Here is a 114998-nt window from a genome sequence, read left to right on the forward strand (position 1 = left end):
CAGCGTGCGTGTTGTTTGTACGTTGCTCGTCGCTCTCGCCGGATCGTATAGGATCGACCTCAGTACCGGCTCGTCCGGCAGCTATGCACAGCGAACACTTACCAACGGCCCGTCAATTTTGAACTACAATCTTTACACCGATGTGGCATACGGTCAGATCGTGGGAAACGGCTCCGGCGGATCCTCAAGCATAACCAGTAATTTCCTGGCATTGCTCTTCCTCGATCAGAGCACGACCATCTATGGGCGTATCCCCGGCAGCCAGAATGTGTCCGCTGGCAGCTATAGTGACACGATCACTGTCACTGTCACCTACTAGACCGTCCCGCAAAGAACAGCAGAAGGATTTCGAGAGCACCATTGAAAATGCCACCGCATGACTGTGTCTTGCCTCCGTCCAACTGCTTAAGAGAAAACCACCAAGATACTGATATCACTCCCTTTCATGGTTTCGAGACGGACTCTAAGAGCGCTCACACGGCTAATCGTTAATCTAATCATAAGATACAGTCGCTAAATCACCCGATCGGTCAGCCTTGTATTGGATGAGTAGTGAAAAGCGCAGACAAAATTAGCGGAGGCGTTTCGACTGCTAACGAGGTTGTCTTACAGGCGTCCACAATCATTCTGTCGATCATCATTTTGCTCGCGCTTACAATCACCGGTTACGTCTATGGCACCAATCCATTTACAAAATTGATATTCTGGGCGGAAACCACCGCATTTACAATTTTGATTTTTGCGATCGTGCGCGGGCTTCGTATCACGCTTCGCGAAATGCACTCTCGGAACCGAATGGCGGCAGGTGCAGTTGAGGCGCGACGGCATGTCGAGCAACTCTTTCACATGAGTGACATGCTGCAGAGTGCGCTTGGTTACCCCGACGCAAATGCAGTGCTGCGTGCGACCGCCAACGAACTCATGGCGGGATTTGGCGGCGCACTTTACATTTTTAACAACTCGGGCGACCGACTCGACTTATCGACCACATGGGACTGGCCTGATGAAACCCGGCCATCTGCTACCATTACTCCTACACAATGCTGGGCCCTTAAACGCGGCAAATCACACCTGAACGAGGGGGAGCCGGGTGCACTGTGCTGTGAACATCACACTACCGGATTCATGGTACTGGAAATCCCAATGATGGCACGGGGCGAAGTTTACGGGCTGCTTAGCATACAGGCACAGGGACTGAACGCCCGCGACCAACTGTCTACCGTTGCGCCCATCGCAAACGCTATCGCGGAGGGCATGTCGCTTGCCCTCTCAAATATCGCGCTTCGCGAAAAACTGCGCACGCAGGCGCTGCGTGACCCTCTCACCGGGCTCTACAACCGTCGCTACATGGAAGACGTTTTGGAGCGCTACGCAAATCTCGCGGAACGAAATGGAAGTCCGCTCTCAGTCATCATGATCGATCTTGACCATTTCAAACGATTAAATGACGAACATGGGCACGCCCTCGGAGATGCCGTCCTTCGCGAAGTGGGCGGGACGCTAATGGGTGCCATCCGTCCCAGCGATGTGGCCTGTCGATATGGTGGCGAAGAGCTTATGGTCTTGTTGCCAGATTGCTCGCTAGCCGGTGCGCAGGCCAAGGCAGAAATAATGCGGGCCAGAATCGAAGGGCTGTCAGAAAATCACGGCTTTTCGATCACAGCTTCTTTTGGCGTCGCGACCACGCCCGAAAGCACCGATAGATGTTCTGATCTCCTTACGAACGCAGATGCAGCATTGTACCAAGCCAAGCAGGCTGGCCGAAATCGCGTATTCGTCGCACCACGCCGCACCAACACAAAGGTTCACCTTGTCGCGACGACAGAATAGCTGGTTGCCATTTGCTCTTCGAATCTGAACGTCAATAGCATGATCTTTTTTAAGCAGATCTAAGGATGACAGCTTGAATTGACGGGCGGATTAACAGACTGGCCCGTGCTGAAAGGACCGGTGGAACCAAGGTGAGAGACGAACAATGTCTGTGCAAACAGTCAATATCGCACCGCCCCTTTCACCACTCGCAAAGGCACGACCATTCGGCGAACGGCTCTCGTCCAGCAGTCTCTTCGGCGTACTGGACGACTATCCGCTTTTCCACGAGGTCGCTCCCGACCTGGGCTACCGCGCAGCGGCAACCTGAGCCGGTGTTCGGTATCGGTCGAACCACGCGATTATAGCGGAGGCCTTGGCCGCCGATTGAGAGGGCCGCGCCGCCAGACCGCCATGGCTTGCGCCCGGCACCATCACCAGCGCAGTTGGCACCCCACGGATCTGAAGCGCGGCGTAATATTGCTCTGCCTCACTTACTGGCGTTCGATAATCGTCGCTGCCGACAATCACGAGGGTCGGCGTCTTAACGTTGCCGACAAGACTGAGCGGCGAACGCTTCCAATAGCTCATCGGATCTTCCCAGGGCAGCTTGGCGAACCAGTAGCGCGACGTGAACAGCGTGTTGTCCATCGTCAGCGCTTCGCTGATCCAGTTGATGACGGGCTTTTGCGTCGCGGCGGCCTTGAACCGGTTGGTCTTGCCAACAATCCAGGCGGTTAGCACGCCGCCGCCCGAGCCCCCGGTGACGAAGAGGTTGTTGGAATCCGCAGTCCCGTCTGCGATCGCGGCATCGACCGCAGCGAGGAGGTCGTCGTAATCGGCAGAAGGATAATTCTTGTCGATGAGATTGGCGAACTCGGCCCCATATGAGGTGGAGCCGCGCGGGTTAGTCCACAACACCGCATAGCCGGCGGCGGCGTAGAGCTGCATATCGGTAGCAAAGCTGGGGCCGTAGGCGCTGTTGGGGCCACCGTGAATCTCCAGAATCAGCGGGACGCGCTGGCCGGGCGTGCGGCCAGGCGGAGTGGCGAGCCACGCGTCGATCGACCGGCCATCGGCGGCGGTGACGGCGATCTTGCGGACGGGAGCTATCGCCTTGGACCCGGTCAGCACGGCATTGAGCATCGTTAGCCGACGCCGCTTACCACTCGCCATCACCCACACGTCGGCGGGGGTGCCGGCGTCGCCGCCAGTATAGGCCAGGGTGCCATTCCGCGCGACGGAGAACTCGCCGCCGGTATAGGGACGATCGAGGCCGCCGCCTTGCACATTATCGACGAGCGGCGTCAGCCGACCGTCGAGTCCAACTCGCGCGATCCGGCGCTGGCCGTGGTCGTCGAAGCTGGCATAAAGGCTGCGCCCATCCGCAGACCATTGCACATCCTCAATCGCGCGGTCGAGCGACGCGGTAAGCGAGCGCGGAGCCCCGGCGTCGCGATCGCCGATGTAAAGCTGCGTGTTTTCGTAGCTGCGGCGCTTATCGTCAAAACCAAGCCAAGCGATCCGACTGCCATCGGGCGAGACGCGCGGCTGCGCGTCCGGACCGTCGCGTGCTGTCAGCGTCCGCATCGTTCCCGTCATCACATCAACCGCGATGACGTCGGAGTTCATCACCTGCCGGTCAGCTTCAGGCCCGCGAATTGCCGAGAAGACGATGGCGCGGCCGTCGGGCGTCCACGACAGCGGCCCGCCGTCGTCGAACCGACCGAAGGTGATCTGCCGTGCCGTGCCACCGTCCGCCGCGACGACGAAGAGATGGTCGTAACCTGGCTTGACGTAGCCGGGGCCGTCGTTGCGGTAGTTGACCCGGTCGATGACGGTCAGGGGTTCGGCCCATTTAGCGCCTTCCGGCTTGGGCGGTGCGGTACCGATCTTGGTGGCTTCGCCCGGCACCGTTGCGACATAGGCAAGACGTGTGCCGTCCGGTGACCAGGCCAGAGCCTGCGGATCGCCGGGAAAGCTCGTCACGCGCGCGCTCGCGCCGGTGGCGATCCAGCGGACGAACAACTGCGTACCCTCGCCATCCCCCGCAGCGTAGGCGATCCGTGTCCCATCGGGCGACCATCGCGGGTTCGATCCTTGCGGCGAGAACGGAGACTGGCGGCCGCTGGCGACGTCGATAAGCCATACGGATGATTGCATTCGGTCGGCCATCACGTCGCCGGTCCGGCGCACATAGACGATCGTGCGGCCATCAGGGCTGATCTGCGGGTCGGCGGCAATCGACAGGCCGAACAGGTCCGCACCGACGAAGCTGCGCGTGGGGCCGTCCGCGACCGGTGCCGTCGGCTGGCGCTCTGGAGCTACGGACGGCGTTGCGGCGAGGATCAGAAGGGTGATAGGCAGATGCAAACGGATGGCTCCTTCGACGGGAAATGCCGATCATGCTCAACGCCGTCGATCATGCAAGCCTCATCAACCAGGGGAGCGATGCAGGGGTTGCATAATATAATATTAGCTCATGATTTCCAAAAGCGGCGTTTCATAAAGACTGTCACAAGTCCCACCAGCACAAGCCCCAATAATCCAATAATCCAAGGCACCAGTTTCAGGAGCAACGGTTTACCACCCCCTGCGCGAAGCGTGGCGACCTGAGCGGCATCGACCTGGACGGCAGAATTACCGAACTGGGTCAAAACCCGATTGGCCACCGCCGCTACTTGCGCATCGTTCATGTCGTTGGCGAAGGCGGGCATAAAGGCGTGGCCATCGCTGCCTCGCCGATCGACACCCGTCAGGACGGTCATGACAAGGTTATTGGGATTGTTCGATCCGGTTGCGCTGCTGCCAACCAGCGGCGGGTAAAAGCCATCTTTCGAACCGTTCCCGTTGAGGCCGTGGCACGATGCACAAGCACCGGCGTAAAGACGAGCACCATCGATGGTGGCGCTCCCCGCGACCGCGTTCTGATCGCGAGTGTCGCTATTTTCATAGGCGGTTAGCGAAACGGGCCGAACCTGCGTGAAACCGAACGCTGCTCTGGTATCCGCCGAATCGCGCACGGGGGCAACCGTCCGCATATAAGCCACCATCGCCGACAAATCGGGATCGGACAGCGAGCGCAGGGAGTGTTCCACCGCCTCGCCCATTCCACCAGCGGCAACGCCCTTGCCTGCAACATGGCCATTGCGGAAATAGGCAACGAGTTGCTGGTCGCTCCAGCCTCCGATGCCGCTGACCGGATCGGAGGTGATATTGGGCGCGCGCCAACCACCGACATCCCCACCTGTAAACGCTTGCGAGTTTTTCTCCGCCATCAATATGTTACGCGGCGTGTGGCACGACCCGCAATGCGCCAGCGTTTCCACCAGGTACTGACCGCGCTGCGCCGCAGGACTTAGCGCCGGCGTCGGCCTGAATGGTTTGTCCGAACGGAACATCCAGTTCCACGGAATCATCATGGCTCGAATGTTGAACGGAAAAGGCAAATCTGTGGTCGGCGCTATGGTATCGACCGGCTTCACGCCGTTGGTGAAGAATGCATATAGCGCCCGCATATCGTCTTCGCTGATGCCCTGGTAATTGGTGTACGGCATCGCTGGATAGAGCCGAGCCCCGTCGGGGCGGACGCCCCTGCGCATCGAGCGATCGAAATCCTCGAAACTCCATCCGCCAATCCCGGCCTTGTGCGAGGGGGTAATGTTCGGTGCAACAATGTCACCGAGCGGCGAAGCAATAACATAGCCACCAGCATAAGCGGGGCCGCCGGACTGCTTGGTGCGATGGCAGGCGGCGCAGTCACCAGCGGTTGCTATATAGGCACCCCGTTCGATAAGCGCGGCATCAGGAGCCTGGGCCTGTGCGAGATACGGAGCGAGCAGCGCCACCGTCAATGTGGTGAAAAGCGTGGTAACTCGGGACATCGCCTCAAATCTCCCGAACGATAGTGTCGGCCATGCGAATAGCGAGCGCCACACCGGTCAGGGTCGGATTGATAACCCCCGAAGCCGGAATAACGCCGGTCGTTGCAAGGAAGAGATTGGCGTGGTCGTGCGTTCGGCAATCGCCATCGACAACCGAATCCCTGGCGTCGGCACCCATAATGACCGTGCCCATAATGTGATCGCGGTTCTGCCAGCCGCTGTTATCTTCGATCACCGTGCCGCCCATCGCTTTCACGAAGCGGCCATAATCGGCCATCGCGTGCGGACGCGCCGCCTTCACATAATCGTCGACTTCATAATTGACGGTCAGCGTCGGAATGCCGAGCGCATCCTTGCGCGATGCATGCGGTTGCACCCGATTGGTGGCATGGGGCAGCATCTCGAACACCGTCGATATATCCACCCAGCGCGAAGCCTCATCGCGGATGCGGGCGTCTAGTTCGGGGCCGAGAACACCTTGTTTGAGCAGGCGTTTCGTCACCGCGCGATTGGGTACGTTGTTGGACATCGCATGCTTAACCGCGGCGAAGTCGCGACGGTGAGCGCCATCGCGCAAATTGAAGATACCGCCCTGCTGCACTGCCCCGCGCCCCGGCCACACCGGTTCGTCGGCGAGGAATTGCAGGCCCATGCCGCTATGATCCATCAAATTGCGGCCGACCTGATCGGATGAATTCGCAACATCGGAAATCAGCAGCAACTTTGGCGTTTCAAGGCCATGCGCAGCAACGATGAAATAGCGCGCAGTCAGCCGCACGTCGCCACCTTTGGACGTCTTGTAATGAACGGCAACGATCTTGCCGCCCTCACCTTTTTCCAACTTGTATGCGGTGGCATCAGTGCGCAATTCGGCACCGGCCCGCTCGGCATGATCGACGTGGAACGATCCCGAATACATCGCGCCGATCGGACATACCGGCATACAATTGTTGTTGCCCGCACAGGCAGGACGCCCGTCATAGGGCTTCGTTACGCGCGCGTTCGGCTCGTGAATGAAATTATAGCCTTCGGGCGCGAGCCGCGCCTCGACCCGCTGGAACAGATAGGTCTTGGCTTCGGGCGGAAGCGGGTAGGGCTTGGAGCGCGGGGGAAAAGCACCGCCACCCTGACCGCTCTGGTCCTGCACATCCGAACCGACGACACCGAGCGCTTCCTCCGCGCGCTGATAATAGGGTTCGAGGGCATCATAGCCGATCGGCCAGTCCCGCCCGACGCCATAGGTCGTCTTGAGCAGCATATCGCTCGGAATATAACGCCATGCAGCCGCCGCCCAATGCCAGGTCGTGCCACCGACGAGCTTCAGCATACCAGGGCGGAAATCGAACGGTCCGGTATTCTCGAGATAATCGGCATCGTAAGTCGTGGGTGCCCAGGGCAAATCTGGATAGGGCTGATTATAATCGTCGGGTTTCGACGAATTGCGGTGGTTCTCGACAATTTTCCAGCGCGGAATGCGAATACCCGCTTCGAGGATGATCACCGATTTCCCGGCTTTGGCCAGTTCATAAGCTGCGTTGGCGCCCAATGCGCCGGAACCGACGACCACGACGTCGACATCATAGATTTCGGCCATTATGCTATGCTCTTCTTAGAATTTGGGGCGGAAGTCGTCGGCCAATCGCGAACTCCGGCTGTGCCGGCCGGCGTCGGCGTTCCCGCTGGCGAGTCGATCCAGTAATTCGTACCGCGACGAGCGTAGGACGGGATCACCGTCGCATCGATCGTAGGGCGATACATCAGCGCCCCCGCATAGGTGACAAAGCCGGTGGTATCCTTGGCCTGAACGGGGTTCGCGATGCCGGTTCCGCCGAGATACCAAGTCGTAGTGATGGTCCGCGCAGTCGCGATCAGCGCGTCATTCTTGGCGAGAGGTGACGCAAGGAAGGCAGCCATGTCGCGAAGCCCAGCACCGTGGATGGCATCGCTCAGCGCCGCGGTCGCTCGCGCAAAACCGGTATCCAGCGCAACAAGCTGACTCCATGCGCGACCGAGCGCCGCTGTGTCATCGATCGCCGAACCCGTGACAAAACGGCTCATGTCCACGAAAGCCGCAGGTGGAGTGACTGCCGCCGGTGGCCCAGCCAATGCTTTGCCAAGACCAAACCCGCCTGCGGCTGCCACACCCGCCGTAGCGATACCAAGCATCAGTTCGCGGCGGCGTATCGCGATTGCCGATCCGGTCGCCGATCCAGGTTCGTCCGGGATAAAAGGAGTCATGGCTAAAGTCCTTTGAGAGCGATCAGAATTTTATCGACCCGTCCATTCCGAGAACAACGACATCGGTCGCATGGGCATAGCCGCCCGGATCGATGATATATTGAATGTTAGGTTTCAACACGAGCCAGTCGGTCAGGTGAACGCCGTAGTTGATTTCCGCCGCATATTCCGCATTCGGGCGTTCGGCGCCGGGTACGATGTCACGGGTAGAGCGAGCGTTAACGTTGGTGCGCGCAATCGCAATGCCCATGTCATCTTGAGGTCGCGATTTAAACAGGCCGGTGTAGAACACGCCACCGGCAATCTGATTATCGGTCACTTGAGTGGCGCGGTCGGTCTGGGTGACATTCAGGAAAGCTGTCATTCCCTGTTTCGTCTTCGGCCCGGTTGGACCGTCCTCCGTCGTTCCCGTCAATTGCTGCTGAAACTGAATATAAGCACCGTAGCGACCATTCTTTTGCAACGGCGCAAGCCCAGTGACGGCGGGAGGCTGATAGTTGATGTCGTAGTAAAGATCGTCGGCGTTCGCGCTATTGTACCAGCCGCCGAACTTATACGAACCGGGCAACCGGCTCGTACCGAAGCGTGGCGTGTAACCGACTTCGACCGGCACCATCACACCGGTCGCACCGTGGAAATAGCCGATCGTGAATTCGTGATCGAGGTTGCGCGGGTTGATTTCGTAAGCGCCGATCATTGCGTAGAAACGATCGTTCTTTACCCGCAACCTGGCACCCCAATTGCTAATAGGCCAGTTATACCAATAATCCCCGCGAGGTTGCCCACAGGCGCGCCGCAAAAGCTAAGGTTCTGGAAAGAGCAGGAAAACGCCGCGAAATCCTCACCCTGCGTCAGACGACCGAGCTTGATGTCGGCATGGCCGCCAGCGAACGATTGCATATACCAGAATTGCGTCAGTCGGACGACGTTACCGCGACCAAAGTTCTCTTGCACTTGCTGCAACGTACCCAGCCCCGCCGCCGAACCAAGATCCTGACCGTGGCGATAGGTGATCGTCACCTGCATCGTGCCACCGGGCAGTCCCATAAGACGGTCGGTGTCAATCGTCGTGCCGACGACCAATTGTCCACTTGCGGCGGCGTCCTTGCGGTCACCGCCCGACACGTTCGTTGCGGCCTCCAGACCATAGGAACCAGTCACGTCGATGCCGTCGTCGCGAAGGTCGGTTCGCAAGCCGCCCCACTCGCCGGTCAAGGTACTCGGAACTTTCACCCCGGGGTTTTGCGTGTCGCCAACCTGGGGGGCCGATTCCACTTCGGTCTGCTGTGGAGCACTGTCCTGCGCTGCGGCGGACAAAGGCAGGAGTGCAAGTACGGACACAGACGCAGCTAAATGGGAAACCCGCATGATATCATGCTTCCTTGGTTTTCGCGGCAAAAAGACCAAATGCGACGATGATCACGTAACAGATGATGGGGATGATCATGGCGGTGGCGACCGTGGACGCGTCCGCCAGTCCACCGGTCAGGAGCGGAACGATCGCTCCTCCGACGATCGCCATACAAAGCAGGCCCGACCCCTCCGGCGTCTTCTTGCCCAGACCCTGAAGCGTCAGCGAGAAGATGGTCGGAAACATGATCGAATTGAACAGACCGACCGCGATCATCGACCAGCCGGCGATGCCGCCATGCGTGCCGATCGACACCAGCACCAGTGCGGCGGCTACGGTAGCGAAGGTCGCCAGAAGCTTGCCGGGACTGATCCGTGCGAGCAACCATGCACCGATGAATCGGCCGACCATTGCACCGCCCCAATAGAATGAGAGATGCTTGCCCGCTGATTGTGCATTGAGCGCAAGCGTCGTCGGCTGTTCCAGATAGCTGACCAGCAACGAGCCGATCGAAACTTCGGCGCCGACATAGGCGAACAGCGCGACCACCCCGAACAGGATACGAGGACGGCCGAGCAGACGAATGCTATCCATGAAGCCGACCTCATCCGGCGTTTCGGTTGGAAGTGACCGACGAAGGCTCCAGAAGATCGCGGCCACAATTGCGAGGACCACGGCTATCCCCAGATAGATATGGGCAACGACCGCACCCTCTGCGCTTCGGAAAGCGGGAAGTGCGGCGGGGGCAATCGTCGCGGGATCGGTTGCAGCAACCGACCCGAGGATCAGCATCGACCCGATATACGGAAAGATCGTCGTGCCAAGGGAATTGAAAGCCTGTGCGAACGTCAGGCGACTACTCGCGCCAGCTGGATCGCCAAGACTGGCGATCAGCGGGTTGGCCGCGACCTGCAGAATCGTGATCCCGCCTGCCAGAATGAAAAGCGCTATCAGAAAGCCGCCATAAACACCTGCCGAAGCCGCTGGCCAAAACAGCAACGCGCCGATCACCATGATGACGAGGCCCAACACCAGGCCGCGAACATAACCGATCCGCGCGATCACCGTACCCGCAGGAATGGACACGATCGCATAGGCCATGAAGAACGCGAACTGCGTCAGCATCACCTCGGCATAGCTCAGTGAGAACAACCCCTTCAACTTAGGGATCAGCACGTCGTTTAGGCTTGTTGCGCCGCCCCAAACGAAGAACAGTCCTATCACCAGCCAGACGAGCGAGCGCGCTACGGTGGGGGGTGCCGAGGTCGGAGGTGTGGAGGATCGCCCCATTTGGTTGCCCATTTGGTCAGGGTTCATACTCGTTTCTCCGATGAAAGCATGTAGCGTCCGTGGTGACCTGCCTGCGTCTGTTTTGTCATTGCCACCCACCTCCCGCGCCTTGAAGACATCCACTTGTCGAAAGACCAACAGCGAATTCGATACTGCAAGATTTGCCTGCGCGGTCGTCAGCGCCGCCTGGGCCGTAAGGAACGAAATAAAGTCCGTGCGTCCAGTCACCCTGCCTGATTTACAACTGTGGTTGCACTCCTAACGCCCGCGACAGCGATTGGTTGCGGTCCCCCTACAGCCATAGGCCGACAACCCTGTTTCAGTCGGGCACAACGCCTCCCGCCTCATGCAGCAGCAGCGTTTCAACATCGTCGATCCGCGAAGCCGGCAATTCCCGATGGCCCCAACGCGCGTAGAGCGTCGGGAGCACGAACAGGGTGAGCAGCGTTGCGGAGATGAGACCTCCGATAACGACGGTTGCGAGCGGCTTTTGAACCTCCGCCCCCGCCCCGGTCGCAAACGCCATCGGCACGAAGCCGAGCGAGGCAACCAGCGCGGTCATGGCGACGGGCCGTAATCGCGCCATCGCCCCTTCGGCACTGGCAGTTGCCCGATCCATGCCGCCACGCATCAGCTCCTGGATCGACGTCACCATCACCAGGCCATTGAGGACCGCAATCCCCGACAGCGCGATGAAACCGACTGCTGCCGATATTGAGAACGGCATCCCTCTCAGCACGAGCGCCAGCACGCCGCCCACAAGCGCAAGTGGCACGCCCGTGAACACGATGGCCGCGTCGCGCACGCTTCCCAATGCGCCATAAAGCAGCAGTATGATCAGCACGAAACACGCAGGGACGACGAGTGCTAGCCGACTGCGGGCGGCCGCCAGATTCTCGAACTGCCCGCCCCATTGCAAATAGGTACCGGCCGGAAGCTGGACCTTTGCGTCGATCGCTGCCTGTGCGTCACCGACGACACTGGCAATGTCGCGCCCACGGACATTGGCCTGCACCACAACCCGACGCTTGCCATTTTCGCGGCTGACCTGGTTCGGCCCATCGACAATCTCCAGCAATGCAACCGATTCCAGCGGCACGAATGCTCCCGACGGTGTAGCCACCGGCACCTGTCGCAGCGCGTCGATGTCGGTACGCAGACGATCATCGAGCCGGATTACGACATTGAAACGCTTGTCGCCTTCGAAAATTACCCCTGCTTCGCGCCCCCTATCGCAGCCGAAATCACGTCCTGCACATCTTGAGCGGTAAGGCCCAGGCGCGCCATCGCATCTCGCTTCATCCGGATATCAAGCATCGGCAGCCCGGTGGTTTGCTCGATCTTCACGTCAGTCGCCCCATCGACCCGGCGCAGAACGGTGGCGATACGGGCAGCGGTTGCATCCATCGATGCAAAGTCATCGCCGAACACCTTGATCGCGATGTCGCTGCGGACGCCCGCGATCAGTTCGTTGAACCGCATCTGGATCGGCTGGGTAAAGTCAAAGCTGGTGCCCGGCAATTGAGAGAGGCGCTGGTCCAGACGCGCGACCAGATCTTCCTTTGGCAAACGCGGGTTCAGCCACTCGACACGGGGCTTCAACATCACAAAGGTATCGGTGGCGTTGGTTGGCATCGGATCGGTGCCGAGGTCTGCTGTGCCAGTGCGCGAGAACACGGTCTTCACCTCCGGCTCACGCGACAAGAGCTTTTCAAATGGAAATTGCATCGCCTGACTCTGATCGACGGACGTACCGGGAATGCGCCGCGTTTCGACCAGTATGTCACCCTCGTCGAGCTGCGGCAGGAACTCCTGCCCAAGCGTGAGGAACAGTCCCGCTGTCGCCACCAGCATCGCCAGCGCGATGCCAATGGTTGCTTTGGGCCGCTGCATCGCCCGTGTAAGACCGAGCCGATACCGTGCCCTGGCAATGGCGACGACACGGCTCTCTTTCTCCCCGATTTTTTTACTGAGCAGGCACCCGATGGCGGCAGGCACGAAAGTCAGCGAGAGAATGAAGGCAAACGCGAGTGCGATGATGACGGTCAGCGCCATCGGTTCGAACATCTTGCCTTCGGTGCCGGTGAAGGTCAGCAACGGCGCATAGACAAGGATGATAATCGCCTGACCATAGACCGATGGACGGATCATCTCCCGGGCCGACGCCGCGACAATCGACAGGCGCTCATCCAACAACAATAGCCGCCCCTTGTGATGCTGGCGTTCGGCAAGACGCCGCAGCGCATTCTCGACAATGATGACCGCGCCATCGACGATCAAACCGAAATCCAGCGCGCCCAGACTCATCAGATTGGCTGAAACCCCAGCCTTCAGCATCCCCATGCTGGTCAGCAACATTGTTATCGGGATTACCAACGCCGCGATCAACGCAGCGCGGAAATTACCCAGCAATAGAAATAGAACGACGATGACGAGCAACGCACCTTCGGCAAGGTTCTTGGCGACCGTCTGAATCGTCGAATTGACGAGCTTGGTGCGGTCGAGGATCGGCGTCGCAATGATATCGACGGGCAAAGACTTGTTGAGCGTCACCAATCGTTGCGCCACGCCCGATGCAACCGTGCGGCTGTTCTCGCCGATCCGCATGATCGCTGTGCCGATAACAACCTCTCGACCACGTTCTGATGCCGATCCCATTCGGAACGCCTGTCCCGTTCCGACCGTTGCAACTTGTGAAAGGGTGATCGGCACGCCCTCGCGCGTAGCAACGACCATGCTCGCAAGTTCGCTGGCGTTGCGAACGCGCGCGTCGGAACGCACGGCAAGCGCCTCGCCGTTGCGGCTGATGACACCGGCTCCGATACTGACATTGTTGCGTTCGATTGCGCTGGCGAGATCGTTCAATGACAGATTAAGCGCCGCAAGCCGCTGCGGATCAGGTGTCACCAGATATTGTTTCACATAGCCGCCAAGGGAATCGACCGCGGCCAGACCGGGTGCCGAACGCAATTGCGGCCCCACGATCCAGTCCTGTACCGTGCGCAGATAGGTGGCCATCGCGATCTCGGTGGTCAGCCGGTCACCTTCGGGCGTAATATAGCTGCCATCGCGCTGGACGCCGGGCTCCCCATCCTTGTGCCGGACCTGATCGAGTTCGCGCATCTCGATCGTCCACTGGAAAATATCGCCAAGGCCAGTCGCGATCGGTCCCATCTGCGGTTTAACCGAAGGGGGAAGTGCACTTTCGGCGCCGCGCATCCGCTCGGCAACCTGCGCCCTGGCAAAGTAGATGTCGGTTTTGTCAGTGAAAACGGCAGTGACCTGCGCGAAGCCATTACGGCTCAGCGACCAAGTGCGTTCCAGACCGGGAATGCCCGCAAGGGCAGTTTCAATCGGCCATGTCACCTGCTTTTCGGCCTCCAATGGCGATAGCGCCGGTGCCGTAATGTTGATCTGAACCTGATTGTTGGTGATGTCGGGCACCGCGTCGATCGGCAGGCGATAAAGCGCCGCACCGCCGATGATCGTGGCAATGATGGTGAGCAGCAGGACGAACCAGCGCCGCTCGACCGAAAAGGTGATGATCCGACCGATCATGGTCATTCCTCCTCGCCCTCGCTCTTGCCGAGTTCGGCCTTGAGCGTGAAACTATTGGTGGCAGCGACCTGCTCGCGGCCGATCAGCCCGGACACGATGATCACCCGATCCCCGCTGGGTGCCCCGACCTTCACCGGCACCGCCTTGAAGCCAGTCGGCGTGCGGACGAACACGACCGTTTTGCCCCCAAGCGACTGAACAGCGATCTGAGGTATGGCAATCTCCGGGCTTCCGCTCTTTCCGGGAAGCTCGATCGCGGCGTTGATGCTTTCGCCGACGCGCCATTGACCGCCTCGATTGTCCATTGTCGCGATGACGGGCACGAGTTTCGTCTGGGCGTCGAGTACGGGCGAAACGAACGTCACCCGCGCGGTTCCCTGTCGGCCCGGCGTGGTCACCGATACCGGAGCACCCGGCCGCACCAGCCCCGCATCGACAGGAGAGAGCGAGATGGAAAGCGATACGGTCGACAGGTTGGCGACCCGGTATAATTCCGCGTCCGCAACCACGGTCTGACCGAGCATCGCGGACCGGGCAATGATCTGACCACCGATCGGCGAAGACAGGGCAAGGCGATTGAGTGCTCCGCCGCCGCCGCCAGCCGCTGAAAGTTGCTGTTGTGCCTGTCGCAACGCAATATTGGCTTCAGCCGCAGCCGTCTGCGCGGCGATCAAATCCTGCTCTGGCGAAACCCGCTCGGCGAACAATCGCTGTTCGCGACGGAGTTGGCTTTGCGCCAGCGACGCTCTGGCCTGCGATGCTTCGACCTGTCCTTTAAGCTGGGCCGCCTCGCGACTCTCGATAATGGCAAGCGTATCACCCCGCCTGACCGTTTCACCCAGATTGCGGGTGAGCGTCACGATACGGCCACCGATCGCGGCGGACACGATCTGGATGCCTTGCGGATCGCCTGCGATCGTGGCTGGCAATTCGATCGCTCCGGCCCCGCCTCCGACGGTTGGGCGTACCAGCAGGATGCCGGCTGCCTCGATCTGCTGGGGTGTTAATGTGACCACCCGATCGGATGCTGGTTCCGTCGACGCTGCGGCGGAGGCTTCGTTACCGGTGGTGGGTGCGCCCCCGCACGCCGCGAGTGTTGTGGCGAATGCGAGGGGCAGTATCGCCCTGAATGTCTGCAAGGTCATGGGATCAATCTCTCGTCAAATCAGGGGCAGCCGTCGTCAAACGGTCCCGCCGCGCCTGTGCGTCGTGATATGCGGCAAGTGCGTCGATTGCCGCCGCCCGGATCTCGGAAAGCGTGCGTTCTGCATCGAGCAGGTCGAGCTGGCCGAACTTACCCTCGCGATAGCCAATCCGCGCGATGCGTGCCGCTTCCTGCGCTGCGACGAGTGCCGGGCCGCTGGCAGTCAGGGCCGTCATGGCAGCGTTCGCGACTTCCGCTTCCGAGGCCGCGATTGCCTGAGCGGTCTCAATCGCAATCACGCGGCTCATCGCGTCGCTCTGGTCACGCTCCGCTCGCGCCTGCGCAATGGCGGCGCTGCCATTGTTGAATATTGGAAACGGGATCGACACACCGAATACAGCCGCTGTGTCATTTGTGGCAGCAAGCCGACGCGCCCCGGCGCTCAGCCTGATGTCGGGTATCCGCTGCGAACGGGCAAGCCCGACCTGAGCATCAGCCGTGGCGACATCCGCCCGTGCTGCCGTCATGGTCAGAGTGCTACCTGGATCGATTAACTGCGTCGGTCCATATCCAGAAACCCGGTCGAACCATGCAAGGTCGAGTTTTCCGGTGATCGGCTGTCCGATGCGTCGTGCAAGGTTGCCGCGTGCAACCTCCTGTGTTCGGGTCGCCCGCTCCACCGCAGCCTCAGCGTTGATCCGCACCACCTCGGCTCGCTGCTCCTCCATAGGGGAAGCCCGCCCGGCTTTCACACGGACCCGTGCGGCCCTGAGCGCTCCGGTAGCGATGCCGGACTGTTCTCCGGCGGTCGTAAGCCGTCGCTCCGCCGCGATCGCCTCGATATAGGACTGTGTGACGGCAAGCCTGACATCGGCCCTCGCCACCGCCGCCGCGATCACCGCGCGCTGACCGCGCGCACCGGCAACAGCGATACGGGCGGAACGCTTGCCGCCCAATTCTACCGGCAGTTCCAGCCCGACCGTTGTCTCGGCGCTTCTGAGGCCGCGATACTGGCCGCTGCCCGTGACGTTCTCAGTCTGGGTGACTATCGAAGGGTTGGGACGCAGACCGGCGATTGTCCGTGCCGCGTCGGTCGAACGAATACCTGCCGATGCGACCTGTATCGACGGAGACGTTGCCCCCGCAAGATCGAGAGCCTTATCTAGCGTTAAGGATGGACCGGTGTGCGCCGGATCGGTCGATTGGGCCTGCGCGATCGACGCGCAGCCAGACACGGCCAACAAGGCCGCAAAAAAACGATGCATGAATTAAGACTCCTGACGAACCAAGGCAGATGTCGGACGCGCAAAAGCGCCCGATCCGGCGAAGGTTCAGGTCCGGGGTGGTCTCAGTGCAGGGTCGGCACCACTCGTGGCCAAAGCGAGCGCGTTGGTCGGACGGCCCCGTAGGCCGACACCCTCCTGCTGGGTCGGGTCGGTCTTCGCTGCCGCCGTCGCAACATGATGTCCGTGGCAGCCGCCATGATGATGCGGGTAGCCATTGTCGCTATCGGCAGGAACCTGATCGCCATTAGTGTGACCGGTCTCGGCAGAAGTTCCGGCGTCGATGCAGGTGATTGGCTCCATAGTATGCGCAACCGAACCCATTCCCAGAGACAGGAATATGGTCAGGCAGGCAAAGAAGGCGATCAAACGGTGCATCGAGCGTTCCTGTAGCAATTATAAGCTTGCCGGAGCCAGTAAATGTTGCTGTCGATCATCAACCGCTCGGACGCGCCTGCTTCGCGCAGCACGATGCGAGCGCCTGACACTCTTCAGAACCATGTCCGCACGCCGATAACAAAGCTCGTCGCTCTGACATCCTCCCCGTCGGCACGCGCATAGTGCGCCGTTTGCCCAATCTTCCGATCGTAGGAAACACCGATATACGGCGCGAACTCACGTCGAACCTCATAGCGTAAGCGCAAACCCAATTCGGCATTCGAGATGCCCGCACCGATCCGGTTTTCCGGCACGTCCTGCGCCGAAAGATTCAATTCGATGCGGGGCTGAAGGATCAGGCGCTGAGTGATGCGCTGATCGTAATAGCCCTCGATCCGACCCAGCACGTCCCCTTTATTCGACAGGAACAACGCGGCCTCCATATCGAACCAATAGGGCGAAACCCCTTCGATACCGATCGTCGCATAGGCGCGCGAGGGATTGGGCGTGAAATCATAGCGAACGCCTCCCTGAAGATTCCAATAGGGGTCCAGCGCCCGGCTATAGAGAACCTGTACCTCCGCACTTTCAATACCTTCGCGATTGACCCCCTCACCCTCGGTCTTGATCACCAGCCGATCGAGATCCTTGCCAAACCACGCCTCGCCGTCCCACCGATAACCGTCCCGCCCGTTACGGATCTGATATTCGGCGAGGTTGAAGACGATCATCGAGGACGTGCTGCCGCCATGCTCCTTCTGCAACATGGATCTCGAATCGACCATCGCCCCGTCCGGATAAATCCGATCGGCATAGTGATCGGTGGGGGGTGCCGGTGCCGGAGCATTGCCCGGTTCAAGACTGGTGCCCCCGGCCCCATGCGCTGCCATTGGTTTGTCCATCGCCATCCCGTGCATCGACGACATGTCGTGCTGCATCGGTTGCTCGGTTTCGGCTGCGGGCATGTCCATCCCCGGCATGTTCGACATGTCATGCCCAGCATGTTCGTCGGATTTGGCAGGTTCCTTGCTGGCGTCCGTTCCCGACATGTCCATATCGGGCATATTGTGCATGGACTGTGCGTTTACCGGCTCAGCGAGAGCGAACGGCACCACGCTCATCAGGAGAAAGAATGGCTTCACGCCGCTTCTCCCCGAGGCCGGACAGAGACGACACGCATCATGCCTGCATGCATGTGATAAAGCATATGACAGTGGAAGGCCCAATCGCCGACCGCATCGGCGGTAACGTCGAAGCTGACTTTCCCGCCCGGGGCGACATTGACCGTGTGTTTGCGCGGTGAATATTCACCGTGCCCCGTGACCAGTTCGAAAAAATGCCCGTGAAGATGGATCGGATGCGACATCATCGTTTCGTTGATGAGAGTCACGCGGACACGTTCATTTTCCACAAAAGGAATAGGCTCACGCTTATCGCTCAGCTTCACGCCGTCGAAAGACCACATATAGCGTTCCATATTGCCGGTCAGATGAATTTCCATCGCACGGTCAGGCGCTCTCAAATCGGGATTGCGCTCCACGGCCATGAGGTCGCGATAAACGAGAACGCGGTGTCCGACATCGTCGAGGCCCTGTCCCGGCTCACCCGTGCGATCCATAGGCATCGGAGAAATTGTCTGAACGCCCGGCCCCATTTTTACCTGCGGGGCCTTGCTGGCATCGCGCATGTTCATGGTGCCCATTGCCATTCCACCTGCGGCAGCACCCGACATATCATGCCCCATCGCTGCATGATCCATACCCGGCATGACACCGTGCATATCGCCCATGCCCATGTCTTTCATGGTAGCGATCGGACGCTTTCGAAGTGCAGGCACCTCGGCCACCATGCCTTCGCGCGGTGCCAGAGTGGCTCGCGCCATGCCTGACCGATCCACCGATTCACCGACCAGTGTATAGGCCCGATCATCAGTCGGTGTGACGATGACATCATAGGTTTCGGCAACCGCGATCTGGAATTCATCGACCTCGACGGGCCTTACGTTCAGACCATCGGCCTGAACCACCGTGAGCTTCAAACCCGGAATTCTGACGTTGAATGTCGTCATCGCCGAAGCATTTACGACGCGCAGGCGAACTCGCTCGCCGGGACGGAAAAGCGCCGTCCAATTGTCCCGTGGACCATGTCCATTCACCAGATAAGTGTAGGTCGATCCGGTAACGTCGGAGACATCCGTGGGGTCCATTCGCATGTTACCCCATTCGAGACGATCCTTCAGAGGTTGATCCTGCTTTCCCAGCAAACCAGCGAGGGTCTGGCGCTGATAATTGAAATAGCCTCCGCCCACCTGCTTCAGCTTTCGGAAAATGGCGTGCGGATGCATCGAACTGTGGTCGGACAGTACGATGACATGTTCACGATCCGACTGGATCGGATCATCGCCCGCCGGATCGATGACGATCGGCCCGTAAAGGCCCATCTGTTCCTGCAACCCCGAATGGCTGTGATACCAATATGTACCCGCCTGAACGATTGGAAATTCATAAACGAACGTCGATTTGGGTTTGATGCCCGGAAAGCTGACGCCGGGCACACCGTCAAACTGAAACGGCACCAACAGCCCGTGCCAGTGGATCGAACTGTCCTCCTCCAGATCATTGATTACGGACAGACGCGCGGTCTGTCCCTGACGCAGCCGGATCAAAGGACCGGGCACCGTACCGTTGATGCCGATGGCATGACTTTGACGGCCATCGACCATCATCATCTGATGCGCGATTTTAAGAGAGATATCATTGCCCGAAACGGTCGGGAGCGGCTTTGCAATACCCGCAGAAACCGACTGTGCCCATGCTGGCATCCAGGCCGACAATGTCAGCCCGCCTCCAGTCAGTGCAGCACCGCGGATAAGGTCGCGGCGGTTCATTGCCGGGTTCATTGTGTATCCTCATTCATGGTTTGGCGCTCTTTGTCTGGAAAGACGGAGAAGCGCGACATCTTCCCAGCTTTACGCATGAGCCGCGCGCATCCCTCATTTTTCGATCAGGATTTCGGTAAGCCGCGCCCGCGCCCTGTATAATCGCGTTTCCACCGCCTTGCCGCTGATCGAAAGAGCGGTAGCAGCTTCCGCCTGGCTGAGCCCCTCAACAGTGCGGAGCAACAGAACCTCTTGCAACGATGCCGGCAATGCGCCGATCGCAACAGTCAGTCTCTCAAGCTCTATTTTCGCGGCCGCGCTGGCATGTGCCGAAGGGCCGTCGTCAGCCACTTTTTCAACTTCGGCGGCCGGAGCGCCAAATGAGAAAAATCGTCGCACCCTCTGTCGCCGCCGCCAGTCCCGGCATTTGTTGATCGCGATACGCGAAAGCCATGCACGCATAGGCCGGTCGCCATCATATTTCCTCAAATGGCTAAAGGCCGACACGAAACAATCCTGAGTGAGATCGAGCGCCTCTTCGGCATTGCCGACAAGACCGCGCACCAGCCGATAAATCGGGTTCTGGTGGCGGCGCATGATTTCACCAAACGCCGCTTGCCGACCGCTGAGCGTCAGCGCCGCTAGTTCACCGTCCGAACACGCCGGTAAATCCAGACTCACCGCACATCGTCGGTAAGCGCATGAACAACCGCCCGGTCGAATTTCTGTGCCTGATCCGCGCGCAATATCTGCCGAATGGCAAAGATATGACCAAGTGTCTCCTTCTGGAGTTCGCCCATAGCACGGTGCGATTGATCGACGGCGGCGATCACGCGCGGCCCATTCCCATGCTCTGCCTCTATAGCATCGGCAAGACGTGCATTATCGGCTCGCAACTCCAGTTCCAGCGCACGACGCTGCACCGCAAACCGCTGCTCGAACACGTTAATCTGTGCCTTTTGTCGATCATCAAGGTCGAGCTTGCCATGCAACACCTCATGCAGTGCAACACTGGCTGCCACCGGCTGCGGAAAGAACTGACGGCACAAAAACACGCCCGCCACGGCCGCAAAAAAGGCCACAAGCGCGAACCGGACGAACATACGCGGTTTCATCGCAGGCCTGCGAGGAGCGTCGAAGGTGCAAGCGGATTGGACGGCCCGAAGGGAGCCAGCGTTATCGACGCCTCAGCCGGTGGGGTAAATCCGTTACTGGCAAAGCCCAGGAGCACGGCTCCAAAGGCCGCGACCACACCGAACCTGAGTTGGACGGCAGTCGAAACGTAAGGACGCGCCGCTATGCGGCTGAACACCGCCTCTTCAATGTCTGCAACGCCCGGATGGATCGGTTCGGTGCGTAAGCGGCTCAACAGGTTATCTAAGTCTGTATTCATCTCGACTTCCCAATCCTCACTCCGACCGGACGTTCGGCATGTTCCCTATAGCTCATCTTCCACCCGGCCCTCCCCAGCAAAAGCTTGTGAACGACCGGAGACTTCACATCCGTATATTGATTATACGCGCGCGACGTCGCCACCCCTCGTCATCAACGATCGCGAGGCAGATTATAGCTCTTGACCCTAACATGATGTCAGACATTAGATGAGGTGCGTCGATAAGGAAAACAGCTATGACGGATTCGAAAACGACGTCGCATTCAGGCGCGCACAGTGGGGGCGCTGGCAACCATGACGGTCCAACCGACATCAAGTCGGCCAAAGATCCCGTCTGCGGAATGACGGTCGATCCGGCCACAACGGCCCATCACGCCCACCATGCAAAAGACGATTATCATTTTTGCAGCGCTGGCTGCCGTTCGAAGTTCATGGCCGATCCTGAACATTATCTTTCGGGCCGGGCCAACGCGCCCATCGTCGCAGCTCCGGGCACGATCTGGACTTGTCCAATGCACCCGGAAATTCGCGTGTCGGAACCAGTGCCCTGCCCGATTTGCGGTATGGGGCTCGAACCAGAAATGGTGACGGCCGACGCCGGACCCAGCCCGGAACTCGTCGATATGACGCGACGCTTCTGGATCGCCCTTGTGCTGACAATCCCCGTATTCCTGCTGGAAATGGGCGGACATCTGTTTCCGGCGCTGCGCCATCAGATTCCCGACCGTATATCGGGCTGGGTTCAATTCGCACTGGCGACCCCCGTCGTCCTCTGGGCAGGCTGGCCGTTTTTCGAACGCGGCTGGGCGTCGCTTCGAACGCGTAACCTCAACATGTTCACGCTGATCGCGATGGGGACAGGCGTTGCCTGGACCTATAGCGTCGTCGCCACCCTCGCTCCCGGCATATTTCCGGCGGCGTTTCGTATGATGGACGGCACCGTCGCCATCTATTTCGAAGCCGCCGCAGTCATCACTGTCCTTGTCCTGTTGGGTCAGGTTCTCGAATTACGCGCTCGTGAACGCACCTCGGGCGCGATCAAGGCGCTCCTCAATCTCGCGCCCAAAACCGCCCGTCGGATCATGGCGGATGGCAGCGACGAAGAAGTCGAAATCGACCTGATCGTCGTCGGCGACAAGCTGCGCGTCCGCCCCGGAGAGAAAGTGCCTGTTGATGCGGTCGTCGAGGATGGCCAGTCCTCGCTCGACGAATCGATGGTCACAGGCGAATCCATGCCCGTGACGAAAACGATCGGCGCGCCTGTTGTGGCTGGGACGATAAACCAGACCGGATCGCTCATCGTACGGGCAGATAAGGTTGGTCGCGACACGATGCTGGCCCGCATCGTCCAGATGGTGGCCGATGCTCAGCGTTCGCGCGCACCGATCCAGCGCATGGCCGACAAGGTTGCGGGCTGGTTCGTCCCGACGGTCCTTACGATTGCCCTGCTCTCCTTCGCGATATGGGCGATATGGGGTCCAGAGCCACGACTGGCGCACGGACTCGTTGCCGCCGTTGCGGTGCTGATAATTGCCTGCCCCTGTGCGCTCGGCCTGGCGACGCCAATGTCAATCATGGTCGGTATCGGTCGAGGCGCGGGCCTTGGCGTCCTGATCAAAAATGCCGAGGCGCTGGAGCGAATGGAAAAGGTGGACACGATCGTCCTCGACAAGACCGGCACGCTGACCGAAGGACGACCTTCCGTAACCGCCATCGTCGCAATGAACGGCTTTTCAGAGGACGACATTCTTCGCCTCGCCGCTGGCGTCGAACGGGCGTCCGAACATCCCCTGGCGCTCGCGATCGTCACCGCGGCGATGGATCGAAAGCTCGACGTTCCGGACGTTTCCGACTTCGACGCGCCAACAGGTAAAGGCGCGGTCGGCACCGTGGACGGCAAGCGCATCTTTCTGGGCGGAGCCGCTTATCTCAAGGAAAACGGCATCGACGTATCATCAGCGGCTCAAAAGGCGGACGATCTGCGCGCAGACGGCGCCACCGCCATTTTCGCCGCCATCGACGGTCGTGTCGCCGGCATTCTCGCCATCGCCGATCCGATAAAGGCGACGACTGCCGGAGCGCTGGCGGCTTTGGAAAAGGAGGGCATCAGGGTCGTTATGCTGACCGGCGACAACCGCACGACCGCCAACGCCGTAGCCCGTAAACTCGGCATCGATACGGTCGAAGCCGAAGTCCTGCCCGATCAAAAGGCTGCTGTCGTCCTGCGCCTGCAAAGTGAAGGGCGTGTCCTCGCCATGGCGGGCGATGGCGTGAACGACGCGCCCGCTCTGGCAGCAGCGGATGTCGGCATTGCCATGGGTTCGGGCACCGACGTTGCCATTGAAAGCGCTGGCATCACGCTGCTCAAAGGCGACCTTAACGGCATAGTGCGGGCGCGACGACTGAGCGAAGCGACGATGGCCAACATCCGTCAAAACCTGTTCTTCGCCTTCATCTACAATGCCGCCGGTGTCCCCATCGCCGCCGGGCTGCTCTACCCGGTGTTCGGCATTCTTTTGTCACCTGTCATCGCCGCCGCCGCGATGGCCCTCTCCTCCGTCAGCGTCGTCACCAACGCGCTGCGTCTCAACCGGGTGACGCTGTGAATATCGGAGGTGCATCGACTGCGAGCGGGGTCTCGCAACGGATGATCCGCCATTATGAACAGATCGGCCTAATTCCGTCGCCACCGCGCCGCGACAGTGGGTATCGCGACTATTCCGAAGCTGACATACACAGGCTAAGGTTCATCGCGAATGCCCGGGATTTGGGATTTCCAATCGAGGAAATTCACAGGCTGCTCGATCTATGGTCCAATCACGACCGTGCCAGTGCAGAGGTAAAAGCACTGGCGGAATCGCGCGCGGCGGACCTTGGTCGAAAGGCGGATGCGCTTAATGCCATGCGCGAGGCATTGCTGGATTTGGCAAAAGGCTGTCACGGCAACGAACGGCCCGAATGTCCGATACTCTCACGTCTGGCTTCCTGAGCCTGTCGCTAGTTTTCGCCATAAAGGTCGCGCTGCGATCGATCGATTTCATCGGCATAGCGTTTGCGGACATATTTCTCGGTCAGCATACCCAAGATGCGACCTTCTGCATCGACAACGGCAAGATCATCCGCGCCGCTCTCGTCAAAGCGCTCCATAATCGTCCCGATCGTAAAATCGGGCGGCAACGTGACGCCATTCAGGATTGAAAGGTCGGCGATCGGCCGCTCGCCATCCCCGGCGTCGGCGAACACGGTGGCGGTCGAGACCAGACCGGCATAATGGCCCGCTGCGTCCTGAAGCAAAACGCGGCTTGTAGATCCCAGCGGAAACTGCTGCCTGAAAATAGTCTTGGACAGTGTGGGCAATGCCGTGGCGGGTGCCGCGCGCATCATCTTGCGGGCCGTCAGCGCCCGCATCCAGCCAATATCGCGCGCGCTCCGCACCACCTCGCCCCGCAGATGCAGGCGCCAGGTCGAAAACGAATAGCCGAACTTTTCGCGGACCAGTGCGCTGGAACACAGGCTGGCAGTAAGCACGACCGCCGTGATCGCAAAATCATGGGTCGCCTCCAGAACGAGAAAGGACATGGTCATCGGGCCACCAACGACCGCAACGGCCAGTGCCGCCATTCCGACAAGCGCAGCATCCATCAGCGATAATGGAACGACGCCCGGAATGAGCATCCACAAGCCCGCAAGGATCTTGCCGAGCAACGCCCCCAGAAAGAGCGACGCAAAGAACAGCCCTCCACGGAAACCAAAGCCGAGCGACACAACCGAAGCGAGACATTTAAGTGCAAATACGAGCGTCAATGCGCTCAGCGCCAGTTCGCCCCCGATCGTGAGGTGTAGCGCGCCATGTCCAGCCGACAGTGCCTGTGGTGAGCCCAGCGCGATCGGGATAAGGATCAGGCCACCGGCAACGGGCCTTGCCCATTCGGGCAGCACCGTGCGGCGAACGGCCGCTTCCGCAAACGACACCAAACGCATCAGCGCTATCCCTGCGAACCCTGCGATCAACCCCAGCCCGGCATAGAGCAGATAGTCAACGGTTGCGATGTTCTGGCTGCTGGTTGCAGCAATCAAATAGGGCGTCGCACCCAGTGATCGCGCTGTGACAACCGCTGCCAGAGTGGCAGCCACAACGGGAGCAATACTGGCGGGCGTATAGGCACCGATGACAATTTCAAAGGCATAGAATGCGCCTGTCAGGGGTGCGCCAAATGCAGCGCCAATCGCGGCACCTGATCCCGCTCCAACCAGCACGCGAAGATCGTTACGGCGCAAGTTGAGCCATTGGCCGACGATCGAGGCAACCCCGCCCCCATTTGTGCATAGGCCGCCTCAAGCCCGACCGACGCACCGCAACCGTTGGAAACAAGAGTCTGACCAGACACAAGCAGCGTGTCGCGAAACGGAATACGTCCACCATGAAGCGCATTGGCCTCCACCACGTCGATCGCAGTCCGCTTATGGTTTCGAACCAGGAGCACGATCGCGCCAAGCACAACCCCTCCCAATGGCAATGAAAGCAGCCGGATCGGAGAGATTGAAGCAAGACCGCTGAGCCGGTCGTCAAGGTGAAGGTCATAAAGCGTGGATTGAAGAAAATGCGCCGTAGCACCGAGCACAGCGGCCAGAAGCCCGGCGGCGATCCCAACCCCGACCGCAAGCAGAATGAAGCTGGCTTCGCTGGCCCGGAACAAGCGCCGCGCGGCGGACACAATCCCGCGAGGCCGCAAAAACCGCTCATTCATAGGAGGGATCGCTGGGCGCCTTCCCGTTCAGCACACAGCAAATGGCGATGACCATGGGAAGGGTTTCCATTTGAGGGCGAGTCTGGAAAATGCGAATGAGCAATTCCTCCCTCAAATAAGAACGCCCCCGCGCGACTTGTATCAGCGTCCAGCCAGTTTCAACAATGCCTGTGCCCGGGAAAGATAAGGCCGGTCGAGCATACCCCCCTTATATCCGATCGCGCCGACGCCGGGGTTGGCCGCGAAAATGTCCACGATCTCCTGCGCCGTCATCACCTCCTCATCGCTCGGCGTGAAGGCGGCGTTGATGACATCGACCTGCGCCGGGTGAATGGCGAGCATTCCACGATAACCCTCTCGACGCACTTGCTCGGCGCGTTTGCGAAGCGTCTCCAGATCGCGGAAATCGCTTTGGATTGTGTCGATCGCAGCGACCCCGGCAGCCGCCGCACCGATAAGGCAAAAACTGCGCGCCATCTGGAATGTGAATCCATAATCGCCATCAGCGCCCTTATTATCGCTCGCGCCCAGAGCAACGGCGAGGTCTTCGGCTCCCCATGTCATCGCAACCAGACGCGGCGCGCCAGCGTAATCGCCGGTCGTGAACATGGCTTCGGCGGTTTCGGTGACCAGCGCGATGACTTTGATCAACCCCGGCTCGATGTCGGCCGCAACTTCCAGAATGCTCAGATAATTATTCAGCAGTTCCACATCGGCCCGGCCACGCGCCTTGGGCAACATGATTCCGCCCGGACGACTGCCGACCACAGCGACCAGATCCGCAAGCGCAAACGGACCATCGAGCGGATTGATACGCACCCAAAACCGCGAATGATCGTCAGTTCGCGACTTGAGAAAGTCGGCGACCATTCCCCGTGCCTTGGGCTTTTCGCTTTCGGTTACAGCATCTTCAAGATCGAAAATCGCAACGTCCGTTGCGCTGTCGCTCGCCTTTTCCATCTTTCGTACGCTGTCACCGGGGGCGAACAGCCATGATCGGGCGTTAAAAATTTCTGTCGAGATGGTCATCGGTTTCCCTGGCGTTACACGGTTTTCACAGTGTCGCGAGAAACGTGGCTCGGCAAGGCTTCGGTAATCAGACGCAGCGCCGGCTGGCACAAACTATTGCGTCAGCCGCCCGTCGAGCAACTTGATGATGGCGGAAAAATCCTTCGACCCCGAACCCAGCCCAACGAATGCCTGATAAAGCGCCGCAGCATTCGACCCCATCGGCACCGACGCATTGACACCCTGAGCAGCTTCGACCGCCAGCTTCAGATCCTTCAACATCAACGCAGCCTGAAATCCACCCTCGAAATCACGGTTTGCGGGCGATGCCGGAACCGGACCGGGCACAGGGCAATAACTTGTCATCGACCAGCTTTGCCCCGACGCCTTTGAGCTGATGTCGTAAAATGTCTGGAGGTCGAGCCCCAGCTTTTCGGCCAGCGCAAATGCCTCACATGTCGCGATCATTGTCGCGCCCAACAGCATATTATTGCAGATCTTTGCGGCCTGTCCCGCGCCGGCTGCGCCTGCATGAATGATCGTTTTGCCCATCGCCGCCAGTATCGGCTCTGCGCGCGCAAACCCATCCGCCGGTCCGCCGACCATGAATGTCAAAGTCCCGCCATTGGCAGCAGCAATGCCGCCTGACACCGGCGCATCGACCGCGACTAGCCCTGCACCAACGGCAAGTTCTGCGACCGCACGGGCACTTGCCACGTCAATAGTCGAACAATCGATTAACAGCGTGCCGGGCTTGGCGTTCGCCACCAGTGCCTCGGCATAAACCTGTCGCACATGCTTGCCAGCCGGGAGCATCGTTACAACGATATTGGCACTCGCCGCCTCGACAGCATTGTTTACGGCAACGCAACCAGCGGCAACCGCAGCGTCCAGCGCGGTTTTAGAAAGATCGAACGCGTGGACCGAATATCCTGCTTTCACCAGGTTGGCGGCCATGCCGCCGCCCATGTTACCCAGCCCGATAAAGCCGATGGTGGTATTGGTCATAACGGCGTCCACTCCTGATTGGCGGGCAACGGCGCAAAGATCGCGTCGAGCAATTCGGGTGTCACGCCCTCGGGCGTCGACGGGTTCCAGACCGGGGCATTGTCCTTGTCAACGATCACCGCACGGACCCCCTCCACGAAATCAGGAAGCAGGATAACGCGGCTCGCGATCCGGTATTCCATCCGCATATCATCGGCAAAATCCGTCAATTTTGCCCCCGCCGCCAACTGACGCAACGCCACCTTGCAAGTCTGGGGCGATTTCGTGCGGAGTGTTGCGAGTTCCTTCATCGCCCATTCGGAACCATCGTCATTAAGTGCCGCGAGGATATCCTCGTACACATCCGAAGCGAACAGCCGGTCGATCATGGCGATGCTATGAACCACCCGAGCGTCTGGTGGCGTGATCGAAAGGCTTGTCAGTATCGCATCGATTTCACCGGGATCGGCAGCGATCCGCGACTTGGCCTCGTCCAGAGCGGCAGCGGGAAGATAATGGGTCGCCAATCCGAGAGCGAAGCATTCGGCCCCGTCGAGACGTGCGCCGGTCAGCGCAAGATAGACCCCAATACGCCCCTGAAGCCGCGATAAATACCAGCCACCTCCAACGTCGGGGAACAGGCCGATGCCGGTTTCGGGCATGGCAAAACGCGTGTTCTCCGTCGCGATCCGATATTTTGCTGGCTGGCTGATACCGACGCCGCCGCCCATCGTGACGCCGTCCATGAAAGCAACCACCGGTTTCGGATAAGTGAAAAGCTGATAGTTAAGCCGATATTCGGTATGAAAAAACCGCAGCGAATCCGCACCGCCGCGCGTCGCACCGTCAGCCAGAAAACGAATATCGCCGCCCGCGCAAAAGCCCCGACCCTCGGCATGGTCGATAATCACGGCCTTGACGCTATCGTCACTCTGCCATTTCGTCAGTGCAGCGCTCATCGCCTCACACATCGGCAACGTCAGCGCGTGGAGGGCTTTCGGGCGGTTCAGGCGAATGCGCCCGGCGTTGTCCTCGATAACAGCCAAGACTTCGTCGGCCCCCTGCATGATCGCCGGCTTGTTCATTGTATCGCTCATCACTGTATCGCTCATGTTCGTGTCAGTTCACGGCCAACGATCATCCGCATGACCTGATTTGTGCCCTCAAGGATCGAATGCACGCGCAGATCGCGCCAGAACCGTTCGATGGGGTAATCCTGCAAATAGCCATAGCCGCCAAACAGTTGCAGCGCATCGTTGGCAATCTTCGACCCGGTGTCGGTCGCAAGCCGCTTTGCCATCGCCGCGAATTTGGTTTTGTCGGGCGCGTTCGCCGTGACCTTGGCAGCCGCGATATACAACAGCGCGCGGGCGGCCTGTAGATCGGTTTCCATATCGGCCAGCATGAACTGGGTATTCTGGAAATCAGCGATACTCTTGCCGAACTGCTTGCGGTCTTTGGTATAGGCAATCGCTTCGTCCAGACAGCGTTGTGCGCCACCAAGCGAGCAGGCACCGATGTTCAACCGGCCGCCATCAAGGCCCATCATCGCGATGCGGAACCCCTCACCCTCGCCACCGATCAAATTTTCGGCCGGCACGCGCACGCCGTCGAAATTGACTTGTGCCGTGGGCTGCGAATGCCAGCCCAGCTTGCGCTCGTTCGCGCCGAACGAGACGCCGGGCATATCCTTTTCGATGACGAGGCACGAGATGCCCTTTGCCCCGTCCTCGCCCGTGCGGACCATCGTCACGTAAATCTCGTTCGCGCCGCCGCCCGAAATAAACGCTTTCGACCCGGTGACGACATAATGGTCACCGTCGCGAACTGCCTTGGTTTTCAGCGCCGCTGCGTCAGAACCCGATGATGGCTCGGTCAGGCAATAGGATGCGATCTTTTCCATCGTGACGAGGTCGGGAAGGTATTTCGCCTTGACCGCCGCCGACCCGAAACGATCGATCATCCATGCCGCCATATTGTGGATCGAAATGAACGCGCTGGTGGAGGGACAGCCATAAGCCATCGCCTCCATAATGAGTGCGCTGTCCAAACGGCCCAGCCCGATACCGCCCGACTCTTCGCTGACATAAATCGACGCAAAGCCCAGTTCCGCTGCCGACTTGATCGTATCGCGCGGAAAGATGTGCTTCTCGTCCCATTCCGCAGCGTGGGGCGTGATCGCGTCGGCGGTAAACTTGCGCGCCATGTCCTGGATCGCAAGCTGGTCCTCGGTAAGCTCGAACTGGCCCGTCATTAATTTACCCCATCGTCGGTATGACGAACGCGTTGGCCCCATCGCCCACGCCGCCGTCGGGCCAGCGCTGTGTAATGGTCTTGACCTTGGTCCAGAACTTCACGCCTTCCATGCCGTGCTGGTTGGTATCGCCGAACGCGCTGCGCTTCCAGCCACCGAACGTGTGATAAGCGACCGGCACCGGGATCGGCACGTTGATGCCGACCATGCCGACATTCACGCGCGCCGCGAATTCGCGGGCAGCGTGGCCGTTGCGGGTAAAGATCGCGACGCCGTTGCCGTACTGATGCTGACTGGGCAGCGCGAGGGCTTCTTCGAAATTGGCAGCACGGACGATCTGGAGGACGGGTCCGAAGATTTCCTCCTTATAACTTTCCATGCTGGTGGTGACATGATCGAACAGGCTTGGTCCGATGAAAAACCCCTGCTCATGCCCCTGCAGTTTGAAGCCCCGGCCATCAACGACCAGTTCCGCGCCCTCGTCGACGCCCTTCTGAATCCAACCCTCGACACGCGCCTTATGCGCGGCATTAACGACCGGCCCATAATGCGCATCGGTATCGGTCGATACGCCGACCCGGAGCGCTGCGATGGCAGGCAACAGCTTTTCGCGCAGGGCGATCGCCGTTTTCTCACCGACAGGCACAACCACCGGCAACGCCATGCAGCGTTCGCCAGCCGATCCGAATGCAGCCCCTGACAGGTCGTTGACCACCTGATCCAGATCGGCGTCGGGCATGACGATGCCATGGTTCTTGGCACCCCCCATTGCCTGCACGCGCTTGCCCGCAGCAACGCCGCGTTTGTAAACGTAATGCGCGATGTCCGACGACCCGACAAAGCTAACCGCTGCGATTTCGGGATGATCGAGAATGGCGTCGACCATTTCCTTGTCACCGTGCACGACCTGACAAATCCCGGCGGGCAAGCCAGCTTCTATGAACAGCTCGGCAAAGCGCACGGGAATCGAGGGGTCGCGCTCGCTGGGCTTGATAATGAAGGCGTTACCCGTCGCGATTGCGACGCCCGACATCCATAACGGGATCATGCCGGGGAAGTTGAACGGCGTGATGCCCGCACCGATGCCAAGCGGCTGGCGCATCGAATAAACGTCGATGCCGGGGCCAGCTCCTTGCGTATATTCGCCCTTCAGGATGTGCGGGATGCCGCAGCAGAATTCGATCACCTCCAGCCCGCGCTGAATATCGCCCTTTGAATCGGCAATGACCTTGCCGTGTTCGGACGACAACAGGTGGGCGAGTTCTTCCATATTGGCTTCGACCAGCCGCTTGAATTCGAACATCACGCGCGCACGGCGTTGCGGGTTGGTCGCTGCCCAGCCGGGCTGCGCCTTCAATGCAGCGGCGACGGCCAGGTCCAGCACAGCGGCATCGCCAAGCGCAACGCGTGCCTGCACTGCGCCTGAGTTCGGATCGAAGATGTCACCGAAACGTGATGCGGCAACGCCTGAGCCGCCTTCGATGAAATGGTTAACCGCACGCATGATCCGTCTCCAGCTATTTTCCCGACAATTGCGAGCGAACGGCGGCAAGCGCAAGCGACGGCGATGCAGTCATGGTTTGCATTTCTGCAGGACGGTTTGCAGCAGCGCCGAAATCCTCGCCCGGCCCTCTGGCGTCAGCAATATATCCTGCCTGACCTCGATCTCCAGATACGGCAGCTCAGCGGGATAGGCGTGGCGCGGAACGGTGTAGTCGATGCCGTCCATCGCATAGGGCTCATTATCGCCGACCGGTTGAGTCGTCATCCGCCCTAATTCCGCTAACACGCTCATGGCAAAGCCGGTGTTACCCAGGTGATGGAGTATCCCGATCTTCCAAGGCCGCACGACGCCATTCATTTCCGGCGTAAAGCTATGGATTGCAACGATAGTCTTTTCGCCAAGCGCAGATGCGATCGCGGAATGATAAGGCTCGTGGATCGACTCGACCCGCGCCGCCCGGTCCTCCGCCGACAAATCCTGATTACCCGGAATTATGGTGCCATCGCTGACCGGCGCCATCGCATCGGGAGCCGACGGGTCGCGGTTACAATCAATGACAAGGCGCGAATATGTCTGGCGGATCAGCGTCGCGTCGAGCGCCTTACTGAGCATCACCGAAAGTTCGGCTGCACCCAAATCCCATGCAATATGACGACCAAGCTCTTCAGGCCCAAGCCCCAGCGATCCAAGCCGCCTCGGGATCAACTTACCGGCATGATCGCAAACAATCAGGAACGATGAAGCGCCTGCGGGGTTAATTATCTGAAATGGCGGCGGATCGTCCACCCCAAGTAAAGGTGACGGTCGCAATTCGCCGCTCCCGATATGTGGGTTATTCGATGCCATTCCTGAACCTCTCTCACGTCACGACCTATTCCTACCGACAACCCGTGGCCTTTGGCGAGCACCGGATTATGGTGCGTCCACGGGAAAGTTACGACCAGCATTTGATTGACGCGATGCTGAAAATCGACCCGGAGCCAAGCGAATTACGCTGGTTTCAGGATGTTTTCGGCAATTCCGTAGCGATTGCCACCTTCGACAAGCGCAGCAAACAACTGATCTTCGACAGCCAGTTGCGGCTCGACCATCGCCCAGCCAATATCCAGCATTACGATATCGAGGATTATGCGCGGTTTTACCCGTTCACTTATTCTTCGGAAGATATGCCCGACCTGCTCCGGTCGATAGAACGCCAGCATCTCGACCCACAGCGCCTGATCGATAGCTGGGCGCGCAAGTTCGTGAGCAATATCGGCAAGACCGACACGCTGACGATGCTGACCGATATCACAGCGGCAATCCGGCGCGAATTTACCTATGTCCCCCGTCCCGAAAAGGGGACACAAACTCCCATCGAAACACTGAACCGGCGTCAGGGTACATGCCGCGATTATGCGATGTTCATGATCGAGGCGGTAAGGGCGCTGGGTTTCGCGGCCCGCTTCGTATCCGGTTATGTGTACAGCCCGTCATCACGCGAATTGCGGACCGGCGGCGGCAATACTCACGCATGGGTCCGCGTGTATTTGCCGGGTTCGGGCTGGGTGGAATTCGATCCGACCAACGGCCTCGTCGGAAATCGCGGCCTGATCCGCGTCGCCATCGCACGTGATATTTATCAGGCCGTTCCGATTTCGGGAACATGGGCCGGTTTCCCCGGCAGCTTCCTCGACATGACTGTCCAAGTCGACATCTCCGTCGACGACCATGTTTCCGGCACCCAACGCTTACCCGCCCCTCTTCCCGGGGACCTGATCGAACCTGAAATCAAAAGGGCCGACCTATGTTAATCCGCGCCGGCTATGAAATCCGTTTCGAAACAGCCATGCCCACCCCGATGATGGCGATGCTGAGCGTCCATCCATCCCGGTCCAGGGATCTTGCGACCCCGCACCGCATTTTCGCATCGCCCGATGTGCCGATGTACGATTATCTCGACGCCTTCGGAAATGTCTGCACGCGCGTTACCGTGCCCGACGGGGCCTGACGCTCTGTTGCGATTTCACGATCGAGGACGATGGCCGCCCGGACCCGCAGACTCCCGATGCACATCAACACTCGATCGAAGATTTGCCCAACGACATATTGATGTTCCTGTTGGGCAGCCGTTATTGCGAAACCGACCGGTTATCGAACACGGCATGGTCGCTGTTCGGCCATATCGAGCCTGGCTGGGCACGGGTGCAGGCAATCGTCGAGTTTACTCACAACCATATCGAGTTCGGTTACCATCACGCCCGCTCGACAAAAACGGCGTGGGATGCGCATCAGGAACGGCAGGGCGTGTGTCGCGACTTTGCCCATCTGGCGATTACCCTCTGCCGCTGCATGAATATTCCTGCGCGCTATTGCACCGGATATCTTGGCGATATCGGTATTGCTCCCGTGGACTCACCGATGGATTTCTCGGCATGGTTCGACGTGTATCTGGGGGGCGAGTGGCATATCTTCGACGCACGGCACAACACGCCACGCATCGGACGGATTTTGATGGCACGCGGGCGCGATGCGACCGATACCGCGTTAACGACGGCATTCGGCCCCGCGCAGTTGGTACAGTTCGACGTGCATACCGATGAAGATCGGGGGACCGCAAAAATTCTCCAGATCAATGAAAGCAAATGCAATGGCTAAGACTGGTTCGGTTACGAAATCCGCGATGCGCGATCCCTTGCTCGATGCGAGCATTCTGCCTTTTGGCGCTCCGCAGTTCGACCAGATTAGCGCCGGGCAATTTGTCCCCGCGTTCGAAACTGCCATCGCCGAAGCCGCGATAGAGATTGCAGCGATCACCGATAATCCCGAGCCAGCGACTTTTGCCAATACGATCGAAGCATTGGAACGCAGCGGCGAGCGGCTTTCCCGCGTGCGCCGCATTTTTTACACTCTGTCATCGGCACAGTCCGATACTGCCATGCGGACCGCGGAACCCCCGATATCCGCAATGCTGACCCGGCACGGCACGGCGATTTCACACAACGCCGCTTTGTTCGCCAGGGTTAAGGCGGTGTGGCAGACACGCGAAACGACCGGGCTGGACGAAGCACAGCGGCGTCTGGTCGAGGACAGTTACCGTGGATACCTCAACGGCGGTGCTGCGCTGAACAGGACGGACAAGCACCGCTTTGCCGCGATCGACCAACGACTTTCGGCGCTATCCACGGCGTTCGGCCAAAATGTTCTGGCCGAAGCTGCCGCGTGGGAAATGATATTGGCAGAAGGCGATCTGGACGGACTGCCCGACGGAATGCGTGCATCGGCAAGGGCGCGTGCAGAGGCAAAGGGGTATGCGCAGGGCTATGTATTCACGCTCGACCGTGGCGACATGGAGGGGTTGCTGGCGTTCTCGACCCGACGCGATTTGCGCGAACGGATGTGGCGGGCGTTTACCGCGCGCTGCGATGGCGGCGCCCATGATAACCGCGCGATTATCGATGAAACGCTTGCCCTTCGGAAAGAGCGGGCGGCATTGCTTGGCTATGCCACTTATGCGGACTACGCCCTGTCCAACAGCATGGCGAAAACCCCCCAGGCCGCCGAGGCGCTCTTGATGCGCGTTTGGGAGCCTGCGGTGCGCGAGGCAGCGAGTGAGCGCGCAGCGTTGCAGGCATCCGCCAATGCCGATGGCGCAACCTTTGCTGTCGAAGGCTGGGACTGGCGATTTTATGCCGAACGGATCAGGCGCGACCGCTTTGCGCTGGATGGTGCAGAGGTGAAAAAGCATCTGCTCCTCGATCCGGTCATCGATGCCGCATTCTCGTGCGCCGAACAACTATACGGGCTGAGTTTTCGGCGGCGCCCCGAACTGCCGGGCTGGCATCCCGATGTGAAAGCATGGGGGTGTTCGAAAAAGGGGGCGAGATCGGCTTGCTCTACACCGACTATTTCGCGCGTCCCGAAAAGCACGGCGGCGCGTGGATGGGGAGCCTTCGCGTACAGGAGAAACTGGACGGGCCGGTATTGCCGATTGCCTATCTGGTCGCCAATTTCGCCATCCCGCCAGAAGGGGCGGACACCGGTCTTTCAATCGACGAGGCGCGAACGCTGTTCCACGAATTCGGTCACGCACTTCACGCATTGCTGTCGAATGTGAAATATCAAAGCCAGTCGGGAACGGCGGTCGCACGGGATTTCGTCGAGCTGCCATCGAAGTTCATGGAACACTGGATCGTCGCGCCCGAGACTTTGCGTGAAATGGTGCTGCCTCCCGGCCTGATCGCCGCAATCGGTCATGCCGATGACTTCGGTCAGGGATTCGCGACGGTGGAACTGGTGTCCTCGGCTCTCATTGATCTGGCGCTACACCGGTCAGGGGATATCGCCCCGCATTCCGCCGCAATCGAAGCGGCTACGCTGGAGCGAATAAAGATGCCGGGCACCATCGCGCCGCGTCAGGGGGTGACGCATTTCACTCATGTTTTCGACGGTGGCTATGCCAGTGCCTACTACAGCTATCTTTGGTCCGAGGTGCTGGACGCAGACGCTTTTTCTGCTTTCACCGAAGCGGGTAATATATTCGACCCCGCCCTCTCCGCCCGCTTTCGATGGGAGGTTCTTGCACCGGGGAACACGCGCGACCCAATGGCGTCTTTTGTGGCGTTTCGGGGTCGGGAGCCTGATGAAACGGCCTTGCTGAAGGAACGACGGCTAATTTGATCGCGCGTATGATCACGGGCGTCAGTTCACGCGAACGATGCCATGTTCGATTAAACTGCGCGCGCAGTCCACAAGAGTCTCCTCGACCGGGCGCGGCACCCAGCCCAGCACGTCGCGCGCGTGGCTCGCATCCATATTCCGCGTCTTGCCAAGTTCGCCTGTCACCTGAGCGACTGTCGGGCTGAACAGCGCCGCAAATCGGATCAGGAAATCGGGAATTTTGCGAGTGGCAATCTTGCGCCCCTGCGGCCCAAGGCGCTCTTTCAGGATATGCGCGATTTCGACGATTTTCAGGAATGGTCCCGATGCAATCAGCCGCTCGCCCGCCATATTGTCGGCCAGCAGCGCCCGAACATGGATGTCGGCGACATCGCGAACATCGACAACGCCAAAGCCGAAATCGGGAGCGCCGCCCAGCGAACCGGACAGGATTTTCTCAATCAGCATGACCGATGTGGAATAATCCGCACTCATGACGGGGCCGCAGACCATCACCGGGTTGACCGTGCAAAACTCCATCTTCGTACCGTCGTAGCCCCTGCCCTCTGCCTTGATCCAGTCGCGCGCAGCGCGTTCGGCGATGGTTTTAGACTGGGTATAGGCTGGCGTGCCGGGATAGTCGGGGTTGGTCCAGTCAGCTTCGGTGTAGATTTCGCGGTCTGGGACATGACCATAGGCAATCGCAGCGGACGAAGATGTCATGACAAAGCGCCGAACACCGGCATCATGTGCAAAGCGCAGCGCGCGTAAAACGCCGTCGCGTGCCGGTCGGATCAAATCCTGCGGATCACGCACACCGCCGCCGGGAAATGGCGACGCAATATGGGCGACATGGGTACAGCCAGCGACCGCCTCTGCCCAACCCGCGTCGTTTTCCAGATCCGCCTCATGAAAACTGAGGCGAGTATTATCGACACTCAACAAACCGCGCAGCTCGGCTTCTCTGGTCATGGATCGGACGGTGGTGCGCACCGTCCAGCCTTCTGCGATCAACTGGCGGATCGTGTAGCCAGCAATATAACCGCTGCCACCCGTGACGAGAACAGTGCCTGACATCAGCGGGTTCCTATTTAAAGAGCACCAGTTCCTCGGCCATGCTCGGGTGCAGCGCGACAGTGTCGTCGAATTGGGCTTTGGTCAAACCCGCTTTGACAGCAACCGCTGCCGCCTGAAGGATTTCGGCTGAATCCGGCCCGATCATGTGCAAACCGACCACAACATCGTTCGATGCATCGACCACCATCTTGTAAAGCGCACGCTCGTTGCGCCCGGCAAGGACGTTTTTCATCGGGCGGAAATCCGATGTGAACGTCTTTACCGTGCCAAGCTTGTTGCGGGCCTGCGCCTCGGTCATGCCAACAGCGGCAATCGGGGGATGGCTGAACACCGCACTCGGCACGTTGGCGTAATCGACGCGGGTCGGTTTGTTGCCAAAGACGGTATCGGCAAACGCCTGCCCCTCGCGGATGGCGATCGGGGTCAGTTGGATACGATCGGTGACATCGCCAACAGCGTAGATGCTATCGACGCTGGTCTTGTTATCGTCATCGACCTTGATCGCACCCCGTTCGTTCAGGACGACACCCGCCACATCGACGCCAAGGCCACCTACGTTGGGCGCGCGACCGGTTGCGAACAGGATCTGATCGGCATTGATCGGTTCACATCCACCCATATGGACATCAAAGCTGCCGTCGTCCCGCTTCTCAATCTTCTCGAACGGTGCGTTGAAGCGGAATTCGATGCCCTTGATCATCGAAATCTGGAGCAAGCGGTCGCGGATCTGCGTATCATAACCACGCAGGATCGTGTCCCCGCGATTGACGATCGTAACTTTCGAGCCGAACGCGTTGAAAATGCCCGCGAATTCGTTGGCGATATACCCGCCGCCCGCAATGACGATACGCTTTGGCAGGGTTTCCAGATGGAACACTTCGTTCGAAGTAATCCCATGCTCGGCCCCCGGAAATTCAGGGCGCACAGGCCAGCCGCCGGTCGCGATCAGGATTTTGCCGGCCGTAATCTCACGCCCACCGGCCAGCTTCACACTGTTCGGGCCGGTCAGGACGGCGCGTTCCTTGAACACCTCGACCTTATGGCTCGCCAGCGTTTCACCGTAGATGCCCTCCAGCCGCGTCACCTCGTCCAGCACGTTATCGCGCAGCGTGGGCCAGTTGAAATCGCACTTCGGAACTTCCCATCCGAAACGCCGCGCATCGGCCAGATCTTCGGCAAAGTGCGAACCATAGACGAGCAGCTTTTTTGGAACGCAGCCACGAATGACGCAGGTTCCGCCGACCCGATGTTCTTCCGCCACAGCCACTCGTGCACCGTGTGCCGCCGCAACGCGTGAAGCCCGGACGCCGCCCGAACCGGCGCCAATAACAAACAGGTCGTAATCGTAAGCCATGAAATCTCCGGGAGAGTGGTAAATCGCTGGTAGCGAATAGGTTAAAGCCCGGCTTTTTCCATCAGCGCGCGGGTCGAAACATCGAAGCCGGCCCGCACGGCAGGATCATCGCTACCCTTCGCCATTTCCTTGCCAAGCTCGACACCGAACTGGTCGAACGGATTGATGCCGAGCAGCACCGCATTCACGAACACGCGATGTTCGTAAAACGCGATCAACGCGCCAAGGCTGCGCGGCTCCAACGCGTTGAGCAGGATCATGGTCGATGGCCGATCCCCCGGATAATTCCGCGTCAGATCGTCATTGGCCCGCCCCGCCATCAGCGCGGCACCCTGTGCAAACGCATTGACCAGCAATTGCCTGTGATGTTCGGGGTCGAGTACGTCGCCGGGTTCGATGCTGGCAATGAATTCCACGGGAACGAGGTGCGTGCCCTGATGCAATAGCTGAAAAACCGCGTGCTGGGCATCGGTGCCGACCCCGCCCCAGGTAATCGCCGCGCTTGGCCGACCGAGTGGTTTCCCATCCGACGTCACCGATTTGCCGTTCGATTCCATTTCGAGCTGCTGAAGATACGACGGCAACAGCCGCAGACGGACATCATAGGCAAAGATCGCGCGCGTTTCCACGTGCCGGACCTGTGTATAGTAAAGATCGACAAACGCACCGATTGCGGGCGCATTTTCGGCGAGCGGTGCAGATCGGAAATGCCGGTCCATCGCCGCTGCCCCTTCGAGCAACTCCTCGAAAGCCTGCCAGCCAAGCGCCAGCGCGAACGGAAACCCGATCGACGACCATAATGAATAACGGCCGCCGACGGATTCGCTGAACGGCAATACGCGGGTTTCATCGACGCCCCATTCGACTGCCTTGTCGGGTTCGGCAGTCAGCGCGATAACCCGGCTCATCGGATCGACAACGCCATGCTCCTCCATCCACTGAAGCACGCTGCTTGCGTTCAACAGGGTTTCGGTGGTTGTGAATGTCTTGGACGCGACCGCAAGGATCGTCGCTGCCGGATCGAAACGCGCAAACACGCTCTCCAGCGCAACGCCATCAACGTTAGAGACGATGGCGACCTCGTAAGTGGTTTTATCACGACCAAGCGCATCGAATATCAGGTCCGGACCAAGCGCCGATCCGCCGATACCGACGTGCAGGATATGGCGAACGGGGCCAAGCGCCTCTGCCTCGATGGCGTCGATCAGGGCGCGCATCCGCCCGTGGAACATCTTTGCCTCGGCAACGGCTTCGGCCTGCCCTTCCCCGCGCTGGGCCGTATGACCTGCTGGCCGCCCTTCGCTTGGATTGACGATCTCACCCGCAAACAAGGCGTGGCGCTTGCCCTTCAGGTCGGATTGCTCGGCCAGCGCGATGAACGCGGCGATGGCCGATGCCGACAAATGCGTTTTCGAAAAATCGAACCGGATGTCCGACTGTTCGATGACCATCTTCTCCAGCCTGTCGGGCTCGGCGGCGAACAGGTCTTTCAGTGGCGTGGGGGGCAGCGCCTCAATTGCCGACCAATCACCCAACGTCCGTACTCCGGGCATGTTTTGCAATCAGGGTGGTCAATACCGCCACGCGATCACGTTCGACATCCAGATCAGCCGATGGATGATGCTCAATCTTGTCCAGCAGGATCTTCAGTTCTTTCAGCCACTGGTCGTAAAGAGAATCGGTCATCGTCACCTCCATGCTTAGCCCCCTGACGATATAGGAAGCCGGGGTGCGGGGCCACAATGGGGTGTCGCCGATACTTCGGCGAATTGGCCCATAACTGGCGATAAACAGCACCCGGCTTGACGCAATAGAGTGAGCGCCGCAATGCGCGAGGATGTCCGAAACCGACCAAGCTCCGATCAAGGCTCCGGCCAAGCCAAAATCCGAAACGCGCGACTTTGCCGAGTTCCTCGTGAAACTCGCAATTTTCGTGTTCATTCTGCGCAGTTTCATCTTCGCACCATTCAGTATCCCCAGCGAATCGATGCTGCCGCGACTGTTCGTCGGCGATTATCTGATCGTGACCAAATGGAACTACGGTTATTCAAAACACTCGCTGCCGTGGTCGTTGCCACTGATCCCCGGGCGCATCTTTGCAAAACTGCCCGCGCGCGGCGACGTTATCGTGTTCAAATCGCCGCCCACCAATGATACCGATTTGATAAAGCGCGTGATCGGACTGCCGGGCGACTTCATCCAGATGCGCGACGGACAATTGTTCATCAATGGCGCTGGCGTTCCAAAGGTTCGCATTGCCGATTTCGTCCAGACGGTCAGCCCAAATACCCACTGCCTGATCCCCGCCGCTGCGGAACGCGGTTCGGACGGAACGCAGCGGTGTCGCTATATGCAATTCCGTGAAACGCTGCCGGGTTCGGACGATGCTCCGGGCAAAAGCTATAACGTGCTCGATTTCGGACCGACGCCACAGGACAACACGCAGGTCTATACCGTGCCAGAGGGCCATCTTTTCATGATGGGTGACGACCGCGACGACAGCGGCGACAGCCGGTTGGAAGCAGGCGGTTTCGGTTTCGTGCCGATCGAGAATATCGTCGGAAAGGCGCAGTTCAGCGTTTTCTCGACCGATGGATCGGCCAACTGGATATTGCCGTGGACATGGGTTTCGGCGGCACGCTGGAACCGGATCGGGGAAGGTTTCTGACCGCCCTATCCGATTGGCTGACGGTTTCGCTGGGCATCGCGCCCCGCGACATCGGGCTTTATGAACGCGCACTCAGCCACGGCAGCGCAGGCAGCGACAGTTATCAACGGCTTGAATTTCTGGGCGACCGCGTGCTGGGGCTCGCGGTCTCGCGCTGGCTGTATGCGACCTATCCGGCCGAACCCGAGGGCCAGTTGTCACGGCGGTTCAATTCGCTTGTGACAGGCGTGGTCTGCGCCGATGTCGCACGCGGGATCGGTGTCGCCCCTTATCTGAAACTCGGCAAACAGGCCCGCGACGACGGTGCATTCGACAGCGACAATATCCTTGGCGACGTGACCGAGGCTTTGATCGGTGCGCTATATCTCGATCACGGCTTCGATGCCGCCGATGCTTTTGTCCGAATGCACTGGCGCGATCTGGTCGAGGGTCATGCCGATGCGCCACGCCATCCGAAATCGGCGCTTCAGGAATGGGCTGCCGCCAACAACCGCCGCGCGCCGGTTTATGCAATCGTGGACCGCAGCGGCCCGCATCACGCCCCTCGCTTTACCGTCTCGGTGAATCTGGGGCCTGCGGGTGAGGCGAGCGCGACCGGGAGTTCGAAACAGGAAGCCGAAACTGCGGCGGCGGTTGCTATGCTGGAGAAGTTGAAGGGGTGAAGGTTTTTAAGGGAGATGGGCAGCCCTTCTCCCTCCCGCCAGGCCCGATGACCTTCTGGACCTATATACTCCATTGCAACGGCGGTCGGCTGTAAGTTGGTCACACCGACAACCTCGATGTCAGACTGGCCCAGCACGAAAACGGCCTGATCCCCGGTTTCACCTCCGCATATCTCCCGGTCAAACTGATCTGGTCCGAAGCCTCCGAAACCCGCGATGCCGCGAAAGAATTCGAATTTCGGCTAAAAGGTTGGAGCCGCGCCAAGAAAATCGCTCTGGTTCGGGGTGACTGGACAGAGGTTTCGCGACTTGCGGAAAATCGGGTAAAGAAAGAAGGCAGGCCTGCTTCCTCCCTCAAACCTGCCTTTCTGCTTCCGTCAAACCTGTCCTTCTTCTCCCCTCAATCAACGAGAAACTAACTTGCCAGACCAAACACCCACCCAGCATTGCGGCATGGTTGCCATCGTCGGCGCACCGAACGCGGGCAAATCCACGCTGGTCAATGCGCTGGTCGGGCAAAAGGTCGCCATCGTCAGTCCAAAGGCACAGACGACGCGGACCAAGCTGATGGGTGTCGCTCTGGAGGGGGACACGCAGATCATCCTCGTCGACACGCCCGGCATATTCGAAGGCAAGCGCCGCTTCGACCGTGCGATGGTGCAGGCCGCATGGGGTGGCGCTGCGGACGCCGATCTCATCGCGCTTGTTATCGATGCAAAGGGTGGCCTTGGCCTGAAGGTCGAAACAATTTTAAGCGGGCTGGAAAGCCGACCCGAACCCAAGCTGCTTGTACTGAACAAGGTCGATGTCGCGGATAAAGCCAAGCTTTTGAAACATGCGCAGACGCTGAACGAACGGATTCACTTCACCGAAACGCTGATGATAAGCGCTTCGACCGGTGACGGCGTCGCCGATATGAAGGCCCGGCTGGCCGCGGCTATGCCCGAGGGACCGTGGCACTTCCCCGCCGATCAGGTCAGCGATGCGACCGACCGCACGATGGCAGCCGAAGTCACGCGCGAACAAATTTTCAATCAGCTTTATCAGGAACTGCCGCAGGCATGTGCGGTCGATACCGAGAAATATACCGAACGGCAGGATGGCTCGCTGGAAATCCACCAGCAGATACTGGTCGCCCGTGACAGTCAGCGCGCAATCGTGTTGGGCAAGGGCGGTGCACGGTTAAAGGAAATCGGCAGCAAGGCCCGCGCCGAATTGAGCGCGATGCTTGGCGTGAAGGTTCATCTGTACCTGCACGTCAAGGTCGCGCCCAACTGGGACGAAGATCGGATGCTCTACCGCGACATGGGTCTCGACTGGGTCGATTAGTCGTGGCAGGTGCAATCAAATCCTGGGCGGGTTAGCGGCAAACGCGGATGTTGCGGTGATGACGCCATTCGTTCCAGCACCGACGGCCGTGGTTACGCCAGCGACGATCGTCACGATGGTTCCGGTACCGCCGGTCGTTGCCATAACGTTTGTTGGAATGGTTGTTCCATTTTCCGCCGCGATCATGGCCGCGATTGTAACCGCTATCCCGACCGTTATCCTGTACGCCTTGCGCGGATGCCGGTACGCTCGACGCGATGCCACCAAGTGCGAGCGCAATGCCCGCTGCGAGTGCGAGTATCTTCATAATATCTCTCCTGGTCTTGTCCGACCTGATATCGGCCTACAAATATTAACAGTTGCGTAACGACCGACCTGCGCGCTCGGGTCCGGCCAAATCGTCAGGCCGCGATTAAAACCCGCCAGGGCGCAGCCCCGACAGCGCCCGTGGACCGTTGCAAGATCGACATATGTTCGACAAGCTGAAGACTAGCGGAGGTGCCAATGTCGCAGGGACAAATGTCACAAGGAAAAATACGTGTCGGGATTGGCGGCTGGACGTTCGAACCGTGGCGCGGCGTGTTTTTCCCCAAGGGTCTGCCGCACGCTCGCGAGCTGGAATATGCCGCCGCGCACCTGACCTCGATAGAGATTAACGGCACTTATTACGGGTCGCAAAAGCCGGCGACATTCGCGAAATGGGCAAAGGCGGCGCCCGACGGTTTCGTGTTCAGCGTGAAGGCATCGCGCTTCACCACCAACCGCAAGATACTGGCCGATGGCGCCGAATCCATTGATCGGTTTCTGTCTCAGGGGATCGTCGAGCTGGGTGAAAAGCTCGGGCCTATCCTGTGGCAATTCACTGCGAATAAACACTTCGACGCCGGGGATTTCGCAGGATTTCTCGCGCTGCTGCCTGAAAAAAAGGACGGCATTGCCCTCCGCCACGCGCTGGAGGTTCGGCACGAAAGCTTCATCGACCCGGCCTTTTATGCCCTGGCAAAGAAAGCCAATGCTGCGATCGTCTTTGCCGACAGCGACGAGTTTCCAAAGATCGAGGAAAACACGAGCGACTTCACCTACGCCCGGCTACAGCGCTCGGAAGACAACATTCCGACCGGATATAGCGCAAATGCACTGGATAACTGGGCGGAAACAGCCCGAAACTGGGCAAAACACGGCCGCGATGTGTATGTTTATATGATTTCGGGAGCAAAAGTCCGTAATCCCGCAGGGGCAATGGCGCTAATTGCCAAGCTGGACTAGCCGCTTTACCGACACCACTCGATTGCTCTGCGAGAAGAAAATCATGGCCGTGCCATTCACCCAAAATATACCCCAATGACCCACGTCGGCATCTTCGGCAGCGCCGGCCGCATGGGGCAAGCGATCGTCATCGCCATCGAAAGCGCGGGAGCGACCCATTCCGGCGGCATCGATATCGGCGAAGACGAAACCGCGCTGGCACAGGCAAGCGACGTGATTGTCGATTTCTCATCCCCCTCCGCATTACTCGCGCACCTCGCCGCGGCTCGAACCGCAAAAACCCCCATACTGATCGGCACCACCGGCCTGGACGATTCGCATCAGGCCATGATTGACGATGCCGCTCACGATATTGCGATCATCCAGGCCGCAAACACTTCACTTGGCGTCAACCTGCTCACCGCTCTGATCGAGCAGGCAACGGCGCGGCTCGGGGCCGATTGGGATATCGAGGTGCTGGAAATGCATCACCGCCACAAAGTAGACGCCCCATCGGGCACCGCGCTACTATTGGGTGCCGCCGCCGCCAAGGGCCGCGGCAAGAGTCTGCCTGAACTCAGCCGTTTCGACCATGACGGGCGACGTGACGAGGGCAGCATCGGCTTTGCTTCCCTGCGTGGCGGATCGGTCGCCGGCGATCACATGGTTATATTGGCAACCGAGGGCGAACGCATCGAACTGGGCCACCGCGCCGAGGATCGCGGCATATTTGCACGCGGCGCTGTAAAGGCCGCACTCTGGCTCGCCGACAAGGGACCGGGTCGGTACACGATGGCCGATGTGCTGGGCCTGTGAAAGTACCGCAACTGTGAAAAAGGCCGATATTTTCGAGTTTTATCGGCGGTTGGCCGAACTAAACCCATCACCCGAAACCGAGCTTGAATCAGTCAATATCTACACGTTGTTGGTAGCCGTCGTGCTGTCGGCACAATCGACCGACGCTGGGGTTAACAAGGCAACACGCGCGCTGTTCGCCACCGTCCGCGATCCGCAGGCGATGGTCGAACTGGGCGAAGCAGGCCTGAAGTCTCACATCAAGACGATCGGCCTGTTCAATACCAAGGCCAGGAACGTTATCGCCCTGTCGCACCTCTTGATCGACAAATTCGGGGGCGAGGTTCCAACCGATCGCGATGCGCTGGAAACTTTGCCAGGAGTGGGGCGCAAAACCGCAAACGTCGTGCTGAACGTCGCGCTCGGCGCAGAAACATTTCCCGTCGACACCCATGTGTTTCGTGTCGCCAACCGCACCGGCCTTGCGAAGGGCAAGACGGTAATGGCGGTTGAAACGATCCTAGAACGCCAGACTCCACAGCCCTTTCGCACCCACGCGCACCACTGGCTGATCCTGCATGGACGTTATACCTGTAAAGCGCGGACGCCCGAATGCTGGCGTTGTCCCGTTATCGATCTTTGTGCGTTCAGGCCTAAGTCATTGCCACCTGCTAAGATACCTGCATCGATCCGCTAAGGAGAGCAAAAATGCGTAACATCCTGATAGCATCTGCATTGATCGCTTTGACCGCGACCAGCAGCATCGCCGCCCCCCGCGGCACCATTCCTGCCGCCACGCCGACCGGCGACCCGGTCAATTGCGTATCCATTTCGCGTATTCGTGAAACGCATGTCCACGGTGACAGCACCATCGATTTCATTATGAACGGCGGCAAGGTTTACCGTAATACCCTGCCCAATTCATGCCCCAGCCTCGGCTTCGAAGAAAGGTTCCTGTACAAGACATCGACCAGTGAATTGTGCTCGGTCGATATCATCACAGTCCTGCAGTCCCCCGGTGTGAGCCGCGGCGCAAGTTGCGGCCTTGGGCAATTCCAGCCGGTGGCTCTTGTAAAAACTTCCAAATGATAGGGCTGGCGAAATCACAATACGCTTGCTAAGCGCGACAGCAACGCACCCGTAGCTCAGCTGGATAGAGTACTGCCCTCCGAAGGCAGGGGTCACAGGTTCGAATCCTGTCGGGTGCACCATTTCCGTCTCAGTATTATCAATGACTTGCTGTGAAGTGCTCGAACGCACTCTCAAGTAGTTTGCGGGTTTTTGGACAATTTTGGGATTGCACTGGGATTGCAGATGTACGGTCGTGTATTTGCCCACCTGCTTCCAAAAAGCTTCAATGCCCCGGACGAAGTCCTTGAGATAAGCCGGTCTAAGGTGATTGTAGCGGTCACCGGTGCCGTCGTCGGTGGCATGGCCAGCGGCCGTGTCGATTTGCGCCTTCGGTACCCCGCGTGAGGCCAAAAACGTATGAATCGAATGGCGCAGCGTGTTGGGCGAGCCCACAGCTTTCATCAAAGGTCGTGGTTTTGTTTCTCCAATGTGTTTTCGCGGCGGCAGCCAGACGGGATTGCCTTCGGCATCCTCGACATGTTCGCTTAATCCAAATTGCGGATAAAGGTTTCCAGCTTCGACCAGGCAGGCCTTGAAGGAATTACCGAGGTCGGCCGTCGGCCGTTCGAAAAAATCTGGGCCGCCGGCATCGCGCGTGGCCTGCGTCGTCGGTGCGCGATAGCGGATCACCTTGCCCTCGAGCCCTTCAAGCCAAGGTTTCAGTGTCGGGGCAATGGGCACGACCGAACGCTTCTTGCGCGTCTGCTGACGCCCTGGAGCGTTGAAGTAGATCAAACCGTCCTTGATCTGCTTGTCGGCATCGAGCTCTATGATTGCCTGCGAGCGACCGTTGGTCGATAGGAAAATCATCATGTAAAGCAGGACATGGGCGCGCAACGGGGAAGCGGCGGCTGCATCAAGGATAGCAGCGATCTCTTGCGGCGACCATTCGAGCTCACGGCGTTTGCCCTTGCCTTTGACGTCGAGAATTTTTGGTGCAGCGGACAAATGGCCCTCGGTCACCGCCCAGTTGATAGGACTGCGCAGCGCCTTGATGTCACGACTGATCGTCGGTGCCGAAACGCCGTCGTTTTCACGAAATCGGATAAACTCTCGCACGAAGGCAGGTTTCACGCTGGAAACGACGTACGGCTCAGGCATCCGACCTTCGGTCCGCAAATACTTATAATAACGTTCCCATACCATCACTGACTGGGCGTAACGATCGGGTGCCTCAAGCGTAACCACGTGTTCCGAAAGCCAACGGGCGGTAATCGCGTCAACCAGTACTTCCTGCGGCGCCGGTGCAATATCGGGTGCTGCGGATGGAGCCAGAAAGTTCGTCGCTAGGGCAGCTTGAGCTTCTTCTGGAGGATCATTTTGTGAGCCACCGCCGATGCCGAGACTCTTGCGACGGACGATACGCCCGTCGAGCCAGCAGATGGTCCAGTCGTCTCGTTCTTTTCGATACCAGAGCCAGCGATCGCCGAGTTGCGTACGTGTTTCGTTTCCTGCCGTTCCCGATGGACTTCTTCTCTTGGCCACGACGCCTGAAACTCCTTTGCTTTCAAGTCATTCAGTAATGTGTAGATCGGCGATGCCAGAATCGCATGAATGTGCGGCAGGTCAAGATGTAGTCGCTCGCCATAGCGTGCTGCCCGATCAATGCGGCGGACGACCTCAGCGAAAACCATTTGATCATCGTGATTACGGCTGGATTTTGGCATAACGCGACTCTTACCCTGCCGAGGCTTTGTTCTTCTGCGTGCGGGCCGCGTGAAAACCGCGGTCGCTGTCCAGAAAACTACTGAGCATCGCGGGAACAAGCTGCTCCACTGTTGCTGGCTCGGAATAGGCTTCAGCATAGACAGCGGCATAAGCGGTCAGAGCCTCGTGAAGGTCGGGCAGCACATGCACCGTAAGCTTGACCGGGGTCCGGTCAGGCAATCGCGCAAGTTTTAAGGTTGGCATCATTTTCTCCTATTCGTGCCAGGGTGCGAGAATGAGGTCGCGGTGGACGACGAGCCGCACCGGCGCACCGGGACGGATCGTGATCGACGGCTGAATCTGAAGGTTCTTCGAGGTCAGCTGGTCGCCGGCGCGCGAAACGTTTTGCTGCGTGGATTCACGAATTGCCTGAACGAGGTCACTCTCCCCTGTGAAGGTCAGGCTCGAGCCGACGCCAAGCACGGTCGAAAGCACGACACCTTTCAGCAACTGCCAGGTGTGGAAATCGACCTTATCGGCGAGCCCGGCATAACCCGACGGATCGGTCGCAGGCACATTGTCGATCGTCATCGAGCGTCCGTCCGGCAGGATGATCCGCTGCCAGACGACAAGTGCACGTTTCTGCCCGAAAGCCACGACACTGTCGTAGCTGCCGATCAGTCGCGCGCCTTGCGGGATGAGCAATATCTGCCCGGTTGCGCTGTCAAATACGCGCTCGGTCACCTGCGCCGTGACGAGCCCGGGCAAATCGGAGCGCAACCCCGTAATCAGACTCGCGGAAATGACACTGCCTGCCGACAGGGTATAGGGTGACACCGCTGCCGTCAGCGCATGCGGATTGGTGTCCCCGCCTTTGTCGATCGACCCGACAAAATCACTTTTGCGCTGCTGGGCATTGGGATCGCGATCAGCATCGACAGCAAGCTTTGCTGGAGCGTTTGCGGACGCGGAGGTGTCACCCGTTATGGCGGTCGCCTGCTGCTCGGGCATCGCGTTGCCCGATTTCGCCATCAGTCCTGACTCGCGCGCGGCCTTCAGTTCGGCCACTTGGCGCTGGCGTTCGGCGGCGGCTGCCTGCTCGGCCTCTTGCGCGGCCCCTGTCCCCTGCCCGCCTTCGGTCGCCATCGACGCTCGCGATTCCAGAAACGGCTTGCCGAGATCGCCGGGCAGCGGGGCCCCGAGCTTCGGGGCATCGTCATAGCTGGTCGGCAGCCCGCTGAGCGCCTCGCTCGAGGGCTTGCCGGGCTCACTGCGCTCATCGTTCTGGCTGACCATGCGGAAGGCGGTCGGTCGCAGTGCCACCCAGGCGGTGGCGACGACGCTGATCGAGGCGAGCGCCGCCAGCCCGACCACAGCGCCGCGCTTGAAGCGGATGGCGCGTGTCGGGCGCGCCCGCAAAACGAGGGTTTCGGGATCGACCTTGGGGGCCGGTTTCGGTTCGTCGGGTGCCATCCCCGTCTCGTCCGCATCGGTCATGACGCCCTCCGCTGACGCCTGGCACCCACGCGGTCGATCCGGACGACGTCCTGATGTCTGGTACCAAGGCGCAGTTCGGCGGCATCGAACAGACGGTCGACGACATAGTAGCGCCCGCGCAGCCGATAATTGACGAGCTGCGCCTCGCCCTTGCGTGCCACCAGAAACAGCGGTGGCGCTTCTCCGACCGCAAGGCTTGCCGGAAATTCGATGAAGGTCTGTCGTCCGTCATCGAATGCGCGCAACGGTCGCCAGGCGGGCTTGTCGCCCGAGATCGCATAATCGAAGCGCAGCCGGTCGACATCGAGACCGATTGCGACGGGTGCTCCACCAACGGCGTCCTCGGCACTCCGCTTCAGAGCGATCAGCGCGTCCTGTGAATAGGACCATGACAATCCCGCCATCGCGGCCCCGCCGGTGCTCGTCAAAGCCAGATGGTAGCTTCGCCGGTCAGTGGTGATGACCAGGTTGGTGGCAAGCCCGGCAGCAAATGGTTTGACCAGAACATGCGTGCGCTTGTCGGCGCCGGTGCCGCTCGTCGTATCGCCAATCACCCAGCGGACGGTATCGCCACTGGCCACCGCGACGAGCGCTTCGCCGGCTTGCAACGCGATATCGGTGATCCGCTCTGGAGCCGTATAGACCTGGAACAACAGTCCTTCGCCGTAGGGGTAGACTTGCACAGCATTGATGAAGCCCTGTCGCCCCGGCTCGAGAGTCGCTGCCCGATTGGCTGCCGCCAATGTGCCCAATGCCCTCGATGCTGTTCGTCGTCGGTGGGTGGCGCGGCGCGAAACAGTCGGCACTGGCTGCGACGCGGCCACCTGGGGCATCACGGCGGATACCATAGCCGCTGGCGTCCCGAGCCGTGTCGGCACCGGCGGTGCCGCAGCAGCGCTCAGCATCATCGCGAGTGTCGATAGCGCGGGAAGTGCAAATACAGGGTTCATGGCTGGGTCTCCGGGTCTGGAATGGTGGCAGGTTGCGCGGCGAGATTGGGATCGAGCGGCGATCCAAGTGGCATTGTCGCGGTCGCCGCTGGGACAGCTCTGGGTGCGGGCGGCTGCGCCGGTGTCGGCGGTTCGAGTTCGCGGCTCCAGTCGATCGCATCGACAAAGACACCGAGTGGATTTTTCCGCAGGGCATCGGCCGATCTGGGCATCCGCGTGACGACACTCAGGATGCCGGTCCAGTGCGAGACGCCGGTCTGGTTGCCGCGATCGTATGCGGTCTCGGTCCATTTGATCTGGAACGCGCTGTCCGAGGCTCGGACGACGCTGGTGACCTGGACCGAGACGGTGCGCTCGCCGATGCTGGCAAATGGATTGGCGCTGCGCGCGTAATCGTCAAGAAACTGGCTGCCGCGCCGCGTGACGAAGTCATAGGCCGACAGCCAATCACGGCGCATCAGCACCGGGTCGAGCGACACCGAGCGGACGTTCTCGACGAACTTTGCCAGATGCCAGGCGATCTGCGGGTCGGTAGCTTTGTAGCCAGCTTCGGCTTCGGTAATCGCTTTTGCTTCGCCGAGCCGGTCGACTTCGACGACATAGGGCACGACATGGCTTTGCAGCGATTGCCAGACGAGAGCGCCGGAGATGACGGTAGACAGTCCCAGGGTGCCGAATGCCATCAGCCGCCAGTTGCGCGCCTGAACGCGCGCCGAGCCGATACGCTCGTCCCGCAATTGTCCGGCACGCTGGTACGGCGTTTCGGGTTCGGGGGTTCGTCCATAGCGCTGGACGCTGCGTTTGAAGATCGAGGATGTCATGAGGGTCAGTCGTCCTTTTCGCTGATGTCGGGAGTGGCGGAAGCGCCGCCGCGATCGCCTTCACGGATTGCGTGGGCGGCAACCTGCGCGTGATGGCGATTGTTCTGCTGTCGGCGGAGAGCGCTCGCCCAAGTCGGAGTGCCATCGGCTGCCGCCTCGGACGCCGCGCCCGGCGTTGATTTCGTGCCGTTGAGGGCGGTCCAGGCGGCATCACGACCGGTTTGTGCCGCTTCGGACAGGCCGAGCGCGCTCGACGCTTTCTGGCGCAGCGCACCCCCGGCAGCCTGCGCGACGCCACCGAGGCCGGCAGCGACGCTCGACGATCCGGCTGCAGACTGGCCGAGCTGATATGATGCCGACGCTGCCGAGCCCATCGTCGTACCGGCGCGGATGGCACCGAGCGTCGCACCGCCGACGGCGCGGGTCGCGCCGATCGCAGCACCGCCGCCAAGCGCCGTCATGCCGATCGCGCCGACGGTTGTGCCGAGGGCTGCTCCAGCGCCGAGCTGCGGCGCACCGGCGACAAGTCCCGAGGCGATGCCGGGCCCGAAGATGCCGAGGCCGAACAATGTCAGCGAAGCGAGCACGAGGCTCAGCGCCTGGCCGATGTCGGGCTCCTGCCCCTGCAGCGCCGTCGTAAATTCGGTGAAGAAGTTCGAGCCGATGCCGACGATGACGGCCAGCACCATGACCTTAATGCCCGACGAGACGATATGCCCAAGCACACGTTCGGCGAGAAAGCTCGTCCGGTTCCAGAGCGCGAAGGGCACGAGCACGAACCCTGCAAGCGCCGTCAGCTTGAACTCGAGGATCGTCACGAACATCTGCACGGCGAGAATGAAGAAGGCGAGGATCACGAGCACCCATGCGAAAAGCAGCACGATGATCGTCAGGAAATTGTCGAAGAAGCTGGTGAAGCCCATCAGCTTGCCGACCTGATCGAGCAGCGGCCAGGCGGCGGCAAAACCCGTGCCCGCGAGCTTTCCGGGTTTGAGCAAATCCTCGGCTGACAGCGTGCCGCCACCTGCGGTGAGCCCCGCGGCGGCAAACGAGCGAAAGATGATGTCGGCGAGCGTCGAAAAGCGATTGAGGATGAAGGCAAACGCGCCGACGTAGAGGATCTTCTTGAGGAAGCGGCCAATGACATCCTGTTCGCCGCCCAGCGCCCAGAACAGCCCGGCCAGCGTGATGTCGATGCCGATCAGCGTCGTCGTGAGGAAGCCGACATCGCCACCGAGCAGCCCGAATCCGCTGTCGATGTAGCGGATGAAGGCCTGCATGAAGCGGTCGATGACGTTGAGGTCGTTCATGACAAATCTGCTTTCCGATTCAAAAAATTGCCGCGGGGCTCGAGTCCGGGGAGCAAACCGAACCCCGCAGCGGCGCTGCGCGGAAGGCGGCCCATCGCGTCGCCTGTCCGGCTCAAACCTATTAAGGGGTGTAGGCCGAGCCGGATCCGAGGAACTTTGTGGTTGCTGCGCGCGCGTCGGTCTCGCCCTGGACGCGGCGTGCCTGTTCGATCGCTTCGGCACGATATTGCGCCGCCATCAGATTCTGGATCTGGAACTGCTGCTTGGCGGTGAGCGCGAGCAACTGGTTGGTCGCCTGCTGTGCCTGGAGAGCGCCTTCGGCGTTCTGGCTTTTATCGGCGAGCGCAGACAGCGTCGGGATATCGGCCTGCACATTGCCGACAACCTGCGACTGGACGGCCATCGACTGGCGGAACGCTGCCATCGCGGTGTCCATGCGTGCGCGTGAGGCAATCACCTGCTGGTTGCCGCTCAGCGCCTGGTTGAAGATCTGCGGGAAAAGCCGTTGGAACTGGGCGTTGGTTCCGCTGATCTGGAAGTTAATGCCCTGCGCCTGCCCCATCAGCCGGTCGATCTGCTGCAACTGGGCCTGCAATTGCTGGAGCTGGGGAAAATCGATCCGGCTCAGGTTCTTCGCCATGTTGGTCAGCATCGTCGCCTGGTTCTGCAGCGAGCGAATCTGGTTGTTGATCTGCTGGAGCGCGCGCGCGGCCGTCAGGATGTTCTGTGCGTAGTTACGCGGGTCGAAAACGGTGAGCTGCGCCTGTGCCGGTTTCGAGGTCAGCTGAAAAGTGACGCACCCAACGACAGCAATGCCGAGCGCCGTTGCGGTCAGATATTGGCTCAGCGGCGATCGGGCGGAACGGGTTTTGGCGGTCATGATAGATACTCCTTCACGGGGGTTGAGGGTTCGGGACTGGAAAAGTCGGCCAGCAGCGCAGCGGCCCAGTCGAGCCCGGCATCGCGCAGGAAGTGCGCGGCGAAATCGCTGGTGCCGTGCTCGGCGAGGAGGGCATCGATACGGGTCTGTGCGGCAGGATCGGACGCGCCACAAAGCGCCAGCGCGATGGGGCCGAGCCCCAGCTCGAACAGGCGATTGCCGCGCGCCGACTGCAGGTAGTAATGGCGCTTTGGCGTGGCACGCGCGACGAGTTCGATCTGTCGGTCGTTGAGGCCGAAGCGCTCATAGGCGGCGCGCGACTGCGGTTCGATCGCGCGGTCATTGGGCAGCAGGATTCGCTGCGGGCAGCTTTCGATGATCGCCGGCGCAATGCTGCTCTCGGCAATGTCGGCCAGACTTTGCGTGGCAAACAACACCGCGACGTTCTTCTTGCGCAGCGTCTTCAGCCATTCGCGGATACGCGCGGCAAAGAGTGGATGGTCGAGGAAGATCCAGGCTTCGTCGAGGACCAGCAAGGTCGGCCGTCCATCGAAGCGCTCCTCGAGGCGATGGAAAAGATAGGTCAGCACCGGTGCGACGACGCCGCTCTGCCCCATCAGCGCCTCGGTCTCGAAACACTGGACGTCGGCGAGCGCCAGGTTTTGTTCGGCGGCATCGAGCAGGCGGCCATAAGGCCCCTCAAGCGTGTAGGCGGTGAGCGCGGTGCGGAGCGCATTCGACTGCAGAAGCAGGGCGAGCCCGGTGAGCGTGCGTTCTTCAGGCGGCGCTGACGCCAGACTGCCGAGCGCCGACCAGACCGCTTCCTTGATTTCCGGAGTGACCTGGACCTTCTCATGGGCAAGCAGCGCGGCGATCCATTCGGAAGCCCAGCCGCGTTCGGCCATGTCGTCGACCTGGCGCAACGGCTGAAAGGCAAGACCCTCGCCGCTATCGCTGCCGAGACCCAGCGCATGGTGTGCGCCGCCGATGGCGAGCACCGCGGCCCGCGCGGAAAATCCCTTGTCGAAAATATAGACCTGACTGTTTTGATAACGCCGGAACTGCAGGGCGATCAGCGCGAGCAACACCGATTTACCGGCACCCGTCGGTCCGACGACGAGCATGTGCCCGACATCGCCGACATGCGTCGAGAGGCGGAACGGCGTCGAGCCCGCCGTCTGTGCGGTCAGCAGCGGTGGCCCGGCAAGCTGCCGGTTCTCGGTCGGCCCCGCCCACACCGACGACAGCGGCATCAGGTGGGCGAGGTTAAGCGTATGGACCAGCGGTTGGCGAACATTGGCATACACCTGTCCCGGCAAGGATGACAGCCACGCCTCGACCGCGTTGATGCCCTCACGCTTGACGGTGAAGCCGAGCCCATTGACGATCCGCTCGACCGCGCGGACCTTGTCCTCGGCACGGGTTCGGTCGGTATCGGCGACCGTGATCGTCGTGGTGAGATAGCCGAACGAGACATGATCGCCGCCAAGCGCCTGCAGCGCCAGATCGGCATCGATCACCTTGTTGTCGGCATCGCTGTCGAGCAGCTGGCTTGGCTGGTTGTACATCACCTCGCGCAGCAGGGCGGTGATCGACTTGCGCTTGTTGAACCATTGCCGCCGCAACCTGGTCAGCACCTTGGTCGCATCGGTCTTGTCGAGCGCGATGAAGCGCGTGACCCAGCGATAGCCGAAGTCGGCGGCGTTGAGCGCGTCGAGGATGCCCGGGCGGCTGAGACTGGGGAAGCCGAGGATGGTCAGCGTGCGGAGATGAAGATCGCCGAGCTTGGGCTCGAGACCGCCGGTAAGCGGCGTATCGGCGAGCAGACCGTCGAGGTACATCGGCGTTGCCGGTACAGCGACCCCGTGCCGCCGGTTCGAAACCGTGCCGTGCAGATAGGTCAGCGTCTCGGCGTCATCTAGGGCACGAACCTCGGGCATGAAGCCACCGAACAGGTCGAGCACGCGGTTGGTCTCGGCGACAAAGCCGGAAAGCACTTCACGCCAGTCGCGGCCGGGCGTCTCCATGCCGTCGTCGGGTCGCTCGACCAGCGAGCGGCCGGCACTGTCGCTGCTGTCGGGGGACGGCAGCCAGGTCAGCGTCAGATGGAAACGGCTTTCGAAGTGCGCGCCTGCCGCTTCAAACCCGGCGCGACGTTCCTCGTCGACCAGCCACGACGCCGCTTCGGGAAACGGGCTTGTCGGATAACCCAGCGCTTCACGGCGTTCGGCTTCGAAGAATAGCGCCCAGCCCCTACCGAAACGGCGCAGGACATTGTTGGCGCGCGCGCACGCCGAGATCAGTTCGGCCTCGGTCGCGCTCTCGAGATCGGGCCCCCGAAACCGAAGCGTGCGCTGGAAACTGCCGTCCTTGTTGAGCACGACGCCGGGGGCAACCAGCGCTGCCCATGGCAGATGATCGGCGATTTGCTCGGCACGCGATCGGTATTCAGCCAGATTCAGCATGACCAATGGCCTTTCTGACGCAGGTGGCGCAGCAGGACGGGGGCAAAATCGGGATCGCGGCGTGCGGCAAAAACCGCGATGCTGTGCCCTACGGCCCAGAACACCAACCCGATCAGCCATTGCTGGAGACCGAGACCGATCGCGGAAGCGACGGTCCCGTTGACGATGGCGAGCCCGCGCGGTGCACCGCCGAGCAGGATCGGGGATCCAAGACTGCCGTGGATCGGTGCCTCGAACCCTTCGATGTGCTGTCCGGTCGAGGAATAGGCCGCGCTCATGCGATCAGTGCTCCACCACCGAAGCTGAAAAACGAGAGAAAGAACGATGACGCGGCAAAGGCGATCGACAGGCCGAAAACGATCTGAATGAGCTTGCGGAAACCCCCCGCCGTCTCACCGAACGCCAGTGTGAGGCCGGTCGTGATGATGATCATCACCGCGACGATCTTGGCCACAGGACCCTGGACTGAATCGAGCACCTGCTGAAGTGGCTGCTCCCACGGCATGCCGGTGCCGGCGGCAAGCGCACGCGACGGCAGGCTGGCGAGCAAGCCAAACGCCAGAGCATAGCGGATCATTGGTTTTGATTTCAGAGCGGTAAACAGGTGCATGGGTCGTCTCCTTGGTTGAAGAGGGTCGGGTCGGTGGGAAGGTCGATGACGGCGTAATTGCCGTCAGGATCGAGCCCGAGAACGCGGGCGATGCTGTCGATCCGGCGGGCGGTGCCACGTCCGGAAATGAACACGATCATGTCGATCGCCTCGGCAATCAGGCGGCGCGGCACGGTGACGACCGCCTCCTGGACGAGTTGCTCGATCCGGTAGAGTGCGGAGGCCGCACTGTTCGCGTGGACGGTCGCGATGCCGCCGGGGTGACCGGTATTCCAGGCCTTCAACATATCGAGCGCTTCTCCACCGCGCACCTCGCCGACGATGATCCGGTCGGGCCGTAATCTGAGCGTCGAGCGGACGAGATCGGCCATCGTCACCGCCCCTGCCCGCGTCCGCAGCGCCACCGTATCGCGGGCGGGCGATTGCAGCTCGCGGGTGTCCTCGATGAGGATCACACGCTCGTCGAGATTGGCCATCTCGGCGAGCAATGCATTGGCAAGCGTGGTCTTGCCCGAGCTCGTCCCGCCTGCGACCAGGATATTGCGCCGGTCGACGACGGCGAGCGACAGACGCCTCGCGATGTCGGCCGCCATGATGCCGTCGCTGACATAATCGTCGAGTGTGTAGATCCGTGTCGCCGGTTTGCGGATCGAAAAGCAGGGCGCGAGCGAGACCGGGGGCAGCAGGCCTTCGAAGCGTTCACCCGCCCCTCGCCATGCGGTGGCAGCTCTGCCGAGACGATCGGCGACCCGGCATGCGCTTCGGTCCGCGCGTGCGCGGCAACGAGACGAATGATGCGTTCGACCTGCGCGGGATCATAGCGCACGCCGGTATCGGTCCGGCCCTCGCCGAGCCGGTCGAGCCGCAGTGCCCCGTCGGGATTGACCATCACCTCGACAACGAGAGGATCGGCGAGCGCGGACGCGATCGTCGGGCCCATCGCGGTCCGAAGCATCGCGCGGCGACGGCCATTCGAGACCGAGTCCTGGACCATGTCGCTCATGACCCGATCTCGGTGTCGGCGGCCCCAAGCGTGCGCTTGCCGCTCGCTAGTTGCTCGCCGACGATCCTGATATATTCGGCAAAGCGCGCACGGCCGGCAGCGCGGGCGATGTGATCGGCCTGCGGCAGCTGCGCGTTGACCGAGAGATAATATTGGACAAACAGCGCAAGGCTTTCGAGGACGATGTTCACATCGCGGGAGATGCGTTGCTGATCGCGCGACATCCGGTCGAGCCGCACTTTCAGCAGATCGTCGATCTTCTTGCTGCCCTGCCGTTCCAGCCAGTCGGCGACCGCAGCATTGACAAGATGGCTCTTGTTGCCGCCGGGGCCTGCAGCCAGCGCCTCGAGCGCATCGTTGAGCTTGCGGTCCAGATAGAGGTTCTGGCGGACCTTGGTGATGCCCCTCATAGTCCGAGCCCCGGAGAGTCGATGGCAAAGACACGAACCGCTGGCGCTGGCCCGCGTGCACGGTCCATAACGGCCTTGGTGGAGACACTGTCGGCGTCGTCCTCGATCTCGAGTTCGAGCTGCGTCGCGGGTTCGACCGGTTTCCTAGGGGCCTCAGCGGCAAGGCCGGGATGACGTTCCTGCTGCAGTCCACCGTCTTCGGGTCTGACGGCATCTTCGGCGCGGACGAGCCGGGTGTCGGTCGAGCGGACAAACTTGCCCCAGTCGTTGCTCCGAGCCCTGGGCCGGTCGGCATAAACACCGTCTGACAGGATGGGTGCGGCGTGGACGCGTTGCTGGAAATTGCTGTCCTCGAAATAGCGCAGTTTGGACGCCCGGATCGGCGCGAGGCCCGAGATCAGGACAAGCTCATCGGTTGGCGGCAATTGCATGACTTCGCCGGGCGTCAGCAGCGCGCGTGCGGTTTCCTGGCGGCTGACCATGACATGCGACAGCCAGGGTGCGAGCCGGTGTCCGGCATAGTTACGCATCGCGCGCTGTTCGGTCGCCGTGCCCAATGCATCCGATATGCGCTTTGCGGTGCGTTCGTCGTTGGTGGCAAAGGCGACACGAACATGGCAATTGTCGAGGATCGAATTATGCTCGCCATACGCCTTTTCGATCTGGTTGAGACTTTGGGCGATCAGGAAGGCGCGGATGCCATAGCCTGCCATGAAGGCGAGACTGGTCTCGAAGAAATCGAGGCGGCCGAGTGCCGGGAACTCGTCGAGCATCATCAGCAGCTCGTGTTTGCGGTTATGCGTGCCAAACGCATCGAGATGCTCGGTCAGGCGACGACCGATCTGGTTGAGCACAAGGCGGACCAGCGGCTTGGTCCGGCTAATGTCGGACGGGGGAATGACGAGGTAGAGCGAGACCGGTCGGTCGCCCTCGATCAGGTCGGCGATGCGCCAGTCGCAGCGCGAGGTGACCTCGGCAACCGTCGGATCGCGGTAGAGGCCGAGGAAAGACATGGCGGTGGACAGCACGCCCGAGCGCTCGTTCTCGCTCTTGTTGAGCAGTTCGCGCGCCGCAGACGCAACGACGGGATGAACCTTCGGGGCATCCTTGTCGCCGAGATGGTTGGTCGCCATCATCCGGTTCAGTGTGGACGCGAAACTGCGCTGCGGATCGGACAGGAAGGTCGCGACGCGCGCCAGTGTCTTCTCTTCCTCGGCATAGAGCACGTGGAGGATCGCGCCGACGAGAAGCGAGTGGCTGGTCTTTTCCCAGTGGTTGCGCTTTTCGAGCGCACCTTCGGGATCGACGAGGATATCGGCGATGTTCTGGACGTCGCGGACTTCGTTGGCCCCGCGCCGGACTTCGAGCAGCGGATTGTATCGTGCCGACCGCGCGTCGGTCGGATTGAACAGCAGGCAGTGCGAAAAGCGCGACCGCCACCCGGAAGTCAGCGTCCAATTCTCACCCTTGATGTCGTGAATGACCGTCGAGCCGGTCCATGACAGCAATGTCGGCACGACCAACCCGACGCCCTTGCCCGAACGCGTCGGTGCAAACGACATGACATGTTCGGGGCCCGAGTGGCGCAGATAGCGATCACCGACGCGACCGAGCAATACGCCGCTGTCGCCATGCAGCCCTGCCTTCTCGATCTCAGGGCGCGACGCCCAGCGTGCCGATCCAAAGGTCGTGACGTTGTTGGTTTGGCGTGCCCGCCAGAGCGATCCACCGATAGCAGCGGCGCAGGCTACGAAACCACTGGCCCCGGCCAGCATGCCAGCCTTGTCGAAAATGTCCCGCGCATAGGCATCGTAATGATACCACCAGCCGAACAGTGCCCATGGCCGGTAGACCGGCAGGCCGGCCGCCACCGCCCACGGCCGCCCGAGTTCGGGCTGATAGGCCAGCATTGCTGCTGCCCATTGCGTCGCCGCCCAGAGGCCTCCGAACACGATGCCGAAGACAATGAAAATCTGGCCGATCAAGAGCTTGGTGGGTGTCATGGGTGTCGCTCCCGCGAGGCAAGTGGCCCGGCAGCAACACTGTCATCTGACGACCCGACAAACGGAATGGATGTACGTGGGGGAATTGGGAGGGATATGGGGGAACGTGGAGGTGGGGCACTCCGACCTCTGATGTTGCAAATTCTATGTCAACACCCTAAGAATGATATGGAACTCAATCATTCAGGAGAATGAGCGTGGCAACAGCAGTATTGGTCGGCGAAAGCCAGGCGAGTCGGGTACTAACCGAAGCTGTCAGCAAGATCGCTGCCTGCTGGAAGCTGTCGAACGAACAGCTTGGCGCGATCCTGGGGCTATCGGCGGCGTCGGTGTCGCGACTGCGCTCCGGGACCTTCGAACTTGATCGGACGAACAAGGCGTTCGAACTTGGACAATATCTAGTGCGACTGTTCCGCAGCCTCGATGCCCTCATGGGCAGCGACGACCAGGCCTCGATGTCGTGGCTGCGTACCGTCAACCTTGATTTGGACGGCCGTCCGATCGACCTGATCCGGTCGGTAAAGGGACTCGGCGAAGTCACGAATTACGTCGATGACTTCCGCGCCCGCGTCTGACATCGTTCCGACGCCAGCCGACTTTCGCCCCTATCGCGGCAAGGTCTGGCGTCTGGTCGAGGCACAGCACCGTATTTCGACCAACCGGCTTGCTGGCAATGCCGAGGACCAAGCTTTGCTCGAAAATCTCGTCGAGGATGTAAAGCCGACATTACCGCTTGCGGCACGTGGTTTCCATTATCTGCTCAGCACCCCGTTTCGCTATGGGCACTCGCGCGCGTCACGTTTTCGTCGCGCCAATGAGCGGCCCGGTATCTTCTATGCGTCTGAGCATGTCGAAACTGCCGTGGCGGAGACCGCCTATTGGCGCTTGCTGTTTTTCTCCCGCTCGCCGGGTTTCAGGCCGCCAACCACCGTTGTGGAGCATTCGGCGCTCACAGTTCCGGTCACCGTCAGTCGCGCCCTCGACCTGATGAGCGCGCCCTTCGATACCCAGGTGGCGTTATGGATGGACCCGGGAGATTATTCGGCATGTCAGGCGTTTGCTGCCAAAGCGCGAACCATAGACGCGCAACTCATTCGATATGGATCAGTCCGCGACCACGAACACCGAGCGAACATCGCAATGCTCGATCCAAAGGGGTTTGCCGCACCCACGCCGACGATCGAACAAACGTGGCACTTTCGCTATGAGGCGGGACGGATCACGGTGTTTGCCGCATTTCCGTCGATCGCCCGATATTCGTTCACGTTCGAGATATTCGGACTCTTGGCACCGTAGAAAAATAACGTCGTTAGACTGCTAGGGGAACTCGGCCTCGCTTCGCAGCTGTGCCAGCCTTTCGAGCGAAACCTGCTCGACAATATCACGGAGCGTTCGCACGCAGGAAGAGATCGCCGCAAGGTCATCAGCGCTGATCTCATAGCTGTCTGAATATCGCGCTTCAACATAGGCGCGTTTGACCAATTCAAAGCGTCGTCGGTCAGACCTCATTTCTCGCGGCCACGCGGCAATTAGCCTTGGCTCTTTGTCCTCCGCCAACGAACGCAGGAATTTCACGTTATGCGACCGTGGGAAATAGAGCGTTCTGACAAGAAGGAAGCAGGCGTAAGCCGTTTCGGCTGCTTGATGTAGGTTGAACGCAGCCTTGTTTCGCCAATCTGCGGTAGAGCCCTCGCCCATGGCTAAGTCCGACATACGCAACCAGTTGTCCAAGGATGAACGTTGACGCGTCAGATAGTCAGCTGCCATCTGGTATGCATCGACCGGGGTCAATGGCATCGGTGTCGCTAGGGCGCTGCCGGGCAATTCGTACAGCATGATGCCGTCGCGCGCGATATCGACCCAGAAATACTCGCCCCGCCGGAGCGCCTGATTCACCTCTTCAAGCGTATGGACGATGATGTTGACCGGTCGCGCAATCTCGGGATCGCGCTGGATTTTGTCCTCGGCGACATACCAGTAATCGGCGACGTCGGTCAGGTCTTTGTGGCTGACGATCACGAGCAGATCGAAATCGGACTGGTAGCCATTTTCCGGCTCGTCGACCCAGTCGTCGCGCGAATAACTGCCGAAGAGAATGATCTTGAGGATCTTGCCGTTCTTTTTCCACGGCTGCGTGGCGCGCGAAATCGCTGACGAGAACTCCTCCACCAGCGTCTGCTTCGCCCACTCCAGCTCGCTCTGCTGGCGCGGTGGCAAATGATCTATGTCGGCGCGCACTGGGCGATTCTCGCGGTCCTCACGCGGAAGGGCAAGCACTTTCCCGCGGCGCTTACCCTTCAAGTCATCGATTTTTACAAAATTAGAGGAACAAATTTGTTAGGTGTTTTCATTAAATCGTGTTTTAATGATTTCATGAAAACGTTAAATAAAAATGTTGAATTAGAGGACCATCTTCAAATTCAGGTGCCGGCCGAAACGAAATATGATCTCCGCCTCAAAGCGCTTAATAGTCGTGAATCTATCAGGATGGTCGTTCTGAAGGCTCTTCAGGCTTACGGAGTGATCGTCCCCATCGAAGCAATTTGCGATCGAAGAAAGAAGCATTGATGGCTAACAACTTCATTCCTCTGACCATCGATGAATATGCACGACAAGCTGCACTAACGGACCAAAAAAAAGGAAAGCATGCCCTTAGCTTTTCAATGCTTGGAGTATTTGGCGAAACCGGGAGTCTGCTCAGCGAAGTAAAAAAGAAGCAGCGAGATAAAGCATCTTATCTTGGATACGCCGAAGCGGTTTCAGAGGAACTCGGCGACGTTCTATGGTATCTGGCATCTGTCGCGCGCCGGAGTGGCATTCCTTTCAGTTGTATTGCTGCCAATGCGTTGGACGAAACTCGGCTGGCAGATTCAGCGGATGATAGTTTGACGTTTCATGCGCTGCAGCCCGCCCACATCCCCATGACAACGGAGCCTTCCGCGCAATTTGAGCGAAAACTGCTCGCGCTCGCTGGCCAGATTGGGTTGCTAATCGATGGCTACCAATCAGGCGCTCTGAAAGCTCGGAAACAAATGTTGTCTTGCCTGACGCTCGTGATGCGTCACCTTATCCAAGCGGCAAACGACTCCGGTGTGACCTTGGAAGTCGCAGCTATCAAAAATCAAAAAAAGATTTTCGACCGTTGGCCCGGTGACCGGACATTTCCGGAACCCTTCGACGCCGCAATGGAGCCCGAGGAGCAGTTACCGCGAAGCATGACTATTGATGTGTTCGAACGGTCGGTCCGCAAGCAGGTATATGTTTTTCAAAAATCGAATGGCGTTTTCGTCGGTGACAGATTGACCGACAACGCTCTCGAACCAGATGATTACCGCTTCCACGACGTATTTCATTACGCACATGTAGCAGTTCTGGGCTGGTCGCCCGTCGTCCGCGCGCTTTTACGGCTGAAAAGAAAGAGCGACCCGAAGCTCGATGATGCTCAGGATGGAGCGCGCGCAATCCTAATCGAAGAAGGAGTGACATCTTGGATATTTGGCCAGGCGCAGCAACTCAATTTCTTTAAAGACGTGAAGAAAGGCGGACTTCCGCTGGACATGCTGAAGCACGTTCGCCAGTTCGTCACCGGTTACGAATCGGAAGACTGCCCATTGTGGCTTTGGGAGGATGCTATCCTTCAAGGCTATGCAGCTTTCCGATTCCTTCAAAATAATCGTCGCGGCCGGGTCAACATCGACTTCCGGAACCGACGACTTCGTATCAGGGAATTGCCACTATGACGCCCAAGCATTTCGTATCACGGCTTGCGGAATTTAGCGCGCCGTCGGTGTTCAATCCATGGGCAGAACATTGTAGCCTCCATGATCGCCCAGATGCGGCCGCGAAGCGCCGAGACAATCTGACGCGCATGCTCGAAGCCGTTCTCGATGCACAGGCCGAAACTATTTGGATCGCGAGGGACCTTGGTTATCGCGGTGGACGCCGAACTGGCGTACCGCTGACCGATGAAGTTCACCTTGCTCATGCAGGCGCTCTAATGGGGGGAATCTCATTCGAGCGCGCTACGCGAGGCCCAGTCGTTGCTGAACGGACTGCTGCGATAATATGGCGTGTACTCGCCCAGATCGGGCAACCCATCATGCTTTGGAATGTTTTTCCGTTCCATCCTCATGAAGCGGATGCCCCTCTTTCCAACCGCTGCCATACGCGATCTGAGCGCGTCGCAACATGGGCACTACTTCAGTCACTTATAGAAATGCTACGACCGCGTCAGATAGTAGCAATAGGCAGGGACGCACAGATGGCGCTCGGGGAGCTAAGCATTCCGACACGTGCAGCGCGGCATCCGAGCTATGGCGGCCAAAATGAGTTCATGGCTACGATGCATGCTCTTTATGGCATAGACGAAATGCTAACGAAGTGTGAGCCAAAGTTACCGTTGGAAATCCGTCACGCCACCAACAACAATTTTGCATTTGCCTGATCACACTGCCGCAGCAATTCGGCGATATCTGCTCGAGTGGAGTTCTTGCCATCATTGCGCGGTTGATCAATCTGTGCATGTGTTGAAACAACGGTGAGTGGCCCGACCGCGATACCGCCTTCTTTTCCAAGAAAACTCATCAGGCGTCCGAGACCAATCAGATTGCCGAGCAATTTTTCAATATAAAAATGGTTGCGATAGAACGCTGTCATCCCAATTTTGCGCTGCGCTCCTTTCCCAATAATTTTCAGGCTCGCGAAGCTCAAGCACTGACCGCCGTAGGGTGATTTATCAACATCGCGTGTGGGATCGAAGATGCTGATCTCAAATTTGTTCAACGCACGAACATTCGGATCGCGAATACGTTCGACAATGTCCCAAAGCTGGTTGAAAGACGCACCGCTTTTTTGAGGCATCTGCATCATGCGCTCAAAATAATAACCTGACCAATTGTCGGAACGGCGAGGCAGCCTAGGCATGATATTGTCGCGAAATCGATCAAAAAAAGCTGGGGCACCGAAGCGGTTATAAAGACTCGCCGGGAAAATTGTATTTGCAACGGTTTCAATGGGCTTCTGATTCCATGCCAACAGGAATGCGTCGTGAGCCGCGACAACCGGGTCAGCTAGATTAGCTCGTGCGGTTGGGTCGGCAACGTCGATTATCACATTATATGCCTGATGTTCGGTTTGCACATCGACTAAACGTACAGCTTCACGCCATGCAGAGACACAGTCAGGCTGTGACGGGATCGGCAGATACATTGATATCCTCCTTTAAACTGGCGGTGGCGAACAAACGTGGATTGAGGAAGCGCTCAGTGAGCCATGCGTGACCGTTGATGCCCCACGAAGAGCCCCAACTGTTTCGTATTAGTATTGCGGTTGATCCATCGATCGTCCCATGTCCAACAGCTACCGTCGCGTGACGGAGAGTCGGCTCAGGAACTTCGTCTAGAGCTGGATCTACAATGCCTGTTAAAGTAGGAACAAAGAACGATGCCGAAAGTGTCTTGAGCAAAATGACTGGTTCTTGCTGATCAAGTTTTTGAATGACGGTCGCCAATATGTTTGACGACGGAATACCACCGCGACGAAAAATTGGAGATAAGTCCGAGGGGGGCAACCAGTCGGCATGATCTGATGGCAAGTCGGATAGGTACGGCCAGCCAACTTCCGGTGGTTGGCCATCATGCCGAAGAGCTTCAAGTATCGATCCAAGCGTCGCACCTTGCACTGGTGACCGGTTTGCTCGGCGCTGAGCATGATAAAAGACAAATTCACACGATAGCGGCGTCCATTCAGGACGAAGTGCTGCATGCGCGTCGCTCGCTGCAAAAGCCAAACATGTTGGGCGTTGAGCTTGGTCGCGCACAGGCCCAAACATTGGCCGAAGATCCGTGCCGATTATAAGCATGGCGGGACTTACGCGGCTTCTAAGAGACGGCGACGCTCTGCGCGTGACAGGCCCTCTTCCTCGGGGCCGGTCAGGTCAATATCCAGCGTAAGTTGTGTCAAAGATGGCGATGGCTGCCAAGGACGGAATTCTTCGATCAGCAAATGCCCACGCGCCGCAAGTTCGGGCGCAGCCGTCACTTGTCGAACGACGGGGCTACCGATGACATCAGTGTCAGCTGCCACTCGCTCATCTTTTACGATAGCAAACCCGCTAGCTACCAGCTGGTCGAAATTCCAGACATAGCCGCCATTGCTGTGTTCGGTCAGGCGCAAAACGAACAGGTCATTCCGGCTGCCATCAATCCGTGTTCCCTCATCCCGCTCCGTGAGAAGCCAGACGTCGCGGCGGTAGTCCGCAGGATGAAAATCCACCAAAAGCTTAGTTTTCAGAAGGCGCGGTTCGGTTTGGCGCAAGCCCTGCATATCCGCGAATGTGATAAGCTCATAGCGCACGAGCGTCCTGCATGTGGCTTCGTAGCTTGCTCCCATTCGAAGGGAAAGTTGGTAGGCGACTTCAGGGCGACGCAAATCGGTGACCCGCCAGTCTTGTCGGGTACAATGCGCGAGAATGAGCCATTTGGGCATCATAAACGCGATAGCAAAGGAGTCAGCTTCGGTTTCTTGAAAGTCGGCAGTCGGTTCGGGCGACGACGGCATTCGACGCAGGATGGATTCATCATCAAGACTCGGTTGATGATCGAGTGAAAAATGACCAAGTTCATGCGCTGCTGTGAAACGCTGGATGCTCATTGACCGTTCAGTGGTGACTAAAATGCCTGGTATAGGCTCATTGAGAAACGCACCGAGCAACCCTCGCAGCGGACGCAGCAACAAGGGTAAGTCGAGCGAAGCTATTGCACCAAAGACGTCGATGGCTCCGGCCCGACTTTCAATCAACGCACGGGTTCCAAGTGTCCGATGCAGCCGTCCTGCTGCCATCGCCCCAGCCCGAACAGCGCTTGGATAATCAATTGCCATTGTCAGCCTTGGCCCACGGCTGTTCGCGTACGGAGATACTCCGCAAATCGGCTCAATTCTTGACGATCAGGCGCTGAAAGGTCTGCTACGCGGCGCGCCAAATGCGCCACATCCACTGGCAGTGATGCCGACACCTCATCTTCGCCCGTGAAATAGCCAACAGATTGGCGATATAATCGTGCAAGGTGCGTTAACTCGATTGCTTCGACCCGACGTTGTCCATTTTCAATATCGGTAAGGGCGGTGCGCGGAATTTTAAGATAGGATGCCACTTCATCCTGTTTAAGCCCGAGATATTTTCGGGCCTCCCTCAAACGATCGCCCAGCTTTTTTCGCTCCAAATCGTCACTGTTGGTCCGGGCTGCCAAATTGCTCATTTCTTTGCTCCTTGCTTCCGAAGCCAAGCCTTCTCGATTTTGGGAATCATGTTTTGGAGTGCCGCTTCAACCGAATTGTAGCCTCCCATTCGGACGATACTTTCCTTGAGCTGGAACCCAACTACGGCATCGAGCACACAGAGCGCGTCAACGATCGTCAGCGAATCCATTGGCACTGCTGATTTGAGAGCGCTGCCCGGGGCAGTAGGTAACGTGATGCCGCGCACTTGTGCTTCTGACTGAGCAACATCCATCAATTCTTGAGTCAGTGCGTCTAAAACGGCCTTCATCGGAAAGGCCTGTATTACGGGTGCCGGTGGAGCAATGGTGGCCATATAATCTCCGCATGATTCGACTACATCCGCCAAGACTTAATGTCGGAATATCCGACATGCAAGATTATTCTACCTTGGATAGAGTGAGATGGCATCGAGTAGACCAAGCAAATGCTATTATTAACATTTTTCCGATTGCGATCAACCCGCTGGATTGGGTTCGGCCCAACTGAATTGTTTCAGCTGAAATTACGAAATAATGGGTCCGGACCGACCGCGCCCAATCGTCCAGCTGATGCCGTCGCCCCGCATGACGCCCGACAAGGGTTTGCCAAGCTGCTGTTCGAGCACAGGCCGCCACGGCACTAAAGTGAAGTCGCGCGACCGTTCGATGACGGCGAACCGGCCGCTGACGAGATCGACCGGTTTGCGATAGATGCCTTCGACGCGGGTCCCCTCTGCGCTTTCCGAAAACGGGCGCTGCAGTTCGTCGGCAAGCTGGCCGGACACGCGCAGCAATTCACGGCGCTGGAGGGTCGCCAGCAGGCCACCGGCGGGACCCGCCGCGCCAGCCATTTCATCCCCCAGCCCCTGTGCGATCAGCCACTGGCGACGGCGCGCCTGCGTGTCGCGAACGTCCTGCCCGAAGCCGGCCTCGCGCAAAGGCACGGGGTCATTCGCGACGGCCTCGCGATCGAGCCAGGTTGCGGCATCGGCATCATGCAGCCGGTCGAGCGGTACGGGCGACAGGACTTTGATCCCGACCGGGCGGTCGCGCAGACGGTCGGTTTGCCAGCTTCGCACCCGATCAAGATGGTCTGGCGCGATCGTCCATTGCCCAGAGGCATCACGGGTGACGCCGCCCCCGCCCCGGCGCATCGCTTCGAGCCGCCGGACATGCGTCTCGGCAAACGCTTCGGTCGCACCCGGATCATGGCGCAAATGCGCGTCGATGTCGTAGTGACCGCCATTGGCGGCAGCGACCTCGGCAATCGTTCGATCGACGGCGCGTACGGCCGCGCTCAGCGGATCGATCCGGACGATCGCGCCGGTCGCCAGCTGTTCGAGGTTCTCGCCCTTGCCGATCGCGACATAATGACTGCGCCCGTCGGTCGCATCGACGATCAGATAATGGCGGTCGTTGAACTCGTCGGCGAAGCCGCGTGCCACCATCCGCCCGACCAATGGTTGCGCCTCGCTCGAAGCGGGGTCGTAAATGACGCGGTCGGCCATCGGACGGTTTAAATGCACGCGGGTAAAGTCGCGCTGCATCATGCGAATAATGTCGCCGCGCTCGCCCATCCCGCGCAGCGTATCGTCGAGCCCTTCGGCGAGGCGGTAGCGCCCTGCCCCGATCGGTTCGGCGAGATCCATCTCCGCGAGTCTATTCAACCGTCCGGTCCGGATCGCCTGGTCGAAGCCGTCACGACCGCTTGCCGCAACGACACGATCCTCGCCGATCCCGCGGAGCAGCGCGCGATCGATCGAGGTCAGCCGTTCCTGCGTGACTTCGGCGCGTAGCGCGATCTCGATCTCGCGCGCCGATCGCGGCCCCAGGTCGAGATCGACGAGCTCGGCGGCGCGCTCGCGCAATCCTCCGGTCAGATACTCGCGGGCGATGACCAGATCCTTCCCGCGTTCGTCGACGCCGCGGACGACGATATGGCTGTGCGGATGGCCGGTGTTAAAGTGATCGACCGCGACCCAGTCGAGCCTGGTGCCGAGGTCTTCCTCGGCGCGCTCCATCAGGCGCCGCGTCAGCGGTTTGAGGTCGTCATAGTCAGAACCGTCTTCAGCTGAAACGATAAAGCGGAACTGGTGCCGGTCACCATTACCGCGCGCACGGAATTCAGCGCCATCGATCGCATCGCTGTCACGCCCGTACAATGTGCCGGGTTCGCCTTCGCGGGTCGTGCCGTCGCGCTGGAGATAGCGCAGGTGTGCCGCCGCTGCGCTGACACCCCTGCCCGCGAGCTTGACGATGCGCGCCTTGACGATAACGCGCCGCCGCCCGAATGCCGCCCCGTCACCGCGCCTGGCCAGCACGCGCCCGGTGCCGCCGCCGCGTCCGATCCGGCTGCCGGTGAACGTGCGCGACGATGCTAGACCGGGCCCGCCGCCACGCGCGAGATTGGTGCTCCTGAGAATGCGCCCGAGCGCGCTGCGCGACCGCTTTCCGCCGAGCGATCTTTGCCGTCCGAGATGCGGCTCGAAACTATCGTCGTCGTCAGCCATCGCCGTTTTCTGCGCCGTTGAGCCCCGAGAATGCCGTGCCACCGCGTCCATGAAAACCGGTGTCGCCGAGCGTCGCGGAAACCCGCCGTTTTCAGTGCAAGCAACACCGGTCCCAAGAAGACAGTGCCGCCGAAACTTCCTAAAAACGATGTGCAGGCAACAGCTTACGGCACGAGCAGTGTCGTTGCTTTATCTTGCCTTACGCCGCCCACTTTCCAAAGCTGGTCTCTCCACCCTCTACGCCCCTCCCCGCTCCCCCTCACCCCAGGCCGAAAACGCAAAGAATAGGCCGAAGCACCACGCTAGTTGCGCGCTGCTCCGGCCTCGAATTGTCGATCAATGCGCCGTCACCATCGCCGCCTGCGCCGCTTTCGCCGTCCCGAATGACCGGCATCCAAGCATCCCGTGCGCTTCGCCGTCGCCATCCACGATCATCGTGGCCATGAACCAGTCACCGTCCAATTGCCCGCAGATCGCCACCCGATCCAGCAGAAATTCGCTGTCCTCGAGGCTCTCGTATGTGCCGAGCCAGCGTTCCTCGACCCGTGTTTCCCAGCGAAAATCGACGTCCTCGGCCTCCAGAAACTGCTGCGCCAGCCCTGCGCCGGGTCCCCGCCCGAATTCGATTTCGAGCCCTGCAATCAACGTTGCCAGCACGCGATCCTGAATGTCTGCACCTGCCTGAATTAATGTCATGATACCCTCCGAAAAATGCGTTCCCATCAGCGAGAACATCATTCGCCGGGTGGTCGCCGGGGCGTCTGTCAGGGCTGCCGGAGCGCCTGCGCGGAGGCACCGCGCAGCGGCGGTGGAGGAACCGATTTTGTCGGCGGGAACGCTGCACTGGCGAGTTGACGACCACGCCGTGTCCCGCCGTCAAAATTGGAGGCGCCGCCGGCCTTGCACAGACGTCCCGGCGGCCACCATCATGGGAGGGCCGAGACGACCCCTCTCTCCGATCGGATACCCTGTTCCTTGCCGCGCCTTCGACAGGGAAAATGTCTCTCAATGCGGCGGCAAGGTCACAAAAAGCATGTCTTGTTGTGTCGCGGCAAGCGGGCCGGAACGGCGGTCTGGCCGGTCATTTCGCACGGCAAACAGGGTATTTACCGGTGTCGGTTGCTCGTTCTGCGGAACGACAGTTCGGTCTCCAGCCACCTCGGCCAGATAGGCCCGCGTTTCGCCCGGGAGCGTGCCCGCGCCCCTGAGATAGGCGGCATAGCGCCCCGGCCCGGCATTATAGGCCGCGAACAATCCGGGGTAGCCGAAGCGGTCAAACATTGCGCGCAGATAGGCGGTGCCCGCGATGATATTGTCGTGCGGATCATGTGGATCGAGCCCGAGCGCCAAACCAGTCCGCATCTCGTTCCAGGTCGCGGGCATCAGCTGCATCAGCCCCAGCGCCCCGGCGCGCGATACCGTTGGGCGTCCGTCCAGCATGGTGTTGCCGCCGCTTTCGGCGCGCATGACGCGGGCAATCCACGGCGTCGGAATGCCGAACCGCAGCGAGGCCTCGGCGATGATCGGCTGCCACCGGTCGATAGGATCGGCCTCCGCCCGGGTGACGAAGATCGCTATCGCGATGACCATGCCACCTTTCAGCGCACCCATAACGGTGTCGCCTTTCCGATGAGGTCTTGGGGACCGGTGGGCCCGAAATAGCGTCCGTCGAACGAGCCTGCCGCCTTCGTCATCAGCAGGAACACAGTGCCCCGGTGCAGAGTGATGCAGCCGGTCCACTGCGGCATGGAACGTCCTTGTGCATCACGACTGCGCCGGATCGCCACCAACCGGTCATCGATGCTGATCGCATCTCCCCCGGCGCAAATCCGGTCACCCGAAACGGCAACGATGCGCTTCACCAGCGGCACCCCGCGTGGCAGATAGTGTCGTCGCGCAGCAAGATCGCGCATCGTCGAAGGTGGCCACGCGATGACCAAGTCGCCGCGTCTGGGCGTGGTGATCGCGGTGACGGCATAGAGACCGACAGGAGCGCTGGCGCTGGCATTCCAGACCAGTCGCGGGCGCGGGTGATCGACGATCGTGGCCACGACGGCGGCGATGCCAAGACCGATGCCGATCACGAAAAGACATCGACGGGCTGGCTTGCGCGCGTGTCGTTTATTGCCTGGCTGAGCCCACACGGAAGAAGCAGCGCGCGACGTCTCAGCGCGCTCAGCCATGCTGGCCACCACGCATATGCGCCTTCGACCACGCCTCGATATCGTCGATATGATAGCGCCACGTCGTGCCGTGCAACCGGCAGCGAGGGCCCCGTCCGCGCTCACGCATGCTCTTGAGCGTCAGATAGGCGATGCCGAGATGGTACGCGGTCTGTTTTGCGGTGAGGAACGGGCAGGTTTCGCGCGCCTTCTGCGCGCGCACGGCGGTGTCGTCAGTCTCCATGAAAGCCTCCGGCGGTCACGCGGTCGCCCCGGTGGCACCGCGTTGCTCCCGGAATGTCGCCGTTGCGCCACGTTCGGGAGGGTCGTTGATCGACCCCCTCGAGAACGACCCTCCGTCGCCGAAACGAAGAAGAACCCCGCGCGCCCGGTCACGAGCGCGCGGGGGCCAGGCGGTCAGTCAGCGGGGTTCCAGATGATCGCGAAGGCATCGTCGTCATCCTGGCCGGCAGCGCGACCGAGGTTGGCGTAGAGCCGCCGGGGGCCGAATTCGGGGGCGGCGAGCGACAGCGAGACATAGTCCTTGCCGCTCAGTTCGCCGCGCCGCAGCCAGCCTGCGCCGACCTCGACACCACCTGCCGACACGCGATAGTCGGGCTGGGTATCGCCCGATTTGCGGGGGTTGGGAACGATCTCGATCTCCGTGCGGATCGAGAGCGTCTTGAGCTGGCCCTTGTAGGCATTTCCTTCGCGGGTCACATAACCGATTGCGGGCATGGTAAGTCTCCTTGAGTGCTCGCCCCGACCGATTCCGAGGCGATGGGCAGACCGAAGACCGGTCGCAGAAGGCGGTCCGAACCGACAGGCTGGAGCGCAGCGGAGGACCGGAGCCGAAGGCTTATTTGGAGCTTTAGCGCCCGCGAGGAGCCGCCCAGGGGCGGCGGGGAAATAAGCCTTCGGCGATGGTTTCGAACTGGCGGCGACCGGTCAGGACATGCCCAAACGACCTCGAAACGGACGGGTGCTTGCCCACGGAGACGCCATGCGCTGCACCGGTTTGTCCACGAAGAATGTGACGGAAAGGGCCATGGCGCAGGACGTTTCCGAAGCCACGCCGGACGCGAGACGGCACCGGAACCCCTTGCACGTCGGGTTACGCCTGACCGCACGCGCTGATTGTCATCGGGCGGCATCGCGACGGCGCAGCGTCCCGGCGTGGCGCGGTGAACTGGGCGGCAAGACAGGGGTGTTTCGCGCGTTCGATCGCTGCCCCGAAGCCTCGAACCCTAGCGGCGGCTGATGACCAGCTTGGTGCCGCCGCACAGCGAACAGACGTCCTTGCGACGCTCAAACCCGTTCGACCCGGCCAGCTCGCGCGTCTTGTGATTGGCGTGCTGGCGCACGCTCAAGTCCAGCTTTTCGGCGATGCAATCGTCGCAGACGGGTTCGGGCGACAGGCGCACGACGAAGCGTTCGACGTCGTCCAATACAGCCATGGTCGTGAACGCCCCCTGGGCAACGCCCGTGCCCGAAACCACCCGAAACGTCCACCCGTGATCCACCGCAGTCTTTTTATATCGGCCGATTCCGTTCGGAAGTCGGGCTGCCAGCGACCGGCGTCAGGCGGTCGTCCGCCGCGCCCCGGCCCATCGCAGTGGGCCGGGGCACGGCGCGATTTTCAGGGGACAAAACGGAAGTGCGGCACCTGAAAATCGGCGGCGGCGAAGTGCGCGAGGATGGCGTGATAGCTCCCAAGCCGCTCAGCGGTGTTCCGGGTTATGACGGTAAATTCCTCTTCGTCGGCGGCATAGAGCGTCACGTCGCCGCTGCCGGTGAACACCGCGCGTTCGGGTCCGAACTGACCGGGGTAGCCGCCCGCCCAGCGCACGAACGGCAAGCCATGCTCGATACAAAAGCCTTCGAGGTCGTCCAATCGCCCCCATGCCACTTCGTGCGCAAACAGTGTGAGCGGGCCGTCGTCGGGGAATTGGGTGAAGTCGAAATCGGGACCGTCCCATTCGAGCGACAGCCCCTGATCGACGATGACATCGACGATTTTGCGGCGCTGGTTTTCGGCAAGATCACCGCCAATGCGACAAGAGACTGAAACACGGTCGGCCATGATACTATCTCCTTGGTCGCCGCGCCGTCGACGCTTGCGGCGGCGGCGCGGCAGATTTTAACGTGGGAAAAAATGGGGAGCGGCGTCTGCCGCTCCCCCTCAGGTTTACGCTGCCAGCGGCACTGGATCGCCGTCGTCATCATCGTCGCACAGCGCGACCGCGCCAGCGGGAGCGGCGGGATCGGGGTCGTCGTCGCCCTCATTCTCCACCCGGTATCGCGCGGCTCGATCTGTGCCACTTCATTCGCTGCAACGGTCGTTGGGGCACCGCGCGCGGTGTAGGCGGTCGGCGGGAAGGTCATCCAGCGCGGCAACCACCCGGTCACGGGATCACGCCCGTTCTCGCCGTCGAGATGGTCGTGGACGATGCGTTTGAGCGTCTTGGTTTTCTCACCCGCATTAGCTGTTGCAACGGTTTCGCCTGCAACCTCGGCGACGATCCGCGTCAGCACTTGCCTATCGCGTAGCAGGTCGAGAAATGCCGCATCCGCGCGCCAGTAGCGCGCCATATCGACGCCAAGGTGAAGCCCGACCGCCTCGACCGCCTCGCTGCCGCTCGCCAAAGTTTCGCCCATGACGATGGCGATGATCTCGACGACGAGCGCGTCGGGAAGATCGGTCAGGCGGTGAAACAGCGCGACGAGCGTGTCGTCACCGTTGCCGCCGGTCACCGTCGGGGCATCTTCGTCAAAGCCGAGCACCGCCAGAACCGCACGGCGGCGCTGGTCGAATTCGGCCTCCGCGGGTGCATTGTCGAGGCTGTCGCGGACATCGTCATTGCCGGTCCGCTGCGGCTCGGTCCGCACCGTCCACAGCGGCGATCCGGCGATGACATGGGCGAGCATCAATCGCAGCGCGACGCCGGTATACGCGGTCAGTGCGGCGCGCACGGCGGCGTGGCGATGCAGATCGACATAGGTTTTCATCGTGATCGTCATTTCGGGGCGCACGACCTTGGGAGCGGTGCCGTTATCCCCGCCTTTGGCGATCCGCTGCGCCTCTTTCCGCGAAATATAGCCTTCGTGGATCGTCACCTCGCCGGTCGAGCGCACCGCGATATAGACGCGCCCGCCTTTCCGTTTTCCGGCCTTTTCATATTCCCATGTCGAGAAATGTGCCGATGGCGGGATGATGATCGCATCGGCCCAGCCATCCTCGATCAGCGTCGCGCGGCGCATCTCGATAGCGTCGTTCTGGCATGGCCAGAAAGCCTCCGGGTCGGCAAAATAGCGGTCCTCGCCGAACAGGTCGGCGACGGTCGCCAGCCCGCGCGCCTCAACGTCGAACAGCGCATATTTGACCGGAATCGATGCGCCGCCGCACAGCCACGATTTCAACTGATAGCCGGTCGGCAGATAGGCATTATCGTCGTCGGCGAGCGCCAGCCACGCCTTTTGCTGGCTCTTGCTCGCCATCGTCAGATGCCGGACGGTGGCTGCGTCGATCTCCTGTTTCCGATACAGATCGCGGATGCGCGGCAACAGGTTGCCGAGTGCCAGAACGCGCCGGATGGCGAGGTCGGGCAGACCGAAGGTCACGCCGATGTCCTCGACGCTGCGGCCTTCCTTGACCAGTCGGGTGAAGACTTCCCAGCGGGTGACCTCGTCGGGATCGAGCCGCGCCATGTTCTCGATCATCGACGCCTCGACGGCGTCGGCATCGTCACCGTCGTCGAGGATTGCACACGGCAGGACGGCGGTTTCGGTGTCGTCGGTGCCGCCATCGAGGCCGGTCACGCGTTCGGCCTCGACGATTTTGGCGGCATGAAAACGGCGGCTTCCGGCGACGATTTCATAGCCGTCGGGCGCACAGTTCGGACGCACAATGATCGGCTGGAGAACGCCGCGCGACCGCACGGTCGGCAAGATATCGGATACGTCGGGTGCTTTCTTGCCGTAGCGCATATTGGTTTTGCTGACAGACAGCTTGTCGAGCGGAATAAATTGTAGTTTCATTGGTCTGCTCCTTGGAGTGGCCGGTCCCGTTTCATACTTCCCGTAGGGTGCGGGGCCGGTTCTGGTCTGCGGCGAAACGCGCCGCTGCGTCCGCCACCGCTCGGACCTGAGCGGTGGCAAGCGGGTCAGGGTACGGCACGGCTGGCATCGGCCAGCAGCGCAGCAGCCCCCATGATCGAACCGGCACGGCGCGCGCTGTCGGCCCAGACTGACAGCGGCTCCGTGCTCGTGAAAAAAAGATCGCGCTCGATGCACAGCCCGAACGGCAGGCGAGTGCCCTCGATTTCCGAAAGGCTGAAACTGCCCATCTCGGGACAGCCAAAACCCAAGTCGGCCAGACCGAATAGCGTGTCGCCGTCGGCGTCGAGTTCGGTGACGAGCCATGTCGCCGCGCCCATTGGATTGAACAGTTTGGCGAGCGGGGCGGGGTCGTGGCCCGGAGCACCACGCGCGGCGGCGGCCCCGTTCATGCGCAGGTCGAAGGCGAGTGCGGGGGTCAGCAGTTTCATGCTCCCGCTCCCTCATTCTGGGCAGCGTCTTCGCTGTCGCTGTGGGTGTCGATCTCGATCTCGCCATCGCCATCGCCATCGGCATCGGCATCGGGATCGGCATTTTGGGCGGCTTCATGGCGCGCGAGCAGCCAGTCGGCGGCCTTGGTCGCGGCGCTGGCGGCACGGAAGATCGCGCGATTGTCTTCGCGCAACACGTCGAGCCATGCCGCGATATAATCGACATGGCGCACGGTCGGTACGATGCCGAGCGACGCGCACAGGAACGCCGATCCCATTTCGGCGATCAGTTCCTCGCGCGCATAGTCCTTGCTGCCAAAGCCGCCCGCAAACGAGCGGTCGAGCCGCGAGTCGTGGCCAGTGGCGTGGGTCAGTTCGTGCAGACAGGTCCGGTAATAATTGACCTGATCGTAGAACGCCGGTTGCGGCGGCACCTGCACGAAATCGTGTGACGGCACGTAAAAAGCGCGGGGTCCGCCGATACGAAAATCGACGCCGCTGGCGGCAATGACGCTTTCGGCAACGGGCACGATCTCACGCTCGGGCAAGGGGGCCGGGTCAGGCGCAAGCCCCGACCGCAGTCCTTCGCACTGCGCGACGTTGAACACGGTGAAGCGCTTAAGGAACGACACTGCCTTGGCATCACCGCCGCTTTCGACCGCGCGCGCCTTTTCACTCTCGGAAACGAAGCGGTCGGCATAAACGACGGTGGTACCGCGTTCGCCCTTGCGCACCGACCCACCCGCTTCGAGCGCCTGCTTGAAGGTCAGCCAGCTTTGCGACGGGTATCCGTTTTCGATCACAGCCCCCCACAGAATGAGGATATTGACCCCCGAATAGCGCCGCGCGGTCAGCGCATTGCGCGGGAGGGCGGGACCGGTGCCGCCCGCCTGTCCCCAAGGCTGCACCCACGGCACGCGCCCGGATTCGAGATCGGCGATGATCTGCGCGGTGACGGCATCATAAAGATTGGTGCGGATCGCTTCGGGTGCGGCGTCCTGCAACGCATCGGCCCGCCTGCGCGACGACCGCCGATTGCGCGCGGGTGGTCGCCCCGGCGACGGGCTGTCGCCGTGCGCATTGGTACGCGGAGTCGCTTCGCTCGCACGCTGTCCGCCGGTGCCAAGGGTGGTGATCTGATCCATGACTTGCCTCCTGCCCCGCCCCAAACCTCGCAAGGCCGCCCCGGATAGCGGGGGTGGGCGGCACCTTGCGACCGAAGAGGCCCGCCGCGAGTGGCCCCGGCACCCAACGGGCCGCAACGTGAGTGGAGGAGCCGGGCGCAGCCCGGCTTGCAGGGGACGCGGGCGGGCCTAGCAGGGAGCGCCGCCCACCCGCGCTCGTCCGGGAAAGGCTCGAACAACGCCGCCGCGCCAGCGGCGACCACAAGGGGGTCGACAGGCCCCGCGCCATGCGATCGTTACCGATAAGGACGAGACCCGGTTCGGGGCTCGGCGGCGAAGCCGTAGAGCGCGGTCGCGCCCGCGGCGCGAGGCGTCAGACGCTCTGATAAATTATATAAACCACGAGCAGACCGCCAATACGGTGAGACCGCCCTCGCTGCGCCTAAACGCTACCGCCTGTCATCAAGCCGGTAAAAGAAGCCGTCGCCTTGTCAGCGCATTAGCCCACCACGAGGTTCGGAAGCCGAAACAGTGGCGAAGTCAGGGACTTGCATCGCAAGAATAGCCAAGTACACTCAAGGCCGCGCCGTAGACATTCGGCGTCGAGGCGTGAGAACCTTGATCGAAGATAAGACTGTTCCTCTTGGCTTTGAGGCCGGGTGGCCGACGCCATGTCCAGGCCGTTCACGGCTAAAAGCGTCGGCGCATGCTCGATCATGTTCTCAACACCCGGCTCAACCAGCCGGCGCGTCTTGTCACCGGGATGCGAGAGCAATGGCGGAACAGAACGGACCAGCAGTCACCAACCGGGTGACGCTCGACGACTACGAGGCACTCCCGCGACCGAACCGCGCCGTCCCGGTCGTTAGGCCCCACACACCGCTTGCCGAGCGCGACCCTTTACCGCCCGAAAGCGACAGAGTGGAAACGCCGACCTCAGCAGGCCTCGGCCAGCTTTACCGCGAACACAGCACGCGGCTGCGACGGTATTTCATGGTACGCAGCTCTCGCGTCGATGCCGACGATCTCGTCCAGGAAACCTTCGCCCGTCTGGCGGGGGTAACGGCGCGGACAGCGGTCGCGATCGATCAGCCGCGCGCCTATGTGAACAGAATCGCCAACAATCTGATCACCGAGCAGGCGCGTTTTGCCGCGCGGCGTTCGGCCGCGCTGCATGTCAGCGATGACGACGTCCAGCTCACCGGGGTCGATCCGGTCGCGCTTCTCGAATCGCGGGATAGGCTGCAGCGGCTTGAAAGGGCTATGGCGGCCATGAAACCGGCGACTCGCGAGATTTTCATGGCGCATCGTCTCGATGGCGATACCTATCGCGACATTGCCGCGCGGACCGGGCGCAGTATCAAGGGTATCGAAAAACAGATGGGCAAGGCACTGTACATTATCAACCGCGCGATGCGGAACGGCTGAACCGCATGTTCGGCCTCGGAGACCGGCGTGCGCGGATCGCGGCGCGATGGGTTGCGCGCATGGCCAATGAAAGCGCCGCCTTCGATCGCGCGGCGTTCGAGCGCTGGCGAACGGATAGCCCGGCCAATGCCCGTGCGTTCGATGAGGCCAGAACGAGCTGGGGTCTCGACCTGCCGGTCGCAGCGACGCGCTATGCCTATGACCGGGATGAAGCGACGCATCGAGGCCGGAGTGCACACTGGCCGATACGCGCGGCGTTCGCCGCGCTCGTCATCGCGCTGATCGGCGGGATCGGCATGGGATGGTCCGGTTTCGGACCGATACGCCGCCCCGCGCAAACGACCAACCAAGTCTCGCAAATCGCGACGGCACCGAATGAAGTGCGCCGGTTTCGCCTTCACGACGGTTCGATGGTGCTGCTCGGTGCCGGCTCGGTGCTCCAGATCGCTATTGCCCCCAACATGCGCAGCCTGACGCTTCGCCGTGGCCATGCGCGGTTCGACGTCGCGCATGATCCGAACCGGCCGTTTCAGGTCCACGCCGGCAACGGCATCGTCACCGCGCATGGTACGATCTTCGACGTGCGGCTGCTGCCACAGGGCGTGCGCGTCGTCCTGCTGCGCGGTGCGATCGACGTCGAGCGGACCCTGGCAGCAAGGCCGACCGGCGACGTGCGTCGCCTGATGCCGGGACAGAGCCTGATGGTGCCCGTTGCAGGAACGCTCGGACCGGTACAGACTGCGGGACGAGGGGATACCCGGACCGTAGCGATGGTCTCGTTCGACCGAACACCGCTCGCCCGGGCAATCGCGCTGTTCAATGCGCGCAACCGGGTCCAGATCGCTTTCGATGGCAGCCGTGTGCAGGCACCGCTGGTTACCGGCGGTTTCAACATCACCAATCCGCAAGGCTTTGCCGACATGCTCGCGTCGATGTTCGACCTCGCGCTTACGTACCGCAGCGACGGCGCGATTTTGCTGACCAAAAAACCTTGAAATAAAGCTGCATAAAAAAGGGGGGTGATCGACCTCTCCGTCATCTTTCGCCCGTTGACGCCGATTTCACGGCGGCGCGCAGGGGACGACAATGACTTACCGACTTTACGCCAGCCTGTTCTGCTCGACGGCAGGTCTTGCGACCGCCACCATGGCGCTGCCAGCCTACGCCCAAGCACCACACGACGTCGTCTATAATCTGCCCGCGCAGGCGCTGGGCGATACGCTCAAGGCCATCGCACTCTCGTCGGGCACGAATATTCTCGCCGCCGGTGGCACGGTCGAGGGCATAACAGCCCCTGCCCTTGCCGGCCGGTATTCGGTGGCGCAGGCCCTGGCTCTCACGCTTAAGGGCACGGGATTGCATGCGCGGACGATGGCCTCGGGGATTGCAGTCGAAAGCGACGGCGCGGCAACAAATGGGGAAAGCGATTCAAAAAAGGACGCCGACAGCGCATCGATCGTCGTCACCGGATCGCGCATCCGCGGCGCGCCGGTTGCCGCCCCGGTCATCACGCTGAGTGAAAACAGCATCCGCAATGCAGGGCAAGCGAGTCTCGGCGAGGTGGTCCGCTCGATCCCGCAGAGTTTCGGCGGCGGCCAGCAGCCTGGTATCGGTTACAATGTTCCGGCCGCCAGCGGCGTCGATATCGGCGGCGGGTCCTCGATCAACCTGCGGGGCCTTGGCAGCGATGCGACACTGACATTGCTCAACGGCCACCGTGTTTCGTACAGTTCGTCGCGCCAGAGCGTCGATGTCTCGACGATTCCGCTCAGCGCCATCGACCGGCTCGAGATCGTCCCCGATGGCGCCTCGGCGATCTACGGTTCCGATGCGGTCGCAGGCGTCGCCAATATCATTCTCAAGCGCGATTATCAGGGACTGGAAACGCGGGCACGGCTTGGCGGATCGACCGACGGCGGGAACTTTTCCCAGCAATATGGTGTGCTGACCGGGGCACGGTGGACCGGTGGCGGCTTCGCGCTGGCCTATGAGTATAACAGCAACAGCCTGATCACGTCGAACGACCGTTCCTATGCGCGCGACGCGACGCCGGGCTTGACGCTGTTTCCGTCGCTCAAAAGCCATTCGGCGCTGCTGACCTTCCACCAGGCGCTGACGCCCTCACTGACGTTCAGTCTCGATGCGCTCTACAGCCAGCGTCACGAGAATTCGATCTTCCCGATCGATTTCGGGGGCGATATCGTCACCGCACATGCCGAAGCGCCGGCGCGGTCGCGCGCCTTTGCGATCGCACCCGCGCTCGACTGGACGGTCAGCCGAACCTGGCACCTCACGCTCAGCGCTACCTATGCCGCTGACCGCTCGGATTACCGCACCGACATATTCACGGGGACTGTCCGCGACGACAGCAAGGATAGCTGCTATTGCAACAAGGGCCAGTCGGTCGAATTGGGTGGCGCGGGCAGTCTGGCGACGATGCCGGCGGGGGACATCAAGGCGGCGTTCGGCGTCGGTTATCGCAACAACGACTTCAAAAGTCTCGGTGAACCCGACGACCCGCAGAATATCATCCGGTCGCAGGACAGCCGCTACGCGTTTGGCGAGCTGGCACTGCCGGTCGTTTCGCCGGGTCAGGGCGTACGCGGGATCGACCGCCTCGACCTGTCGGCAGCGGTCCGCTACGAACGCTATCCGGGGATCGGCAGTGTGGCGACCCCGAAGTTCGGAATGATCTACGCGCCATCGGGAAGTTTCGATGTCAAGGCGAGCTGGGGAAAATCCTACCGTGCGCCCACGCTCAGACAGCAATATCAGCCACCCGCGGTCCAGCTGTTTCGCGCCACCGCGCTCGGCGGCACAGGCTATCCTGCCGGCGCGACGGTGCTGTACGTGGTCGGTGGCAAGCCCGATCTGAGACCCGAACGCGCAACGAGCTGGTCGGCGACGCTCGCGATCCATCCGCCGGCGCTCGCCGGGGCCCGGCTCGAAATCAGCTATTTCGACACGCGCTATCGCGACCGGATCGTGACGCCAATCGCCAGTATCTCGGGGGCGCTCAGCAACCCGCAATATGCGCCGCAGATCGGTTATGCCCCGAGCGCGGCGCAGCTCGCCGCGCTGATCGCCAATGCCACGGCATTTTTCAACGCAAGCGGGGCCGCCTATGATCCGGCGAACGTCGTTGCGATTGCCGATAACAGCCAGGTCAATGCCGGACGGCAGCAGATTCATGGCATCGACGCGCTGCTCGACGTTCCCATAACGCTGGGCGCAGAAAGGACGCTCGATCTGGTGGCGAACGCGAGCTATCTCAAGAGCAAACAACAGATCAGTGTCACGCAGCCGGTCACCCAGCTGGCCGGCACGATTTTCAACCCGCCGCACGTCCGGGCGCGTGGCGGGGCCAGCTGGAGCGACAAGGCCCTGACGCTGTCGGCGTTCTACAGTTATGCGGGCAGCGTCCGCGACAACCGGACAGCGGCGAACACAAAACTTGAACCGAACACGTCGTTCGACCTGACTGCGCGCTATCGCACGCCCGCATCGGCAGGAGCGTTCAGCGGGCTCGACGTGACGCTGGCAGTGCAGAACCTGTTCAACGACAAGCCCAGCGCCATACCGGTGTCGCTGTTCTTGCTGGCGCCTTACGACAGCACCAACGGATCGCCGATCGGCAGGTTCGTGAGCCTGACGGTGGCCAAGAAATGGTAAGGGCACGCCTGCGCGCCGTCGCGACCGCGGTCCTGATCGCGCGCTGCGGCATCCCCGCAGCACAGGCCGCCTGCGCACCACCGCCCGACGCGAATGCCAGCAGTCCCGCGCGCGACGTCACAACCATGGATATCGCCCGGCTGCGCGACATCGGGCTTCCCGACGGCTCGCTGTTCGGCATGCCCAGCCCCCTGGCGATATCGCCCGACGGGCGGCGCGTGGCCTTTCTGGTCAACCAGGGCGACCCCGCGACCGACAGCTATTGCCGGATGCTGATGGTGGCCGACATCGCCGCGCCCGCCATCCCGCGCATCGTCGACCGTGGTGGCGAGCTCATCAGGATCGTGAATCTTGACGACGGACTCTTCTACGAAGACGGCTTCCCCGACGTCGTCACGCCGGCCTGGTCACCCGACGGTCGATCGATCGGCTATCTGCGGCGCGATCACGGGATCACCCAGGTGTGGCGGGTCGGTGCCGATGGCGGCGCGGCCGCGCCCGTGACCAACGGCGCGGCGGGGATCACCGACTGGGCCTGGCTTTCAAACGAGGCCATCGTCGTCGCGAGCCGGCCCGGCCTTGTGGCCGAGCGGGCACGCATCGAGGCCGAAGGCCGGACCGGTTGGCTCTATGACGAGCGGGTCACCCCCCAGGTGAGCGCCCGGCCACAGGCTGGCAGGGACGCGGCCCGACGGTTCGAGGTCGTGGCGCTCACCTACGGGGCGCGCCATGCCGCCACACCGGTCGAACGCGCAGCGCTGGCGCCCGAACGCGTTAGTGGCAATCCGAACAATCCCGACATGACCGGTCCCGGCGGCTGGCGCGCGTGGGTGGCACCGAGCGACGTGTCACCGGTCAGCCCGCTGCGCATCCACCTCGCCGACGCGAATCATCGCGAGCGACCCTGCACCGCGCCGCAATGTTCCGGGAGGATCGTCCAGATTTTCTGGGGCACCGACGGGCGCAGTCTGGTCTATCTGCGCCGCGAAGGCTTTGCCAACATGCAGATGGCCTTTTATCGCTGGGGTCCCGCAAGCGGCGCACCGCAGCGTCTCGGCGTCACCAGCGACGTGCTGCATGGCTGCCTGCCCCATGGCGCACTATTCCTGTGTACGCGCGAGACCTCGACGGTCCCGCGCCAGATCGCGCTGATCGATCCCGCCACCGCTGCGGCGGCAACGGTCTACGACCCCAATCCCGAATTCGCCACGCTCAGGCTCGGCAAGGTCGAGCGACTGACCTGGCGCAACAACATCGGCTTGCCGGCATGGGGTGATCTCGTCCTGCCGCCCGCCGCGAAGTCCAGCGACCGGCTGCCGCTCATCGTCGTGCAATACAACAGCACCGGCTTCCTGCGCGGCGGGACCGGCGATGAATATCCGATCTTCGCGCTCGCCGCGCATGGCTTTGCCGTGCTGAGCCTCGAAAAGACACCGAATGTTGCGCGCGCGTTTCCGAAGCTCAAAACCTACGACGCGATCAATGCGGCAAGCGTGAAGGACTGGGCCGAGCGGCGCAACCAGCTTTCGTCGATCCTGACCGGGGTCGCCCTGGCCGTGAAAACCGGCACCATCGATCCGAAGCGGATCGGCATTACCGGGCTGAGTGACGGCTCGTCGAGCGTGCGGTTTGCTTTGGTCAACAGTCGCGTGTTTGCCGCCGCTGCCATCAGCACGTGCTGCGTCGAGCCGAAAACGGCGATGACCTATGGGGGGCTTGTCTGGGCCAGGTTCAATCGCGCGCTGGGCTTTCCGCTCGCAACGCAGAATGGCGAATCTTATTGGAAGCCATATTCAATGGCGCTCAACGCCAGCGTTATGGACACGCCGATCCTGATGCAGCTGGCCGATGACGAGCTCCTGCTGAGCCTCGAAACGTTCACCGCGCTGCGCGAAAATCACAAACCCGTCGAACTCTATGCGTTCCCCGACGAACATCATAACAAATGGCACCCGGCGCACCGGCTGGCGATCTATGACCGGGTCATCGACTGGTTCGATTTCTGGCTGCGCGACACGGTCGATCCCGACGCCGCGAAGACTGCGCAATATGTCCGCTGGCGCGCGCTGCGCGCATTGCAGCCGCGCGCTGCGGACTCAGGCCTGCCCGCCGCCGTGCCATGACCGCGCCCATGCCTCGACATCGACGAGATCCATCAGCGCGGCGTTGTCCTTCGCTTTCCGGATATGGGCCGGCGACAAGGCCAGGCCGATGGCCGCACAATCGAGCAGGCCGTGACGGGCAAGCAAACCGTCGATCAGAAGGTCGCGGATCTGCGCGCGATTGGTTTCAATCAAGGTAATGACGAAACCGTCGGGCGTGCCCTTGTCGCGGCGGTCGACGATCGCGGGCGGCAACGTGCTCCGAAACGCGTCGCGCGCAATGACGCGATTGTGGCCGTTGCGCGTCCAGCACCAGCTCGGCACGCGCAGGCAGGCTTCGGCGACCGGTTGCGTCACCAGCGGTGACACGGTTGGTATCGGCGACCGCGGATCGCTGCTTTCCACGAGGCTCTGCACCGACGCCAGCAAGGCAAGATGGGCCGCACTGCCGGGGAGCGCGCCCTCGGGCGCAATCAGCCATGGATGCTCCGCGCCAGCCAGGCCGTCCGCCTTACCCTGGACCGAGAGGAATTTCGAAGCGAGCGGCCAGCGGAAGGCTGGACCGCGGGTCCAGACGCGGATGAACGCGCGGCGCGCCACTTCGAAGGTGCTGGTCTGCGCCGCAATCCCGACCGAGCGCGCCGTCGCCCAGAAGGGACCGCCTCCGCCATCGGGATGAAGACAGTCGGCAACCGGCGCCGCCGACTGGAGCGAACAGAACATCTGATCGCCGCCGCCGCCATCGAAGATCGCAGTCGCGCCGTGATCGCGCGCCACGCGTGTTGCGATGCGCAGGCTTGCCTGGGCAAAGCTGCGCACCGATGGACGTGGCAGTCCCGCCGCATCGGAATGACCGATGTCGATTAGGCTCGGATCGCGATCGGCTTCGATGAGCGGAATGCCAAGGTGCCGGGCCACGCTGCGCGCGTGATCGCGCTCGTCGCCGCTGCGATCGCGCGTCACCAGCGTGAGGGCAACGGTGGGGCGTGCGGCGCCTGCCAGGCACGCGGCGACGATCGAGGAGTCGAGGCCCCCCGAAAGTTTGAGCAGAACCGAGTCATGCTGGCTGGCGCGTGCCCGTACGGATGTCTGGACAGCACCGCGGACGCGCATCACCGCATCAGACCGATCGGTCAGGTGCCGGGTCGGGTGAGCGAAGGTCCATGGCGACCAGAGCGTTTCGATCGTCGGTGCCCCGCTGTCGAGCCGCATTCGCTCGCCGCCCGCCAGTTCGTCGATGCCAGCGAGGCAGGTCGTCCGGCCCCCGAGATCGGGCTTGGTGAGATGGCGCGCGACCATCGGCCACGCAATGGCGGGGTCATACCCCGCCAGCGTGACCAGCAGGTCGATGTCGGACGCGACGAAAACGCCGCTCCTGTTGGTCAGGACATAGCAGGGAAGATCACCGAGCGGGGCGCGAATGATATCGATCCGACCGGTATCGTCTGTGTCGAGAATGGCGACATAGGCACCCCAATGGGCGCGTATCAGCCATTCGCCGTGGCTGGCGACGATCGACCGCTGGGTCTCGGTGTCGACGGCGGTCATTGGCTCGTTTCGGCCACGCCGAAAGACCAGGCCAACGAGTACCCCTTCGTTCCCGATGGCGATCGCGGCATCACGCTCACAGAGGACGCTCGTGCGCGTGCCGAAGCGATGGGCCTCGAATCCCGTGAGCCTGCCAATGGCGCTGGCGCTTGCCCTCTCCCAGGCGCTGCGGCCCTCGGTGCTCGATGCGACCAGCGCGATGTAGCGATAACTGGTCACAGGACGAGGATCGGCGTGAAAGGCGCAATGGCACCGAGATGGTCGCTGACGAGCAGATCGTCGTGCTGGATCCAGCAATGCGCTTCGAACGGTCGCAGCTTCACGCCCAGGACGAGGTCAGGAACGATGCCATCGGCGATCATCGCGCGCGCTAGCGCGATCGAACGCGGTAGGCAGCGATCGAGCGACGAGACCAGACGATCGACGTGGCTGAAGGCGACCGCGTGGCGCGCGGCGCAGCCCGTCACGGCGGTTGCGACCGTGTGCCGCTTGGCTTTTGTGACGCTCGCCAGTACCCGCTCGAGCGAGCGTACGCGCAAGTCGACGATCGTGCGACCCAGCATGGCCACTGCGGCCAGCGTCATCAGGCGGCGCGGTTCGGAGTCCGGGAAAGAGTCTCGATCGGATCGCGGCGTGCGCGGTGCCTTGCAATAACCCGGACGCGCATCGCCAGGCGCTGAGCATAGTATGCCGCGCGCGACCAGACCCTCCAGCCTGCCGGCATCGCCCGGCTCGGGCTCCGCTGCATCGACGAGCCGCCTGAACGTGGCATCGATCGCAGGAGACAGGGCAAAATAGCGATCGGCAGCGACATCGAGAAATACGCGTTGTCCGCCGGCATCGCATACGCTCAGGTTTGGTGGGAGGATGTAGGTCATGGCGCGCCTCACGGCGTACGGACGCTGTCCGCACGCCGCTTGTGCATTCAGTCTTCGGACAGGCCGGCGACTGGGATACGCTTGTTTTCATCGACACCCTGGCCGAGTGGCCCTTTGGTTTCGATCGTGGCGGTGCCAAGTTCGATCACGTCTTCAATGCGTTCCATGACTGTTTCCTTTGACTGCTGCGAAAGTGCAGCCAGGAAAATCTGAGCCCAGCGCATCGATATCCCAAGTTTATACGAACTTTATTTGGCGATTGTTTGGCGGCGTGATCGGTCGATGCACCGCTTCACAAAGAATCCATAACAATCAGCGGGATGAAACCATCAAGGTCGGTTGGCGACATCGACCGATTGGCAGAAATTTCGCTCAGCGCCGATAATGGACGCGGACGATTTCTGCCGCTTTGCGCTGCCGTCTGCGGTGATAGGGGACGAGAAGCTGACGAAGCGCACGCGACTCACGTGCCGCGAGCGCGGTGCGCAACGCACGAAGCTCGCTGCCGGGATCCTCGATAAGGCTCGCCTCGGCCATCCGGATCGGCTGCAGGCGATCATTGAGAATTTCAAGCGCGGGACGGTGTTCTGCGTTCGACGACATCTGGCCAATGGTGAGACAAAGCGCAGCCATCTGCGACGCCGTGTCGCCCGCAAACGCATCGGGTTCCACGAAAGCGCTGTCCGACCGATCGACGGTACGCGGCCAGGACCGCAAAGCCAGCGACAGCACCCCGAGATTCCAGGCATAAAGGTCGACGAGCGCGGGTGCATCGATCTGGACCACATGAAACCCCTCGCCCGTGCCGACATCGACCAGACCGCGACCGGCAAGCAGATGAAGCGCATCGCGCACCGGCGTGATGCTCGTGGCGAGATCACGGGCGAGGATGGACGGATCGAGACGCTGGCCCGGACCGTAAACGCGGGTCAGCAGGCGATGCCGGAGCACGTCGTAAACGCGCTCCGATGTCGGCCCCGAATTCACGACGTTTGCCTCTGCTCCGCCAGAAAGGCTTCGAGCTGAGTCTGTTGATCGGGTCGCAGAGCATCGATCGCGCCCAGCGGTTCGTCTGGCTCCCCGTGCAATAGGACCGAAGGGCATTGTCCCTCGTAATTGCCAAAATTGGGTCGATGTTGTTGATAGCCGACGAGCGCCGCCAGCGAGGGCGTAAACGTGCGGGCGACATCGGGCGGATAAGCGAGCCACTGGTTTTCGTAAGGTTTGAGCCACCCCAGCGAATAGCCAATCACCACGCCACGGCGGACATCTCGGCTGATGTTGCGCCCCGCGCCATGCAGCGTCGAGCCCAGAAACAGCAGCGCCGAACCGGGCGACATTTCGGCAGCAACGGGCTGCATGGCCGGTTCGGCATCGAGCGCATGAACACCGTGCGAGCCCGGCCAGATCATCGTTGCGCCATTGTCAGCGGAGAAAGCGCTGAGCGGCCAGATGATATTGACGAGATATTCGGTTTCGCCGACGGGCGCGCGCCACATATCATGGTCACGGTGCGGCAGTTGTGCGGGCGCTTGCGGATGGACGGCGATAGCCTGGGCAACGTTGAGCTGGATCCGGTCGCAGAACGGCGCGAGGATGTTCTCAACCACGGCGAGAATAAGCGGGTGCTCGACGAGCGCGTCGGCATGCGCCGAACGTGCAAGCAGCCGCCCAAAGCGTTTTGTCGTCTCGCCATAGAAGCCGCCGGTTCCAAACGGCGTCGTCGCAAAGGCATCCGACAGGTCGCGGTCGAGAGCGGCGATTTTCGCGCGCGGAAGAACGTCGGTCACAATGCAATAGCCCTGCGCGCGCAAGAGCGCTGCCGTTTGATCGACATCGACAGAATTGATCTCGGTCTTGACGATATCCCCTCAGGCTGCAACGCGGTTGTCGCGCGGCAACGTGGTGGACATGGACCGGATGCCGGCGGCATCGAGTAATCCGGGCGTTGCGCTGTCGATGGTGATGGCGAGCGCGGCGATGGTTTTGGTGCCGTCGCTGTGCGGCAGGCCAAGGGGCCTGCAGTCCCAGCCGAAGGCGAGAATCTGCGAATACCAGCCCATCTCGGCAATTGCGGTATAGGTCGTGATGTCATTGACCAGCGCATGACCGACGATCGCATTGACCAGCGTATCGCGCACGGTTCGCCGGTCCCGTGCGTTCAGCGACCGATCGAGGCAAAAGCGCGTGATCTCGTAGATGGTCTCGCCTCGGGGTGCCGGCACTTCGCAGAGCTCGGGGAAAATGTCGCCAAGGATATGCTCGCGTGTCGTCGGCAGCAGCCGTGCCGACGCCATGTGTGCGTCATTCTCGTCCGTCAGGACGAGATAGCTGGCATGCTGATCATCGAACTGGTCGATCTCGTACAGACCGGCAAGCACAGGCACGTCCCACTTCAGCAGGTCGATAAACACGCTTTTACGTGCGGCGAACATGCCCCGCAAAATGTGATCGGGAACGCCCCCGTGTGTCGAATGGAGAATGTGCAGCATGGTCGTTTAACCTCTCGTTTGGAGAGGCAAAAGATCGGGGGGTTCGGATTGCGGCGCTATTCCCTGAACAGGGAATATCAATAGGGTTCGAAATCGAGAAAGCTGAGCGTCCCATCGCGCAGTGCATGGATGATGACCAGGATCCGCTTCCCCACTCCATATTTTTTACGGGCATCTTTGAAATGGCGCGCAACCGTGTCTTCCTTGAGGTCAAGAATGCGACTGGTATCCCAGTCGCTTTTGCCACGCCCGCCCCAGACCACGATTTCGCGCTGCCTCCCGGTCAGGCGAGGCTTGCCCGTGCTGATCGGCCGGATTTCCCAGAGCCTGCGGGCACACTGAAACGCCGCGAGACCGACCAGTTGTGCTACCGGAAGCATGTCGACCGGCATGGCAACGCCGACACCATTGGCAAATGTGCAGGACCCCATCGGCTCGCCGGGGATATTGTTGGGCACGGTATAACCGTTGCCGAGGCCCTTTGCGGCCCCGAGCTCGAACATGCGGTTGTCGTTAGCCGTGAGTGGCATCAGCCCGGCAATGTTCGACCAGACAAAGCCCTCGTTGGTCATGTGACTGGCACGATGGACCGGATCGACCAGGCCAAGCGCGTTGGCGTCGTAATATTCGACCCAGTCCGCGGGATAATTGTGCAGCCGGATCGCCTTGCCACCAACGAGCAGTATATCGGCATGGTGGATGAGGGCGAAAAAGGCAAAGCCCATGCTGATGCTGACGTCGAGCAAGGCGGCGTACAATTCATCGGAGGTGGTCGCCGCCCGCGTCAGTTGCGAGAACGCATCAGCTATCGCCAGTCTGGACATCGCATTTCATTTCGATCCAGGGCCGTCGCTCGACCGACGCAAGTTCCCGTAATCGCCTTTCCCCGGTTGGTCTCACGATGCTCCTTGTCTCACCAAAGAGTCTCGCGATGGTGCCTGATATTGCCGTCTGAACTTAGCCCGAAACGACTTACGCAGATAAACGACCGACGAATACTTGAGCTGCTCGAACCCCCTGGAAGCAGATCGGTTCCGTCCGCATGATTACCAACTGGGAAAATGCTGATCAATACCAACGTCTTCTGGGGATAGATCGGGCCGGTCTGATGTGGGAATGGCTTCGCCGCGACCCTGCCTACATCGCCTGGCATCGCCGTGCGACGCGCGCGATGCGCGACGGAGCGGTCAGCGCGACACCGTCATACGGCGACATCGCCGACTGGGGGCTGCACTTTCGCGGAAAATCCGGCACGCGCTGCCCCCGAAGCCTGCATCATCTGGCGTGCCGAACTCGATCCGGAGACGATGCCCGTCATCGCCGAGGCCAGTGACGATAGGGATCCGGAAAGGCTCGATCCCGCCATGCTGGCTCCGTGGCTCACGATTGCGAGGGATGCGATGGCGGTCGAGCACGCGGTTTTGAGCGACGGCTGGCAGCGAATTAGGCTCGATGTTACACACGGGAGCCTCGCTGCGGGACACCCCGTTCACCTGCACTATCTGCTGAATGGAACAGTCAGTGCCGAAGCGAGACTGTGGCCGCTGCGCCGCCTCCTCCACTTCCACCGACACAGGGTATTCGATCCCGCCCTGTACCCGCACAATCGATCGATCGCTTATGCGCTTACCGTGCTCCGCGTGCACGACGCCACCGTGGCGGGCGCGAGCCACAGGGATATAGCCCGCGCACTTTTTGGAAATAATGTCGTCGCTTGCGACTGGAATTCAAGTTCGGATTTCCTGCGATCGCGTGTCAGGCGATTTGTTGCCAATGCACGCCGCATGAACAGCGGCGCCTTTAAGACGCTCCTGACCAAAGACTATCCCGCCGAGGCGCTTCGGTGAGACAAAAACCTGGCCATGTCAGTTGGATGGAGAACGAAGTATTTCATATAACCTCCCACCATGCCCTCTTCACGGCTAGGATCGTAGACGGGGATCAATCAGACTTCGGGTTCCATTTCACCGGTGATCCCGGCGAGCCACTCCTTTTCTTCTTCGAGCCGCTGGGCAACGAGCAGGAACATGACGATGGAGGGGATTTTTGATGTTCATCTTCGGGCTTCAATGGCAAGTGCGCGCGACGTCCAGTTATCGTCGAATGCCCTCCCTGTACATAGAGCTTTTATGCGCCCTTCCCCTGGTTGATAAAGGTGTCCATCGGTCTCATGCCTGGCTTATCGATGAATCACGGCGATCTTCGCCCTCGTTTCCAGTTTGAAATTTCTGATAGTTGTAAAACGTCGCATCTCGGCCCGAACTTACCGAGGAACTCCTCGGACTTGGCAAGCTCAAGGCCCATCGGACCTAGCTGCCGCGCCCCCCTCCCTGCCTACTGACCAGCGCCATATCTTTCCGGCCATCGTTAATCTCCCCTGTCCATTACCAACTGCGGCCGAGTCGGCGCCTCACGGTCACCTGCTTGCTCGGCGAGCAATCACCGTGGATTCATACTTATCACGCGCAAATGTCTTGGATCGTGATATTATGATGATGAGAACGACGGCAGTGCTACATTCTGCCTGTTAACCTCGCTTAACTCCAAGCGCAGGCACCAATGAAAGTTGGCTAGGCATCCCGTATGGAATGCCTGCCTCATCAGTTGGCACAACGCGCTCGCATTTGGCATTCTATGGGCCAAGGCGCAGGAGATTAGCAAAAGCGCCGTTGAGCTGCATTAGGCTGTCTTTCGAACAAATTGATGGCCCGTTGTCGATCGTAATAAGAGGTTAACCGATGTCATCCTTGCCGACTCCCGCTGGCGTAGTTGCCGAAATGGCATCCCGTGCCACACGATTTGAAACGCCGTGTGGAGACGGTAGCATGGTGTGGCACAGTTGGGGAAAAGGGCCGCCGCTGGTCTTGCTTCATGGCGCCCATGGCTCGTGGATGCATTGGATCCGGAATATCTCGTACTTAGAAAAGCACTTTTCGGTGTTTGCGCCGGATTTGCCCGGTTATGGAGGATCTAGCCTTCCGCAGCGTCCAGACGATGCGGACAGCTTCGCTGAGGCCATCGCGCAAGGCATTCGTGCGCTCATCCATTTCGATGCCCCGGTCGACGTTGTTGGGTTCTCGTTGGGTGGAGTACTGGCAACCCATCTCGCTGCGATCGCACCGGACATTGTCGGTCGGTTGATCCTCGTCGGGACTGGCGGTCTAGACACGCCGACTGGGCCTATGCCTACGATATCTTACCGCGGCTTGTCAGCCGCAGACGATATTATCGCGGCCCATCGGCAGAACTTGTTAGCCATAATGCTGCATCATCCGGAAAACGTAGATCCGCTTGCTCTCTATCTCCAGTCGATAAATATTCCGCTGGCACGAGTTAATCCTCGCCCCTTGGTTATGCCGGATCGCCTTTTGCACGTCCTTCCGCGCACAGACGTACCAATTGATGCCATTTGGGGTGAGTTTGATGGTCCCCATCCGAATCCAGAAGTGCAGCATGACGTTCTCAAGCGGTTCCGGCCAGATTTGGAGTTTCGTGTCGTCAAGGGTTCCGGACATTGGGTGATGTATGAAGGCGCGGAAGTCTTTAACCGCGAGCTCGGCAGCTTGCTGGCGCTACGTCATTGAGGCTGCGCCTAATCCGATAAAAAATTGGCGAGCTGATAAAAGTCGCGCCGCTGGGAGAAAAATATGTCCATCGACAGTCATCGCACTTCTTATGATGAAGGACACGCGCTTTTCAGGCGGGTTATACGACGTTTTCTAAACGAGCATTTGGTTCCGAATATTGAGCGCTGGGAAGAACTCGGCGTTCCGGATCGTTCGTTCTGGCGTCAGGCAGGAGCGGCAGGAATCCTGGGTGTTTTCGTTCCAGAGGAGTATGGTGGACCTGGCGGGGATTTTCTTTATCGCGTGCTATTGGCCGAAGAATTGGGCTACTGTCCTGCGGGCTCGAGCGTCGGTGGATCGCTAGAGATCGATCAAATGGCTGCTTACATTCTGGCCGTTGGCACCGAGGAACAGAAACGCAAATGGCTCCCTGCGATCGTCTCGGGCGAAGTTATCCTTGCGATTGCAATGACCGAACCCAATGCCGGCAGCGACCTTCAGGCGATCAGAACGAAGGCAGTCCATGACGGGGAAGACTATATAATCAATGGCACAAAAACCTACATCACCAGCGGTGCAATTGCCGACCTGATTTTGGTTGCTTGCAAGACAGATCCGACCAAGGGAGCTGCCGGTATCTCGATGATAATGGTCGAGGCAGACACAGTCGGATTCAGTCGCGGCAAACCGCTAAAAAAGATGGGTATGAAAGCCAGCGACACCACAGAGCTGTTCTTCGTCGATGTGCGCGTTCCGCGAACAAATATCTTGGGAGAGGAAGGTGCTGGTTTTAAGTTGATGATGTCCGAATTACCCAAGGAGCGCTATAATATAGCGGCCCGAGCTCTCGGAACTGCCTATGCAGCCTATGAAATTACGCTCGGTTTTGTCAAGGACCGGACAGCTTTTGGTAAGAAGATATTCGATTTTCAGAATACTCAGTTCGTGCTCGCCGACATCAAGACCGATCTCGCCGTCGGAACAGCGTTTTTCGATTCCTGCCTATCCGAAATGGCGGCGGGAATTTTTGACAACGAACGATCTGCTATGGCGAAGTTATGGCTGACGGAAATGGAAGCGCGCGTGGTGGATCAGTGCGTACAGCTTCACGGCGGCGCCGGTTACATGGACGAATATCCTATTTCCAAACTTTACACCGCAGCGCGGATTCATCGAATTTATGGTGGCACATCGGAAATTATGCGGATGGCTATTGGGCGCACGTTGTAAAGCCGATAACCATCGTGCATCCGGCGCTTCGTTTTTCTTATTGCCGTGATCGCCAGCATAGCCGTACCAGACTATCTATGGTAGGTTTTTGGTCAGGTGCGGCGCTTCTAAAGTGCCCTGATATTCTCGGCGGTCGCCTTGGGCTCGGCCGCAGGTATCAGGGCTGGATTTCGTCCGTTAAGGTACACTCAACAAGATCACTATTTTATGAGCTGGGCGTGGCAACCTGAAGGCTGATCCACGTCGCCCCATCGGGTGATCCTTGTCCCCTTGCGCATAGCGGCTCCTTATCTTTCCGGCTTGGTCTAGTACCGAGCAATGGGTGCCGCTATTTCAACATGGCAGCGCGGTATCTCGGGAGCATAGAACGAAACGTTGTTCGCTCGACAATGCCTGCGTACTTCCCGGTCTACAACCACGCTTCTTGATCTGTGACGAGCGGGTTATCTGCTAGCCACGCAGCTGCTCGGGTCGCTGCCGCGACGGGCACGGCAGCGTCGCCTTCTGAGTACAACTTCGTAAATCGCAACAAGGTAATCCGCCAGCGACCATCACCTTCTTTGTGCAACTCATGCAGATAATGCCCCCCGATAATGCAGCTGCTGTCGTCAATTACAAGGGTGGCGCGGACATGCGAGCGCACACGAGCAAATCTCCCTTCAATTGTTATTTGGAAGTTACTGATTAGGTGCTGGGTCGCGTCATAACCCGGTATGCGGGTAAGGATCCATTCGAAAATGTTTGTCCTGCCCGAAAATGGTTCGCCTCCAAAGACGGACACATAATCAAACACGACATCTTCGCTCAAGAACTTTTCCACTAACATGAACTTTTTCACGTCCTGGACAAGCGCAAAACCGCTTATGACTTCTTCAACCGCCGAACGGTCCAGCATATATTGCAGGGACGAATTATTCGAAAAGCTCTCTACCATGGTCATGGCTGCCTCTAACAGAAGGATTTAGTCAATCAGCATGCTCGTAGATTATTTCGCGACACCTGAAACGGCCTAGCGCCGCCACCATTATCCATTTCCCCAACATGCATAAAATATCATCGGTGCCCTTCAGGCCTTGGATGGAATGGCGCCTAAGCCAATTCCTGACCCACGTGATCACATCCGGATTTCTGGGTGCGGGTCGCCATACCTTTCTCGTCTCGAAATCGGCGTCAGTATACGGCCATGAACATGAGTCGTATCTTTCATGCATACGTGTCATATTTTTCAGCGCTGGTGATAAAGAGGGTGCCCGGTCGCGCTGGTCCGAACATGACTTAAATGGTCGCCATCGACGTTGGCAATAAATAAATCGCGGAGATCGGGTCCGCCGAATGCGCAGTTTGTGGGGACACGCAGTGTGCTGCCGTCGCTGCCATCCGGGCGATCTACGAACGGCGACCAGCGACCGTCCGTATCTATGACAATGAGTTGCTGGTTTGATTCCTCAAAATGGCCGTTATCCCCGTACCCCGTTAGCGTCACATATAATGAACCATCTGCTGCGAAAGCCATTCCGTCGGGATGCGATGGAAAATCGCTAGAGTATACCTCTGGATGTCCAAAGGACCCGTCGCTCTTTATTTCTATCCGCAAGCAGTCACTACGAGTAGATTGCAGAACATAGACTGCCGATTCCTGTGGGTCTATTGCAGTGCCATTGGCGAACCAGAGGCCGGTAGCAACTATCTCGCTTCGGCCGTCGGTCCTGAACCTGACTAACGAGCCGGTCGGCTTTGGATTCTTAATTTCCTCGAATACGTTATCGATTGTTAAATCAGACGAAATGGAAACATACAAATTTCCATCCGCATCGAAGGTTGCGAAATTCGGAAGCGTCAGTGCAGTATCTCCGGCACGATCTGCAAACATCTCTGGCCGTCCAAGACGATCTACCTTGATGATTGCTTGCTTTCCGAGATCGCAATAAAAAATATTGCCCTGCTGATCCATCGTGATCCCGTTAGGGATTGATCCCGAAGGTAATGTACAAAACTCGACAACCTTCTCGTCAGGCGTCACTTGATAAATGATGCCATTCCGACCCCCGCCGTACACAAAGTTGTTCTTATCGACAACGACGCCCTCTGAACGGAGCACACCTTTTCCAAAAGCTCTGACGTCCTGCAAGTCACCCCTCCTAGGCTTTTCATCTACGCATATCATATGGTTAGCGACTTAACGCGTACAACTCGAATTTCTTCTCAAGTCAGCAAGCCCGCTTCAGTCTTCCAAGCTTACGTAACGCTCATACTCCGCATAGAATTGCCGAATTAGGATCTCCTGCTCCGAGTATATCGAACCTTTGAAGCCATCCGATCGTAGTCGCTTTTGTATTTTAGGCATGGTTGACGCATCTTGGCTTATTACGGGGCCCAATGATTCTAGATCATTCTTATCAAGGTAGACAGGCTTCCGTATCGATTTGCCGCTACGATCAGCGTCGCTCGGAATACCCATATAGCTTGGCAGCTCGCGCCCTGGCAAAGCCCAGATCTGGCTAATATAAGTCAGCTTTTCCGGATCAGTCGGATGAGGCAACCATCGCTGCACGAGTACGCCCTCCGGATGGGTATTGAATGTGCACGAAGGAAAAAGCTTGACTGTCCAATCGTCAATGAGCTGCTCATCGTCGAACATGCTAAAATCATATCCTGCTGTTTTTGCATTCGCTCTTTTCGATTTGATTATAGCCTCTCTTACGTCGGCAGGTCCTCCCTGAAAGGTCACGGGATCGATACCCGCTTCTCTCATGAACAGATTATGCTCATCGGTAATTTTTGCGTTCAAACGATGAGCATACTGCTCGCTCGGTATGAGAAACCGCGATATTGAAGCGCTATGTCCATTAGGGAAAACATCCCGTTGGGTGCGATACGTATCAGCGAGCGGTATGAGTTGAGGGTGTAACCCTTGCAGATGATAACCCTCAATAAACGCTTCGAGAGCCAATTTCCAGTTAGCGTCCCATTCTTGGCGCTTGTCGGACATTCTTTTCATCTGCTCAAATGGATAGGCATCAAGACGAGCAACAAATTCTGCACCCAAATACTCTAGGAGGGGGCAGCATCTCGATCCATAGAGATAAAAATCCATCCCTTCCATGAATCCACTCGGATTTGTTCGATATCAAGGTCATGATCAAGTGCTTCGGCACGAAAACTTTCGCGATCCGTAACCTTTATACATTTGCCCGCAAGGTCGTACTGCCACAGGTGGAATGGGCAGTTAAACCTGACATTAGTACCAAAATCCCGGGCCTCGAGCTGCATTCCTCGATGCTGGCACACGTTGTAGATCGCCTTGAGGCTTTGATCTGCCTGACGCACGACTAAAATGGATTCCGGTCCAAAGTCTACCTTCATGAATGAGCCGACCTCAGGCAGATCGCTTTCATGACCGCAAAGGATCCAAGCTTTACGCCAAATCTTTTGCCATTCGAGCGTCATCACCGCTGACGATGTGTAGCGCTGCTTATCGTCGTGCCGTTCCGTGCCAAAATCTACATATAAGCGTTTCTGATCGTTTCGTTTCGCCCCCGGGATATGCTTTTCGCCGTAGACCGCGTGTTCCGGATGGAACGGCGTATAGGGTACATCCGATTGCGCCATTGTGATTTTCGGATCGTCCATAAAAAGTCCTTTTCGTTAAACCTCTGGCAACTGTTTGACGCGGTCGGTCCGCGTCCATGTCCATGTTGAGTTCCGAGAAGCCATCAATACGCCTCGGCGCTTGTTGGGGAGTGCGACGCAACCTCCCTCGCGCTATGACCACGGCGGACGAGGCGTCCTGGAAGTTTTCCTGTAGCCTGCCCATTTTTGAAAATGGGCTCCCCGCTAACGATCGTCCAGCGATAGCCTTCCGCACGTTGATGGAGGCGCCGGCCGCCCGCAGGTAGGTCGTAACAAACCTCAGGCGAGTACAGCCGGAGCTTTTGATGGTCGATGACGTTCAAGTCACCTTTAAGACCAACAGCGATACGGCCCCGATCTGTGAGACCCACCAAGTTGGCGGGGTCTACCGTTAACGCCTTAATAACGTGAGAAAGTGGCATTCTCTCGCGCTTTCTGTCGCGCACCCAGTGGGTTAGCATGAACGTTGTGTAGCTTGCATCACAGATCAAGCCATAGTGTGCGCCTCCGTCCCCCAAAGCAATCACGGCATCGGGATGACCGGTCAATTCGACAACGAAGTCTAGATTGCCTTCTCCAAAATTTGCAAAGGCACAATATAATATCGCGTTGCCATCATTTTCCATCAACAGGTCGTAAGCAAGCTCTGCCGGGGTCACGCCAATCCTGGCTGCCCGTTCGACCATACTTTCCTCTGGGGCCGGCTCATAGTTGGGCGGATCGCCCAAATAAAACATTCGCTCGAACAGACGGCCATAGCGGTTAAGCGGCAGTGTGGGGTCCATTGGCGTTTCTGAAATTAACCTGGCGCGGACGTCAGGCTTCCGCAATTCAACCATTTTCTCATCGAGCGAAAGACTAGCCAATGGTCCGTAGCTCGGGCACAATAGAAAAGGATTATTTGACAAGTTATGGCCCAACAGCATTCCGACCGGGCGAGGAAATGTTTGAGGTCGCAGCTCGACGCCGGGACGACGGTTTGCCGCATCGACCCAGCCCAAGATCTTGCGCCATCGATCGGGATACCGGTTAGACTGCGCCAATGTGAATGTTACGGGTACCCCGCTCACCTGCGAGATTCGCTCTAACATGGAGACATGAAGGCGGGTTTCTTCTTCCTCTGGCTGGTTCAATTCGGGAACGAGCTGGAAGACGCCATTCTGCCGACCGCCGATTGCCGTAGCAAGGGAGACAAGTTCGTGCTCGTGCGCTTCCCAACTCGGAAGGTGCTCTCCATCAGCGCGTCGATGAGCGTCGACGAGGGAGGACGCGACGCCCATCGCACCTGCCGCTATCGCTTCGGCGACAAGCCGCTTCATCTCGCTGAGATCGGCGTCGGTAGCGGGTTCTCGTGCTGCGCCTCTTGATCCCATGGCGTAGATGCGCAACGCAGAATGAGGAAGATACACACCGAAGTCGATGTCATGCGGACGCTTCTCGACCGCGTTCAAGAATTCAGGGAACGTTTCCCATTCCCACGTCAGCCCTTCGCTCATAACGATTTCAGGAATGTCCTCGACGCCCTCCATAGCGCTTATCAAAAGCGCCTCATCCCCGCGGTGAACAGGCGCAAAGCCAACACCACAATTGCCGGTTACCACGGTCGTTACGCCGTGGCACGATGACGGCAGCATCTTTGTGGCCCAGATAAGCTGTCCATCGTAGTGGGTGTGAATATCGACAAAGCCAGGCGTAACGATACAACCAGCCGCGTCGATCTCCTCGCCCCCGACGCTTTCTATTTTCCCGATTTCAACGATCAGGCCGTCTCTGATCGCAATATCCGCCTGATATGGTTCGCCGCCGGTTCCATCATATACCAAACCATTGCGGACGAGCAGATCTGTCGACTTAATCATTGGGCACCTTTGGGTTGCATCGCGGCCCTACTTTCGGCCTCGTGCAACCATACCAGCACTTGGGATATCTGTACGCACCGCCTCGCCATTCCTCGTGCAAAGTCCATATGGAATGCCTCCCGCTCGCAGTTGCGCCATCCAGCGTTTTGATGAAAATCGAGAACTGAAGAGACGAATCCAGCGATGATAAAGGGGAGTTTTATGCGAGCGATGGCGATCAATGCGTTCGGCGGTGGCGATCAGTTGAAGCTGATTGATCTGCCGAGCCCAGAACCCGGACCCGATGAAATCCGGGTTAAGCTTCAATACGCGGCAGTAAACCCAGCGGAGTGGAAATTCCGCGAAGGGTTCGGACAGAGATTCGCCTCGTTCAAGACAAATTTCCCTTTTGTTCTAGGCCTTGAAGGCGCAGGCACAATTGACAAGGTCGGAGCAAGCGTGACGCAATTTGTGCCGGGTGATCGTGTCGTATTTCGGTGCGATCAACGCTCTGGCGCCCCCGGCTCCTACGCGGAATTTGCTGTAACCAAGGAGAATGCAGCTGCCAAAATTCCTGATGGCATCTCCATAACCGACGCAGCGACGATGCCCGTTGCCGGGCTCACCGCCTATCAAGCTGTGGCCCACACCGGAGGCGTGGCTCCAGGGCAAGTTGTTTTGGTACATGGCGCCGCGGGCGGCGTCGGGGGTTTTGCAGTACAGTTCGCCAAGGTTCTGGGGGCGCAGGTTGCCGCCACGTGTAACACACGTAATGGTGACTACGTTGGTCAGATGGGTGCTGATCACCTCATATTCTACGATGCGGGCTCCATCACTGATGCTGCGCGTCTATGGCGGCCGGAGGGTTTTGACTCTATAATTGACTGTGTTGGCTACCACAGCCTGAAGGAGCCGCTTTCTTTATTGAAGTCAGGTGGCATCGATGTGCGCATCATAACCCTGTCCGATAGCGATGATGAAAGCCCAACTTCGGAGGAAGCGGAGCGCGAGGGCAAGCGAGCGATGGTCAAGGTCGTAGATCGCGCCACGGCCCAAGCCGACATGAGAGAGATTCTGAAGCTGATGGTGGAAGGCAAGGTAAAGCCGCCTGAAGTGACGGTACTCCCTTTGGTGCAAGTCGCTGAAGCCCATCGTTTGCTCGAAGAACGTCAGGTGCGCGGGAAGCTGTTGCTGCAGGTTGCCTAACGGACGAGAAGCTCAGGCCGGCGGCCGCAGTCTTTGAAGTTGTGGGTACCTTGATTGTTAATGTGTATGGTTGGACCGACGAGCCGACGAACGCCTCCTCTTCCCGAGGGTCGTCGATCCGCCAGCATGCATCTTCGCGGAAGGGACCGGTGAGCTGATGAGATCGTAGCGAAAATCACTTGCCTCGGCCGCCCTTCCATCGCCGGAACAACGGTGGCGATCGACGCTGGCTGCCAAGCTTTGGAGCTGGCCGCGCCTCACTTCTAAAGACAGGAATAATGATGGATTATCAGCATATTATCTACGAGCAACTTGGTCCGGTCTTGCGACTCTGGCACAATCGCCCCGAAGTGCGCAATGCCGAGGGTCGGCAGCTGCTCGAGGAGCTCGATCATGCCGTCCAGCGAGCCAGCGCCGACGCGAGCGTCCATGTGGTGATCTTTGCAGGCAAGGGTGATCACTTCTCGGCGGGCCATGACCTGAAAGAGTCGATTCGGGATAGACCAAATCCAACGGTCGAACAGCGCTACGAATATGAGTTAGAGCACTATTTCGAATATGGCTTGCGCATTTATGACATGCCTAAGCCGACAATCGCGCAGGTTCAGGGCGCATGCATCGCGGCGGGCTTCATGGTCGCCAATATGTGCGATCTGATGATAGCTTCGGATGACGCATTCTTTTCAGATCCGACAGGGCACACACTGGGCGCAGCCGCGGTGGAAATGCTGATACACCCCCATGTCCTTGGCATGCGAAAGGCAAAGGAAATGCTGTTTACTGGCCGCAGGATCACAGCGCAGGAAGGTCTGGAGGTCGGCATGATCAATCACGTCGTCCCGCGCGCGGATCTCGAAGCCGAGACGCTCAAACTTGCCGAACATATTGCTTCGGCACCCCCCTTCGGCCTGCGGCTAATCAAGCGCTCGCTCAACCGGACACTGGACGCGGCGGGGTTCCGCACGGCACTGACGGCACATTTCGACGCGCATCAGCTTTCCCATGTCAGCGCCGAATATCAGCGGGTTTGGCAAGAGCGTCAGGATAATGCTGCGAAGGGTGGCAAGACGTCCTTCGGGCGGCCAGTCGGCACTGAGGTCAAGGCTTGACCATTCATGAATCTTAACTTCAGCCCTGAAGATCGAAACTTCCGTGCGGAAGCGCGCGCGTGGTTGGCCGACAATGTTCCGCAAGAACGTCCCCCTTCGCACAGCGCGGAACTCCGGGCCTTCGAACTCGCCTGGCAGAAGCGCCAATATGACGGTGGCTGGGCGGGAATTCCCTGGGCGAAGCAATATGGCGGACGCGGAGCGACGCCAATCCAGCAGCTGATCTGGTTCGAAGAATATGCCGCCGCAGGGGCGCCGCCTGTGGCATGCCTCGTCGTCGCTCTCAATCATGGCGGGCCGACGCTGATCGTGCGGGGATCTGAAGAGCAGAAGAGCTTTCACTTGCCCCGCATCCTCAGTGGTCAGTCCGTATGGTGCCAGGGCTTTTCGGAGCCTGGAGCAGGATCCGACCTCGCCGGTCTACGCACCCGCGCGGTGATTGAGGGCGATCATCTTGTCGTCACTGGCCAAAAAATATGGACGAGCTACGCCGATGTCGCTGATTTCCAAGAATTGCTTGTCCGTACGGATCCGGGTGCACCCAAGCATAACGGGCTGACTTGGGTAATTTGTGACATGCGCGCGCCTGGTATCGAGGTTCGGCCAATCCGCACAATGGCTGGGCATGAGCACTTTTGCGAAGTATTCTACGAAAATGTGCGGATCCCACTGTCCAATGTCGTCGGTGCGGTCAACGATGGCTGGAACGTTGCCATGGCCACGCTGGGCTTCGAGCGCGGCACCGGTTATGTTGGTCATCTTAGTCGTCTGGCTTACGCCATTGAGGAGTTGATCTCGATAGCCAACTCGCCGCGTGGCGCCACCGACACAATCCATGCGCAGCTGGCAAATTGCCGCGCGGAAATAGCGGCGTTGCGCGCTATGACCTATATGGGCATCTCCCGGCCGGGTGATACGCCGGGGCCCGAAGGTTCAATGATCGCGCTTGGATATGGCGAACTCAATCAGCGCGTTCATCGCGTCGCGATGGAGATCATTGGATCGAGTTCGCTTGATCTGGATTCCTGGTCCTCAAAATGGGGCGTCGCTTACCTCGACAGCTTTCGTCAGACGATTGCCGGGGGCACCTCCGAAATCCGGCGCAACATCATCGGCGAGCGCGTGCTCGGCCTTCCCCGCGGATAGTACAAATGCTCCAACTTCTCCCTGATGATGACCAGTTGCAGATCGTCGATGCCGTTCAGCGTTACGTACGCGATGAGTTCCCGGTTTCGAGATTACGGTTGGAAAACGAGAAGCGGCGTGAACTTCCCCGTTGGGCGGAAATCGCCGAGCTCGGCTACCTTACTATCGCCTTGACCGAAGCGCTTGGCGGGGCCGGGTTTAGTATGGCCGAAGAGGTTCTCGTCTTTCGCGAGTTCGGCCGTGCACTGATTTCGCCCGTCGCGGTGGCAACGACGGTTACGGCGCATGTGCTGGCTGCCGGTGAACGGCAAGACCAGATCGTCGCGGCGATTGCCGCCGGCACAACACGCGCCGCGCCTGCCGTTTGTACCAGCGACGGGTCATTGCTCGTCATCGACGGCGATCGCGCGAATCTGGTCGTTTTGCGAGACGAACAGGGATTGTCTATTTTCGAGAGGCAGGCGTTGCGTCCGAAGGGGCAGGCCCGCTCTCTTGACGACAGTGTAGGACTTGAACGGGCTGAGATCGTCGGCAAACCTCTAATGGTCGGCACTGCTGCGGATACGCGGCACTATCAGTTGCTCATAGCGGCCATGCAGGTTGGCTTGGGCGAGCAGGCGCGTGACATGGCCGTCGCCTATGGCAAGGAGCGCATCCAATTTGGCAAGCCGATTGGAAGCTTCCAGGCCATCAAGCATCGCTGTGCCGATATGGCGGTGGCGAGCGAGATGGCTTATGCTCAGCTGCTGTTCGCAACGATCGCCGAACGCGATGGCGCACCCGGATCACCATTCCAGGTCCATGCGGCCTGCCTGCTGGCCGGGCGTTCGGCGGCCGAAAACAGCACCGGTGCAATCCAGGTTCACGGTGGCATCGGCTTCACCTCTGAGTTCGACTCGCATCGCTTCGTCAAACGCGCGCGCGTGCTCGATCAGCTTGGCGGCGATGCCACTGTTCACCGCACCGCCCTGCTGACCGCCTCCTTTCCCGCCTGATCTATCCATGGAAAGTCAGAACCACTTGAGCTACTTTGCCCGGATCAAGGACGCGCTCACCAGGCACCCCGACCTGCGCGCGATCGAGGACGGGCAGATCTGGTACAGCTGGAGCATGGTAGACACTATTGCTAGCCAGCTCGACGCCGTCCTGACCGAGGCTGGGTTGGGTACAGGTAGTCCGGTCGGTCTGGTCGCCCGCAACCGGATGCCGCACATTGCCTCACTCTACGGGCTGCTCGCCACAGGTCGGACGACCGTTATGATCTATTCGGCATTTACCCCTGCCGCGCTCGCCAAGGAATTAGAAAAGCTTAAACTTCCTGCGATTCTAGCCGATAGTGAAGATTGGACCGAAGAAACGCTTACGGTTTGTCGGACCACTGGAGCAATCGCCCTGCAGCCTACAAAGGATCCTGCGTGTCCGATCAAGATCGTCGCTGAGGGCAATCGGGCTATGCGCGGCAAACAACGTGAGGTCACACCCGGGGTGGCGATCGAGATGTTAAGCAGCGGTACCACCGGCGTTCCAAAACGCATTCCGATTTCGTGGCGCACGCTCGAGTTGACGGCGGAGGATGCCGCGATCAACTTCCGCGAAACAGGGCTGGGCATGGGTAAGGATGGTCAAGCCAGTCCCCTTGTTCAGCCTGCTCCTCTTGCTAACATCGGTGGCCTTTATGCCGTCGTGACAGCAGGTATTCAGGGCTGGCCGTTGGCGCTCCTGGATAAATTTGGCGTAGATCAATGGCTGAGCGCGGTGAAGCGGGTCGAACCGCAGGTGTCTTGGCTCGCGCCAGCGGCCATCAGTGCTATCTGGGATGCGGGTGTTTCTGCAGGAGATCTCGGCAGCCTAGTTGGCCTCCGAACCGGTAGCGCGGCGCTTAGTCCGCGACTTCAGGACGCATTCGAGGATAAATATGGTCTCTCCATTCTGCTGGCTTATGGCGCGACCGAATTTTGTGGTGTCGTCGTGCTCTGGACATTGGCTGATCATGCTATCTATGCGAAGTCTAAGCGCGGCAGCGCGGGCAGAGCTCGGCCGGGCGTTAAATTGCGTGTCCGCGACGCCGAAAGCGGCGCGGCGCTGAATGCTGGCGAAGTTGGCATTCTTGATCTGAGAGTCGATCGGATCGGAGGCGACTGGATCGCGACGACTGACCTCGCTTCAATCGACAGCGATGGATTCCTTTTCCTGCATGGTCGTGCCGACGATGCGATCAATCGCGGCGGATTTAAAATAATGCCGGTTCCTGTCATCGACGCGATATCCAAACATAGTGCTGTACTGGAAGCGACTGTCGTCGGCATGAAGGATGATCGCCTGGGCGAGGTCCCGGTCGCGGTGCTGGCCCTGCGCGATGGTTATAATCTGGAGGACGGCGAGATGAAAACCTTCTTGCGCGACCAATTGCTGGCCTATCAGATACCGGTCGAATTCCGCATAGTGCACCGTCTGCCGCGTAATCCGTCGCTCAAAGTCGACCGTGAAGCCGTGCTAGCAATGTTCGCGAATGCGAAGCTCGCGACTTCCTGATACGACGCGCGGGTGGGCCTTTACTGACCTTCACTCGCGCACTGAGACGGTGGATAATTGAGGGCTTGTCCTGGATCATTGTTTCGCCAGCTACAATCCCGCTGTTTTGTCAGGGGCGCTCTAGGAACGCCAAAGGCGGCATCGGCGCCAGCGCCCATTCAAATGACGTGCTCCCCGTTTTCAGGCCGCTGATAAGTTTGCTTCGGTTTCGTTATGCCCCTGGCGGGGGCGGTTGGTAAACACGGCGGGTGCCAACCCGCCAAGGCTGCTGTGCGGGCGCACGGTGTTATAGTCCGTCCGCCATGCCTCGATGATCCGTCTTGCCGCAGCAAGTGAGGGGAACAGGTGCTCGTTCAGGCACTCGTCGCGCAAGCGACCATTGAACGATTCCACATATCCATTCTGCTGCGGCTTTCCGGGTGCGATGTAATGCCACTCGACGCCTGTGTCCTGACACCAGGCCAGAACGGCATGGCTGGTCAGTTTGGTGCCATAGCACATTGGGAAGGGCCGGTTCGGGACCTGCTGTGGCCCTGATGAAGACAAGGCCGCGTAGCGGCCGCAGGCTTCATCCGGGCAAGTCATGGCCGGCCAGCAGGTGTCTAAAGTGAAGTTGTCGAGACAACACTTTGGAGGCCGACCGACCATGACCAAGCTCTGTTCTACACCCGCTGGACTTGTATCGGTTTCGTGCCGGTCACCTATTTCATTAAGCCACCTTGGCTTCGAACGCGAGCGGGCTGATGCCGCCGAGATATGAGTGGCGGCGACGTGTGTTGTAGAAGCCGTTGATGTATTGAAAGATGGCAGCTTCCGCCTGTCGCCGTGTTGGCCAGTTTCGTCGCCAGATGAGTTCTGCTTTCAGGCTTTTGAAAAACGTCTCGACAGAGGCATTGTCGTAGCAATTGCCTTTGCCGCTCATCGAGGGTCGCAGGCCGTAGGCCTGCAATTTCTTCTGATAGTCGTAGGAGCAATACTGACTGCCGCGATCGGAGTGGAACAGGCAGCCTTCAGGTGGCTGACGCAGGCGTACCGCCATATCGAGCGCCCTGATCGCCAGATCCTTCTTCATCCTGTCACTGACAGCCCAACCAACCACACGACGGCTATGCAGGTCGAGAATGACGGCAAGATAGAGCCAGCCTTCTGATGTCCAGATGTAGGTGATGTCGCCCGCCCATTTACGGTTGGGTACGTCGGCGGCAAAGTCACCGTCAAGCCAGTTTGCCGCAACCCCCAGGCGGTGGTTGCTGTCAGTTGTCACCTTGTGTTTGCGCGTACGAACTGGCTTGATCCCGTTGATCTTCATCAGTCGCCCGACCCGGCGCTCGCCAACGTCGAGGCCTGCCTCCTTCAACTCCATCGTCATCCTCGGACGACCATAGCTGCCAAGGCTCAGGCTATACTGTTCCCGGATATGGGCCAGCACCTTCATGTCTGTCCGCTCCCGACGACTGATCGGTCGTGACCGCCAGGAACGATAGCCGCGAGGGCTGACCCGCATCACCCGGCAGATGGTCTCAACAGACCATATATGACGCCAGTTCTCCACGAATGCGAACCTCATGGCCGCTGACTCGCGAAGAACTGCGTGGCCTTCCTAAGAAACAGCCATTTCAGGTGCTGCCGGTAACTCGTGCAAGGCAAAGCCGAACGCCTTGGCGCGACGCTGGAGATTGCCGATTACCCGCGAGCGATAGCGTTCCTCATATTGGGTGGCACCGGGATCATGATACTTCATGCCGTAACGCAGGCTGTTATAAAACAGGACTGCGATTTTGCGCGCCGTCGCGGTCACCGCTTTGGCCTTTCCGGCGCGTGCTGACAGTCTGCGGTAAAAGGCACCAAGGGCAGTGTCGCTACGGCCAATAGTCGTGGCGGCCAAGCGTAACAGCGCCGCAGCTCGACTTGATGACCTACGTGTTTTCGACGAGAGCAGCTTACCTCCCGATATCTTGTTCCCCGGTGCCAGGCATAACCACGATGTAAAATGCTTGGCGCTGGGCCATGCGGCAAGGTCTGTCCCGCATTCACCGACAAGCTTAAGCGCCAATGATGGGCCGATCCCGTGGATCTGTGTCAGGTCGACGCCGAGGACACGGTAAAGCGCCGAACGGACCTCGAAGTCTGGCGTGTTCGGCTGCTTTGTCTTGGTCCGCACCTTGGGTAGGTTTCCGATATCGTGACCTTGTTCGACTGCAAGGTTCTGAAGCGCGATTTCCAGCTTTCGGTCACATTCAACGATTTTGGTCTGATAAAAATCATACAGAGCCAGCGACTGGCAAAGTGCGAAGATGTGCTCATCCCGCCAGTTCCCCGACAACGCTGCACAGATTGTCTCGACGCTGGCGTGACAACGGATATCGCGCATTTCGGCAAGGACGCCGGGTTTGCGTTCTCCCGCGACAATGGCCCTGATAATCCGCATGCCCGTCACACCGGTGATATCAGAGACGACATGGTGGAGCTGTACGTTCATCTCCATCAGCGCTTTTTGCATATGCTGGATATGAGAAGCCGCATATTCGATCAGTCGCTCGCGCTGGCGCAAATAGGCACGTAACGTCGCCACCTCGGCCTCCGGACGGAAGCTGCCGCGTAATAACCCGTAGCTGTGAAGCCGCTGTAACCATGCAGCATCGCTGACATCGGTTTTGCGGCCGGGTACGTTCTTGGCGTAGCGCGCATTGACCAGGATCACGTGAAAACCGTGTCCCTCCAGGATCTCATAGGCCGGGATCCAGTAAACGCCGGTGGATTCCATTGCCACACTCGTGACGCCACATTCTTTGAACCAGCGGGCCATATCGTGCAGGTCGCCGGTGAATGTGCCGAATGCTCGTACCGGTTTATTGTCAGCCTCGGGATTTATGGCCGCCATGTGCATGGTCGAACCGATGTCGATTGCGGCGGCACCAGGGTTGACCATCGACAACGCATCAATGTCTTTGGATTTTGCTTTAGCCATTCCATTTCTCCTTCAAAGCAGAAGGGTATGGGTGATGCTAAACGTCATCTTCCTAACCGGGATCGTCGCAATACGGCGTCACCACTCTCAAGTTCGCAAACACCCACGGGCCACGTTTTTTAACGGGGATCATGCCACCAATAAGCCATCGGCCGCGACCCTTCCGCCAATACAGTAGCACGGCCCGTTTCTACCGCACACAGGCGGGCCCAGCCCGGGACGGTTTTTTAAGATGTCCCGCTCCTCCTTGAGTACGCGGTTCTCGAGGCGCAGACGTTCATTCTCGCGGGCTAAATCTGCCTGCGGCGCTGGCACCAGGTCAGCCGGACGATGCTGTGACAGCCATTTGCCCAGCGTCGACCTGCCGACCCCAGATCCGACGCAATACGGTCACGTGGCAACCCGCTGGTCAGCGCAATACGCACCGCCTCCCGCTTGAACTCTTCGGTATGCTTGATCATCTCGTCGGTCTCCTTGAACGAGTTTTAAACTCTCAAGTGACCGGCGCAAAACCGTTACAAGTCCACGCCGACGCTGTGCTGGTAGCGATCGATATGTCCAAGAACCGGCAAGAGGTCCTCATCGAGCGACCGGAAGGCGGCCGGCGTCGACGTATGACCGTTATGGCCACCAAGGAGGACTATGACGGTTTTGCCGAACAGCTCGCTGCCATCGGTCGCCCCATCGTTGTCGGGTTTGAGGCGACCGGCAACTATCACCGGACCCTCGCGCACCGCCTGCTGACCGCGGGGTTCGAGCTGCGCCTCATTTCATCGGTTGCCTTGGCCCGAACCCGCGAGGCATTGCACAACGGCTGGGACAAGAACGATTCTAAGGACGCGCAGGTCATTCTGCACATGCTCCGCATCGGCGCGACCCAGCGCTATGTCGATCCGCTCGCCGCCGGAATCAACGATCTTCAGGAGCTGTCGAAGACCCACGAGGTTGTCTCCAAGATGAACACACAGACCTGGCATCGGATTCTGACCCATTACCTGCGGCTCTATTTCCCCGAGATTGCGCGCTTCGCCGGCAACATCCGGTCGGACTGGTTCCTGGCACTGATCGAGCGGTTCCCGACCCCATCCAGCATCACTGCGCTTGATCGGGAAGCGTTCTCGGCGGAGGCATGGCCACTGATCGGGCGTAAGGTCTCCAAGGCCCGGCTGATCAACGATCTGTACGAGACCGCCTGCAGTTCTGCGGCGTTGCCGGTGCCCGAGGACTCGGTCGCGATCACCATGTTTCGCATGGTCATCGCGCAAGGTCGCAGCTTCATCCACCAGCGCGACGAGATCGAACAGCTCGCCCATGCCCGGCTCGCAGAGCATGTCGATTACCAACTGCTGCGCAATATTCCCGGCATCGGACCGATCAACGCACTGACGATCCTGGCTGAGGCAGGCGACCTTCGCCGCTTCAGCCATCACCGCCAGTTCCTCAAGTTCTGCGGCCTCGATCTCGCAACCTGCCAGTCCGGCACGTTCCGCGGTCGCACGAAGCTGTCCAAGTACGGTAATGCACGATTGCGTCGTACATTCTGGATGGCCGCCCAGGTCGCCGCGCGTCAGCGCGACAACAGCTTCCGCGACAAGCTCGGACGATATACCGCCGGGCACGCGGACGATGCCGATCGTCGCCGCAAGGCGATGACGGCGCTCACCGCCAAAATGGCGCGCGTGGCTCACGCCGTCATCAAGATGGGGACAGAGTACCGGCCGTTCCTCGAACGGTCGGATGCCAGGTGGAAGGACCCCTCTCTGATGTGCCGTGAGGGCGCGAGAGCGACCCTGTAGATAATGTTCGGGCCTTCCACCTGGGTGCGTATCTCGTTTTAAGGACGGTGAGGACCACGGCTGCTTCGGCACCGCTGGATCCTGTGTTTGCTATGGCAGGGAGCGATCCCGTTGACGGTGGAAGCCATCTGGCTCACAATGCATGCAGCGCCGATGGTTGTCGGCGCATAGATATCTGCTGGCCAAACCTGCCGCTGCTTCCCGACGTAGGACGTTGTCGCTGACCACCGTACACGGCAGTCCGCGACGTTCGGCAATCGTTACCAGTTCACGAACGACCCGCCGAACCCGACAACGATGTGTCGACGATACAGGCCAGACATTCCCGGCTATAGTCGTCGATGACATTGAGCATCCGGAACCGCCGGCCGCAGGCCAATGCATCACTGACAAAGTCGAGGCTCCATCGCTGGTTGGGCTCCTGAGGGATCGCCATTGGTGCCCGCGTGCCGAGCGTTCGCTTTCGCCCGCCGTCTTTGCGCACCGTAAGTCGCTCCTCTCGGTATAATCGATACACCTTCTTCAGGTTCATCCCGCTTCCCTCTCGCTTGAGCAGGACCGCCAGACGTCGATAGCCGAACCGGCGACGCTCGTTGGCGATCTCGCGCATCCGCACACGCACAGCATCGTCCTGCCCGCGCAGCGGCTCATATTGCCATGCCGACCGGTTGACCCCGATCAGCTTGGCAAGGCGCGAGGCCCGGAGAAGCCGTGATCGGCCATCAGCTTCTCCACTGCAGCGTAGCGCTCCGCAGACCGGGTCAGTTTTTTCCGAGCAGATCCTTCAACGCTGACACATCCAGCATCGATTCCGCCAGCAGCTTTTTCAGCCGCCGGTTCTCGTCCTCCAGCGCGCACAACCGCACGACGACGGACACCGTCAGCCCGCCGTATTTCGACTTCCAGTTGTAAAATGTCGCATCGCTGATCCCGTGCGTGCGGCACATGTCGGCCGCTTTTACGCCAGCCTCATGCTCACGTAATACGCCTATGATCTGATCTTCGGTAGATCGGCCTCGCCGCATCACTCGTCTCCATTCGACGAGCTAACTTAACAATGGCATGAATTATTGGGAGCACGTCACAAATTCCGCATTTCAGCATTCGCCAGCCAATTGCGGTTGCAGTATGAAATACCCGTGCGGCGCGGTCGATATCCGTCAGCCTCTAGTCTAGCTCTCAGTCGCTTTCACACTTTCACGAGAGTTACGTGCGGTTGATTTGCCAATCTGTGCATCCACTTGTGGCTTCGTTAACCCGTAAATCGGCTAAATCGATCCCAAATGGAATTACGGTCAAGCTAACGATTTGAAACTTTGCTCGGCAATGTACTCGCCCTTAAGCTCCATCCACCGCATGCACAACGCAAACCCTTTATCTTGAGGGCGCGGAACAAAAAAATGGGGAGGCGATATGTCCAAGAGCTCTTTTACCCGCCGCAGTTTACTGTTGGGCGTTGCAATTATCAGTTTTCCTGCCGTTGCTTTCGGGCAAGATGCACAGCCAAGTGCTGCCGGCGCATCAGCGGGCGATAAGACGGTCGTCGCCCAAGCGAAAGACGTCGGCCTCGAGGATATCATCGTAACTGCACGTCGTCGTTCGGAATCAATGATCAACGTGCCCGTTGCTGTCACGGCGCTGTCCGGCGCCGATGTGGCGCGCTATTCCGCAAACAATATCGACAAAATTACGCAGCTGGCACCGCAGGTCATGACCTCGAAGGGATTTTCCGGCAACGGAGCCTCATTTGCCATTCGCGGCCTGGGATCGGGGCAATCGGACGCCGGCATTGAACAGACAGTCGCTATCAATGTTGATGGGGTACAGATCAGCAGAGGTAGGATTGTCACATCCGCGCAGTTCGATTTGGCGCGGGTTGAAATTTTAAAGGGTCCTCAAGCGCTTTTCTTCGGCAAGAATTCCCCTGCGGGCGTAATTTCCATCACCACCGCGGACCCCACTGATCATTTCGAAGGATATGTTCGGACTGGTTTTGAATTCGCCGCTGATAACAAATATATCGAGGGCGCAATTTCAGGGCCACTGACGAGCACTTTGCAGGGACGGTTCGCATTTCACGCTGCCAAGTCTATCGGTTATCTGAAAGATGTCGCCTTACCGGCGCCAGATCTGGCTGCAGGGCTTGCCGCGTATCCATTTCCTGGGGCGTGGGAGGGCCGACTTGGTGGTGCGACGGAGCTGGCAGGCCGCGGCACTCTGAAATGGGCACCCAGTTCTCGCTTCGATGCCACTGCCAAAGTATTAATTGGTCGCTACAAGTCGGACGATCCTTACAGCGCAGCGCAAGTGTTCTGTGCGCCCGGGGTCGTTCCGACCGGGCTTGGTTTGCCCGATACTCAGGACGATTGCGCTTTCAATAATAAAACCGCGGCCACTGCGCCGCCAACTGCGTTCGTTGCTGATTGGCCTGGCAGTGGATCAAAGCCTTTTCTCGACCAACACACTCTGCTTGGCTCGCTGACCATGAACTACAAGTTCGATAATCTGACGCTAACGAATGTGGCTGGCTATACTCGGCTAACCACCGCATTATTTGCCAACGCCCAAGGTAGTTCAAATGCGCAGATTTATGCCGCAAGTCCTGAGCGCGCCGAGACGTTTTCCAATGAAGTGCGTTTGAATTCTGATTTCGATGCGCCAGTGAACTTTGTAATAGGCGCGTATTATGATCACTCGAAGCGGCGAAGCGAAGGCATTTCCCGCATTGCAGGCTTGGCTCCGGATCCTGCGACGGGCGTATTCTATCAGTTTCACCGAATCGGTGATGTCTCCGGCGATACCTATTCGGCCTTTGGCCAAATTCGTTGGGATATCGTATCCAATTTGGAGTTGGCTGGCGGCGCGCGATACACCAAGGAGAATAAAGACCTAAATATTCGTAACACCTACGTTAATCCGGTGTTTCTGAATTCAACACCGAACGGATTTCGCGCACCTGGAAGCCCGCTAATTGCCTCACAGAAAAGCTCCAACTGGTCGCCAGAGGCGACACTGACTTGGCATCCAATTGAAAATACGACTATTTATGCAGCGTATAAAACGGGCTATAAATCGGGTGGGTTTTCTAATCCGGGGACGTTGCGGAACTTCTATACGTCGGATACAATTCAGTTCGGTCCGGAACGCGCAAAGGGCGGCGAAGTCGGGTTTAAGGGTTACCTTCTTGATCACACATTACGTCTTGAGTTGACCACATATTCTTATAACTTCAAAGGCCTTCAGCTTTCCACTTTTGACGCGCAAACGATTACCTATCAGATCAAGAATGCGGCAGAAGCACGTACGCGCGGCGTCGAAGCCAATATCGATTGGAAGATCAGCAGCGCGCTGACGGTTCGTGGTGCACTGGGCTATAATAAAGCGCGTTATCTCAGCTTTCCGAACGCTACCTGTTACCAGAGGCAAACGACCTTGGGCACCGGTTGCAATATCATTCCGGGAACAACCACGCTTTCTCAGAACCTGGCCGGGAAACCGCTGCCGCGCGCACCGGATCTTTCGCTGAATTTTGGCGGTTCTTATGATGTCCCATTGGGGGACGCCTATATGCTGAGCTTTTCTTCCGATGCCAATTATTCCAGCAAATATTTTACTGAAGATTCGGATGACCCCTATTCCATGCAGAAGGGCTTCTGGCGCGTAAACGGATCGGTTCGCTTTAAGCAGGCAGATGACAAATGGGAGCTCGCGTTGATCGGTCGCAACATCTTTAACCAGCGCTATAAAGCAGTTGTCCTAGACGCGCCGGGGGATCAGCAGGGTCTTACTTTGCAGTCACACCACAAGCGCGCGAAATTGCATTGGAGGCTACAGTTCACTTTTGAACGAAGCTCTCCAACGCTGCAACGATAGGGAATGGACGCGCCGCTAGAGTTCGCGGTAGTGCCCCGGGAGGTCGCGTATGTTTCGCGGGTATGTTTCGCGGGTAGTCATCGGCGAGCTTCGGGTAAGTCTGGGTTGCAACGCTCAACTTAACGGAGACACCGATGACCAAGGACAAGGATCTACACGCACTGGTTGGGAAAACGGCTGACG

At 59.8% G+C, this 114998-nt stretch carries 103 protein-coding genes, 1 tRNA gene and 11 pseudogenes (2 of these 115 cut by a window edge); 39 read left to right on the forward strand and 76 right to left on the reverse strand.

Translation table 11 applies throughout. The annotated features are described in order from the left end of the window. The 3 genes from D3Y57_RS01430 to D3Y57_RS19975 all read left to right on the forward strand — a co-directional run. On the forward strand, positions 1-319 hold the 3' portion of the coding sequence (locus D3Y57_RS01430; protein ID WP_121152023.1) for a Csu type fimbrial protein. Its footprint begins 152 nt before the window's first position; the window shows 319 of its 471 coding nt (coding positions 153-471); its start codon lies beyond the left edge, outside the window; the stop codon is at positions 317-319. A gap of 233 nt (positions 320-552) precedes the next feature. Beyond that, a complete protein-coding gene (locus tag D3Y57_RS01435; protein ID WP_239025777.1) occupies positions 553-1830 on the forward strand; it encodes a GGDEF domain-containing protein in 1278 nt (425 codons plus the stop codon). Positions 1831-1975: 145 nt separating this feature from the next. Next, entirely contained in the window at positions 1976-2140 is a 165-nt protein-coding gene (locus D3Y57_RS19975; protein ID WP_162986872.1) for a hypothetical protein, read from the forward strand. On the opposite strand, the gene D3Y57_RS01440 is transcribed toward D3Y57_RS19975, so the two are convergent. The 16 genes and pseudogenes from D3Y57_RS01440 to D3Y57_RS01515 all read right to left on the reverse strand — a co-directional run bounded on the left by D3Y57_RS01440 (position 2119) and on the right by D3Y57_RS01515 (position 21206). After that, positions 2119-4188, reverse strand: coding sequence for a S9 family peptidase (locus D3Y57_RS01440; RefSeq protein WP_121150704.1), 2070 nt, complete (start codon positions 4186-4188; stop codon positions 2119-2121). The genes D3Y57_RS19975 and D3Y57_RS01440 overlap by 22 nt on opposite strands. A gap of 101 nt (positions 4189-4289) precedes the next feature. Further along, on the reverse strand, positions 4290-5693 hold the full coding sequence (locus tag D3Y57_RS01445) for a cytochrome c (RefSeq protein WP_121150706.1): 1404 nt from the start codon (positions 5691-5693) through the stop codon (positions 4290-4292). Between the two features lie 4 nt (positions 5694-5697). Then, positions 5698-7287 carry a GMC family oxidoreductase gene (locus D3Y57_RS01450; protein ID WP_121150708.1) on the reverse strand — a complete coding sequence of 530 codons (1590 nt, stop codon included), beginning with the start codon at positions 7285-7287 and terminating at the stop codon, positions 5698-5700. Next, positions 7287-7931, reverse strand: a complete 645-nt coding sequence (locus tag D3Y57_RS01455) for a sugar dehydrogenase complex small subunit (protein ID WP_121150710.1) — start codon at positions 7929-7931, stop codon at positions 7287-7289. Before D3Y57_RS01455 ends, D3Y57_RS01450 begins: the two co-directional genes overlap by 1 nt. Positions 7932-7953: 22 nt before the next feature. Beyond that, positions 7954-8658: a carbohydrate porin gene (locus tag D3Y57_RS01460; protein WP_239025778.1), complete on the reverse strand. Its 705-nt coding sequence runs from the start codon at positions 8656-8658 to the stop codon at positions 7954-7956. Then, on the reverse strand, positions 8649-9299 hold the full coding sequence (locus tag D3Y57_RS01465) for a carbohydrate porin (protein WP_121150714.1): 651 nt from the start codon (positions 9297-9299) through the stop codon (positions 8649-8651). The genes D3Y57_RS01460 and D3Y57_RS01465 overlap by 10 nt, the downstream gene beginning before the upstream one ends. Positions 9300-9303: 4 nt before the next feature. Beyond that, on the reverse strand, positions 9304-10599 hold the full coding sequence (locus tag D3Y57_RS01470; protein WP_239025779.1) for a sugar MFS transporter: 1296 nt from the start codon (positions 10597-10599) through the stop codon (positions 9304-9306). 292 nt (positions 10600-10891) lie between these two features. Continuing rightward, positions 10892-14130, reverse strand: a pseudogene (locus tag D3Y57_RS01475) (efflux RND transporter permease subunit). A 2-nt stretch (positions 14131-14132) separates the two neighbouring features. Continuing rightward, on the reverse strand, positions 14133-15275 hold the full coding sequence (locus tag D3Y57_RS01480) for an efflux RND transporter periplasmic adaptor subunit (protein WP_121150716.1): 1143 nt from the start codon (positions 15273-15275) through the stop codon (positions 14133-14135). 4 nt (positions 15276-15279) lie between these two features. Further along, entirely contained in the window at positions 15280-16539 is a 1260-nt protein-coding gene (locus D3Y57_RS01485; RefSeq protein WP_121150718.1) for a TolC family protein, read from the reverse strand. Between the two features lie 66 nt (positions 16540-16605). Next, complete coding sequence (locus tag D3Y57_RS01490) at positions 16606-16935, reverse strand: hypothetical protein (RefSeq protein WP_121150720.1); 330 nt, start codon at positions 16933-16935, stop codon at positions 16606-16608. Between the two features lie 113 nt (positions 16936-17048). Next, a complete protein-coding gene (locus D3Y57_RS01495; RefSeq protein WP_239025780.1) occupies positions 17049-18077 on the reverse strand; it encodes a copper resistance protein B in 1029 nt (342 codons plus the stop codon). Further along, complete coding sequence (locus D3Y57_RS01500) at positions 18074-19834, reverse strand: copper resistance system multicopper oxidase (protein ID WP_121150722.1); 1761 nt, start codon at positions 19832-19834, stop codon at positions 18074-18076. Before D3Y57_RS01500 ends, D3Y57_RS01495 begins: the two co-directional genes overlap by 4 nt. Positions 19835-19927: 93 nt before the next feature. Next, the gene (locus D3Y57_RS01505; protein ID WP_121150724.1) at positions 19928-20494 is read right to left on the reverse strand and encodes an RNA polymerase sigma factor; all 567 of its coding nucleotides are present in this window, start codon (positions 20492-20494) and stop codon (positions 19928-19930) included. Continuing rightward, positions 20491-20928, reverse strand: a complete 438-nt coding sequence (locus D3Y57_RS01510) for a periplasmic heavy metal sensor (RefSeq protein WP_121150726.1) — start codon at positions 20926-20928, stop codon at positions 20491-20493. Before D3Y57_RS01510 ends, D3Y57_RS01505 begins: the two co-directional genes overlap by 4 nt. Then, complete coding sequence (locus D3Y57_RS01515) at positions 20925-21206, reverse strand: hypothetical protein (protein WP_121150728.1); 282 nt, start codon at positions 21204-21206, stop codon at positions 20925-20927. The genes D3Y57_RS01510 and D3Y57_RS01515 overlap by 4 nt, the downstream gene beginning before the upstream one ends. Before the next feature lie 236 nt (positions 21207-21442). On the opposite strand from D3Y57_RS01515, the gene D3Y57_RS01520 reads away from it, so the two are divergent. Together D3Y57_RS01520 and D3Y57_RS01525 are read left to right on the forward strand one after the other, a co-directional pair. Continuing rightward, on the forward strand, positions 21443-23812 hold the full coding sequence (locus D3Y57_RS01520; RefSeq protein WP_162986873.1) for a heavy metal translocating P-type ATPase: 2370 nt from the start codon (positions 21443-21445) through the stop codon (positions 23810-23812). Continuing rightward, the gene (locus tag D3Y57_RS01525; RefSeq protein ID WP_121150730.1) at positions 23809-24195 is read left to right on the forward strand and encodes a Cu(I)-responsive transcriptional regulator; all 387 of its coding nucleotides are present in this window, start codon (positions 23809-23811) and stop codon (positions 24193-24195) included. Before D3Y57_RS01520 ends, D3Y57_RS01525 begins: the two co-directional genes overlap by 4 nt. A gap of 8 nt (positions 24196-24203) precedes the next feature. Here D3Y57_RS01525 and D3Y57_RS01530 read toward each other — a convergent pair. The 7 genes and pseudogenes from D3Y57_RS01530 to D3Y57_RS01560 all read right to left on the reverse strand — a co-directional run bounded on the left by D3Y57_RS01530 (position 24204) and on the right by D3Y57_RS01560 (position 32553). Beyond that, positions 24204-25954: pseudogene (locus tag D3Y57_RS01530) on the reverse strand (chloride channel protein). Positions 25955-26095: 141 nt separating this feature from the next. Next, a complete protein-coding gene (locus D3Y57_RS01535; RefSeq protein WP_121150732.1) occupies positions 26096-26983 on the reverse strand; it encodes an HpcH/HpaI aldolase/citrate lyase family protein in 888 nt (295 codons plus the stop codon). 93 nt (positions 26984-27076) lie between these two features. Next, entirely contained in the window at positions 27077-27970 is an 894-nt protein-coding gene (gene mmsB / locus D3Y57_RS01540) for a 3-hydroxyisobutyrate dehydrogenase (RefSeq protein WP_121150734.1), read from the reverse strand. Then, positions 27967-29061 carry an enoyl-CoA hydratase/isomerase family protein gene (locus D3Y57_RS01545; RefSeq protein ID WP_239025781.1) on the reverse strand — a complete coding sequence of 365 codons (1095 nt, stop codon included), beginning with the start codon at positions 29059-29061 and terminating at the stop codon, positions 27967-27969. The genes mmsB and D3Y57_RS01545 overlap by 4 nt, the downstream gene beginning before the upstream one ends. Continuing rightward, complete coding sequence (locus D3Y57_RS01550) at positions 29058-30203, reverse strand: acyl-CoA dehydrogenase family protein (RefSeq protein WP_121150736.1); 1146 nt, start codon at positions 30201-30203, stop codon at positions 29058-29060. The genes D3Y57_RS01545 and D3Y57_RS01550 overlap by 4 nt, the downstream gene beginning before the upstream one ends. 4 nt (positions 30204-30207) lie before the next feature. Beyond that, complete coding sequence (locus tag D3Y57_RS01555) at positions 30208-31707, reverse strand: CoA-acylating methylmalonate-semialdehyde dehydrogenase (RefSeq protein ID WP_121150738.1); 1500 nt, start codon at positions 31705-31707, stop codon at positions 30208-30210. Between the two features lie 69 nt (positions 31708-31776). After that, positions 31777-32553: an N-formylglutamate amidohydrolase gene (locus D3Y57_RS01560; RefSeq protein ID WP_121150740.1), complete on the reverse strand. Its 777-nt coding sequence runs from the start codon at positions 32551-32553 to the stop codon at positions 31777-31779. Here D3Y57_RS01560 and D3Y57_RS01565 point away from each other — a divergent pair. The 3 genes and pseudogenes from D3Y57_RS01565 (at position 32547) to D3Y57_RS01575 (ending at position 36366) form a co-directional block, all read left to right on the forward strand. Further along, positions 32547-33500: a transglutaminase family protein gene (locus D3Y57_RS01565; RefSeq protein WP_121150742.1), complete on the forward strand. Its 954-nt coding sequence runs from the start codon at positions 32547-32549 to the stop codon at positions 33498-33500. The genes D3Y57_RS01560 and D3Y57_RS01565 overlap by 7 nt on opposite strands. Further along, positions 33494-34344, forward strand: a pseudogene (locus tag D3Y57_RS01570) (transglutaminase-like domain-containing protein). The gene D3Y57_RS01565 and the pseudogene D3Y57_RS01570 overlap by 7 nt, the downstream one beginning before the upstream one ends. 25 nt (positions 34345-34369) lie before the next feature. Further along, positions 34370-36366: pseudogene (locus D3Y57_RS01575) on the forward strand (M3 family metallopeptidase). Positions 36367-36387: 21 nt separating this feature from the next. Here the strand turns inward: D3Y57_RS01575 and D3Y57_RS01580 are convergent. The 4 genes from D3Y57_RS01580 to D3Y57_RS19980 are packed head-to-tail and all read right to left on the reverse strand — an operon-like array spanning position 36388 to position 40462. Further along, positions 36388-37422, reverse strand: a complete 1035-nt coding sequence (locus D3Y57_RS01580) for an SDR family oxidoreductase (protein WP_121150744.1) — start codon at positions 37420-37422, stop codon at positions 36388-36390. Between the two features lie 10 nt (positions 37423-37432). Next, positions 37433-38776, reverse strand: a complete 1344-nt coding sequence (gor, locus tag D3Y57_RS01585; RefSeq protein WP_121150746.1) for a glutathione-disulfide reductase — start codon at positions 38774-38776, stop codon at positions 37433-37435. A 41-nt stretch (positions 38777-38817) separates the two neighbouring features. Further along, positions 38818-40329 carry a glucose-6-phosphate isomerase gene (gene pgi, locus D3Y57_RS01590; protein ID WP_121150748.1) on the reverse strand — a complete coding sequence of 504 codons (1512 nt, stop codon included), beginning with the start codon at positions 40327-40329 and terminating at the stop codon, positions 38818-38820. Continuing rightward, positions 40304-40462, reverse strand: a complete 159-nt coding sequence (locus D3Y57_RS19980) for a hypothetical protein (RefSeq protein ID WP_162986874.1) — start codon at positions 40460-40462, stop codon at positions 40304-40306. The genes pgi and D3Y57_RS19980 overlap by 26 nt, the downstream gene beginning before the upstream one ends. Positions 40463-40613: 151 nt before the next feature. Here D3Y57_RS19980 and lepB point away from each other — a divergent pair, with 151 nt between their 5' ends. The 4 genes from lepB to era all read left to right on the forward strand — a co-directional run bounded on the left by lepB (position 40614) and on the right by era (position 43435). Continuing rightward, the gene (lepB, locus tag D3Y57_RS01600; protein WP_121150752.1) at positions 40614-41444 is read left to right on the forward strand and encodes a signal peptidase I; all 831 of its coding nucleotides are present in this window, start codon (positions 40614-40616) and stop codon (positions 41442-41444) included. Then, positions 41399-42106: a ribonuclease III gene (gene rnc / locus D3Y57_RS01605; protein ID WP_121150754.1), complete on the forward strand. Its 708-nt coding sequence runs from the start codon at positions 41399-41401 to the stop codon at positions 42104-42106. Before lepB ends, rnc begins: the two co-directional genes overlap by 46 nt. Positions 42107-42255: 149 nt before the next feature. Beyond that, on the forward strand, positions 42256-42525 hold the full coding sequence (locus tag D3Y57_RS01610; RefSeq protein WP_239025811.1) for a GIY-YIG nuclease family protein: 270 nt from the start codon (positions 42256-42258) through the stop codon (positions 42523-42525). A gap of 34 nt (positions 42526-42559) precedes the next feature. Further along, positions 42560-43435, forward strand: a complete 876-nt coding sequence (gene era / locus D3Y57_RS01615; protein ID WP_121150757.1) for a GTPase Era — start codon at positions 42560-42562, stop codon at positions 43433-43435. Positions 43436-43466: 31 nt separating this feature from the next. On the opposite strand, the gene D3Y57_RS01620 is transcribed toward era, so the two are convergent. Then, entirely contained in the window at positions 43467-43742 is a 276-nt protein-coding gene (locus tag D3Y57_RS01620) for a hypothetical protein (protein ID WP_121150759.1), read from the reverse strand. Positions 43743-43939: 197 nt separating this feature from the next. Between D3Y57_RS01620 and D3Y57_RS01625 the strand changes: the two genes are divergently transcribed. The 5 genes from D3Y57_RS01625 (at position 43940) to D3Y57_RS01645 (ending at position 46686) form a co-directional block, all read left to right on the forward strand. Continuing rightward, the gene (locus D3Y57_RS01625; protein WP_239025782.1) at positions 43940-44701 is read left to right on the forward strand and encodes a DUF72 domain-containing protein; all 762 of its coding nucleotides are present in this window, start codon (positions 43940-43942) and stop codon (positions 44699-44701) included. 75 nt (positions 44702-44776) lie between these two features. Continuing rightward, on the forward strand, positions 44777-45496 hold the full coding sequence (gene dapB, locus D3Y57_RS01630) for a 4-hydroxy-tetrahydrodipicolinate reductase (protein ID WP_121150761.1): 720 nt from the start codon (positions 44777-44779) through the stop codon (positions 45494-45496). A gap of 13 nt (positions 45497-45509) precedes the next feature. Beyond that, on the forward strand, positions 45510-46172 hold the full coding sequence (gene nth / locus D3Y57_RS01635; protein ID WP_121152038.1) for an endonuclease III: 663 nt from the start codon (positions 45510-45512) through the stop codon (positions 46170-46172). 11 nt (positions 46173-46183) lie between these two features. Further along, positions 46184-46564 (forward strand): hypothetical protein, encoded by a 381-nt coding sequence (locus tag D3Y57_RS01640; RefSeq protein WP_121150763.1) that lies wholly within the window; start codon positions 46184-46186, stop codon positions 46562-46564. A gap of 45 nt (positions 46565-46609) precedes the next feature. After that, a tRNA-Arg gene (locus D3Y57_RS01645) sits at positions 46610-46686 on the forward strand. A gap of 1206 nt (positions 46687-47892) precedes the next feature. On the opposite strand, the gene D3Y57_RS01660 is transcribed toward D3Y57_RS01645, so the two are convergent. From D3Y57_RS01660 to D3Y57_RS01720, 13 genes and pseudogenes are all read right to left on the reverse strand, one after another. Continuing rightward, on the reverse strand, positions 47893-48240 hold the full coding sequence (locus D3Y57_RS01660) for a hypothetical protein (protein ID WP_121150769.1): 348 nt from the start codon (positions 48238-48240) through the stop codon (positions 47893-47895). 43 nt (positions 48241-48283) lie between these two features. Continuing rightward, positions 48284-48520, reverse strand: coding sequence for a DUF2274 domain-containing protein (locus D3Y57_RS01665; RefSeq protein WP_430738988.1), 237 nt, complete (start codon positions 48518-48520; stop codon positions 48284-48286). A 6-nt stretch (positions 48521-48526) separates the two neighbouring features. Then, complete coding sequence (locus D3Y57_RS01670; protein ID WP_121150771.1) at positions 48527-49750, reverse strand: TraB/TrbI/VirB10 family type IV secretion system protein; 1224 nt, start codon at positions 49748-49750, stop codon at positions 48527-48529. Continuing rightward, positions 49747-50700, reverse strand: a complete 954-nt coding sequence (trbG, locus tag D3Y57_RS01675; protein ID WP_239025783.1) for a P-type conjugative transfer protein TrbG — start codon at positions 50698-50700, stop codon at positions 49747-49749. Before trbG ends, D3Y57_RS01670 begins: the two co-directional genes overlap by 4 nt. Further along, positions 50697-51521 carry a conjugal transfer protein TrbF gene (gene trbF, locus D3Y57_RS01680; RefSeq protein ID WP_121150773.1) on the reverse strand — a complete coding sequence of 275 codons (825 nt, stop codon included), beginning with the start codon at positions 51519-51521 and terminating at the stop codon, positions 50697-50699. Before trbF ends, trbG begins: the two co-directional genes overlap by 4 nt. Before the next feature lie 5 nt (positions 51522-51526). Next, positions 51527-52831 (reverse strand): P-type conjugative transfer protein TrbL, encoded by a 1305-nt coding sequence (trbL, locus tag D3Y57_RS01685; RefSeq protein ID WP_121150775.1) that lies wholly within the window; start codon positions 52829-52831, stop codon positions 51527-51529. A gap of 121 nt (positions 52832-52952) precedes the next feature. Continuing rightward, entirely contained in the window at positions 52953-53711 is a 759-nt protein-coding gene (gene trbJ, locus D3Y57_RS01690; RefSeq protein ID WP_121150778.1) for a P-type conjugative transfer protein TrbJ, read from the reverse strand. Continuing rightward, positions 53708-56176 carry a conjugal transfer protein TrbE gene (gene trbE, locus D3Y57_RS01695; protein WP_121150780.1) on the reverse strand — a complete coding sequence of 823 codons (2469 nt, stop codon included), beginning with the start codon at positions 56174-56176 and terminating at the stop codon, positions 53708-53710. Before trbE ends, trbJ begins: the two co-directional genes overlap by 4 nt. Next, complete coding sequence (locus tag D3Y57_RS01700; protein WP_121150783.1) at positions 56170-56454, reverse strand: VirB3 family type IV secretion system protein; 285 nt, start codon at positions 56452-56454, stop codon at positions 56170-56172. The genes trbE and D3Y57_RS01700 overlap by 7 nt, the downstream gene beginning before the upstream one ends. After that, positions 56451-56753 carry a TrbC/VirB2 family type IV secretion system protein gene (locus D3Y57_RS01705; RefSeq protein ID WP_121150785.1) on the reverse strand — a complete coding sequence of 101 codons (303 nt, stop codon included), beginning with the start codon at positions 56751-56753 and terminating at the stop codon, positions 56451-56453. Before D3Y57_RS01705 ends, D3Y57_RS01700 begins: the two co-directional genes overlap by 4 nt. 11 nt (positions 56754-56764) lie before the next feature. Then, positions 56765-57789: pseudogene (gene trbB, locus D3Y57_RS01710) on the reverse strand (P-type conjugative transfer ATPase TrbB). Further along, positions 57786-58199: a CopG family transcriptional regulator gene (locus D3Y57_RS01715; protein ID WP_121150787.1), complete on the reverse strand. Its 414-nt coding sequence runs from the start codon at positions 58197-58199 to the stop codon at positions 57786-57788. Before D3Y57_RS01715 ends, trbB begins: the two are co-directional and overlap by 4 nt. After that, complete coding sequence (locus D3Y57_RS01720) at positions 58196-60202, reverse strand: conjugal transfer protein TraG (RefSeq protein WP_121150789.1); 2007 nt, start codon at positions 60200-60202, stop codon at positions 58196-58198. Before D3Y57_RS01720 ends, D3Y57_RS01715 begins: the two co-directional genes overlap by 4 nt. A 191-nt stretch (positions 60203-60393) precedes the next feature. Between D3Y57_RS01720 and D3Y57_RS01725 the strand changes: the two genes are divergently transcribed. Then, positions 60394-60777 carry an MbcA/ParS/Xre antitoxin family protein gene (locus tag D3Y57_RS01725; RefSeq protein WP_121150791.1) on the forward strand — a complete coding sequence of 128 codons (384 nt, stop codon included), beginning with the start codon at positions 60394-60396 and terminating at the stop codon, positions 60775-60777. Continuing rightward, positions 60755-61498: an RES family NAD+ phosphorylase gene (locus D3Y57_RS01730; RefSeq protein ID WP_121150793.1), complete on the forward strand. Its 744-nt coding sequence runs from the start codon at positions 60755-60757 to the stop codon at positions 61496-61498. Before D3Y57_RS01725 ends, D3Y57_RS01730 begins: the two co-directional genes overlap by 23 nt. A gap of 21 nt (positions 61499-61519) precedes the next feature. Here D3Y57_RS01730 and D3Y57_RS01735 read toward each other — a convergent pair whose 3' ends face one another. Next, positions 61520-62440 carry a nucleotidyltransferase and HEPN domain-containing protein gene (locus D3Y57_RS01735; RefSeq protein ID WP_239025784.1) on the reverse strand — a complete coding sequence of 307 codons (921 nt, stop codon included), beginning with the start codon at positions 62438-62440 and terminating at the stop codon, positions 61520-61522. On the opposite strand from D3Y57_RS01735, the gene D3Y57_RS20610 reads away from it, so the two are divergent. Together D3Y57_RS20610 and D3Y57_RS01745 are read left to right on the forward strand one after the other, a co-directional pair. Further along, positions 62420-62770, forward strand: a complete 351-nt coding sequence (locus tag D3Y57_RS20610; RefSeq protein ID WP_239025785.1) for a hypothetical protein — start codon at positions 62420-62422, stop codon at positions 62768-62770. The two genes, D3Y57_RS01735 and D3Y57_RS20610, sit on opposite strands and share 21 nt — an antisense overlap. Beyond that, complete coding sequence (locus tag D3Y57_RS01745) at positions 62770-63942, forward strand: nucleoside triphosphate pyrophosphohydrolase family protein (RefSeq protein WP_121150797.1); 1173 nt, start codon at positions 62770-62772, stop codon at positions 63940-63942. Before D3Y57_RS20610 ends, D3Y57_RS01745 begins: the two co-directional genes overlap by 1 nt. Before the next feature lie 17 nt (positions 63943-63959). On the opposite strand, the gene D3Y57_RS21245 is transcribed toward D3Y57_RS01745, so the two are convergent. Continuing rightward, positions 63960-64187, reverse strand: coding sequence for a hypothetical protein (locus D3Y57_RS21245; protein ID WP_162986876.1), 228 nt, complete (start codon positions 64185-64187; stop codon positions 63960-63962). A gap of 114 nt (positions 64188-64301) precedes the next feature. Here D3Y57_RS21245 and D3Y57_RS21250 point away from each other — a divergent pair, with 114 nt between their 5' ends. After that, the gene (locus D3Y57_RS21250; protein ID WP_347400367.1) at positions 64302-64646 is read left to right on the forward strand and encodes a uracil-DNA glycosylase family protein; all 345 of its coding nucleotides are present in this window, start codon (positions 64302-64304) and stop codon (positions 64644-64646) included. Here D3Y57_RS21250 and D3Y57_RS01755 read toward each other — a convergent pair. From D3Y57_RS01755 to D3Y57_RS01805, 11 genes are all read right to left on the reverse strand, one after another. Beyond that, complete coding sequence (locus D3Y57_RS01755) at positions 64613-65410, reverse strand: hypothetical protein (RefSeq protein WP_121150801.1); 798 nt, start codon at positions 65408-65410, stop codon at positions 64613-64615. The two genes, D3Y57_RS21250 and D3Y57_RS01755, sit on opposite strands and share 34 nt — an antisense overlap. Continuing rightward, the gene (locus D3Y57_RS01760) at positions 65382-65990 is read right to left on the reverse strand and encodes a C1 family peptidase (protein WP_239025786.1); all 609 of its coding nucleotides are present in this window, start codon (positions 65988-65990) and stop codon (positions 65382-65384) included. Before D3Y57_RS01760 ends, D3Y57_RS01755 begins: the two co-directional genes overlap by 29 nt. 80 nt (positions 65991-66070) lie before the next feature. Continuing rightward, positions 66071-66937, reverse strand: coding sequence for an ImmA/IrrE family metallo-endopeptidase (locus tag D3Y57_RS01765; protein ID WP_239025787.1), 867 nt, complete (start codon positions 66935-66937; stop codon positions 66071-66073). A 146-nt stretch (positions 66938-67083) separates the two neighbouring features. Continuing rightward, a complete protein-coding gene (locus tag D3Y57_RS01770; RefSeq protein WP_121150807.1) occupies positions 67084-67458 on the reverse strand; it encodes a helix-turn-helix domain-containing protein in 375 nt (124 codons plus the stop codon). Further along, positions 67455-67793: a hypothetical protein gene (locus D3Y57_RS01775; protein WP_121152046.1), complete on the reverse strand. Its 339-nt coding sequence runs from the start codon at positions 67791-67793 to the stop codon at positions 67455-67457. Before D3Y57_RS01775 ends, D3Y57_RS01770 begins: the two co-directional genes overlap by 4 nt. A 189-nt stretch (positions 67794-67982) precedes the next feature. Beyond that, positions 67983-69968: a relaxase/mobilization nuclease RlxS gene (gene rlxS, locus D3Y57_RS01780; protein ID WP_121152048.1), complete on the reverse strand. Its 1986-nt coding sequence runs from the start codon at positions 69966-69968 to the stop codon at positions 67983-67985. Between the two features lie 336 nt (positions 69969-70304). Continuing rightward, positions 70305-70664, reverse strand: coding sequence for a hypothetical protein (locus D3Y57_RS01785; protein WP_121152050.1), 360 nt, complete (start codon positions 70662-70664; stop codon positions 70305-70307). Between the two features lie 309 nt (positions 70665-70973). After that, positions 70974-71579, reverse strand: coding sequence for a lytic transglycosylase domain-containing protein (locus D3Y57_RS01790; protein WP_121150809.1), 606 nt, complete (start codon positions 71577-71579; stop codon positions 70974-70976). After that, positions 71567-72052, reverse strand: a complete 486-nt coding sequence (locus D3Y57_RS01795; protein WP_162986877.1) for a S26 family signal peptidase — start codon at positions 72050-72052, stop codon at positions 71567-71569. Before D3Y57_RS01795 ends, D3Y57_RS01790 begins: the two co-directional genes overlap by 13 nt. Before the next feature lie 91 nt (positions 72053-72143). Beyond that, entirely contained in the window at positions 72144-72374 is a 231-nt protein-coding gene (locus D3Y57_RS01800; RefSeq protein ID WP_121150813.1) for a helix-turn-helix transcriptional regulator, read from the reverse strand. 173 nt (positions 72375-72547) lie between these two features. After that, positions 72548-72868, reverse strand: coding sequence for a DUF736 domain-containing protein (locus D3Y57_RS01805; RefSeq protein ID WP_121150815.1), 321 nt, complete (start codon positions 72866-72868; stop codon positions 72548-72550). Between the two features lie 310 nt (positions 72869-73178). On the opposite strand from D3Y57_RS01805, the gene D3Y57_RS01810 reads away from it, so the two are divergent. Next, positions 73179-73391 (forward strand): hypothetical protein, encoded by a 213-nt coding sequence (locus tag D3Y57_RS01810; RefSeq protein ID WP_162986878.1) that lies wholly within the window; start codon positions 73179-73181, stop codon positions 73389-73391. Here the strand turns inward: D3Y57_RS01810 and D3Y57_RS01815 are convergent. From D3Y57_RS01815 to D3Y57_RS01835, 5 genes are all read right to left on the reverse strand, one after another. Then, a complete protein-coding gene (locus tag D3Y57_RS01815; protein WP_239025788.1) occupies positions 73378-73653 on the reverse strand; it encodes a hypothetical protein in 276 nt (91 codons plus the stop codon). The two genes, D3Y57_RS01810 and D3Y57_RS01815, sit on opposite strands and share 14 nt — an antisense overlap. A gap of 116 nt (positions 73654-73769) precedes the next feature. Then, entirely contained in the window at positions 73770-73910 is a 141-nt protein-coding gene (locus D3Y57_RS20620) for a hypothetical protein (protein WP_239025789.1), read from the reverse strand. Continuing rightward, a complete protein-coding gene (locus D3Y57_RS01825; RefSeq protein ID WP_347400368.1) occupies positions 73907-76168 on the reverse strand; it encodes a ParB/RepB/Spo0J family partition protein in 2262 nt (753 codons plus the stop codon). The genes D3Y57_RS20620 and D3Y57_RS01825 overlap by 4 nt, the downstream gene beginning before the upstream one ends. A gap of 125 nt (positions 76169-76293) precedes the next feature. Further along, positions 76294-76677 carry a DUF2958 domain-containing protein gene (locus D3Y57_RS01830; protein WP_121150821.1) on the reverse strand — a complete coding sequence of 128 codons (384 nt, stop codon included), beginning with the start codon at positions 76675-76677 and terminating at the stop codon, positions 76294-76296. Beyond that, positions 76674-77822, reverse strand: coding sequence for an ArdC family protein (locus D3Y57_RS01835; RefSeq protein WP_121150824.1), 1149 nt, complete (start codon positions 77820-77822; stop codon positions 76674-76676). Before D3Y57_RS01835 ends, D3Y57_RS01830 begins: the two co-directional genes overlap by 4 nt. A gap of 753 nt (positions 77823-78575) precedes the next feature. Here D3Y57_RS01835 and D3Y57_RS01840 point away from each other — a divergent pair. The 4 genes from D3Y57_RS01840 to D3Y57_RS01855 all read left to right on the forward strand — a co-directional run bounded on the left by D3Y57_RS01840 (position 78576) and on the right by D3Y57_RS01855 (position 85024). Continuing rightward, positions 78576-79229 (forward strand): RNA polymerase sigma factor, encoded by a 654-nt coding sequence (locus tag D3Y57_RS01840; RefSeq protein WP_121150826.1) that lies wholly within the window; start codon positions 78576-78578, stop codon positions 79227-79229. A gap of 5 nt (positions 79230-79234) precedes the next feature. After that, positions 79235-80224: a FecR family protein gene (locus D3Y57_RS01845; RefSeq protein ID WP_121150828.1), complete on the forward strand. Its 990-nt coding sequence runs from the start codon at positions 79235-79237 to the stop codon at positions 80222-80224. Between the two features lie 91 nt (positions 80225-80315). Continuing rightward, a complete protein-coding gene (locus D3Y57_RS01850; RefSeq protein WP_121150830.1) occupies positions 80316-82901 on the forward strand; it encodes a TonB-dependent receptor in 2586 nt (861 codons plus the stop codon). Further along, positions 82895-85024, forward strand: a complete 2130-nt coding sequence (locus D3Y57_RS01855) for an Atxe2 family lasso peptide isopeptidase (protein WP_121150832.1) — start codon at positions 82895-82897, stop codon at positions 85022-85024. The genes D3Y57_RS01850 and D3Y57_RS01855 overlap by 7 nt, the downstream gene beginning before the upstream one ends. On the opposite strand, the gene D3Y57_RS01860 is transcribed toward D3Y57_RS01855, so the two are convergent. From D3Y57_RS01860 to D3Y57_RS01890, 7 genes are all read right to left on the reverse strand, one after another. After that, entirely contained in the window at positions 84998-86770 is a 1773-nt protein-coding gene (locus D3Y57_RS01860) for an asparagine synthase-related protein (RefSeq protein WP_121150834.1), read from the reverse strand. The genes D3Y57_RS01855 and D3Y57_RS01860 overlap by 27 nt on opposite strands. Beyond that, positions 86767-87429: a lasso peptide biosynthesis B2 protein gene (locus D3Y57_RS01865; protein ID WP_162986879.1), complete on the reverse strand. Its 663-nt coding sequence runs from the start codon at positions 87427-87429 to the stop codon at positions 86767-86769. The genes D3Y57_RS01860 and D3Y57_RS01865 overlap by 4 nt, the downstream gene beginning before the upstream one ends. Positions 87430-87476: 47 nt before the next feature. Further along, the gene (locus tag D3Y57_RS01870) at positions 87477-87596 is read right to left on the reverse strand and encodes a benenodin family lasso peptide (protein ID WP_121152054.1); all 120 of its coding nucleotides are present in this window, start codon (positions 87594-87596) and stop codon (positions 87477-87479) included. A gap of 205 nt (positions 87597-87801) precedes the next feature. Continuing rightward, on the reverse strand, positions 87802-88416 hold the full coding sequence (locus tag D3Y57_RS01875) for a GntR family transcriptional regulator (RefSeq protein WP_162986880.1): 615 nt from the start codon (positions 88414-88416) through the stop codon (positions 87802-87804). Continuing rightward, on the reverse strand, positions 88413-89219 hold the full coding sequence (locus tag D3Y57_RS01880) for a phytanoyl-CoA dioxygenase family protein (protein WP_239025790.1): 807 nt from the start codon (positions 89217-89219) through the stop codon (positions 88413-88415). The genes D3Y57_RS01875 and D3Y57_RS01880 overlap by 4 nt, the downstream gene beginning before the upstream one ends. Before the next feature lie 81 nt (positions 89220-89300). Next, positions 89301-89921, reverse strand: coding sequence for an acyl-homoserine-lactone synthase (locus D3Y57_RS01885; protein WP_121150842.1), 621 nt, complete (start codon positions 89919-89921; stop codon positions 89301-89303). Positions 89922-89998: 77 nt separating this feature from the next. Continuing rightward, a complete protein-coding gene (locus D3Y57_RS01890) occupies positions 89999-90745 on the reverse strand; it encodes a helix-turn-helix transcriptional regulator (protein ID WP_121150844.1) in 747 nt (248 codons plus the stop codon). A gap of 284 nt (positions 90746-91029) precedes the next feature. Between D3Y57_RS01890 and D3Y57_RS21485 the strand changes: the two genes are divergently transcribed. From D3Y57_RS21485 to D3Y57_RS01905, 4 genes are all read left to right on the forward strand, one after another. Next, positions 91030-91254: a transcriptional regulator domain-containing protein gene (locus tag D3Y57_RS21485; protein WP_430738993.1), complete on the forward strand. Its 225-nt coding sequence runs from the start codon at positions 91030-91032 to the stop codon at positions 91252-91254. 67 nt (positions 91255-91321) lie between these two features. Then, entirely contained in the window at positions 91322-91768 is a 447-nt protein-coding gene (locus D3Y57_RS21490) for a DNA -binding domain-containing protein (protein WP_430738994.1), read from the forward strand. A 978-nt stretch (positions 91769-92746) separates the two neighbouring features. Beyond that, positions 92747-93505, forward strand: a complete 759-nt coding sequence (locus tag D3Y57_RS01900; RefSeq protein WP_162986881.1) for an alpha/beta fold hydrolase — start codon at positions 92747-92749, stop codon at positions 93503-93505. Positions 93506-93568: 63 nt separating this feature from the next. Further along, on the forward strand, positions 93569-94717 hold the full coding sequence (locus D3Y57_RS01905) for an acyl-CoA dehydrogenase family protein (protein ID WP_121150850.1): 1149 nt from the start codon (positions 93569-93571) through the stop codon (positions 94715-94717). A 409-nt stretch (positions 94718-95126) separates the two neighbouring features. Here D3Y57_RS01905 and D3Y57_RS01910 read toward each other — a convergent pair whose 3' ends face one another. The 5 genes from D3Y57_RS01910 to D3Y57_RS01930 all read right to left on the reverse strand — a co-directional run bounded on the left by D3Y57_RS01910 (position 95127) and on the right by D3Y57_RS01930 (position 100206). Beyond that, a complete protein-coding gene (locus tag D3Y57_RS01910; protein ID WP_121150852.1) occupies positions 95127-95657 on the reverse strand; it encodes a nuclear transport factor 2 family protein in 531 nt (176 codons plus the stop codon). Between the two features lie 285 nt (positions 95658-95942). Beyond that, positions 95943-96845 (reverse strand): SMP-30/gluconolactonase/LRE family protein, encoded by a 903-nt coding sequence (locus tag D3Y57_RS01915; protein WP_162986882.1) that lies wholly within the window; start codon positions 96843-96845, stop codon positions 95943-95945. 93 nt (positions 96846-96938) lie between these two features. After that, the gene (locus D3Y57_RS01920; protein WP_162986883.1) at positions 96939-97763 is read right to left on the reverse strand and encodes an SRPBCC family protein; all 825 of its coding nucleotides are present in this window, start codon (positions 97761-97763) and stop codon (positions 96939-96941) included. A gap of 5 nt (positions 97764-97768) precedes the next feature. Continuing rightward, positions 97769-98347: an aromatic ring-hydroxylating oxygenase subunit alpha gene (locus D3Y57_RS01925; RefSeq protein WP_121150858.1), complete on the reverse strand. Its 579-nt coding sequence runs from the start codon at positions 98345-98347 to the stop codon at positions 97769-97771. A gap of 83 nt (positions 98348-98430) precedes the next feature. Beyond that, a complete protein-coding gene (locus tag D3Y57_RS01930; protein WP_121150860.1) occupies positions 98431-100206 on the reverse strand; it encodes an N-acyl-D-amino-acid deacylase family protein in 1776 nt (591 codons plus the stop codon). A gap of 183 nt (positions 100207-100389) precedes the next feature. On the opposite strand from D3Y57_RS01930, the gene D3Y57_RS01935 reads away from it, so the two are divergent. The 5 genes from D3Y57_RS01935 to D3Y57_RS01955 all read left to right on the forward strand — a co-directional run bounded on the left by D3Y57_RS01935 (position 100390) and on the right by D3Y57_RS01955 (position 106178). Continuing rightward, positions 100390-101391: an NADP-dependent oxidoreductase gene (locus D3Y57_RS01935; RefSeq protein WP_121150862.1), complete on the forward strand. Its 1002-nt coding sequence runs from the start codon at positions 100390-100392 to the stop codon at positions 101389-101391. A 281-nt stretch (positions 101392-101672) separates the two neighbouring features. Further along, positions 101673-102500, forward strand: a complete 828-nt coding sequence (locus D3Y57_RS01940; RefSeq protein ID WP_121152057.1) for an enoyl-CoA hydratase — start codon at positions 101673-101675, stop codon at positions 102498-102500. Between the two features lie 6 nt (positions 102501-102506). Further along, on the forward strand, positions 102507-103646 hold the full coding sequence (locus D3Y57_RS01945; protein ID WP_121150864.1) for an acyl-CoA dehydrogenase family protein: 1140 nt from the start codon (positions 102507-102509) through the stop codon (positions 103644-103646). 5 nt (positions 103647-103651) lie between these two features. Next, positions 103652-104641 (forward strand): acyl-CoA dehydrogenase family protein, encoded by a 990-nt coding sequence (locus tag D3Y57_RS01950; RefSeq protein ID WP_162986884.1) that lies wholly within the window; start codon positions 103652-103654, stop codon positions 104639-104641. Positions 104642-104666: 25 nt separating this feature from the next. Next, a complete protein-coding gene (locus tag D3Y57_RS01955; RefSeq protein WP_162986885.1) occupies positions 104667-106178 on the forward strand; it encodes a class I adenylate-forming enzyme family protein in 1512 nt (503 codons plus the stop codon). Between the two features lie 180 nt (positions 106179-106358). Here the strand turns inward: D3Y57_RS01955 and D3Y57_RS01960 are convergent. The 4 genes and pseudogenes from D3Y57_RS01960 to D3Y57_RS01975 all read right to left on the reverse strand — a co-directional run. After that, positions 106359-106670 (reverse strand): annotated as a pseudogene (locus D3Y57_RS01960) (integrase core domain-containing protein); the annotation flags it as partial. Between the two features lie 217 nt (positions 106671-106887). Further along, a pseudogene (locus D3Y57_RS01965) lies at positions 106888-107778 on the reverse strand (IS3 family transposase); the annotation flags it as partial. After that, positions 107779-109146, reverse strand: coding sequence for an IS110 family RNA-guided transposase (locus tag D3Y57_RS01970; RefSeq protein WP_121150870.1), 1368 nt, complete (start codon positions 109144-109146; stop codon positions 107779-107781). Between the two features lie 225 nt (positions 109147-109371). Then, positions 109372-109607, reverse strand: a pseudogene (locus tag D3Y57_RS01975) (transposase); the annotation flags it as partial. A 93-nt stretch (positions 109608-109700) separates the two neighbouring features. Here D3Y57_RS01975 and D3Y57_RS01980 point away from each other — a divergent pair. Continuing rightward, a pseudogene (locus tag D3Y57_RS01980) lies at positions 109701-110910 on the forward strand (IS110 family RNA-guided transposase). Between the two features lie 245 nt (positions 110911-111155). Here D3Y57_RS01980 and D3Y57_RS20625 read toward each other — a convergent pair. Then, positions 111156-111967, reverse strand: a pseudogene (locus D3Y57_RS20625) (IS3 family transposase); the annotation flags it as partial. Positions 111968-112355: 388 nt separating this feature from the next. Between D3Y57_RS20625 and D3Y57_RS01995 the strand changes: the two are divergent. Together D3Y57_RS01995 and D3Y57_RS20630 are read left to right on the forward strand one after the other, a co-directional pair. Continuing rightward, positions 112356-114815 (forward strand): TonB-dependent receptor, encoded by a 2460-nt coding sequence (locus D3Y57_RS01995; RefSeq protein WP_121150876.1) that lies wholly within the window; start codon positions 112356-112358, stop codon positions 114813-114815. 134 nt (positions 114816-114949) lie between these two features. Beyond that, positions 114950-114998, forward strand: a pseudogene (locus D3Y57_RS20630) (transposase); its annotated part runs 186 nt beyond the window's last position; the annotation flags it as partial.

Origin of the sequence: Sphingomonas paeninsulae, assembly GCF_003660165.1 — a bacterium.
GTDB classification, from domain to species: domain Bacteria; phylum Pseudomonadota; class Alphaproteobacteria; order Sphingomonadales; family Sphingomonadaceae; genus Sphingomonas_O; species Sphingomonas_O paeninsulae.

What these genes read in the sequence shown, in the direction of transcription:
- D3Y57_RS01470 (WP_239025779.1), bottom strand. Translation starts at nt 10,599, where the DNA reads ATGAACCCTGACCAAATGGGCAACCAAATGGGGCGATCCTCCACACCT.
- D3Y57_RS01640 (WP_121150763.1), top strand. Translation starts at nt 46,184, where the DNA reads ATGCGTAACATCCTGATAGCATCTGCATTGATCGCTTTGACCGCGACC.
- D3Y57_RS01485 (WP_121150718.1), bottom strand. Translation starts at nt 16,539, where the DNA reads ATGCATCGTTTTTTTGCGGCCTTGTTGGCCGTGTCTGGCTGCGCGTCG.
- D3Y57_RS01865 (WP_162986879.1), bottom strand. Translation starts at nt 87,429, where the DNA reads ATGACCTACATCCTCCCACCAAACCTGAGCGTATGCGATGCCGGCGGA.
- D3Y57_RS01810 (WP_162986878.1), top strand. Translation starts at nt 73,179, where the DNA reads ATGGCGCAGGACGTTTCCGAAGCCACGCCGGACGCGAGACGGCACCGG.
- D3Y57_RS01970 (WP_121150870.1), bottom strand. Translation starts at nt 109,146, where the DNA reads ATGGCTAAAGCAAAATCCAAAGACATTGATGCGTTGTCGATGGTCAAC.
- trbF (WP_121150773.1), bottom strand. Translation starts at nt 51,521, where the DNA reads ATGACATCCTCGATCTTCAAACGCAGCGTCCAGCGCTATGGACGAACC.
- D3Y57_RS19980 (WP_162986874.1), bottom strand. Translation starts at nt 40,462, where the DNA reads ATGACCGATTCTCTTTACGACCAGTGGCTGAAAGAACTGAAGATCCTG.
- D3Y57_RS01950 (WP_162986884.1), top strand. Translation starts at nt 103,652, where the DNA reads ATGCTCCAACTTCTCCCTGATGATGACCAGTTGCAGATCGTCGATGCC.
- trbJ (WP_121150778.1), bottom strand. Translation starts at nt 53,711, where the DNA reads ATGACCGCCAAAACCCGTTCCGCCCGATCGCCGCTGAGCCAATATCTG.
- D3Y57_RS01805 (WP_121150815.1), bottom strand. Translation starts at nt 72,868, where the DNA reads ATGCCCGCAATCGGTTATGTGACCCGCGAAGGAAATGCCTACAAGGGC.
- D3Y57_RS01790 (WP_121150809.1), bottom strand. Translation starts at nt 71,579, where the DNA reads ATGGGTGCGCTGAAAGGTGGCATGGTCATCGCGATAGCGATCTTCGTC.
- D3Y57_RS01555 (WP_121150738.1), bottom strand. Translation starts at nt 31,707, where the DNA reads ATGCGTGCGGTTAACCATTTCATCGAAGGCGGCTCAGGCGTTGCCGCA.
- D3Y57_RS21250 (WP_347400367.1), top strand. Translation starts at nt 64,302, where the DNA reads ATGCTTTGGAATGTTTTTCCGTTCCATCCTCATGAAGCGGATGCCCCT.
- D3Y57_RS01835 (WP_121150824.1), bottom strand. Translation starts at nt 77,822, where the DNA reads ATGGATCAGATCACCACCCTTGGCACCGGCGGACAGCGTGCGAGCGAA.
- D3Y57_RS01730 (WP_121150793.1), top strand. Translation starts at nt 60,755, where the DNA reads ATGACTTCCGCGCCCGCGTCTGACATCGTTCCGACGCCAGCCGACTTT.
- D3Y57_RS01840 (WP_121150826.1), top strand. Translation starts at nt 78,576, where the DNA reads ATGGCGGAACAGAACGGACCAGCAGTCACCAACCGGGTGACGCTCGAC.
- D3Y57_RS01845 (WP_121150828.1), top strand. Translation starts at nt 79,235, where the DNA reads ATGTTCGGCCTCGGAGACCGGCGTGCGCGGATCGCGGCGCGATGGGTT.
- D3Y57_RS21485 (WP_430738993.1), top strand. Translation starts at nt 91,030, where the DNA reads ATGTGGGAATGGCTTCGCCGCGACCCTGCCTACATCGCCTGGCATCGC.
- D3Y57_RS01520 (WP_162986873.1), top strand. Translation starts at nt 21,443, where the DNA reads ATGACGGATTCGAAAACGACGTCGCATTCAGGCGCGCACAGTGGGGGC.
- D3Y57_RS01940 (WP_121152057.1), top strand. Translation starts at nt 101,673, where the DNA reads ATGGATTATCAGCATATTATCTACGAGCAACTTGGTCCGGTCTTGCGA.
- D3Y57_RS01775 (WP_121152046.1), bottom strand. Translation starts at nt 67,793, where the DNA reads ATGGCCACCATTGCTCCACCGGCACCCGTAATACAGGCCTTTCCGATG.
- D3Y57_RS01465 (WP_121150714.1), bottom strand. Translation starts at nt 9,299, where the DNA reads ATGCGGGTTTCCCATTTAGCTGCGTCTGTGTCCGTACTTGCACTCCTG.
- D3Y57_RS01935 (WP_121150862.1), top strand. Translation starts at nt 100,390, where the DNA reads ATGATAAAGGGGAGTTTTATGCGAGCGATGGCGATCAATGCGTTCGGC.
- era (WP_121150757.1), top strand. Translation starts at nt 42,560, where the DNA reads ATGGTTGCCATCGTCGGCGCACCGAACGCGGGCAAATCCACGCTGGTC.
- D3Y57_RS01800 (WP_121150813.1), bottom strand. Translation starts at nt 72,374, where the DNA reads ATGGAGACTGACGACACCGCCGTGCGCGCGCAGAAGGCGCGCGAAACC.
- D3Y57_RS01510 (WP_121150726.1), bottom strand. Translation starts at nt 20,928, where the DNA reads ATGAAACCGCGTATGTTCGTCCGGTTCGCGCTTGTGGCCTTTTTTGCG.
- D3Y57_RS01825 (WP_347400368.1), bottom strand. Translation starts at nt 76,168, where the DNA reads ATGAAACTACAATTTATTCCGCTCGACAAGCTGTCTGTCAGCAAAACC.
- trbE (WP_121150780.1), bottom strand. Translation starts at nt 56,176, where the DNA reads ATGCTGAATCTGGCTGAATACCGATCGCGTGCCGAGCAAATCGCCGAT.
- D3Y57_RS01700 (WP_121150783.1), bottom strand. Translation starts at nt 56,454, where the DNA reads ATGAGCGCGGCCTATTCCTCGACCGGACAGCACATCGAAGGGTTCGAG.
- D3Y57_RS01565 (WP_121150742.1), top strand. Translation starts at nt 32,547, where the DNA reads ATGCCATTCCTGAACCTCTCTCACGTCACGACCTATTCCTACCGACAA.
- D3Y57_RS01705 (WP_121150785.1), bottom strand. Translation starts at nt 56,753, where the DNA reads ATGATCCGCTATGCTCTGGCGTTTGGCTTGCTCGCCAGCCTGCCGTCG.
- D3Y57_RS01850 (WP_121150830.1), top strand. Translation starts at nt 80,316, where the DNA reads ATGACTTACCGACTTTACGCCAGCCTGTTCTGCTCGACGGCAGGTCTT.
- D3Y57_RS01925 (WP_121150858.1), bottom strand. Translation starts at nt 98,347, where the DNA reads ATGGACGATCCGAAAATCACAATGGCGCAATCGGATGTACCCTATACG.
- D3Y57_RS01885 (WP_121150842.1), bottom strand. Translation starts at nt 89,921, where the DNA reads ATGCTGCACATTCTCCATTCGACACACGGGGGCGTTCCCGATCACATT.
- D3Y57_RS01910 (WP_121150852.1), bottom strand. Translation starts at nt 95,657, where the DNA reads ATGACCATGGTAGAGAGCTTTTCGAATAATTCGTCCCTGCAATATATG.
- D3Y57_RS01855 (WP_121150832.1), top strand. Translation starts at nt 82,895, where the DNA reads ATGGTAAGGGCACGCCTGCGCGCCGTCGCGACCGCGGTCCTGATCGCG.
- D3Y57_RS01560 (WP_121150740.1), bottom strand. Translation starts at nt 32,553, where the DNA reads ATGGCATCGAATAACCCACATATCGGGAGCGGCGAATTGCGACCGTCA.
- dapB (WP_121150761.1), top strand. Translation starts at nt 44,777, where the DNA reads ATGACCCACGTCGGCATCTTCGGCAGCGCCGGCCGCATGGGGCAAGCG.
- D3Y57_RS01930 (WP_121150860.1), bottom strand. Translation starts at nt 100,206, where the DNA reads ATGATTAAGTCGACAGATCTGCTCGTCCGCAATGGTTTGGTATATGAT.
- D3Y57_RS01670 (WP_121150771.1), bottom strand. Translation starts at nt 49,750, where the DNA reads ATGACCGATGCGGACGAGACGGGGATGGCACCCGACGAACCGAAACCG.
- D3Y57_RS01755 (WP_121150801.1), bottom strand. Translation starts at nt 65,410, where the DNA reads ATGTATCTGCCGATCCCGTCACAGCCTGACTGTGTCTCTGCATGGCGT.
- D3Y57_RS21245 (WP_162986876.1), bottom strand. Translation starts at nt 64,187, where the DNA reads ATGAGCAAGGTGAACTTCATCGGTCAGCGGTACGCCAGTTCGGCGTCC.
- D3Y57_RS01785 (WP_121152050.1), bottom strand. Translation starts at nt 70,664, where the DNA reads ATGACATTAATTCAGGCAGGTGCAGACATTCAGGATCGCGTGCTGGCA.
- D3Y57_RS01620 (WP_121150759.1), bottom strand. Translation starts at nt 43,742, where the DNA reads ATGAAGATACTCGCACTCGCAGCGGGCATTGCGCTCGCACTTGGTGGC.
- D3Y57_RS01535 (WP_121150732.1), bottom strand. Translation starts at nt 26,983, where the DNA reads ATGACCATCTCGACAGAAATTTTTAACGCCCGATCATGGCTGTTCGCC.
- D3Y57_RS01720 (WP_121150789.1), bottom strand. Translation starts at nt 60,202, where the DNA reads ATGACACCCACCAAGCTCTTGATCGGCCAGATTTTCATTGTCTTCGGC.
- D3Y57_RS01515 (WP_121150728.1), bottom strand. Translation starts at nt 21,206, where the DNA reads ATGAATACAGACTTAGATAACCTGTTGAGCCGCTTACGCACCGAACCG.
- D3Y57_RS21490 (WP_430738994.1), top strand. Translation starts at nt 91,322, where the DNA reads ATGGCGGTCGAGCACGCGGTTTTGAGCGACGGCTGGCAGCGAATTAGG.
- D3Y57_RS20610 (WP_239025785.1), top strand. Translation starts at nt 62,420, where the DNA reads ATGATCTATGTCGGCGCGCACTGGGCGATTCTCGCGGTCCTCACGCGG.
- pgi (WP_121150748.1), bottom strand. Translation starts at nt 40,329, where the DNA reads ATGCCCGGAGTACGGACGTTGGGTGATTGGTCGGCAATTGAGGCGCTG.
- D3Y57_RS01625 (WP_239025782.1), top strand. Translation starts at nt 43,940, where the DNA reads ATGTCGCAGGGACAAATGTCACAAGGAAAAATACGTGTCGGGATTGGC.
- D3Y57_RS01725 (WP_121150791.1), top strand. Translation starts at nt 60,394, where the DNA reads ATGAGCGTGGCAACAGCAGTATTGGTCGGCGAAAGCCAGGCGAGTCGG.
- D3Y57_RS19975 (WP_162986872.1), top strand. Translation starts at nt 1,976, where the DNA reads ATGTCTGTGCAAACAGTCAATATCGCACCGCCCCTTTCACCACTCGCA.
- D3Y57_RS01745 (WP_121150797.1), top strand. Translation starts at nt 62,770, where the DNA reads ATGGCTAACAACTTCATTCCTCTGACCATCGATGAATATGCACGACAA.
- D3Y57_RS01770 (WP_121150807.1), bottom strand. Translation starts at nt 67,458, where the DNA reads ATGAGCAATTTGGCAGCCCGGACCAACAGTGACGATTTGGAGCGAAAA.
- D3Y57_RS01500 (WP_121150722.1), bottom strand. Translation starts at nt 19,834, where the DNA reads ATGAACCCGGCAATGAACCGCCGCGACCTTATCCGCGGTGCTGCACTG.
- lepB (WP_121150752.1), top strand. Translation starts at nt 40,614, where the DNA reads ATGTCCGAAACCGACCAAGCTCCGATCAAGGCTCCGGCCAAGCCAAAA.
- D3Y57_RS01480 (WP_121150716.1), bottom strand. Translation starts at nt 15,275, where the DNA reads ATGACCTTGCAGACATTCAGGGCGATACTGCCCCTCGCATTCGCCACA.
- D3Y57_RS01665 (WP_430738988.1), bottom strand. Translation starts at nt 48,520, where the DNA reads ATGATGCCAACCTTAAAACTTGCGCGATTGCCTGACCGGACCCCGGTC.
- D3Y57_RS01905 (WP_121150850.1), top strand. Translation starts at nt 93,569, where the DNA reads ATGTCCATCGACAGTCATCGCACTTCTTATGATGAAGGACACGCGCTT.
- trbG (WP_239025783.1), bottom strand. Translation starts at nt 50,700, where the DNA reads ATGAACCCTGTATTTGCACTTCCCGCGCTATCGACACTCGCGATGATG.
- D3Y57_RS01995 (WP_121150876.1), top strand. Translation starts at nt 112,356, where the DNA reads ATGTCCAAGAGCTCTTTTACCCGCCGCAGTTTACTGTTGGGCGTTGCA.
- D3Y57_RS01660 (WP_121150769.1), bottom strand. Translation starts at nt 48,240, where the DNA reads ATGGTTTTCGCTGAGGTCGTCCGCCGCATTGATCGGGCAGCACGCTAT.
- D3Y57_RS01545 (WP_239025781.1), bottom strand. Translation starts at nt 29,061, where the DNA reads ATGAGCGATACAGTGATGAGCGATACAATGAACAAGCCGGCGATCATG.
- D3Y57_RS01445 (WP_121150706.1), bottom strand. Translation starts at nt 5,693, where the DNA reads ATGTCCCGAGTTACCACGCTTTTCACCACATTGACGGTGGCGCTGCTC.
- D3Y57_RS01450 (WP_121150708.1), bottom strand. Translation starts at nt 7,287, where the DNA reads ATGGCCGAAATCTATGATGTCGACGTCGTGGTCGTCGGTTCCGGCGCA.
- D3Y57_RS01945 (WP_121150864.1), top strand. Translation starts at nt 102,507, where the DNA reads ATGAATCTTAACTTCAGCCCTGAAGATCGAAACTTCCGTGCGGAAGCG.
- D3Y57_RS01455 (WP_121150710.1), bottom strand. Translation starts at nt 7,931, where the DNA reads ATGACTCCTTTTATCCCGGACGAACCTGGATCGGCGACCGGATCGGCA.
- rnc (WP_121150754.1), top strand. Translation starts at nt 41,399, where the DNA reads ATGGGTTTCGGCGGCACGCTGGAACCGGATCGGGGAAGGTTTCTGACC.
- rlxS (WP_121152048.1), bottom strand. Translation starts at nt 69,968, where the DNA reads ATGGCTGACGACGACGATAGTTTCGAGCCGCATCTCGGACGGCAAAGA.
- trbL (WP_121150775.1), bottom strand. Translation starts at nt 52,831, where the DNA reads ATGAACGACCTCAACGTCATCGACCGCTTCATGCAGGCCTTCATCCGC.
- D3Y57_RS01900 (WP_162986881.1), top strand. Translation starts at nt 92,747, where the DNA reads ATGGTGTGGCACAGTTGGGGAAAAGGGCCGCCGCTGGTCTTGCTTCAT.
- D3Y57_RS01490 (WP_121150720.1), bottom strand. Translation starts at nt 16,935, where the DNA reads ATGCACCGTTTGATCGCCTTCTTTGCCTGCCTGACCATATTCCTGTCT.
- D3Y57_RS01830 (WP_121150821.1), bottom strand. Translation starts at nt 76,677, where the DNA reads ATGAAACTGCTGACCCCCGCACTCGCCTTCGACCTGCGCATGAACGGG.
- gor (WP_121150746.1), bottom strand. Translation starts at nt 38,776, where the DNA reads ATGGCTTACGATTACGACCTGTTTGTTATTGGCGCCGGTTCGGGCGGC.
- D3Y57_RS01550 (WP_121150736.1), bottom strand. Translation starts at nt 30,203, where the DNA reads ATGACGGGCCAGTTCGAGCTTACCGAGGACCAGCTTGCGATCCAGGAC.
- D3Y57_RS01890 (WP_121150844.1), bottom strand. Translation starts at nt 90,745, where the DNA reads ATGTCCAGACTGGCGATAGCTGATGCGTTCTCGCAACTGACGCGGGCG.
- D3Y57_RS01715 (WP_121150787.1), bottom strand. Translation starts at nt 58,199, where the DNA reads ATGAGGGGCATCACCAAGGTCCGCCAGAACCTCTATCTGGACCGCAAG.
- D3Y57_RS01870 (WP_121152054.1), bottom strand. Translation starts at nt 87,596, where the DNA reads ATGGAACGCATTGAAGACGTGATCGAACTTGGCACCGCCACGATCGAA.
- mmsB (WP_121150734.1), bottom strand. Translation starts at nt 27,970, where the DNA reads ATGACCAATACCACCATCGGCTTTATCGGGCTGGGTAACATGGGCGGC.
- D3Y57_RS01580 (WP_121150744.1), bottom strand. Translation starts at nt 37,422, where the DNA reads ATGTCAGGCACTGTTCTCGTCACGGGTGGCAGCGGTTATATTGCTGGC.